The organism is Vibrio campbellii CAIM 519 = NBRC 15631 = ATCC 25920 (genome assembly GCF_002163755.1).
Classification (GTDB): Bacteria; Pseudomonadota; Gammaproteobacteria; order Enterobacterales; family Vibrionaceae; genus Vibrio; species Vibrio campbellii.
This window is the reverse complement of the sequence record NZ_CP015863.1, coordinates 2249185-2364527: the sequence shown is the minus strand read 5'-3', so window position 1 is coordinate 2364527 and position 115343 is coordinate 2249185. Positions and strand designations below refer to the sequence as shown.

Annotated in this window: 101 protein-coding genes, 2 tRNA genes, 4 pseudogenes and 1 riboswitch (2 of these 108 only partly in view); of the genes and pseudogenes, 52 read left to right on the top strand and 55 right to left on the bottom strand. The window is 44.4% G+C overall.

The features are described 5' to 3' along the window. A protein-coding gene (locus A8140_RS11330) for an amino acid permease (RefSeq protein ID WP_005532664.1) crosses the window boundary here: on the bottom strand, window positions 1-674 show its 5' portion. It extends 586 nt beyond the left edge of the window; only the first 674 of its 1260 coding nucleotides appear in the window; the start codon lies at window positions 672-674; the stop codon falls past the left edge of the window. A 314-nt stretch (window positions 675-988) separates the two neighbouring features. On the opposite strand from A8140_RS11330, the gene A8140_RS11325 reads away from it, so the two are divergent. Genes A8140_RS11325 through A8140_RS11315 form a run of 3 tightly spaced genes read left to right on the top strand, consistent with a single transcriptional unit; the run spans window position 989 to window position 3346 of the window. Then, the gene (locus A8140_RS11325; RefSeq protein WP_005432926.1) at window positions 989-1369 is read left to right on the top strand and encodes a RidA family protein; all 381 of its coding nucleotides are present in this window, start codon (window positions 989-991) and stop codon (window positions 1367-1369) included. A 14-nt stretch (window positions 1370-1383) separates the two neighbouring features. Then, window positions 1384-2661 carry an L-cysteine desulfidase family protein gene (locus tag A8140_RS11320; RefSeq protein WP_005532662.1) on the top strand — a complete coding sequence of 426 codons (1278 nt, stop codon included), beginning with the start codon at window positions 1384-1386 and terminating at the stop codon, window positions 2659-2661. 28 nt (window positions 2662-2689) lie between these two features. Next, window positions 2690-3346, top strand: coding sequence for a helix-turn-helix transcriptional regulator (locus tag A8140_RS11315; RefSeq protein WP_005532660.1), 657 nt, complete (start codon window positions 2690-2692; stop codon window positions 3344-3346). On the opposite strand, the gene A8140_RS11310 is transcribed toward A8140_RS11315, so the two are convergent. Further along, the gene (locus A8140_RS11310) at window positions 3343-3591 is read right to left on the bottom strand and encodes a YkgJ family cysteine cluster protein (protein WP_005432895.1); all 249 of its coding nucleotides are present in this window, start codon (window positions 3589-3591) and stop codon (window positions 3343-3345) included. The genes A8140_RS11315 and A8140_RS11310 overlap by 4 nt on opposite strands. Before the next feature lie 221 nt (window positions 3592-3812). On the opposite strand from A8140_RS11310, the gene A8140_RS11305 reads away from it, so the two are divergent. Further along, window positions 3813-4253: a YcgN family cysteine cluster protein gene (locus A8140_RS11305; RefSeq protein ID WP_005532658.1), complete on the top strand. Its 441-nt coding sequence runs from the start codon at window positions 3813-3815 to the stop codon at window positions 4251-4253. A 62-nt stretch (window positions 4254-4315) separates the two neighbouring features. Here the strand turns inward: A8140_RS11305 and A8140_RS11300 are convergent, their stop codons facing one another. The 3 genes from A8140_RS11300 to A8140_RS11290 form a co-directional block, all read right to left on the bottom strand. Continuing rightward, on the bottom strand, window positions 4316-4567 hold the full coding sequence (locus A8140_RS11300; protein WP_005532656.1) for a GlsB/YeaQ/YmgE family stress response membrane protein: 252 nt from the start codon (window positions 4565-4567) through the stop codon (window positions 4316-4318). An 80-nt stretch (window positions 4568-4647) separates the two neighbouring features. Next, a complete protein-coding gene (locus tag A8140_RS11295) occupies window positions 4648-6375 on the bottom strand; it encodes an aspartate:alanine exchanger family transporter (protein ID WP_005532654.1) in 1728 nt (575 codons plus the stop codon). Window positions 6376-6449: 74 nt separating this feature from the next. Then, complete coding sequence (locus A8140_RS11290; RefSeq protein ID WP_005532652.1) at window positions 6450-7844, bottom strand: glutamate decarboxylase; 1395 nt, start codon at window positions 7842-7844, stop codon at window positions 6450-6452. A 362-nt stretch (window positions 7845-8206) separates the two neighbouring features. Between A8140_RS11290 and A8140_RS11285 the strand changes: the two genes are divergently transcribed. Continuing rightward, the gene (locus A8140_RS11285; protein WP_005532650.1) at window positions 8207-9898 is read left to right on the top strand and encodes a mechanosensitive ion channel family protein; all 1692 of its coding nucleotides are present in this window, start codon (window positions 8207-8209) and stop codon (window positions 9896-9898) included. 92 nt (window positions 9899-9990) lie between these two features. Here A8140_RS11285 and A8140_RS11280 read toward each other — a convergent pair whose 3' ends face one another. From A8140_RS11280 to rlmA, 9 genes and pseudogenes are all read right to left on the bottom strand, one after another. Continuing rightward, on the bottom strand, window positions 9991-10275 hold the full coding sequence (locus A8140_RS11280) for a putative quinol monooxygenase (protein WP_005532649.1): 285 nt from the start codon (window positions 10273-10275) through the stop codon (window positions 9991-9993). A gap of 55 nt (window positions 10276-10330) precedes the next feature. Then, a complete protein-coding gene (locus A8140_RS11275; protein WP_005532647.1) occupies window positions 10331-10726 on the bottom strand; it encodes a VOC family protein in 396 nt (131 codons plus the stop codon). An 82-nt stretch (window positions 10727-10808) separates the two neighbouring features. Beyond that, on the bottom strand, window positions 10809-11105 hold the full coding sequence (locus A8140_RS11270; protein WP_005532646.1) for a ribbon-helix-helix domain-containing protein: 297 nt from the start codon (window positions 11103-11105) through the stop codon (window positions 10809-10811). Between the two features lie 134 nt (window positions 11106-11239). Further along, window positions 11240-12817 carry an alkaline phosphatase gene (locus tag A8140_RS11265; protein ID WP_005532643.1) on the bottom strand — a complete coding sequence of 526 codons (1578 nt, stop codon included), beginning with the start codon at window positions 12815-12817 and terminating at the stop codon, window positions 11240-11242. Window positions 12818-12991: 174 nt separating this feature from the next. Continuing rightward, window positions 12992-13483: pseudogene (locus tag A8140_RS25995) on the bottom strand (BCCT family transporter); the annotation flags it as partial. Window positions 13484-13543: 60 nt separating this feature from the next. Continuing rightward, window positions 13544-13759: pseudogene (locus A8140_RS25990) on the bottom strand (hypothetical protein); the annotation flags it as partial. A 136-nt stretch (window positions 13760-13895) separates the two neighbouring features. Then, the gene (locus tag A8140_RS11255) at window positions 13896-14255 is read right to left on the bottom strand and encodes a hypothetical protein (RefSeq protein WP_005532640.1); all 360 of its coding nucleotides are present in this window, start codon (window positions 14253-14255) and stop codon (window positions 13896-13898) included. 195 nt (window positions 14256-14450) lie between these two features. Further along, complete coding sequence (locus A8140_RS11250) at window positions 14451-15398, bottom strand: ChaN family lipoprotein (RefSeq protein ID WP_005532638.1); 948 nt, start codon at window positions 15396-15398, stop codon at window positions 14451-14453. Window positions 15399-15483: 85 nt separating this feature from the next. After that, complete coding sequence (rlmA, locus tag A8140_RS11245; protein WP_033000232.1) at window positions 15484-16326, bottom strand: 23S rRNA (guanine(745)-N(1))-methyltransferase; 843 nt, start codon at window positions 16324-16326, stop codon at window positions 15484-15486. Between the two features lie 206 nt (window positions 16327-16532). On the opposite strand from rlmA, the gene A8140_RS11240 reads away from it, so the two are divergent. Next, a complete protein-coding gene (locus A8140_RS11240; protein WP_005532634.1) occupies window positions 16533-17501 on the top strand; it encodes a nucleoside hydrolase in 969 nt (322 codons plus the stop codon). A gap of 10 nt (window positions 17502-17511) precedes the next feature. Here A8140_RS11240 and A8140_RS11235 read toward each other — a convergent pair whose 3' ends face one another. The 3 genes from A8140_RS11235 to gap form a co-directional block, all read right to left on the bottom strand. Further along, a complete protein-coding gene (locus tag A8140_RS11235) occupies window positions 17512-17883 on the bottom strand; it encodes a hypothetical protein (protein ID WP_005532632.1) in 372 nt (123 codons plus the stop codon). Window positions 17884-17971: 88 nt separating this feature from the next. Beyond that, a complete protein-coding gene (locus A8140_RS11230) occupies window positions 17972-18856 on the bottom strand; it encodes a D-hexose-6-phosphate mutarotase (RefSeq protein WP_005532630.1) in 885 nt (294 codons plus the stop codon). A 176-nt stretch (window positions 18857-19032) separates the two neighbouring features. Further along, a complete protein-coding gene (gene gap, locus A8140_RS11225; protein WP_005432905.1) occupies window positions 19033-20028 on the bottom strand; it encodes a type I glyceraldehyde-3-phosphate dehydrogenase in 996 nt (331 codons plus the stop codon). Between the two features lie 333 nt (window positions 20029-20361). Here gap and msrB point away from each other — a divergent pair, with 333 nt between their 5' ends. Continuing rightward, window positions 20362-20775 (top strand): peptide-methionine (R)-S-oxide reductase MsrB, encoded by a 414-nt coding sequence (gene msrB / locus A8140_RS11220; protein WP_005532626.1) that lies wholly within the window; start codon window positions 20362-20364, stop codon window positions 20773-20775. Window positions 20776-20879: 104 nt separating this feature from the next. Here the strand turns inward: msrB and A8140_RS11215 are convergent, their stop codons facing one another. After that, window positions 20880-21701, bottom strand: a complete 822-nt coding sequence (locus A8140_RS11215) for a DUF2989 domain-containing protein (protein WP_005532624.1) — start codon at window positions 21699-21701, stop codon at window positions 20880-20882. A 101-nt stretch (window positions 21702-21802) separates the two neighbouring features. Here A8140_RS11215 and A8140_RS11210 point away from each other — a divergent pair, with 101 nt between their 5' ends. Beyond that, the gene (locus A8140_RS11210; protein WP_005532622.1) at window positions 21803-22087 is read left to right on the top strand and encodes a YeaC family protein; all 285 of its coding nucleotides are present in this window, start codon (window positions 21803-21805) and stop codon (window positions 22085-22087) included. Window positions 22088-22245: 158 nt separating this feature from the next. Here the strand turns inward: A8140_RS11210 and ansA are convergent, their stop codons facing one another. Beyond that, entirely contained in the window at window positions 22246-23259 is a 1014-nt protein-coding gene (gene ansA, locus A8140_RS11205) for an asparaginase (RefSeq protein ID WP_005532619.1), read from the bottom strand. A 112-nt stretch (window positions 23260-23371) separates the two neighbouring features. Then, window positions 23372-25222, bottom strand: a complete 1851-nt coding sequence (gene sppA, locus A8140_RS11200; protein WP_005532617.1) for a signal peptide peptidase SppA — start codon at window positions 25220-25222, stop codon at window positions 23372-23374. Between the two features lie 226 nt (window positions 25223-25448). Between sppA and A8140_RS11195 the strand changes: the two genes are divergently transcribed. From A8140_RS11195 to A8140_RS11185, 3 genes are all read left to right on the top strand, one after another. Next, the gene (locus tag A8140_RS11195) at window positions 25449-27461 is read left to right on the top strand and encodes an NADPH-dependent 2,4-dienoyl-CoA reductase (RefSeq protein ID WP_033000225.1); all 2013 of its coding nucleotides are present in this window, start codon (window positions 25449-25451) and stop codon (window positions 27459-27461) included. Window positions 27462-27633: 172 nt separating this feature from the next. Next, a complete protein-coding gene (locus A8140_RS11190) occupies window positions 27634-28182 on the top strand; it encodes an NAD(P)H nitroreductase (protein WP_005532613.1) in 549 nt (182 codons plus the stop codon). A 103-nt stretch (window positions 28183-28285) separates the two neighbouring features. Next, window positions 28286-30250, top strand: coding sequence for a DNA topoisomerase III (locus A8140_RS11185; RefSeq protein WP_005532611.1), 1965 nt, complete (start codon window positions 28286-28288; stop codon window positions 30248-30250). Between the two features lie 96 nt (window positions 30251-30346). On the opposite strand, the gene A8140_RS11180 is transcribed toward A8140_RS11185, so the two are convergent. Next, window positions 30347-30553, bottom strand: a complete 207-nt coding sequence (locus tag A8140_RS11180; protein WP_005432950.1) for a hypothetical protein — start codon at window positions 30551-30553, stop codon at window positions 30347-30349. Window positions 30554-30702: 149 nt separating this feature from the next. Continuing rightward, window positions 30703-31392 carry an SDR family oxidoreductase gene (locus A8140_RS11175; RefSeq protein ID WP_005532609.1) on the bottom strand — a complete coding sequence of 230 codons (690 nt, stop codon included), beginning with the start codon at window positions 31390-31392 and terminating at the stop codon, window positions 30703-30705. 281 nt (window positions 31393-31673) lie between these two features. Between A8140_RS11175 and A8140_RS11170 the strand changes: the two genes are divergently transcribed. The 4 genes from A8140_RS11170 (at window position 31674) to A8140_RS11155 (ending at window position 35539) form a co-directional block, all read left to right on the top strand. After that, the gene (locus A8140_RS11170) at window positions 31674-32597 is read left to right on the top strand and encodes a histone deacetylase family protein (RefSeq protein ID WP_005532607.1); all 924 of its coding nucleotides are present in this window, start codon (window positions 31674-31676) and stop codon (window positions 32595-32597) included. Window positions 32598-32706: 109 nt separating this feature from the next. Then, window positions 32707-32865 carry a hypothetical protein gene (locus A8140_RS25400; RefSeq protein WP_173399554.1) on the top strand — a complete coding sequence of 53 codons (159 nt, stop codon included), beginning with the start codon at window positions 32707-32709 and terminating at the stop codon, window positions 32863-32865. Window positions 32866-33368: 503 nt separating this feature from the next. After that, window positions 33369-34544 carry a YjgN family protein gene (locus tag A8140_RS11160; protein WP_005532604.1) on the top strand — a complete coding sequence of 392 codons (1176 nt, stop codon included), beginning with the start codon at window positions 33369-33371 and terminating at the stop codon, window positions 34542-34544. Continuing rightward, entirely contained in the window at window positions 34544-35539 is a 996-nt protein-coding gene (locus A8140_RS11155) for a M48 family metallopeptidase (RefSeq protein ID WP_038863050.1), read from the top strand. Before A8140_RS11160 ends, A8140_RS11155 begins: the two co-directional genes overlap by 1 nt. Window positions 35540-35781: 242 nt before the next feature. Here the strand turns inward: A8140_RS11155 and A8140_RS11150 are convergent. From A8140_RS11150 to A8140_RS11140, 3 genes are all read right to left on the bottom strand, one after another. Beyond that, a tRNA-Ser gene (locus A8140_RS11150) sits at window positions 35782-35872 on the bottom strand. Between the two features lie 139 nt (window positions 35873-36011). Next, window positions 36012-37820: a DUF3413 domain-containing protein gene (locus A8140_RS11145; RefSeq protein ID WP_005536531.1), complete on the bottom strand. Its 1809-nt coding sequence runs from the start codon at window positions 37818-37820 to the stop codon at window positions 36012-36014. A gap of 22 nt (window positions 37821-37842) precedes the next feature. After that, the gene (locus A8140_RS11140) at window positions 37843-38070 is read right to left on the bottom strand and encodes a YejL family protein (protein WP_005432983.1); all 228 of its coding nucleotides are present in this window, start codon (window positions 38068-38070) and stop codon (window positions 37843-37845) included. A gap of 85 nt (window positions 38071-38155) precedes the next feature. Here A8140_RS11140 and yejK point away from each other — a divergent pair, with 85 nt between their 5' ends. The 3 genes from yejK (at window position 38156) to A8140_RS11125 (ending at window position 41888) form a co-directional block, all read left to right on the top strand. Beyond that, window positions 38156-39154, top strand: coding sequence for a nucleoid-associated protein YejK (gene yejK / locus A8140_RS11135; RefSeq protein ID WP_005432897.1), 999 nt, complete (start codon window positions 38156-38158; stop codon window positions 39152-39154). Between the two features lie 109 nt (window positions 39155-39263). After that, complete coding sequence (locus A8140_RS11130) at window positions 39264-40613, top strand: Hpt domain-containing protein (protein WP_033000676.1); 1350 nt, start codon at window positions 39264-39266, stop codon at window positions 40611-40613. A gap of 111 nt (window positions 40614-40724) precedes the next feature. Continuing rightward, window positions 40725-41888: an AAA family ATPase gene (locus tag A8140_RS11125; RefSeq protein ID WP_033000679.1), complete on the top strand. Its 1164-nt coding sequence runs from the start codon at window positions 40725-40727 to the stop codon at window positions 41886-41888. A 101-nt stretch (window positions 41889-41989) separates the two neighbouring features. On the opposite strand, the gene nhaC is transcribed toward A8140_RS11125, so the two are convergent. Continuing rightward, on the bottom strand, window positions 41990-43426 hold the full coding sequence (gene nhaC / locus A8140_RS11120; RefSeq protein ID WP_038863687.1) for a Na+/H+ antiporter NhaC: 1437 nt from the start codon (window positions 43424-43426) through the stop codon (window positions 41990-41992). 437 nt (window positions 43427-43863) lie between these two features. Between nhaC and asd the strand changes: the two are divergent. Continuing rightward, window positions 43864-44993 (top strand): annotated as a pseudogene (gene asd, locus A8140_RS11115) (aspartate-semialdehyde dehydrogenase). A gap of 332 nt (window positions 44994-45325) precedes the next feature. Here the strand turns inward: asd and A8140_RS11110 are convergent. Both A8140_RS11110 and A8140_RS11105 read right to left on the bottom strand, forming a co-directional pair. Next, window positions 45326-46174 (bottom strand): ion transporter, encoded by an 849-nt coding sequence (locus tag A8140_RS11110; protein ID WP_005536247.1) that lies wholly within the window; start codon window positions 46172-46174, stop codon window positions 45326-45328. 62 nt (window positions 46175-46236) lie between these two features. Further along, on the bottom strand, window positions 46237-46875 hold the full coding sequence (locus A8140_RS11105; RefSeq protein WP_005433169.1) for a YchE family NAAT transporter: 639 nt from the start codon (window positions 46873-46875) through the stop codon (window positions 46237-46239). Between the two features lie 650 nt (window positions 46876-47525). Between A8140_RS11105 and adhE the strand changes: the two genes are divergently transcribed. Continuing rightward, window positions 47526-50228: a bifunctional acetaldehyde-CoA/alcohol dehydrogenase gene (adhE, locus tag A8140_RS11100; RefSeq protein ID WP_005536245.1), complete on the top strand. Its 2703-nt coding sequence runs from the start codon at window positions 47526-47528 to the stop codon at window positions 50226-50228. Window positions 50229-50371: 143 nt separating this feature from the next. On the opposite strand, the gene A8140_RS11095 is transcribed toward adhE, so the two are convergent. The 3 genes from A8140_RS11095 to sodB form a co-directional block, all read right to left on the bottom strand. Continuing rightward, a complete protein-coding gene (locus tag A8140_RS11095; RefSeq protein ID WP_029388618.1) occupies window positions 50372-51115 on the bottom strand; it encodes an SDR family oxidoreductase in 744 nt (247 codons plus the stop codon). 134 nt (window positions 51116-51249) lie between these two features. Then, on the bottom strand, window positions 51250-51753 hold the full coding sequence (locus A8140_RS11090) for a VC2046/SO_2500 family protein (RefSeq protein ID WP_005536243.1): 504 nt from the start codon (window positions 51751-51753) through the stop codon (window positions 51250-51252). A 156-nt stretch (window positions 51754-51909) separates the two neighbouring features. Beyond that, window positions 51910-52494: a superoxide dismutase [Fe] gene (gene sodB, locus A8140_RS11085; protein WP_005536241.1), complete on the bottom strand. Its 585-nt coding sequence runs from the start codon at window positions 52492-52494 to the stop codon at window positions 51910-51912. 243 nt (window positions 52495-52737) lie between these two features. Here sodB and A8140_RS11080 point away from each other — a divergent pair, with 243 nt between their 5' ends. Beyond that, the gene (locus A8140_RS11080; protein WP_005536239.1) at window positions 52738-53073 is read left to right on the top strand and encodes a Grx4 family monothiol glutaredoxin; all 336 of its coding nucleotides are present in this window, start codon (window positions 52738-52740) and stop codon (window positions 53071-53073) included. Between the two features lie 45 nt (window positions 53074-53118). Here A8140_RS11080 and A8140_RS11075 read toward each other — a convergent pair whose 3' ends face one another. After that, entirely contained in the window at window positions 53119-55005 is a 1887-nt protein-coding gene (locus tag A8140_RS11075) for a methyl-accepting chemotaxis protein (protein ID WP_038863724.1), read from the bottom strand. Between the two features lie 512 nt (window positions 55006-55517). Between A8140_RS11075 and A8140_RS11070 the strand changes: the two genes are divergently transcribed. After that, window positions 55518-56147 (top strand): DsbA family protein, encoded by a 630-nt coding sequence (locus A8140_RS11070; protein WP_005430768.1) that lies wholly within the window; start codon window positions 55518-55520, stop codon window positions 56145-56147. 89 nt (window positions 56148-56236) lie between these two features. On the opposite strand, the gene A8140_RS11065 is transcribed toward A8140_RS11070, so the two are convergent. Then, complete coding sequence (locus A8140_RS11065; protein WP_005430775.1) at window positions 56237-57562, bottom strand: Na+/H+ antiporter family protein; 1326 nt, start codon at window positions 57560-57562, stop codon at window positions 56237-56239. A gap of 28 nt (window positions 57563-57590) precedes the next feature. Beyond that, window positions 57591-58235 (bottom strand): ribonuclease T, encoded by a 645-nt coding sequence (rnt, locus tag A8140_RS11060; RefSeq protein ID WP_005439693.1) that lies wholly within the window; start codon window positions 58233-58235, stop codon window positions 57591-57593. 306 nt (window positions 58236-58541) lie between these two features. Here rnt and motY point away from each other — a divergent pair, with 306 nt between their 5' ends. Continuing rightward, window positions 58542-59423: a flagellar protein MotY gene (motY, locus tag A8140_RS11055; protein WP_005536417.1), complete on the top strand. Its 882-nt coding sequence runs from the start codon at window positions 58542-58544 to the stop codon at window positions 59421-59423. A gap of 124 nt (window positions 59424-59547) precedes the next feature. On the opposite strand, the gene A8140_RS11050 is transcribed toward motY, so the two are convergent. The 10 genes from A8140_RS11050 to pflB all read right to left on the bottom strand — a co-directional run bounded on the left by A8140_RS11050 (window position 59548) and on the right by pflB (window position 70194). Beyond that, the gene (locus A8140_RS11050) at window positions 59548-59982 is read right to left on the bottom strand and encodes a DUF2753 domain-containing protein (protein ID WP_005536418.1); all 435 of its coding nucleotides are present in this window, start codon (window positions 59980-59982) and stop codon (window positions 59548-59550) included. Window positions 59983-60119: 137 nt separating this feature from the next. Next, window positions 60120-60536: a lactoylglutathione lyase gene (gene gloA, locus A8140_RS11045; protein ID WP_005536423.1), complete on the bottom strand. Its 417-nt coding sequence runs from the start codon at window positions 60534-60536 to the stop codon at window positions 60120-60122. Window positions 60537-60567: 31 nt separating this feature from the next. Further along, entirely contained in the window at window positions 60568-61209 is a 642-nt protein-coding gene (nth, locus tag A8140_RS11040; protein WP_005536424.1) for an endonuclease III, read from the bottom strand. 79 nt (window positions 61210-61288) lie between these two features. Next, window positions 61289-61981 carry an electron transport complex subunit E gene (locus tag A8140_RS11035; protein WP_005536425.1) on the bottom strand — a complete coding sequence of 231 codons (693 nt, stop codon included), beginning with the start codon at window positions 61979-61981 and terminating at the stop codon, window positions 61289-61291. Then, complete coding sequence (gene rsxG, locus A8140_RS11030; protein WP_005536427.1) at window positions 61974-62612, bottom strand: electron transport complex subunit RsxG; 639 nt, start codon at window positions 62610-62612, stop codon at window positions 61974-61976. The genes A8140_RS11035 and rsxG overlap by 8 nt, the downstream gene beginning before the upstream one ends. A gap of 7 nt (window positions 62613-62619) precedes the next feature. Further along, a complete protein-coding gene (gene rsxD / locus A8140_RS11025; RefSeq protein WP_005536429.1) occupies window positions 62620-63666 on the bottom strand; it encodes an electron transport complex subunit RsxD in 1047 nt (348 codons plus the stop codon). Then, complete coding sequence (gene rsxC / locus A8140_RS11020) at window positions 63666-66401, bottom strand: electron transport complex subunit RsxC (protein ID WP_038863726.1); 2736 nt, start codon at window positions 66399-66401, stop codon at window positions 63666-63668. The genes rsxD and rsxC overlap by 1 nt, the downstream gene beginning before the upstream one ends. Before the next feature lie 8 nt (window positions 66402-66409). Next, a complete protein-coding gene (gene rsxB / locus A8140_RS11015; protein ID WP_005536711.1) occupies window positions 66410-67003 on the bottom strand; it encodes an electron transport complex subunit RsxB in 594 nt (197 codons plus the stop codon). Between the two features lie 3 nt (window positions 67004-67006). Continuing rightward, window positions 67007-67585 carry an electron transport complex subunit RsxA gene (gene rsxA / locus A8140_RS11010; RefSeq protein ID WP_005425202.1) on the bottom strand — a complete coding sequence of 193 codons (579 nt, stop codon included), beginning with the start codon at window positions 67583-67585 and terminating at the stop codon, window positions 67007-67009. Window positions 67586-67896: 311 nt separating this feature from the next. Then, on the bottom strand, window positions 67897-70194 hold the full coding sequence (gene pflB, locus A8140_RS11005; RefSeq protein ID WP_005536708.1) for a formate C-acetyltransferase: 2298 nt from the start codon (window positions 70192-70194) through the stop codon (window positions 67897-67899). Between the two features lie 806 nt (window positions 70195-71000). Here pflB and A8140_RS11000 point away from each other — a divergent pair. From A8140_RS11000 to A8140_RS10985, 4 genes are all read left to right on the top strand, one after another. Next, window positions 71001-71813 carry a winged helix-turn-helix domain-containing protein gene (locus A8140_RS11000; protein WP_005537284.1) on the top strand — a complete coding sequence of 271 codons (813 nt, stop codon included), beginning with the start codon at window positions 71001-71003 and terminating at the stop codon, window positions 71811-71813. Then, window positions 71803-72297, top strand: coding sequence for a hypothetical protein (locus A8140_RS10995; RefSeq protein WP_005537286.1), 495 nt, complete (start codon window positions 71803-71805; stop codon window positions 72295-72297). Before A8140_RS11000 ends, A8140_RS10995 begins: the two co-directional genes overlap by 11 nt. A gap of 122 nt (window positions 72298-72419) precedes the next feature. Then, window positions 72420-73907: a sphingomyelin phosphodiesterase gene (gene sph / locus A8140_RS10990; protein ID WP_080639306.1), complete on the top strand. Its 1488-nt coding sequence runs from the start codon at window positions 72420-72422 to the stop codon at window positions 73905-73907. A 104-nt stretch (window positions 73908-74011) separates the two neighbouring features. Then, complete coding sequence (locus tag A8140_RS10985) at window positions 74012-74239, top strand: hypothetical protein (RefSeq protein WP_005537499.1); 228 nt, start codon at window positions 74012-74014, stop codon at window positions 74237-74239. Window positions 74240-74918: 679 nt separating this feature from the next. Here A8140_RS10985 and A8140_RS10975 read toward each other — a convergent pair. Together A8140_RS10975 and A8140_RS10970 are read right to left on the bottom strand one after the other, a co-directional pair. Next, window positions 74919-75356 carry a hypothetical protein gene (locus A8140_RS10975; RefSeq protein WP_005537178.1) on the bottom strand — a complete coding sequence of 146 codons (438 nt, stop codon included), beginning with the start codon at window positions 75354-75356 and terminating at the stop codon, window positions 74919-74921. Between the two features lie 13 nt (window positions 75357-75369). Continuing rightward, entirely contained in the window at window positions 75370-76863 is a 1494-nt protein-coding gene (locus A8140_RS10970) for a hypothetical protein (protein ID WP_005537180.1), read from the bottom strand. A gap of 955 nt (window positions 76864-77818) precedes the next feature. Here A8140_RS10970 and A8140_RS10960 point away from each other — a divergent pair. Further along, window positions 77819-79150 carry a hypothetical protein gene (locus A8140_RS10960; protein WP_005531395.1) on the top strand — a complete coding sequence of 444 codons (1332 nt, stop codon included), beginning with the start codon at window positions 77819-77821 and terminating at the stop codon, window positions 79148-79150. 19 nt (window positions 79151-79169) lie between these two features. Next, entirely contained in the window at window positions 79170-79610 is a 441-nt protein-coding gene (locus A8140_RS10955; RefSeq protein ID WP_005531397.1) for a hypothetical protein, read from the top strand. Window positions 79611-79785: 175 nt separating this feature from the next. On the opposite strand, the gene A8140_RS10950 is transcribed toward A8140_RS10955, so the two are convergent. Beyond that, a tRNA-Asn gene (locus A8140_RS10950) sits at window positions 79786-79861 on the bottom strand. Between the two features lie 559 nt (window positions 79862-80420). Between A8140_RS10950 and uvrB the strand changes: the two genes are divergently transcribed. The 3 genes from uvrB (at window position 80421) to luxU (ending at window position 84539) form a co-directional block, all read left to right on the top strand. Beyond that, window positions 80421-82451 (top strand): excinuclease ABC subunit UvrB, encoded by a 2031-nt coding sequence (uvrB, locus tag A8140_RS10940; protein WP_005531398.1) that lies wholly within the window; start codon window positions 80421-80423, stop codon window positions 82449-82451. A gap of 343 nt (window positions 82452-82794) precedes the next feature. Beyond that, complete coding sequence (gene luxO, locus A8140_RS10935) at window positions 82795-84198, top strand: quorum-sensing sigma-54 dependent transcriptional regulator LuxO (RefSeq protein WP_005531399.1); 1404 nt, start codon at window positions 82795-82797, stop codon at window positions 84196-84198. Next, a complete protein-coding gene (gene luxU / locus A8140_RS10930; protein WP_005531400.1) occupies window positions 84195-84539 on the top strand; it encodes a quorum-sensing phosphorelay protein LuxU in 345 nt (114 codons plus the stop codon). Before luxO ends, luxU begins: the two co-directional genes overlap by 4 nt. A 116-nt stretch (window positions 84540-84655) precedes the next feature. Here the strand turns inward: luxU and A8140_RS10925 are convergent, their stop codons facing one another. Then, window positions 84656-85549 carry a YvcK family protein gene (locus tag A8140_RS10925; protein ID WP_005531401.1) on the bottom strand — a complete coding sequence of 298 codons (894 nt, stop codon included), beginning with the start codon at window positions 85547-85549 and terminating at the stop codon, window positions 84656-84658. Window positions 85550-85724: 175 nt separating this feature from the next. Continuing rightward, window positions 85725-85858, top strand: a riboswitch (molybdenum cofactor riboswitch). Between A8140_RS10925 and moaA the strand changes: the two genes are divergently transcribed. From moaA to A8140_RS10870, 11 genes are all read left to right on the top strand, one after another. Further along, window positions 85847-86836, top strand: coding sequence for a GTP 3',8-cyclase MoaA (gene moaA / locus A8140_RS10920; protein ID WP_005531402.1), 990 nt, complete (start codon window positions 85847-85849; stop codon window positions 86834-86836). (Overlaps the previous riboswitch by 12 nt.) Before the next feature lie 100 nt (window positions 86837-86936). After that, entirely contained in the window at window positions 86937-87449 is a 513-nt protein-coding gene (gene moaB, locus A8140_RS10915) for a molybdenum cofactor biosynthesis protein B (RefSeq protein ID WP_005531403.1), read from the top strand. A gap of 26 nt (window positions 87450-87475) precedes the next feature. Further along, window positions 87476-87952 carry a cyclic pyranopterin monophosphate synthase MoaC gene (moaC, locus tag A8140_RS10910; protein ID WP_005531404.1) on the top strand — a complete coding sequence of 159 codons (477 nt, stop codon included), beginning with the start codon at window positions 87476-87478 and terminating at the stop codon, window positions 87950-87952. Next, a complete protein-coding gene (moaD, locus tag A8140_RS10905) occupies window positions 87952-88209 on the top strand; it encodes a molybdopterin synthase sulfur carrier subunit (RefSeq protein WP_005531405.1) in 258 nt (85 codons plus the stop codon). Before moaC ends, moaD begins: the two co-directional genes overlap by 1 nt. A gap of 1 nt (window position 88210) precedes the next feature. Next, window positions 88211-88666 (top strand): molybdopterin synthase catalytic subunit MoaE, encoded by a 456-nt coding sequence (moaE, locus tag A8140_RS10900; protein WP_005531406.1) that lies wholly within the window; start codon window positions 88211-88213, stop codon window positions 88664-88666. A gap of 561 nt (window positions 88667-89227) precedes the next feature. Next, window positions 89228-90862: an ABC transporter substrate-binding protein gene (locus A8140_RS10895; RefSeq protein WP_005531408.1), complete on the top strand. Its 1635-nt coding sequence runs from the start codon at window positions 89228-89230 to the stop codon at window positions 90860-90862. A gap of 106 nt (window positions 90863-90968) precedes the next feature. After that, the gene (gene oppB, locus A8140_RS10890; protein WP_005531411.1) at window positions 90969-91889 is read left to right on the top strand and encodes an oligopeptide ABC transporter permease OppB; all 921 of its coding nucleotides are present in this window, start codon (window positions 90969-90971) and stop codon (window positions 91887-91889) included. 15 nt (window positions 91890-91904) lie between these two features. Next, window positions 91905-92807 (top strand): oligopeptide ABC transporter permease OppC, encoded by a 903-nt coding sequence (gene oppC / locus A8140_RS10885; RefSeq protein ID WP_005531413.1) that lies wholly within the window; start codon window positions 91905-91907, stop codon window positions 92805-92807. A gap of 30 nt (window positions 92808-92837) precedes the next feature. Continuing rightward, window positions 92838-93809, top strand: coding sequence for an ABC transporter ATP-binding protein (gene oppD / locus A8140_RS10880; RefSeq protein ID WP_005531414.1), 972 nt, complete (start codon window positions 92838-92840; stop codon window positions 93807-93809). Then, entirely contained in the window at window positions 93806-94798 is a 993-nt protein-coding gene (gene oppF / locus A8140_RS10875; protein WP_033000122.1) for a murein tripeptide/oligopeptide ABC transporter ATP binding protein OppF, read from the top strand. The genes oppD and oppF overlap by 4 nt, the downstream gene beginning before the upstream one ends. 184 nt (window positions 94799-94982) lie before the next feature. Further along, window positions 94983-95927 (top strand): glutathione S-transferase family protein, encoded by a 945-nt coding sequence (locus A8140_RS10870; RefSeq protein ID WP_005531419.1) that lies wholly within the window; start codon window positions 94983-94985, stop codon window positions 95925-95927. Between the two features lie 119 nt (window positions 95928-96046). Here A8140_RS10870 and pta read toward each other — a convergent pair whose 3' ends face one another. Both pta and A8140_RS10860 read right to left on the bottom strand, forming a co-directional pair. Continuing rightward, window positions 96047-98212 (bottom strand): phosphate acetyltransferase, encoded by a 2166-nt coding sequence (pta, locus tag A8140_RS10865; RefSeq protein ID WP_005531421.1) that lies wholly within the window; start codon window positions 98210-98212, stop codon window positions 96047-96049. A 138-nt stretch (window positions 98213-98350) separates the two neighbouring features. After that, complete coding sequence (locus A8140_RS10860; protein ID WP_005433250.1) at window positions 98351-99547, bottom strand: acetate kinase; 1197 nt, start codon at window positions 99545-99547, stop codon at window positions 98351-98353. 346 nt (window positions 99548-99893) lie between these two features. Here A8140_RS10860 and yfbV point away from each other — a divergent pair, with 346 nt between their 5' ends. From yfbV to A8140_RS10830, 6 genes and pseudogenes are all read left to right on the top strand, one after another. After that, the gene (yfbV, locus tag A8140_RS10855) at window positions 99894-100346 is read left to right on the top strand and encodes a terminus macrodomain insulation protein YfbV (protein WP_005531423.1); all 453 of its coding nucleotides are present in this window, start codon (window positions 99894-99896) and stop codon (window positions 100344-100346) included. Window positions 100347-100656: 310 nt separating this feature from the next. After that, window positions 100657-101622 (top strand): ABC transporter substrate-binding protein, encoded by a 966-nt coding sequence (locus tag A8140_RS10850; protein WP_005531426.1) that lies wholly within the window; start codon window positions 100657-100659, stop codon window positions 101620-101622. Window positions 101623-101677: 55 nt separating this feature from the next. Further along, window positions 101678-102613 (top strand): ABC transporter permease, encoded by a 936-nt coding sequence (locus A8140_RS10845; protein ID WP_005531428.1) that lies wholly within the window; start codon window positions 101678-101680, stop codon window positions 102611-102613. Continuing rightward, window positions 102610-103404, top strand: a complete 795-nt coding sequence (locus A8140_RS10840) for an ABC transporter ATP-binding protein (RefSeq protein ID WP_005531430.1) — start codon at window positions 102610-102612, stop codon at window positions 103402-103404. The genes A8140_RS10845 and A8140_RS10840 overlap by 4 nt, the downstream gene beginning before the upstream one ends. 21 nt (window positions 103405-103425) lie before the next feature. Beyond that, window positions 103426-103956: pseudogene (locus tag A8140_RS10835) on the top strand (alpha-amylase family glycosyl hydrolase); the annotation flags it as partial. A 113-nt stretch (window positions 103957-104069) separates the two neighbouring features. Further along, entirely contained in the window at window positions 104070-105530 is a 1461-nt protein-coding gene (locus A8140_RS10830; protein WP_005531434.1) for a sensor domain-containing diguanylate cyclase, read from the top strand. A gap of 88 nt (window positions 105531-105618) precedes the next feature. On the opposite strand, the gene dusC is transcribed toward A8140_RS10830, so the two are convergent. Continuing rightward, the gene (gene dusC, locus A8140_RS10825) at window positions 105619-106578 is read right to left on the bottom strand and encodes a tRNA dihydrouridine(16) synthase DusC (RefSeq protein WP_005531436.1); all 960 of its coding nucleotides are present in this window, start codon (window positions 106576-106578) and stop codon (window positions 105619-105621) included. 421 nt (window positions 106579-106999) lie between these two features. Between dusC and A8140_RS10820 the strand changes: the two genes are divergently transcribed. Then, window positions 107000-107608 (top strand): SEC-C metal-binding domain-containing protein, encoded by a 609-nt coding sequence (locus A8140_RS10820; protein ID WP_005531438.1) that lies wholly within the window; start codon window positions 107000-107002, stop codon window positions 107606-107608. A gap of 76 nt (window positions 107609-107684) precedes the next feature. Here A8140_RS10820 and dsbB read toward each other — a convergent pair whose 3' ends face one another. Next, on the bottom strand, window positions 107685-108221 hold the full coding sequence (dsbB, locus tag A8140_RS10815; RefSeq protein ID WP_005531439.1) for a disulfide bond formation protein DsbB: 537 nt from the start codon (window positions 108219-108221) through the stop codon (window positions 107685-107687). 85 nt (window positions 108222-108306) lie between these two features. Beyond that, window positions 108307-109893, bottom strand: a complete 1587-nt coding sequence (gene nhaB / locus A8140_RS10810; protein WP_005531441.1) for a Na(+)/H(+) antiporter NhaB — start codon at window positions 109891-109893, stop codon at window positions 108307-108309. Window positions 109894-110533: 640 nt separating this feature from the next. Between nhaB and fadR the strand changes: the two genes are divergently transcribed. Further along, complete coding sequence (gene fadR, locus A8140_RS10805; protein WP_005531443.1) at window positions 110534-111373, top strand: fatty acid metabolism transcriptional regulator FadR; 840 nt, start codon at window positions 110534-110536, stop codon at window positions 111371-111373. An 83-nt stretch (window positions 111374-111456) separates the two neighbouring features. Here the strand turns inward: fadR and A8140_RS10800 are convergent, their stop codons facing one another. Further along, on the bottom strand, window positions 111457-112263 hold the full coding sequence (locus tag A8140_RS10800; protein ID WP_005531446.1) for a hypothetical protein: 807 nt from the start codon (window positions 112261-112263) through the stop codon (window positions 111457-111459). A gap of 212 nt (window positions 112264-112475) precedes the next feature. Next, window positions 112476-114536: a methionine--tRNA ligase gene (metG, locus tag A8140_RS10795; protein ID WP_005531448.1), complete on the bottom strand. Its 2061-nt coding sequence runs from the start codon at window positions 114534-114536 to the stop codon at window positions 112476-112478. Between the two features lie 157 nt (window positions 114537-114693). Here metG and apbC point away from each other — a divergent pair, with 157 nt between their 5' ends. Beyond that, window positions 114694-115343, top strand: the 5' portion of a protein-coding gene (gene apbC, locus A8140_RS10790; protein WP_005531450.1) for an iron-sulfur cluster carrier protein ApbC. It continues 427 nt past the right edge of the window; the window shows 650 of its 1077 coding nt (coding positions 1-650); the start codon lies at window positions 114694-114696; the stop codon falls past the right edge of the window.

Here is a 115343-nt window from a genome sequence, read left to right as displayed (position 1 = left end):
CGGTAAGAGATCACCATCGGACTCAAGCTTTGAATAAACAAGATAGAGGTAAGGGTAAACGGCAGCAGTTCAATCGCATCTTTTAGGCCAGCACCAGCCGTTGGTACCGTACCAACATTAGCTAAATCCCACTTTTCTACCATCATGAAACCCAACAGGGCAACGGTACAGAGCTTAATTAGCACTAAGCCCGTACTGACTTTAAATAAGATCTTTTCGCCACGAGATGCGATTGCTACCAAAGCGCAAACCAATGCTAGACCATACAACGGGTTTTCCGACAACAGCCCCTCAGTGATACCAAAGCTGTGTAGGAAAGAAGCTGAGTCATTATTGATTGCCGTCGAATATACGAATACCCAAATCACCAACATGATGAAGTAGAGCACGCCTAATAAGGCGCCCCATTTATTGCCAAGGTAGCCTGAGATGACGCCCGCATAGTCTTGACACTTCGGGGAGGTGGAAAGCGTGTTAATGAATAGGCGTTGGAACAAGTACATCGCTGGATAACCAATCACCGCGGAGGCAAGAAATACCCATATGCCAAGTACGCCCACCTTTACTGGAAGAAAAACAATACCAGCACCGATAGCCATGCCGATGCTCATGATTACCCAGCCCCAGTCAGTGCTATCAAACTTAGTCGCCGCTTTCCATTCTGTGGCTGTCATACCGGCTTTAACGTGAGGTGGCTCTTTAGTTATTGGAAGAGTTTGTGTAGGTACAGTAACGCTCATTGTCGTTTTCTCTTTGTTAGTATGAATTTTTCTCAAATCTATTTGAGAAAAAGATTAACAACAATTTTTTTGTGGGAATTTCAGATGAATTTGAGATCTCGGCAAGATTACTCAATAAAATCTGAATTAAGATCGATTTTTGTGATCTTTGGCGGTTGTTTTGCTCACGTATAGTTGAAAGAATGGCTTTGAAACGAAAGCGAAAGCTGAGTTTTACGTCTAAAACTAAAAACTATGTGAGGATTAACATGAAAGAATTGATCGCTTCAGAGCACGCTCCTGCCGCAATTGGCCCGTATTCACACGGAACCACTTACGGGGATTTGATTTTTACTTCTGGCCAGCTCCCAGTTGATAGCGCGACAGGTAAAGTAGTAGAGGGAGGGATTACTGCTCAAAGTCATCAATCTCTAACGAACTTAAAACATGTGCTTGAAGCAGGTAACGGCAGTTTAGATACGGTTCTAAAAACGACGTGTTACTTGGCAAACATCAGCGACTTTGCTGAATTCAACAAAGTGTATGCCGAGTTTTTCCAAAAAGATTGCCCAGCACGAAGCTGCTTTGCGGTGAAAGATCTTCCGCTAGGTGTTTTGATTGAAGTTGAAGCGATTGCTAGTAAAAAGTAATACGGAGAAGAAGCATGAATCAGCAATGGAACCAATATATCCAAATCATTAAGCAAGTTGTAAAACCTGCCCTCGGATGTACAGAACCCATTGCTGCTGCATATGCGGCAGCAGTTGCAAAGCGTGAGCTTGGATGCCAAACCCCGGACATGATTGAAGTACGTGTCTCAGATAACTTATTTAAAAACTCAATGGGGGTTTACGTTCCCGGCACTGGGAAAATTGGCCTTAAGATCGCGGCGTCAGTTGGCGCATTAGCGGGAGACCCAAACGCAGAACTGGAAGTACTCGCTAAAATTAATCAAGACGATGTGACTGCTGCCCAGCAACTTATTGATGAAGAGCGAGTCAGTGTTGCTCGCATTGATACACAAGAATTTATCTTTTGCAGCGTGACCATGAGCGCTGGAGAAGACACAGTCTCGGTGACCATCAGCGGTGGGCACACTAACATCATTCAGATCACTCGAAATGGAGTGGTGACGTTTGATGCCCCGCAGCAGCAACGTGTTGCGACAGGATCGGTATGTGAAGGGGTTGATATCTCCATTAAGCAGATTTACGACTTTGCCCTTCAAGCGCCATTTGATGACATCAAATTCATTCTGCAAGCAGCGGAACTCAACTCTTCCTTAGCGCAAGAGGGTATCGACCGAGGTTACGGTTTAGAAATTGGCCGGACATTAAAAGACAATATCGAACAAGGTTTACTTGGCAATGATCTGATGAGCAGAATCCAAATGATGACTTCTGCCGCATCAGATGCTCGAATGGGCGGCGCTACGTTACCAGCCATGAGTAACTTCGGCAGTGGTAATCAAGGTATCGCGGCAACTATGCCAGTGGTGATTGCAGCTGAAGCCTTCCAAAGTAGTGAAGAGCAATTAGCAAGAGCTCTGATTATGAGCCATCTAGGCGCTATATACATAAAGTCTTACTACCCACCACTGTCTGCTTTTTGTGGCAACACGGTAACCAGTGCTGCAGCATCCATGGCGTTGGTATACCTAGCAGGTGGCTCTTTTGAGCAATCCTGTGATGCGATTCAAAACGTCATCAGTGATAGTTCGGGCATGGTGTGCGATGGCGCAAAATCCTCATGTGCGATGAAAGTCTGCACTTCTTCAACTACGGCAGTGCGCTCATATTTGATGGCGATGGGTAACCACAGTGTGAAGAATCAAGGTATAGTAGGCGACGAAGTTGAACAAACTATAAGAAACGTAGGCTCTATGGTTAGACTTGGTATGCCGTATACTGATAAATCTATTATCGATATCATGTCTGCCTAGCCTCAAAGTTTTTGCTAAGGGAAGTAAATTGCAGCTTAAGAAACTCACCAAAAGTGATTTAGATATTTTGAATTCAATGAAGAACGTTGTCGATGGCATTGCCCGTATGTACGGTGAGCATACTGAAGTCGTTCTTCACAGTCTTGATGCAGAAGCACCGGAAATCATCAAAATTGCCAATGGCCATGTCACTGAACGTGGAGAAGGCGCGCCAATTACCAACTTAGCAAGGATGAAGCTACTTGAGGGCAAGGACGTTTCAGACTCGTATCTGACTAAAACGGCGAGCGGAAAGACCTTGCACTCGATCACTACTATCGTCCGCAACCCAAAAAACAAGCCGATTGGCCTGCTTTGTATTAACGTGGATATGGATGTGCCAATGCAAGACTTCTTGCGTTCCATCATGCCACCGCAGCAGAACCCGTGTTGTACTGGGTCGCAATCCCCAGAAACGTTTGCTCGTAATGTTGACGAGACCATCATTAGTACGATTGAAACGGTTCAATCAGAAGTGTGGTCGAACGAAGCAATTAGCCCATCTAAACGCAATCGAGAGCTAGTGACACGCTTACAAGGTTTGGGGATTTTCAAATACAAAGATGCGGTATTAATGGTGGCCAGCCACCTAGGTATCTCGCGTGATACGATCTACCTCTACCTGAGAGAATTGGGTAACGATTAAGTGAGCAGTTCTAGCTCAGTAATGTTGCTCAAAGCTTCCTGATTGGTTTTGCCACACACGATCGGACACGGTTTGAATTCGTGGCAAACTTTTGGTCGCTCAGCTTTTCCGAATAGCTTGCATAGGTTGTCGTCATTCAATTGAACGCAACGTTCGCCCGCTGGTTTGCCATTTGGCATGCCAGGAATAGGGGAAGAGATACTCGGTGCAATGCAGCATGCCCCACAACCCAATCGACAATCCATCTAAAAGCCCTCGTAAAAATTAAGGGGGCATTATGGACATTTCTCGCTAGATTGGAAGAGGTGCGCGTAAATTCCTACCCACAAGATCACTTGGCTAAATACGAACAAATCTTACTCAATGCTCCTATCACTCCAGTAAGGTCTTAAAACTTGAATTTTGCCGTTCAGAGGGGTATAAAACGCACCCAATTCAATCCCATTCAGTAATAAGTAGTAAGCGTATGAGCACTCCATTTTGGCAAAGTAAATCGTTAGAACACATGACAGAAGAAGAATGGGAATCTCTCTGTGATGGGTGTGGCAAGTGTTGTCTGCACAAGCTAATGGATGAAGATACGGACGAAATCTATTACACCAACGTGGCGTGTAGTTGGCTGAACAGCAAAACATGTTCGTGTAAAGACTACCCGAACCGTTTCACTTCAGGCGAAGAGTGCACCAAGCTGACGCGTGAAGATATTGATGACTTTACATGGCTGCCACACACTTGTGCATACCGCTTGTTGGCAGAAAACCAACCGCTGCCAGAGTGGCACCCATTAATCACTGGCTCTAAGTCTGCAATGCACGCAGCAGGAGAAAGTGTACGAAACAAAGTGGTGTATGAAATCGATGTGGTGGACTGGGAAGATCATATTTTGAATCACCCAAATCGCTCATAGCCGAATGTAAACAAGCCTTTCATTATGAAAGGCTTGTTTGTTTTTAAGGGACTGAAACTCGCTCAACCTTTAATAAAGCGGTTGTAGACAAACAATACAACGAAAGCACCTAACGTTGCGGTGATGATGCTGCCTATATTCACGCCGTCTGCAGCGCTAAGGCCAACAAAGCTTCCTAAGAAGCCACCAACGAAAGCGCCCACGATACCCAGTACCATAGTGGCAATCCAACCGCCGCCATCATTACCTGGCATCAACCATTTAGCTAATGCACCTGCAATCAAACCTAGAATAATCCAAGATAGAAAGCCCATGATTTCTCCTTAATCTTTAATCAATTAGCGTTCAGTTCGCTTAAATGATAGTTCATTGTGGGTAATGTGCAGATTCTTCATCAACTAATGACCATTGCAACGTAGCCCAAAATCAACACTAAGACAGAAGTCAGGGCGTAAGGGACAGGGTAGCCGATGGCTGGCATATCACTTTGACTTGCATCTTGAGCCCCTTTCATTGCAGGCGTGCTGTTTCGGCCTCCTGCACAGGCGCCTGCCAAAATTGCCGGGTTCATTTTACGGAAGTACAAACCATACAACCAAGCCAGCAACGGAGGTACCAAAGCGGCTGTCACACCAAGTAACGCTATTTTTATGACGATAATGCCTTGGAACGAGGCGAGGATTTTTGGACCTACTGTAGCTGCAAGCACAGCAACAAATAGGTTAAGACCAATATCTTGTAGGAAGCTTCTTGCGCCTTCGCTCATTGGTCCGCCAAAGGCAGGATTTCGTGTTCGTAGGAAGGAGAACACAATACCTGTCAACATGCAGCCTGCAGAGGTACCGAGTGCAAATGGAATCCCCGCTAACGTGACGCTAAAGTGACCGAAAATATAGCCAACAAGCAATGATAGGGCGAGATAAAAAGTCTCTGTCACTGTGCTCTCAACAATGGCAACACTGTTCAGTTGTGACGCGGTTTTTTCTACACACCATTTGGAACCAGCGATACGAATGACATCCCCAACTTCGACTTTGGTTTGAGGCAATAAAGGCTGCTGGTGGCCTTGTCGAAATATCGCTTTGAAATAAACACCAAAACCCACTTCAGCATGCAATTGTGCAATGGTTTTACCAGCATGCTCTGACTTACCGACGTGGATGTCTGCGACTTCAATATCGACATTTCTCGCACGCGGCTCATCAACCTCGTTCCCAATATCGGCCTCACCTTCCGCAATTAATACGCGGTATTCACCACGAATACCAATCACGTCATTGAGAGCTAGAGTTGGATTCTGTGAAGCGTCGATCACGTCATCGCCTCGTACGACTTTTAGGACCGCTGCGTCAGGGAAGGACTGGTATAGCTCTTGGACTGAACGCCCGACGAGTTCCTGATGTGTCACTTTATAGGCGCGAACATCAATTGGAAGGACGCCAACATCTGAAAACCCAAACGTACTTGGTAGTTTTTCATCGTCGTCACCCGTCGAGAATTCCGCCTCGGCGTCTTTACCTGCTTTCACAGGATCGATACCAAACAGGGAAGGAAGGTACTTGATAAATAGGATAATGAGTACGGTCGATAAGACGTAGCTAATCGCGTAGCCTGCTGCAATGTTCGCGCTAACATGGTCGAGACTCATGCCTTCTGGTGGTGTAAATGCCCCGGAGCTGATGGCTGATTGTGCGACCCCCATCACTGCCGTCACTGTGTAACTACCGGAAATGATTCCGGCGGCATATCCGGGCTCTAACCCCATCAGTTTGGCGCCGATGACCACAATTGCGAAATTGCTGAACACGACAATTAAGCCAATCACGACAAAGTCGATGCCACCGCGAGCTAACCCAGAGAAGAATTGAGGACCAACTTTCATCCCGATGGCATACATAAACATCATTAAGAAGATGTCTGAGACCAGCCCGGGCTCTTCAATTTTTAATCCATAGACAGAGAACGAAGTCAGCGCTAGAGCAACCCCCACCACCAATGTGCCTGCAGTGGTGCCTAAGCTCACCCCTTTAAAGGCTAATCGGCCAAGCGGGTAACCAATAGCGAGTGATAAAAACAGAAATACGAATGGGTTTTCGGACAAGTAACTAAAAAGAAAAGACATACTGTCACCTGTGATTTTAAACGTTAAAAAGCAAGGAGCGCACGAGGCTCCTTGCTCTATGTGGAAGGGGACAATTAGCCGTGATTGAAGTTACTAGACTCGTCTGCGTCGCTGCCGTTTACGACTGGATGCTTGTCGAAGAAGTCCACACAGTGCTGCAAATCCGTGATCAGTAGGTCAGCCAAATCACGGCTGAAACCGTGACGGACTAAAATTCGCATGATGACCAAGTCTTCACGTTCTGCCGGCATCGCATACGCTGCGATTTGCCAACCACGAGATCGGATACGATCAGAAAGATCGTAAAGATTAAACCCTGGATTTGCCCCTTCTTTTATTGACCAACTCAGTGCAGGAATACCACCGTGTCCATCATAAATAATGTTGAACATGCCCATTTTCTCGATCTCTTGAGCAAGGTAGCGAGCAGTGTCATAACAGGCTTCATGGATTTTGCGGTAACCCTCTCGGCCAAGGCGAAGGAAGTTATAGTACTGAGCTACGATTTGCCCACCAGGACGAGAGAAGTTGAGGGCGAAGGTTGGCATGTTGCCACCAAGGTAGTTGACGTTGAAGATCAGGTCTTCGTGCAAAGCGTCCGCATCACGCCATACAACCCATCCAACGCCAAGCGGTGAGAGCCCGAACTTATGCCCAGATGCGTTGATCGATTTCACGCGAGGTAATCGGAAATCCCAGACTAAATCAGGGTCACAGAATGGAGCGAGAAATGCACCGCTTGCACCATCCACGTGAATGGGAATATCTAAGCCTGTTTCTTCTTGGAGCCTATCCAGTGCATCATGCACCTCTTTTACAGGCTCGTATTGGCACGTAAAAGTCACACCAAGTGTTGGCACCACACCGATCGTGTTTTCATCACAGCGCTTGATCACTTCCTCTGGTGTCATGATTAAGCGATCGCCTTGCATTGGTATTTCGCGTAATTCAATATCCCAATAACGAGCAAACTTATGCCAACACACTTGTACCGGTCCACAGATGAGATTAGGGCGGTCAGTCGGTTTGCCTTGCTTCTTCATTTTTTCGCGCCACGCCCACTTGAGCGCCATTCCGCCTAGCATTGCTGCTTCACTCGATCCTGTTGTCGAGCAACCCATTGGGTTTTCTGCATGAGGAGCATGCCAAAGGTCAGCCAACATGTGCACACAACGAGACTCAATCTCTGCGGTCTGTGGATACTCATCTTTATCGATCATATTTTTGTCGATGCACTCGTCCATCAGCTTGTGAACTTCGTCTTCCGCCCAGGTCTGGCAGAACGTCGCTAGGTTTTGGCGGGAGTTCCCATCTAGCATAAGCTCATCGTGGACGACTTGATAAGCGTGAGAGGCTGCATGCTCATTTTCAGGAATGCGATACTTGGGCATCACAATAGAGAGATCTTTAGAACAGTATACGTCGTCGAGCATTGAGCCCTTTAAGGCCGATTTTTTATGGAGTGGCATCTTATAATCCTTTATCTTATCTAAAATTTGAGCTTATTATCATTTTTCATCGGTGTTTAAGAGACAGTTTGAACCGCCAATTAAACGTAGCAGAGATTTTCCCTGATGTTGTGTTTGTGCTCAGTTGTTTGGGGTGCCGCACAGATGAAGGTTTAGCTCATGGAAAGGCCAGAAGAGTTTATGTAGCTCACCTCTTATTCAAAGTTAAAGGTTTGTAGCCGCAGTGGGAACTTTGACACCCAATTAACTATATGCTGATCGGTTTGTCGATTCGTGCTTTAAACTTAAATCATCATATTATAAAAGATATATACTTCTGCTCTCGACTATCCTCAATTGGGAGCGGCTTTCACGAGGTGAAAATGACATTACTATCTCTCCGAAAAGTGCGTTTTACGCCGCTGTTGGTTTTATTTACGATGCTTGTTTTAAGCATGAGCGCCTCTATTGTTCATGCAACGGAAAGTGGTGACGCAACTGCAGAGTTACCAAAGGTCTCTGCCGCAGAAAAAGCAATTGATAATATAAACCAAGATATTATTAATTTGTCTGAAAGTTTGAAGGTAGCAAGTGGTGACGAGCGTGATGCGCTGCAATTACAACTTTTCCAAAAAAATGAGGAGCTGAGAAGCCGTCTTTCAAGCGCAATCAGTAGTAAATCGATTCCTCATGAACAGCTTATTAAATTAGTACAAACACAAGAGAAATACTCAGAAGACGCTGTTGCGTATCTTGATGACAAGATCAAAATGCTGAACGGTGAGCTTAATTCTGCAAAAGAGGAAGATAAGCTTTCACTTGTAAACGAGTACCGTGAACTTCAGCAATACCTTGATGCGAGTTACGAGTCGAGTTGGCAAAACCTGAATTGGTTGAAGAGATTGGGCGCTCAAGACGAAGATGCTGACATTGACTTTAAAGACAGCGTTGATAAGCGTATGAGATTACTATCTGCATCGATTCAGTACTTAAAACAGCAAAGTGAGGTCATCAACTCACAAGTTTCTTCAAGCCCTGAAACAGAAAAAGCGACGTTGCAACTGAGCCAATTGATCGTTAAACAACGCTTAAATATTGCTACAGATAGTTTGCGTTCGCTGATTTCAATTGGTGATGAAGTAGATCTTGAGACGTCGGAGTACAAACGTCAGATTTTCGAAGTAACCGGTAGCATCACCCATGATTTACTTAATAAAAAAGTTATTCTGTCTATTTTAAGTCATTGGTCAAATTCAGCTGTCGACTGGTTGGCAGACAATGCACCGCAACACATCTTTCAGTTGTTTGTGTTTGCTCTGATTCTTTTTATCGCCCGTGCTTTAGCGAAATTAACCCGCAAGGTAGTGAGTAAGACGGTTGTATCGAAGAACCTAAAAATGTCGCATTTGATGCAAGACTTCTTTATCTCCATGTCGGGCAAAGGAGTATGGGTCATTGGTATCATGGTTGGCTTATCACAAATTGGTCTTAACCTTGCTCCAATTCTTACAGGTTTCGGTATTGCCGGTGTGATCATCGGTTTTGCATTGCAAGATACGCTATCGAACTTTGCTGCGGGTATGATGCTGCTTATTTACCGTCCATTCGATGTCGGTGATTTTGTTTATGCGGGTGGTGTCGATGGTAAAGTTAGCCACATGAGCTTGGTAAACACCACAATCCGAACGTTCGACAACCAAATCATCATCGTGCCAAACAGCAAGATCTGGGGTGATGTGATCAAGAACGTGACGCACGAGCGTATTCGTCGTGTTGATATGGTATTTGGTATTGGTTATGCGGATGACCTTTTAAAAGCTGAAGAAGTGTTGAACGATATTCTTACTTCACACCCATCAGTACTGCGTTCACCAGAGCCAAACATTAGGGTGCACACGCTAAATACTTCATCAGTGGACTTTATTGTTCGTCCTTGGGTGAAGACTGACGATTACTGGGATGTGTACTGGGATGTGACTAAAGAAGTGAAACTGCGCTTCGATCGCGAAGGCATTTCGATTCCATTCCCACAACAAGATGTGCATCTGCATATGGTAGAAAAGAAAGAGGCGTAAGCTTTTTCTGTTACCTATCCAATAAATCTTACCAACAAATAAGGCGCTCAACATGAGCGCCTTTTTATTGGTTTATTGATAGGGCTTTGAGATTAGAACTCGTTGAAGAAAGTGATCGTTGGTTCACAGACAAGCAAGCCATCAATCTCAGCCAGAAGCGATTGAAAATGTGCCGTGTTGCAATGTGCGTCAAACGCAGCTTGGTCTGCAAACTGCTCTTGGAACAAGAATTGGCTTGGATCGTTTTTATCTTGAAACAATTGGTAGCGTAGGCAGCCGGTCTCGTTTCGAGTTGGTTCTAGCATGGCTTCTAGCGCTTGCTTAAGTTGTTTAATGGTGTCTGTTTTTGCGTGAAATGCAGCAGTTAAATGAATCATCGTTGTATTTACTTCTTTGTTGTTATGAAAGGTATCTTTATGACTGATACCGTTACTAAAGGTACCGACCTTGACGCTGCAAGAACTCAATCTTGTAGCCGTCCGGATCAGTAATGAAGAAAAATGTCGCTAAGTGCCTTTCCTGATGATCAAAAACTTTGATGTCGCTGGTTTCAATATCCAGCGAGTTGAGGCGTCGGTGAGTTGCGGCAATGTCTTCTACGCTGACAGCAAGATGTCCATAGCCATTGCCGTGTGTGTAAGGCTCGCTTTGATCGTGATTATGGGTCAGCTCTAGCTCGAAGTCCGTTTCAGGATTGACTAGATAAGTAAGAGAAAAGCCGTCGAATACGTATTGGTCTTTGATTTCTAGCTCAAGTGCGTCGCGGTAAAACTTAAGGGAACGCTCCAGATCGCTTACGCGGATCATGGTATGAATCATTTTTGTCATGAGTACTCCTTAATATTGCGCTAAGACTAATCAGTTTTAGCGCGCAATAGGTAGTACTTGGGTACGACAATAAAATCAGGGCTTAGCTGAGCTCGTTAAGGGCTTGAGAAAGGGTCGCTTGCGGCTGACGCGCGTAAGTAAGGCAAGCACAGCGTAGTAGTGATGCGAAGTTATTGACTTCACCATTGTATTCTAACGCTTCTTGGTAAACCGTACTGATAAACTTAGGCACTGTCATATCTTGAGCAGAAGCAATTTCTTCAAGAATTAGCCAAAAGCTCGATTCTAATTTGACGCTGGTGACATGGCCATCAATGCGGATAGAGCGGGTGATAAATTTATAATTTTCCTGAGGTTGTTTAGCAAATATTTCGCACATATGATGTTGTTTGTTTTATAAATGACCCGCAGATATTGGCGTTTGAGACGCAGAGCGTCAACTATTTTGAGTATAAAAAACGCCCTCAAATGAGGGCGTGAAAGTGCACCAGTATAGTCAGTGCGGAGCATGGATTATTTGATTTGCTCGATAAGGTATTCGCCAAGTTGCGAGTGATGCATGATTTTTGAAACCGGAAGAATGGTACCAGCAGGCCCCCATGCGAAGACGTTCACAGGCGTATGGGTGTGCGTTCCTGTGCCCCAAACGGTGTTTTGTTTGGTTGCCTGTTCACGCGCTAATAAGTTGCCTCTGTCGTTGTATGGGAAGAATGCATCAAAGTCGTTAATGGCAGGAACATGCTCTTCACTCAAGTATTTGTGGCTCGCTAAACGGTAAGGATTTGGTTTGCTGGCCAATACGCGTTTCGCTTGTTCTGGTGTGATCGAAAAGTCGCTGTTTGCGTTCACAATTTCAGCTAGCCTTTCTGGGGTTTGTTTCGCTTTATCAAGCTTTTGGAACTCGCTGATCATACCGTAGTAGCTTTGCTTTTGATTGTAGAGGCCATCCAGAATATCAAATTGACCGAAGTTGAAATTTGGTGCGAAATCGCGTTTGGCAAATGCTTCTCCGCTGCGTTTCTCTGGCTTCGGCACATCAGATGAGGAATAGCTAAAGCCAAAAGAGCCGGTTTCATGATCGGCGGTGACGATCACAAGGGTATCTTCGCGGCCTTTTGCCCACTCATAAACGGAATTTACCGCTTCATCGAATTTGATCAGTTCATGCAGCATGGTGCCTGCATCATTGCTGTGGCCTGCCCAGTCAATCTGTCCACCTTCAACCATTAGGAAGAAGCCGTCTTTGTCTTTTGAAAGCACATCTAGCGCTTTCTCGGTCATCTCTTTGAGAGAAGGTTGGGTGCGATTTGGGTCGTCTTTGCTTTGGCTGTAAGCGATGCCATCATTCATTCCAGAGTAGGCAAATAAGCCTAGAACTTTTTCGCCCTTCGCCTCTTCAAGCATATTTCGGTTGAACGCTAAGCTATACCCTTGTTGTTGAGCTTCAGTCAGCAGGTTACGCTCATCTTTACGCTTTGATTTTAGGTAAACATCACCTTGAGTGAGTTGCTCAAGTTGCTTGTATGTATCGCCTTTGTCGTTGGTTGACTTTGGAATCCAATGACGAAGGCCACCAGATAGCATCACATCGACACCAGTTTCTAGCATGTCTACAGCGATGCTGTTTTCGAGTGAACGATGTGGTTGGTGCGAGGCAAAAGCTGCAGGTGTCGCGTGCGTCATTCGGGTGTCTGATACTAAGCCTGTCGCTTTCCCTTTTGCTTTCGCTTTTTCCAAAATAGTTTCAACATGGTTGCCTTGGCTGTCGATACCAATCACTTCAGAAGCCGTTGGGATGCCTGTCGCTAACATTGTCGCAGAGCAGGCTGAATCGACAACAATCGCGTCTTCAGGGTTTGTCAAAGAGGAACCGATCACACCTTCTTGGGCCAGCTTATATATCGCGGTGGTTTCACCTTTGTAAATTGAGTGCGGCGCATGGTTCGCGTAGGTTTCTAGCAGGCCAACTTGTTGTGGGCCCATGCCATCGCCAATCATTAAAATAACGTTTTTGATTTCTGCCGATAGGGCATTGAAAGAGAGCGTCGAAGCCGCCACTGCGGTTACGATTGGGGTCACTAAGTGCTTCATTGTATATTCCTTATTTATAAAAGCGGTCGCATTAAAACAAGTATTTATTACGGAAATACTACAGTCATAAAAGATTCATATGAAAGCCATGGTTCTGTTCTATACCTAATACAAAAAAAGCTCACCGAAGTGAGCTTTGAACTAGGTTTAGGAGTTGAAAGTCATGAGCTAAAGTTACACCGCGTACGCAGTAATTTGGGCCACGATTTGATTAAACTCGGCTCCAGACTGCTGAGCAGTTTCGGATAACTCGAGTTTTCTTTCTTTTGCTTTTACCACGTTATCCAGTAGGTTTTGCAACTCCTCTTGCATCTCCTGAGGTAAGTGATGGTCTGCAAAATCGTTGTCGTCGCTGTGCTCAAGAGCAAAAGCGCGAATACGTTTACGAAGCTTGATCAACTCAGCCAGCGCGTCACGCTCATCTTCTGCTGCTTCTTGGGCTGCATCACGCGCACACTCAAACCTTGCCATCGCGATCCCTTCTGGTGACCAAGGATCGAACTCTGGCAGTTCTTCGATGTTGATGGTTGGCTCTACATAATCTTCTTGATGGCGAATGTCCAACGTTGTGGCACGAACGGCTGACACCATCAACATGATGGAAATGCCAAGCAATGGCAAACCACCAACGATCGCTGCGGTTTGTAAAGTGCTTAGGCCGCCCATGGATGCGGTGGTAAATTCTGGTTTTTCGTCTGGATCACCTAGCTTGATTTGTCCCATGTCGCTGAACACAACGTAAATCATGAAGATAAAGGCAGCAAGGCCAAGTGCAAGGTAGAGGAAACCGAGCTTGTCGGTCATAAAGGTCTTAGCAACCGCAATCCATTCTGCACCTTCTGTTGGAAACAAAATTAGAGGGAAAACAATCGAAAGGAGAAGCGCAATTGCGCCAAAAAAGTGGGTTTGTCTATAAGAGAAAATGCGTTTTTCACAGTTCATCATCCGTTAATGAATAGTGATCCATTATGGACTTGGATAAAAAACGCGTTCAAATGAGGTTCGTTGTCGTAACGAAAGAAACTCTTGTTTAATCAATTGATTATTGGTTGAATTTTAAACTCATGTCGCACGAAAGCTAGACTAGAGCCAAGATGATTCCACCCACAGTCAACGCCGCTGAAAGGTATTGGCCAGCAGAGTATGAGCCATCTTCCTCTTCTTCAATGGTGTCAGGATGATCCATCCCCAATGCTCCATGAGCAAAAGACTCTACTTGGTCACCGACGGTTTTATTTTCCGCTTCGACTTTTTTACTTTCGTGATCGATTTGCTTTAGCGCCGCAAGCAACGCTTTTCCTTCTGAGGAGAGCGTGACTTTGTTTTGCTCCACTTTTAATGGTGCTGCGTCGGCAACGTTTTCTGCCGTTTTGGCTTGGTCTACTTTGTTTTGCTGCGCCGCGTATGTATTGACTGAATTGCTTCCTACTGGATTCATCTGTTACCCCTTCGAACAACGACACTCGCTCATTGAGTGCAGGTAAAAAGCAGTTATCTTTATATCGACGGCGACAGACATTTCTTGAATCAATCAAATAAAAAATAGGTCTGTTTTTGCCGCTTCCTATGTATAAACAAAGTTGCTAGCAAAAAGCAGACCTATTTTTCTTCATCCTTTGTCAGACGATTCTGATCACTTACATTGTGAGTCGCTGTTACGTGTCGCTAAGTGTTTGTACGCAGCCATGCGATTTGCGTCTTGTACATAGCGCACGGGCGGTTCGAGCACCTCAAGCTGATAATCGGAGCCATCTGTAGTGATGTTTTCCGTTGGGGTAATCACCAGCACTTTTAAGCTTGAATTGCGATTCAAGATAGAAGCTGCTGTGCCTAAGCCACCTTCAGTATGGAATTTTCCGGCAACGTGAACCACTTGAGTACCTGGATGCTTTTCCAAGTATTTGACGATGGATTCCGCCATGGTTTCATCCCATGTTACCTGAGCTGCGTATTGTTTTTCGGTCTGCTCAGGCTTGCCATGGTGCATAGATGCCATGAACTTTTTTTTGTACGGGCTGTTCGCAGTGTTGACATCATCTGCAACAAAACTGCGCTCATCGCTATCGAGTTTATCTAGGTAATCGACACCTTGGCGGCCAATACAACGAACAATGTTTTTCGGTGCGTTTGAGGCGATGACTGGAATTTCAGCCTGCTTGGCAAACTCAACTAATGGGCGGTAATCACTTTCGTAATTTGGCCATGCATTACTTTGTTTCATGAAGTACTGCTCACCAATTTCACCGTTTAAGTAGGCATCTAAGAACGCTTGCTTGTCACGTGTCACTTGCTCCATTGAAAGGGCAAGAGGGCGATTCGCAGAAGATAACTGTTTTAACATGTCGGTCTGAAAACGGTGGATGCCAGCGTGCGTGTGCCATTCACCAATCAGAATTACATCGGCTTGTTGTATCTCGGGCGTTAATTGATTAACTGAGATAGCTTCACCAGAAGGGGCATGAAGTTGGTAGTCATAGAAACTGGTCACGTTGTCAGCAATGGTGTCGGGAGCGGTCGGTGCGTTTGACGCACAACCTGTCAGTAAGCCCGTAAAAATCAGGCCTAGGTTAGAAAAGCGCATTAAAAAAGCCTCCAAAAATGTCTGAATGATATTAATGGAGGCTGACAAATGAATCAATGGTAATGAGAACAATTAGCGTTACAGTTTATTCTTCATTCTCAGATTGAGCTGATTTCTTACGATAAACTCGTAACATAAAATCAGCCTCACATTGGAAAAGTGTAGATGAATTTAGCTCTTCACGAAGTTCATCGCTGGCTTTCCATGCAAATGGGGTCATTTGCAGTAAATCGAATGCCACGCCATCTTTTAAATCCATGACGTAGTTAAGCTTTTGTTGATGCTCAAGTTCGAATCCTTCGATGCTTTCTGGTTCTTCGTTGTGCAAACGAATTTCCTGATAGATACGCTCGCGGAATTGATATAGGTGACGACCTGCTGGTGTTACCGTAATGACCACACCGTTATCTCTAATTACACGTTGCAGCTCTTCCGCTTTACATGGTGCGTAGATGCGTAAAATCGCATCCAGAGATTGCTCTGCAAAAGGTAGGCGATGACTGGATGCCACGCTGAAATCGCAGTTAGGGTAGCGCTTAGAGGCGCAACGAATAGCGACTTTAGAGATGTCCAAGCCGTAAACATTTGCCGCTTCATTTTGAGCATGCAGAGACTGCTGAACTTGATCGGTGTAGTAGCCTTCACCACAACCAATGTCCAATAGCTGATGGCTTGTGCCTTCGGTGTACTTCGCACACAGGCGAGCAACTTCTTGGCGCATTGGATCGTAATGGTTGCCTTCTAGGAAACGACGACGTGCTTGCATCATTTCTTTGTTGTCACCTGGATCTTTTGAGCGTTTGTGATGTGCAGGCATCAAGTTGACGTAACCTTCTTTTGCTAAGTCGAATTGATGATTGTTTTCACACTTAAACGTCTTAGCTGTAAGCTCAAGAGGTTGGTGACATAGAGGACATTGATAGTTCATGACGATCTCTGGACTGGAAGTAGGGCGGAAAATTCTATCAAAAAGGGATGCGGCAAGCGAAACAAAAAAGCGCTTCGAGTCGTCGCGCTTTGGGTGCTGAATGAGCGGCATACTGGAGGAAAAATCATACCTTAGGTTTAGGTCACGTTTATCGCTGTTTTTTCTGGGTATGGTTGAGGCTTCCCTAGCGTTTGATAAAAGCCAATATGACAAAGAAAATTATCTTAGACACAGACCCTGGCATTGACGATGCGATGGCGATTCTTTTTGCAGAAGCACATCCAGACATAGAGCTAATGGGTATTACGACAGTTTATGGCAATGCGACCATAGACAATGCCACACAGAATGCTCTTTACCTAAAACAGAAGTTTGGTATGCAAGCGCAGGTTGCGAAAGGAGCGGATAAACCTTTAGTAAAAGCGCCGGTCGGAGCAACGGTTATTGTGCATGGTGAAGCCGGCTTTGGTGATGTGAAGGCGCCAAGTTTACTGAATGTGAGTGCCATTGATACGCCTGCCTATCGTTACATCATTGAAAGCGTTAGAGCGGAGCCGGGAGAAATTACCTTGGTGGCCGTAGGCCCTTTAACGAACCTTGCGCTTGCTTTGGAAGCGGACCCAGAAATCGTTAACTTGGTTAAAGAAGTGGTTGTGATGGGCGGCGCTTTCGGAGAAAACGACCATCGAGGCAATGTCACGCCATTTGCGGAAGCAAATATCCATGATGACCCTCATGCTGCCGATAAAGTATTCACTGCGTCTTGGCCTGTGGTGATTATTGGTTTGGATGTAACGGAAGAGAGTTTCTTTACCGGGCAATACCTAGACCAACTGCGAGAAGAGGCGGGTGAAGTAGGGCAATTTATTTGGGATGTCAGCCGCTCCTATTTGAAGTTTTACTCAGAGAAGGTTGGAATGAATGGTTGCTATGTCCACGATCCTTCCGCGATTGCCTATGTGATTGAACCTGAGCTATTCACCTTACGCAGTGGTGCCGTCAGGGTAGTTACCGATGGACCCGCAGAGGGGATGACGATTCAGAAAACGGAACAACGCAAATACATGCACGATGAGTGGCGTGCTTTCTCCGCGCAAAACGTTGGGGTTGGTGTGAAAAGCGATACACTGCTTTCACTGTATCGAGAGTCGATTATTCGTTATTCAAAGCGATAATGGAATGGGGTTATCGGTAATAGTCGATGACTTGCACGGATATCCACTCGCTGTCTTGCTGTAAGGGAAGAGTAAAAGCATTCGACGTTGGATATTGATTTTGATTGTCGTAGGTTAGGCCTTCAATCTTCTTGAATGGTTTGTTCTTGTCATAGAACATCTCAATGGTGACTGCCGTTTTTTGGTTTGCGGAAACTTGGAAACGGCAAATACCCGTCGGACAATACACATGAAATTGAGTTGGCGACAACTGCTTGTATTCGGCGACGTTCTTCGTGGGTTGTAACGAGACCTCAGTGTTGGCACAGCCAAACAATAAGCCCGTAAGAAGTGATATTGAATAAATGCGGTATTTCATGGTTATGCCATCATCTCGACTCATTTTGGTTGGTCTTAGTATGGCATGGGTAGCTCGTGTGTTGTGCTTGGGCGTTGTAAAAAAGGCCAGATGAGCCGGCCTTTAAACTGGATTACTGTGCTGAAATCACAGTGATAAGTTCGTGTGTCTCGCCTGGTTGTAACGTCTTGCCTTGCTCGATACTTGGCGCATGCACTGTCGACTCAACACACAGCATGGTTGCGTAGCCGTTGTCTGCCATGTCACCCATGCCTTGTGCGCCTTCTGCCCAAGGGTTCCAAAGCACTGCTGAGTTATGGCCTTGGTTTTCTACACTAAGAGTGCGATCCAAAACTGGATCTTTCACCAAAATTTGCGTTTCTGGCTGAGTGTAAACACGGTCGATAGTATCGGTTAGCTGAAGAACTTCGCCACCTTGGCAGACTTCGCCTGCTTTTAGACTGTCGATGTATTCAGGGCCCATACCCGTCGTTTGTGCTTGCTTAATATCACCAACGTTTAGGTAAGTGTGCAGTGCACCAGAGAATGTCCACTCTTTATCATCAATGTTCATGACTTTCAATGTCACTTTTAGCTCATCGCTGATTTCAACGACAAGACGAGCATCGAACATGTGTGGCCAAATGTTATGAATCTCTTCAGTTGGGAAAAGGGCGAGTTCAACGATCACACCATTGTCGTTTTCACGGTGCTCAACCAATTCCCATTCTGCCGTGCGTGCAAAACCATGTGCTGGTGCTGCGATACGGCCAAACCAAGGCCAACAAACCGGAATACCGCCGCGAAGTGCTGCTTTACCATCGAAGATAGCTTTTTCGCTCATCCAGATCAGATCTTGCTTTCCGGCAGGAGTGAACGATACGACATGACCACCATGTAGTGCGATAGCTGCAGTTGCTTTCTCATGAATAACGCGGACGATTTTAATCTGATCAACTTCGACGATAGTGACGTTATCAGATAGCACGGTTAGGGCTGGGAGAGTTTTTAAATCCATGTGTAGTTTCCTATCGCTGGGAGAGAGCTTTCGACAAGCTTCGCATATTGAATGCAACTTCGAGTCTTCATTCTCTCAAATTCCAGATACAAAAAAGGCGACTCTAGAGCCGCCTTTTATTCAAATCTTATGTTTCAAACACAAGCTTCGCTAATTGCTTTTCAGCTAAGTAATAATTACTTAGAGATGTGAGCGATTAGGTCTAGAACTTTGTTTGAGTAACCGATTTCGTTGTCGTACCAAGATACAACTTTAACGAAGTTATCAGTTAGAGCGATACCAGCTTTAGCATCGAATACTGAAGTTTGAACTTCACCGATGAAGTCTTGAGAAACAACTTGGTCTTCAGTGTAGCCTAGTACACCAGCTAGTTCGCCTTCAGAAGCTTCTTTCATTGCTGCACAGATAGCTTCGTAAGATGCGCCTTCTTTTAGATTAACTGTTAGGTCAACTACAGAAACGTTAGCTGTTGGTACGCGGAAAGCCATACCAGTTAGCTTGCCGTTTAGTTCTGGAAGAACAACGCCTACAGCTTTAGCAGCACCAGTTGATGATGGGATGATGTTTTGAGAAGCACCACGACCACCACGCCAGTCTTTAGCAGAAGGACCGTCTACAGTTTTTTGAGTTGCTGTAGTAGCGTGAACTGTAGTCATAAGACCAGATTCGATACCGAACTTGTCGTTAAGAACTTTAGCGATAGGCGCTAGACAGTTAGTAGTACAAGAAGCGTTAGAAACGATATCTTGACCAGCGTAAGTTGCGTGGTTAACGCCCATTACGAACATTGGAGTAGCGTCTTTTGATGGACCAGTTAGAACAACTTTCTTCGCACCAGCAGTGATGTGCTTACGTGCAGTCTCGTCAGTTAGGAAAAGACCAGTTGCTTCAGCTACCACGTCAACGTCGATAGCATCCCATTTTAGGTCTTCTGGGTTGCGCTCTGCAGTTACACGTACAGTTTTACCGTTAACGATTAGGTTACCGCCTTCAACTTCAACAGTACCGTTGAAACGGCCGTGAGTTGAGTCGTACTTAAGCATGTATGCCATGTAATCTACGTCGATAAGGTCGTTAATACCTACAACTTCGATGTCGTTGCGCTCTTGCGCTGCACGGAATACGAAACGACCGATACGGCCAAAACCGTTAATACCTACTTTGATAGTCATTATAGTTGCTCCACAACTTAATTTCTGATTAAAGATAACTGGTAGTAAAATTACAGAATCCAGTAAACATCTGCAACAGATAATCGGACTTAACTTGTTTAAAGTCAAAAAAAAGCGACGCTTTTTTTAACAATTCTTCGCAAATGCTCGTTTTTTAAACTTTTAACTGGTTATTCTACATCCCAGTTGGCGTAATATAACTTCCGAGATAAGAACTCGTATCAATTAATTACACATGGTGTCCTGGTGAGAAAGTATGTGCTACAACTGTTACGAGAAGCAAGTTTTTTGCTAAAAAAGTCATTGCCAAAAATAAGAAATAAGGAACAGAAATTGGTAGAACAAAGCGGAAGAAAAGTAACGAAGTCCGATGAACATTGGCGTGAGCAGCTCTCTGATGAAGAGTTTCGCGTTTGTCGTGAGCAAGGAACAGAGCCTCCGTTCTCCGGTAAACTGCTTCATAATAAGGAGGCGGGTGTCTACGCTTGCACATGCTGCAATGCCCCTCTATTTGTCTCCGATAACAAGTACGATTCTGGCTGTGGATGGCCAAGTTTTGATGCGCCAATTAACGACACTGCGGTGCTTTATCTTAAGGATCTGAGCCACGGAATGGTGCGAACTGAGATTCGATGTGCGGCTTGTGATAGTCATTTAGGTCACGTCTTTGAAGATGGGCCACAAACGACAGGCGAACGCTATTGTGTAAACTCGGTGTCGTTAATTTTCAACAAATCCGACCAATAACGCCATTTGAGGCTGAAAGAATGTTCCATCCTTTCAATTAATAAAATGCAAAGCGGTTATACGGTGCAAATAAAAACTCCCGATACGAACGGGAGTTTTTTATTTTATAAATCGACTGGAATCATTTTTGGTGAATAATTCCCTTTATTGATTGCCTTCGATATAGATTTAGCCAGATCATCTAACTGTTCATATTGCCCTTGATCGGAAAAGTTGAACATGCGCTTTAATTGTTGTTCATCGGCAAGGGGAACATCGAAGCGTTTAGCAACCATCGCCCATAAGTAAGCTTGCTCTTTGTTCCCCATACCTTGGTTAATGCTCGCTAATGATTTCAAGATCGCAGGGTTTAAGGTTTTCTCATTCGACATTGAGAGCGAGTTATGCAGCAATGTTAGTGTCTTTTGTGGATCGCGGTTCGTGTAGAAAGTTGCGAGTGCATATTGCATTTCGGCAGTATTTAACTCTGGTTTCCCTTCCATTTGTAAAAACTGGCGACGTGCTTGATTATCGCCGGTTTGAGACCACAAGAAATACAGCGTGGCTGGATCTTTCGACCCTTTCAGTTCCGCAACGATACGATCCAACTCATTAATACTGTGCACCAAAGCATCAAAGCGTTTACGTTTTAACGCACTTTGGTCGATAGGTGTGATTTGCGAAGCGAGTTCTAGGCATTTGCGATACTCAGCAACTAAGCCATATTCGATTACTTGATTGGCTTCTGATGGATCTTTGAGAAGTTCAAAGCGATGCCAAACCAAATTCGTTCGTGGAATGCGACATTGACCGTCGTCCATATTGAGGTTCTCACAACGAAGCTGCGGATTTTTCTCGCACAATTCTTCTGTGGTGACGTTGCCTTCGAAGCAACCTGTGAATGTCAGGCTGGCAAGCCCTGCTAGTAACCAGTATGTTCGTTTCATGGTTTTGCTTGTGATCCGTTACACCAATTCATTTTCGGGTTCTTGACTCTGCTTTCTATACCGTTATGTTCTGTAAATAGAATGTAATAAGAAGGTACATTATGGACGCAGAACAATTATTAAATGCGATAACTCCAGAAGTCTACGAACGATTGGTTTACGCAGTAGAGACAGGAAGATGGCCTGAGGGTACACCACTTTCTCAAGAGCAGCGAGACTCATGTATGCAAGCTGTGATGTTGTATCAATCAAAACACAACACAGATGCACAGCACATGACGGTTGCCGCTGGTGGTGAAATTAGCTTTAAATCTAAGCAAGAATTGAAGAAACAGTTCAGCCAAGAAGAGCAAGACATCGTTCGCGTGAACCCAAACCTGAACTAAACGGTGCACTCTGTTCACCGGATAACTTCGTTAAAGCAAAAAGCCCAATTCACGTGAATTGGGCTTTTTCGTCTCTTGTTGCTGGGCTATGGGTCTACTTGTTGTGTATTGGAATCACTTATTGTGCTATGGCGTCATTCTTTGCACTGTGAACCTGGTTATAGGCTCATTTCACCACGTAGGACTTCTTGCATCTTCTGTTTTATTTCTTCGTAAGACAAATCTTGGCTCAGAAGGTAGTGAAGTTTTGCCAATGCCGCTTCGGGTGTCATGTCGAAACCACTGATTACGCCAGAGTCAGCCAGAGCACAGCCCGTCGCGTAGCCACCCATATTTACCTTACCGGCTAGGCACTGAGTCAAGTTCACTACGATAACGCCACGCTCAGATGCTTCTTTAAGGTGACCAAGTAGTTCTGGGTTTTGCGGAGCGTTACCCACGCCAAACGTCAGTAGAATCATTGCGTTCACTGGCTGGCGAAGCGTGTTGCGAATCACTTCGTGTGAAATCCCAGGGTACATGGTGATCACACCGATTGGTTGCGGCGTGATGTTGTGTAATTTGAAATCACCTTCAGGTTTTGCGCCCACAGTAATATTGCTGCTGATCTGAATGTTGATACCTGCTTCCAGAAGTGGAGGTAGGTTTGGTGAAGTGAAGGCATTAAAACCATCGGCATGAGACTTGGTACTGCGGTTACCGCGCATCAACTGGTTGTTGAAGAACAACGTCACTTCATTGATAGGGTAGTTTGCCGCAATGTGCAGTGCGTTAAGAAGGTTTGCTTGACCGTCTGAGCGCAATTCTGCCAGTGGAATTTGTGAGCCTGTCACGATTACTGGCTTACCTAGGTTCTCCAACATGAAAGACAAAGCAGAAGCTGTGTATGCCATGGTGTCGGTACCATGCAGAATCACAAAGCCATCGTATTTGTCGTAGTTGTCACGGATGTCGTCTGCGATTTGCTGCCAGTCAGCTGGCGTCATATCTGATGAGTCGATCAGAGGCTCGTACTCATGGATAGTGTATTCCGGCATTTCTGGGCGGTGGAACTCGGGCATACTGGCTAATTGCTTTTCCATAAAGCCAGCCACAGGCACGTAGCCGTGATCCGATTTTTGCATACCGATGGTGCCACCGGTGTAAGCGATGTAGATATGTTTTCTAGTCATCGTTCTACTTTACTTCATGTAGGGGAACAGTGGCGGGGATTATAGCGAAATGAAACCTAATAAAAAGGGGCATCTCGCACAGAGATGCCCCTTTTTGACTGAGCTAGGAAAGCTATTGCACTTGGCAGTTCAAACAGAAGGCGTATTGGCCTTTTGGATCGTTGAAGCTCTGCATAATGCTTGCATCTTGCTCAAGCTGTTGAGCTACAGGCTGTAAGCTCTTTGGTAAGAAGCTTGTTGCATCGATACCCAAAGACACTTTCACTTGGTTCATGAACTCCTGGACGAACTGTTCTGTCGGTGATAATGGTTCTTCAACCCAGTAGAGCTCATAGTCTTCTACTTCAGCCAGTTTCGCTGCCAATTTCACCGCGTCATCAAAGTCACCCATTTGGTCTACAAGGCCGAATGACATTGCATCTTGACCTGTCCAAACTCGACCTTGAGCGACTTTATCTACTTCGTCTAGTGACATATCTCGGCTTGAGCCAACCAGAGAGATAAAGCGCTTGTAGCCATGTTCGATACCGAGCTGGAATGCTTGAGATGCACCATCTGAAAGACCCGTCGTGATGCCATCACCAGAGAAAGGTGATGTGCCAACGCCATCGGTACTGATACCTAGTTTGGTAAAGCCTTTTTCAAATGTCGTGATAACACTGAAGATGCCAATCGAGCCCGTTAGCGTGGTTGGCTGCGCAACAATCTTATCTGCACTCATTGAGATCCAGTAACCGCCTGAAGCCGCTAAGCTAGACATCGAAACCACAACCGGTTTACCTGCTTCTTTTAACGCTTCTACTTCGTTACGAATCACTTCAGAGGCAAAAGCGCTGCCTCCAGGGCTGTCGACACGCAGGACAACCGCTTTAACTTTGTCGTCGTTGCGAGCTTGACGAAGTAGGCTTGCCACCGTGTCACCGCCAACGGTACCGCGCGGTTGTTGGCCATCCATAATGGCGCCGCTTGCTACGACAACAGCAATGTCATTTTCAGACGTCGTTAGGTTAGGGTGCATGGTCGCTAGGTAATCGTAGTAGCCAATTGCGTTGTAACTATCTTTACCGTCACTGCCGAACTCTTTTGCGAACAGCTTGCGTACGTCTTGACGTGTTGCTAGCTCATCGACTAGGCCCATTTTAACGGCCAGTTGCGCAAGGTCACCATCGACTGATTTCATCTCAGCAAGCAATTCATCCATGGTTGGATTTAGTGCTTTGGCATCGATATTACGGTTGGTTGCTACGTCATCAACAAAGGCACTCCAAAGCTGAGTGATCCAGCGCGTCGCCGACTCTTTTGCCGCATCAGACATGTCATCACGAATAAATGGCTCAATTGCAGACTTGTAAGTACCTACTCGGAATACGTGAGTCGATACTTCTAACTTCTCTAACAAGGTTTTGTAGTACATCGAGTAAGAGCTGTAGCCCTTAATCAACACACCACCATCCGGAGCGAGGAAGATTTTATCTGCGTAGCTCGCTAGATAATATTGGCTTTGGTTGTAGAAATCGCCGACTGCATAAACAGGTTTGCCAGACGTTTTAAATTCATTCAGCGCTTTGGCGATATAACGAAGTTTGGTCAGGTTAGTCTCAGGCATATCGCGCAGCGCCAGGACTAGGCCAGATACCTTAGGATCGTCTTTCGCGTAGCGAATGGTATCGACGATGTCGAATAATACGTTCTCTTTCGGCATCTCGTTACCAAGCACAGAGCCAGCTATCGAGTCCATCGGGTTTACGTAACGGCGCTGCTCAACGATAGGCCCTGAAAGGTTCATTACCAGCGCGGATTCTTTTTCCACGGTTGGCTGACTTTCGTCAGTGTAGGTAAAGGCAAAGTAGAAAACGGCAATCATTACCAGGAAGATCAGGTTTGCCAGAGCAAGTCTGACAAAGGTGATGGCTTTCCATATCCCCTTAAATATCAGACCAATAAATTTGAAGAGTTTTTTCATCTTGTCTCCATTACGAGATAGTCATTCCCTAATCTTACAAAGTATGGGTTCTTATCTCTAAGATCTCAAAAGATAACAATTTTTTTAGCTTATCACGTCAATTCAACAATTGGCATATTTTAACGTGAGATTGACGCGTGTTGCAAAAATGTAAACGGTCGTTTGATCTTTTGGTTTTTGCGGCGTACTGTGGTCAGACCACAACAATAAAAATGGATGTTTAGTGATGTCTGCCATGTACCCAAACTTGTTAAAGCCACTGGACTTAGGTTTTACACAGCTACGAAACCGTGTCCTGATGGGATCAATGCACACAGGCCTAGAAGAGCATAAAGAAGGTCTACAGAAGCTTGCGGCGTTTTACGAAGAACGTGCAAAAGGTGGTGTAGGTCTTATCGTGACGGGCGGTTTCTCCCCTAATCTACGTGGTCGATTACATCCTTTGAGTGCAGAATTTAGTAAGCCAAAACATGCTAAAGCACACAAGGTAGTGACAGAAGCAGTACATAAACACGGCGGTAAAATTGCCCTACAAATCCTTCATGCTGGACGCTACGCGATGCACCCATTCGCGCAAAGTGCGTCGGGCATGAAAGCACCGATTGCTAAGTTCGCACCGAGCGAAATGAGCGACCGTCAAATTAAGAAAACCATCGACGCTTTTGCTAATAGCGCTGAGCTTGCGCAACTGGCTGGGTACGATGGTGTCGAACTGATGGGTTCAGAAGGCTACTTGATTAACCAATTCCTTTGTAAACGCACCAATATGCGTTACGACGAATGGGGCGGTAGCTATAAGAAACGCATGCGCTTCCCAGTTGAAATCGTCAAAGCCGTACGCAAGGCCGTGGGGGAAAAGTTCATTATCATCTTCCGCCTTTCGATGCTTGATTTGGTTGAGCAAGGCAGTACATTTGAAGATGTTATCGAGTTAGCAAAAGCGCTAGAAGAAGCAGGCGTGACCATCATTAACACGGGTATCGGTTGGCACGAAGCACGAATTCCGACTATTGCTACTCAGGTTCCTCGTGGTGCGTTCACGTGGGTGACAGAGAAAGTCAAACCTCATGTGTCAGTGCCAATTATCACCTGTAACCGTATCAACACTCCAGATGAAGCCGAGCGAATTCTTTCTTCAGGCCACGCAGATATGGTGTCGATGGCACGTCCGTTTCTGGCAGACCCATATTTTGTCGCTAAGGCAGAGCAAGAAAAGTCGCAGCTTATTAACACCTGTATTGGCTGTAACCAAGCGTGTCTGGACAATGTATTCAAAGGTAAGCGCGCAAGCTGTTTGGTTAACCCGCTTGCGTGTTACGAAACGGAAATCGTTGTTGAAGACGCTTTCAAGAAGAAGAATATCGCCGTTGTTGGCGCTGGCCCTGCTGGTTTAGCGTGTGCGACGACGCTGGCAGAGCGCGGCCACAAAGTGGATCTGTTTGAGAAGAACGATCGCATTGGTGGTCAGTTCCGCTTAGCGATGCAGATCCCGGGTAAAGAAGAGTTCCGTGAGACCATTCGTTACTTTGCTAACCGCATTGAAGAAACAGGGGTGAACCTTCACCTAGAGACAGAAGCCAATTACGACCTGCTTACCGAATACGATGAAGTCGTCATGGCATCTGGTGTTGAACCACGCAAAGTGAAAATTGATGGTATCGATAATCCTGAAAAAGTGATCGATTACCAAACGCTGATTCGAGATAAAACGCCTGTGGGCGAAAAAGTCGCAATCGTCGGTGCTGGTGGTATCGGTGTCGATGTCGCTACCATGATCACTGAGCCTGTCGGTCAGACGCTGGATGATTGGTTGCATGAATGGGGCATCGACAAAGAAATGTCTCAACCGGGTGGCCTATATCCTTATCCAGATGCTGTTAGCGATAAAGAAGTATGGGTACTTCAACGTCGTAAAGGGCGTGTTGGTAAAGGGCCGGGCAAAACCACAGGTTGGATTCATAAAAGTACGCTAGAGAAACGTGGTGTTCACCTTTACGGTGGGGTGTCGTACGACAAGATTGATAATGCTGGTTTGCACATCCATGTGAATGGTAAAGAGCAGTTGCTAGAAGCCGACAAAGTGGTGATTTGTGCAGGGCAAGAATCGGTTCGCCCGTTTGAAGACAAATGGCATGAGTTGGGAGAGAAGCTACACATTATTGGTGGCGCAGATCATGCAGGTGAGCTCGATGCGGTTCGTGCCATTCGTCAAGGCGTCAAACTTGCTGTGAAACTCTAAAACGTAACCTCAAAAATAGTTTTTTCATTCGTTCTTAACCTTTTATCGCTGCGCCAAGTGCGCAGCTTTTTTTTGGTCTAAATCCCTAGAAAACAGGTTGTTATTCGAAAGTTTGGATTATGCTAAAGTGAGCTGCGTAAAAATAATAATTCAATCAAATAAGGACTTGCTCATGGAAGCTCTCGATCTTTTGCTCAACCGTCGTTCTATTGCCAAGCTGTCTGAGCCTGCGCCAGAAGGTAAAGCGTTGGAGAATATTATTCGTGCAGGTCTGCGCGCGCCAGATCATGCAGGTTTGACACCCTGGCGCTTTGTCATTGCACAAGGTGACGGTTTAAAGAAATTATCAGACATTCTTGTGAAAGCGGCTGAAGCAGAAAGCAGCGAAGAGGCCGTGATCGAAAAAGTGAAAAACGCACCTTTCCGCGCGCCAATGGTGATTACAGTTATTGCCAAAGTAACGGAACATGAGAAAGTCCCTGCGTTGGAGCAATACCTTTCGGCTGGTTGTGCTGCTCAAGCGATGCAAATGGCCGCAGTCGCACAGGGTTTCCAAGGTTTTTGGCGTTCAGGCAAGTGGATGTTCCACCCAGAAGTACACCAAGCTTTTGGTCTTGAAGGCGAAGACCAAATTGTCGGCTTCTTATATCTTGGTACGCCTGGGTGTACGCCGATGAAGGTGCCAGAGCGCGATTTATCCAAATTTGTCGAGTTCCAATAAGACCGATTGGTGCCTCACTTACTGTTTATCTGTACAGTTTTTCTTGATTTGTTAGGGCTACATTAGATAATGTGGCCCTAATTATTATGATTTCCAAAACGTTATGTCTCGTCTGTTTATTGCTGAAAAACCAAGTTTAGGCCGTGCAATTGCGGCTGCACTGCCAAACCCTCAAAAGAAAGATCAAGGCTTTATCCGCTGTGGTAATGGCGATGTGGTGACTTGGTGTATTGGTCACTTGCTGGAGCAAGTAGAACCAGATGCTTACGACGAACGCTACAAAAAATGGAATATGGCAGACTTGCCGATTGTCCCACAGCAGTGGCAGCTGAGACCGCGAAAAAGCGCCAGCAAACAGCTCACGGTAATACGTAAACTCCTCAAAGATGCGACAGAAGTTATCCACGCAGGAGACCCCGACCGAGAGGGGCAATTGTTAGTGGATGAGGTGTTGGATTACTGCAAGCTCTCCAAAACCAAAAAAGAAGCCACACAACGCCTACTGATCTCTGACTTGAACTTACCTGCGGTCAAGCGTGCCTTGAGCTCGATGCGCAGTAATCGCGACTTCATACCTCTTTCTGTTTCAGCTCTGGCGCGTTCTCGTGCTGATTGGCTCTATGGAATGAACATGTCTCGCGCCTATACCCTGTTGGGCCAAAAAGCGGGCTATCAAGGTGTCTTATCAGTAGGGCGAGTTCAAACTCCGGTACTTGGCTTGGTGGTTCGCCGCGATGAAGAGATCGAAAACTTTGTACCGAAAGATTACTTCACTCTGCATGCTTTAATTCCTTATCAAGATCAAAATGGCGCATTTGATATTCGCGCTCGTTGGAAACCAAGTGAAGCTTGTAAGCCTTGGCAGGACGAAGAAGGACGGGTATTGAGCAGAAAGTTGGTTGAGAACGTAGCAAACCGCATAGCTAATCAACCTGCCAAAGTGACCGAGTCTGAACAAAAGCAAACCAAGCAATCAGCACCGCTTCCGTATTCGTTATCCGCACTGCAGATTGATGCGGCAAAACGCTATGGCATGAGTGCTCAGGAGGTATTGGATACTTGTCAGGCGCTGTATGAAAAGCATAAGCTCATTACGTATCCACGTTCGGACTGTCGTTACTTACCATTGGAGCATTACTCGCAAGCAGGCTCTGTTACATCGGCTATCGCTAACAATGCCAAAGAACTACAAAGCGCAGTGCAAGGTGCAGACTTATCGATTAAGTCCAAGGCGTGGAACGACAAGAAAGTCGATGCCCACCATGCGATCATTCCAACGCCGAAGCAGGCAAATGTGAATGCGTTATCTGGCAATGAGATGAAGGTTTATCAACTGATTGCTCGTCAATACTTGATGCAATTTTATCCAGCGGCGGTATATGCCGAGGCTAAATTGGTGTTTGATATTGCTGGTGGTAAATTTATCGCCAAAGGTCGCCAACTGGTTTCTCCAGGCTGGAAAGCGTTAATGGGAAAAACGGATAAAGAAGACGATGGCATTGATGCTGTCCCGCCGCTCGCAGAAGGCACGGTGTTGACCTGCCGAGAAGGTGAAATCAAAGATCGTAAGACTGAACCGCCAAAGCACTTTACAGAAGCAACACTGCTTCAGGCCATGACGGGTATTGCTCGTTATGTTGCAGACAAAGAACTGAAGAAGATCCTGCGCGACACTGATGGCTTAGGAACAGAAGCGACTCGAGCCGGTATTCTGGATACGCTTTTTAAGCGTCAGTTGCTGACTCGTCAGGGTAAATCAATTTTGAGCTCACCAGCGGGGCGAGGCTTGATTCATGCCCTACCAATGGATGCGACCTATCCTGATATGACGGCGCACTGGGAACACCAGTTGCAAGGAATGGCAGAACGAAATCAAGCGTATCAGCCTTTCATGCAAGCGTTAGAGCAGCGCATTGATGGATTAATGGGAGAGGTGAAATCGGGCCCGATTCCTGATTCGTTACGTCATTTGCCTAAAGTCGAGCGCCCGGCATTCAAACGTAAAAAACGCAGCTATTCGAAGGGCGGTGCGTCGAAATCAAGCTCAGGGAAGCGGAAGTCTTCATAACAGCTGAATGAAGTAAAAGCGGCAATCTAATGCGTATAAGCTCAAAGAATGCCGCCTTGTATTTCAATGTAATGACCTATCTGTATTCAAACAGCTCTAATCAAACAAGTCATCATTGTTTTGGATTGCACCACGCACGTCGTCTTGCGTTAAGACACGCTTCCCTAAATTCTGTTTTACTTGTCGTCCCAAGTCGACAAGAGCATCTCTGTTCTCTTGAGTCTGACGTTTCCCTGCACTTCTTAAGCAGTAATTGAGCTCATGATCTTCACTGAAATTGACCAGATCTTTATCTGCAGCCATATTTACTCTCCTTAATGGTGGATGTCATCACTAAGTCTGGTTTGAAAGTGGTGAAAATCAAGCTAAGTCATGGGAGTAAGGTTGGCAGGGTATGGTAATGAAACAACACGCTTCTCATTAATGCTTCATAAGTCATTGATTTGTAAAGTCTACCAAGGCAGTTGAGTTCCGTCGTAATTAATAAACTGACCGGAGTTTTTTTGGGTACTTTGCGCAATCACTTTTGCTAACCCTGCCGCAGAGGTTTGGGTTTCGATAAGGGCGTTAGGCCCTCCCATTGCAGTGCGTACCCAACCCGGGTGTAGCGCAAGTACGGAGAAACCTTCACTTGTTAAATCATTAGATAAGCTTTTCACAACAGAATTGAGCGCCGCTTTAGAAGAACGATAGATATAACCACCGCCGGAGGTGTTTTCTGTCATGCTGCCGACTTTAGATGAGATACAGGCAATCTTCTTCGTTCTAGCTGCTTGTAAAAGCGGATAAAAAGCCTCAACCAACTTTAGTGGTGCGATGGTGTTTATCTCGAAGACCTTTCGCCATTCCTCAACATCTGTATTACCAAAGCCATAGCCTTTAGGCCCATAGTAGCCTGCATTGTTGATCAGAAGATCGATGGCTGGGAGTTCTTTTGCTAGTTGGGCAACTTGCGGGTAATTCGTCACATCTAATTCGTGTAACGTCAGTGTGGCATAGGTCGACGCTAATGCTTGAAGCTCTTTGCTTTCTGCAAGGTTACGGCTAGTCGCATGTACTTGATCGCCTTGTTGCAAATACAGTTCAGTTAAACTTAAGCCTATCCCACGGTTTGCACCAGTAATAAAGACTGTTTGACTCATGTTCGTACCTATCTATTTGACTCAGTGAGGTTAATTTAAGACAGGACCATTGTGTTAGCTCAAAGCGATAAAATCAACCAACCACCACGCGCTGAACATCATCGACATAAACAGGGACATCGCACAGAAAGAGCCAAAGAAAGCTCCAAGAATTGTATATAGGGTTTTATTCATAGCAAAAGGAAATTAATTGATATTGAAAATCATTATCAATTAATTTCCTTTTTAATCAACGCTTGAAGTTGGTACTATTTCACAACGATTTATGAAAAGAATGTCTCATGCTGCCTCTGATTTATCATCCCATTTACTCACAACTTGATCTGCCGGAAGGCCATCGCTACCCAATCATGAAATATCACCACCTGCATCAAGCGGTATTGGAAAAGTTAGGGAGCGAAGATTGGGGAGGGAAAATTGAGTTCTTCCAACCAACCCCTCTAAGTACGGATGAAATTAAACGTGTTCACAGTGAAGAGTATGTAGACCTGTTAGTGACTGGTGCAATGCCCGCGGCAAAAATGCGTCGGATCGGTTTTCCGTGGAGTGAAGCTTTGATAACACGAACGCTGACATCAACAGCGGGTACAGTGTTAACGGCAGAGAAAGCACTAGAGCATGGTATCGCCATTCATCTCAGTGGTGGTTATCACCATGCGCATAAAGACTTTGGCAGCGGCTTTTGTCTTTTCAATGATCTTGCTATCGCGGCGAAGCACATGCTTGATCATGAGCATGTCGACAAAGTGATGATTATTGACAGCGATGTACACCATGGTGACGGCACTGCCACCTTGTGCAAGGATGAGGGAGATATCATCACGTTATCGTTTCATTGTGATAAGAACTTTCCTGCGAGAAAACCAGATTCCGATCTTGATGTTCCTTTTCGTCGTGATACTGACGATGAAACCTTCCTGATGACGTTTAAAGAAGTCGTCCAAATGGCGATCAACTTACACCGTCCCGATATGGTCATCTATGACGCAGGCGTGGATATTCATACTGACGATGAACTGGGCTATTTCAACGTGTCAACAGAAGGGATATTTGAGCGAGACCGCTTCTTAATGCAGTTGATGAAAGACCGAGGCATTCCTGTTGCCGCAGTTGTTGGTGGTGGTTACCGTAGTGAGCACGCGGATTTGGTGCCTATTCATATGCAGCTTATCGATGCAGCAGAACGGGTTTATAAACATCGATAAAAAATCTGCAATAGTGGAGAGGCGAGACTCAGAAGTCTCGCCTTTTTTATTAGGTGACGATCAGAACCTACACTTAAAGTGGGCAAAGTCAAAAGTGAGGTTGCAGCATATGAATTTTACGGAAAAGGTGCGACTACGGGAAAAAGCAATCGAAGATCTATATTTTGCTAAGGTTGATCGGAAGCTGATAGAAGCGTTGCATGAGAAACAAAATCAACAAGTGTTACCTGTACCGTCGGAGCGCGATGAAGACGATATTAGCCAGTAATGGCTGTGAATATTCGAATGGGATTTAGAGCTGGGAATCCTTTCCCAATTTTATTTTCCTAGCCTTTGACGTTGTCTAAAACAACAAATGGATGGATTTAGCTTATGCAGTAAGATGCTTCTGCGATATGCCGAGGTGAATAATAGGCCGTCTGATAACTCTTCGGTAGTTACAAACACTTTATAATTCACCTGACAGAAAATGTAATCAGCAACTAACCTGTTGATTGGTAAGGTGACACCTCAGGTTTTGAGTTTTTTAGTTATAATGAACTATTGTTGATTAAATTTACTGAATAGATGGTTTTTATCACTTTAACTGCTTTCGTTTGCGCGAAATTGGCTATTAAATTATTTTTCGAGTGAATTATAGGGTGTGGTTAATATGTGTTTTATAGATAAATAACGTTTGGTTTGCTTATGGCAGTCAAGTTTATCAATTTATGAATGAGATAGGATAATACCTTTAAATTCATAAAATTAAATAAACTATTCGGACTGTATATGAACCATCAACGCATTTCCAATACCATCTCATTTAAAGGACGAGGGGGAGAGTTTTTTGGCATCTGGATTGTCAATGTTCTACTTTCTATCGTTACACTTGGAATTTACTCTGCTTGGGCCAAAGTAAGAACAAAACGCTACTTCTACGGTAACACGTACATCGACGGTGATAACTTTGAGTATCATGCCGAGCCAATGCAAATCTTAAAGGGGCGTTTAGTCGCGCTGGCGATTATATTGGTGTGGGGTATCGCAAACTCATTTATTCCCCAACTTGCACTTGTGCTATTACTTCTGTTTTATGTTGCTCTTCCTTGGTTGTTATGGAGCAACGCAAGATTTGATTCTGCAATGACGAGTTACCGCAATGTTCACTTCTCTTTTAATTCGTCACTGAAAGATGCATACATCACCATACTTGGCCGAGGCTTCGGTGCAGCGCTGGCGGTCATGGTTTTCATTGTTATCTGTGTAGCGGTTGCGAGCGTTTCGCAAGCTGCGTCGGTTATTTTAGGACTTTGTTCAGTCGTCGTTATGGCCGCACTTTATGGTTGGGTTGTGGTTGGCGTTCAACGCTACTTTGTTAATGGCTACCGTTATGGTGATTGGCAGTTTAGTGGTGAACTTGAAACCAGTTTCTTTGTAAAAACCTACCTGAAAGCCGCAGCAATTGGTCTTAGCACGGCTGTCGCGATTGCGATTGTGGCGGTCATTGTAATGGTTGGGAGCTCAGGGCTCATGGAAGCTGCAGCGGGCGACTTGGCTTCACTGAATAAATCTAGCCCTGTCATTACGATGGTTGTCATGTACCTTGGTATGATTGGCCTAACCATCGGCTTGACGGCATACACAGCAACAAGAACTCGTAACTACTTGTTCTCTCAAATGAAGCTAGAAAAAGAAGGACAAGAAGAAAATAACTTTACGTTTAAGTCTACCTATACAGTTAATGGCTACATGTGGCTGATTATCTCAAACTTCTTATTACAAGTTGTGACCTTGAGTATTGCGAGACCATGGGTAATGGTTCGTACTTCTCGCTATGTTGCTGATAAGACGGTTGTCGTTGGAGACATGAGCCAACTTAAAGCAGCAGACCAAGATTCAAAAGTGAAATCAGCGATTTCTGATGAAGTGGCACAAGCCTTCGATCTTGGAGTTGGGATCGGTTAATGCAGTTTAAAGGGACCGCGTTTCCACCAAAAAGCTCTGAGCGACATCAAGCCATATTGAATGTCGCTCAAACCAACTCGCTGAGCTTGATTGTTGCTGACAATATCTTCAGCTGTGATCAGCAGCATGCAGAGGTTACTGCTCCAGTTGGTAACTTACCCGTCAGATTTAAGCTGCCCAATGGTTGGGTTTTTGTTACCGAACGGACTGATGAAGTGTCTCGATGGCTACAGGCAAATAAAAGATCGAGCTTCGTTGACAAAATAGAATCAAACTGGCTTGCTTGGGTAGTGTCTGTGATGGCATGTATTGCCGTTGTGCTCGGGGGGTATTATTACGCGCTTCCTTGGGTGAGCAACAAAGTCGCATACGCGATTCCTGACAGTGTCTCAGTTATACTTGGTGAAAAGGTACTCGAAAGTTTGGATTCCCGTTGGGAACCGAGCGAGCTGAGTAAGGCCGAACAAGAAGCCATTCGAAGTAGGGTAGAGCAGCACTTAACACAGTTAGAGGCTCTGCCTTACCAAGTAGAGATTGTTTTTCGATCTTCTGAGCTAGGAGCGAATGCGTTTGCCTTACCCGGTGGAAAGATTGTGTTGCTCGATGAATTAGTTTCGCTGTCTAAAAACCAGCAACAACTGGACAGTATTATTCTTCACGAGCTTGGTCATATTCATCATCGCCACATGCTAAAGAGGTTGGTGTATTCGAGTGTCCTTTCTGTTGGTGTCGCTCTTTTAACTGGTGAAAGCTCTGGCATCGTGGACAATCTTGCCGGCGCAAGTGTGTTTGTGTTGTCCAGTGGTTACTCCAGAGATGCCGAAATACAAGCCGATGCATTTGCAAGAGAGGCGATGCTCAAGATTTATGGCGACACAAAGCCGATGGCTGAGATGTTTGAACTGTTCCGTAACCAAAGTTATGAAGAGTTGCCTGAATGGTTGAGTACCCACCCAGACCTTGATAAAAGGATTAAAGCAGCAAAAGGAAACTAACCTTTCCATTCGAATACCTAACGATTAAAGCTCACTAAATATTAGTGGGCTTTTTTCTTGCGTATTGAAAAGTGCTTCGAGGATTAGACAGGCTTTTTCTGGATGTGGCTGAGTGCGGTGACGCTTGGTCTAAACTTGGCTGAGAGCCGGGGTTGCGTTCAACTAGGGATTTAGAAATCCCGTAATTCCCCAAGTGCCAAAACGACGAAAGCCCGTTGATTTCTCAACGAGCTTTCTGAATGTGGCGGAGAGATAGGGATTTGAACCCTAGATACGCTATTAACGTATGCCGGTTTTCAAGACCGGTGCTTTCAACCACTCAGCCATCTCTCCGTTGTTGAGGCGCATAATATAAGGCTTTGAAAATCTTGTAAACCCCAAAATGAATCGTTTGGATGATTACTGCTCGATTTTGTGTTGTTTGCAGAGAAAAGAATCAAAAAAGCTCTCCTAGTGGAGAGCTTTTGTTCAATTAATTACTTTTCGAGTAGAAGCGTTGAAGTTCTGTCAAACCTTGCATTAGTACAGGAAGCTTAGGTGATGTTTCACGTAAGCGCTTGTAATTGCTGTCGTACAGCTTGTAGTTACCGAATTTGTCGATAACCGTGGTTTGAGAACCGGTAATCAGCGCTATTTCACGACTATCGCCCGCTAGGATCCAGCGACGGCGGCTTTCATCAAATAAATTGCGGCCACTACTGTAATCGTATGGGTTTGAAGAAACGCCCAGCATGTCTTGCAGAAGGGTCACAGACAAGTCTAAGTGGCTAGTGCTGTGTGTAAACTCTGCAGGCAGCATACCTGGCCAATGAATAACCATAGGAACTTGCAGTTGGTAACGGCTGTAGTTGCTGTTTGCACCCCAGCTGTTGGTATTGGTTTCGTTGAACTCGCTGCCGTGGTTAGAGGTAATGACCACAATAGTGTTTGCCAGCAACTCTTTTGATTCCAAATCGGCGATGATCTCTGCAACCGTTTTATCTGCCGACTTCACCGACTGCTCGTAAGCTTTCTTGAATCGTTCGCTAGCAGGCATTTCTTCATTCGCCGCCATTGGCTCTGATTCAAAGTTATCGACGGTAGTGACTTCGATGTAACTAAACCAAGGCTGATTCGCTTGTTCGGTCAGCCATAAGTTCCAAGCCGCGATAGACTGTTTGTCGGTATGAGCTTGTGTGCCATCGAGATCATTAGCCAGATTCAAGCCACGGAAGATGACCTCTGAATACAGATCGTCTTCAAAACCATTACCGCTGAATAGACCAAAGCTGTAATCCTGATCTTTTAATACATCTAATAGCACTGGTGCACTGCCTTGCGCTTTGATGCTGCTCGCGTAGCTGCTTGGTAAGCCATAGAACAAACCAAACGCACCGTAAGTGTCGTTGCTTGAGCTGTAATGATTAGTGAAGTTTTGATTATCTTGCGCAAACTTGTACAAGTTCGGCATTTCGTCTTGGTTCAGTGCGTCTGCACGCAAGTTATTCACGCTGATCATCAGCACGTTTAACTTGTTACCACGACGGTTGAATTCTAGTTTCTCAAGCGGGTAGCTGACTAAGTCGATGTTACCTTGGTTTTCTGCCAAACGCTTAAGGTACTCTTCACGGTCAAGAAGACCATGTTTTTCCATAAAGCTCTTCGCTGTCATTGGGTATGACAGTGGGAAATTAGAGCGCTGGCTAGTAATTGGGTTGTAGAAGTAAGCATCAGCCCAAATGTAAACCAAGTGGCTGGTCATAAAGCTTAAGAAGAACACGGCAGCCAATGGACGACCAACGTGTTTGTGAGACAGTTTACGTTGTTTGCGCCAAACCCACTCAGATAGAGCAAGTTGAACGAGGAAAATAAGCGGCATTACCACGAAAAGGTGCTGAAGATCAGAACTGATCGCGCTTTTATCTTCGCTAAACAACAGCTCCCAAACCACAGGGTTCAGGTGCAAATTAATCGACTGATACGCTTGAGTATCAATCAGAAGGACGGTCTGGCCGACCGTTGCGAATATCACTGCCACCAAACGGAATAACTTCCGAGATGGCAGGACAAACGTCAGCGGAAACAGAACCAGTAAGTACAGGGCGAAAACAAGGAAGCCAAAATGACCAACCCAAGACACTGCCAGATAGAATTGCCCCATTAGGGTCTCTGGCCAAGGGGATTGAACGATATAGCGTGTACCAATCAACATCGAAGCGACGATGTTGAAGAATGCAAACCAGTGACCCCAACCAACTAGTCGGGATACGCGTTCGCCGTATGAGTTTCCGCTGTCTACCATGTACTTGTTCTATTATCCGTTATTAGTGTGCTTTTGGCACTTCAAGAGAAGAGATTAATGCCTGAGCAAATTTTTCAGCAATAACTTTGCGTTGTGAAGCAGCAACTTGTTGATTTAAGACATTCGTTGCGATATTTCCCGCAATCATTAGCGTCAACTCAGGAGAGGCAGCGTGTTTCTCAAGAACAGCGCCCACTTCAGCAAGAATTTTCTCTACTTGTTCGTCAGTATATTTAGATGTAATCGGCATAAAGACTCTAATAATGATAGTAAAAGCGGCTTATGATAACCTACAATGCCCAACAACTTAAACCTTGTAGCAAGATAAAATCACTATGAGCCTTCATCTTTCAAACGTTATTCTGCATCAATTGTGCAAAAACGATCAGGACGAACTGGTTGTTAAACTTCGCCCGGCGTCGTTAGAAAACGATACCTCTACTGAAAACCTTGTCGCGGAACTGCATCGCGTATTCCACTCTAAAGCAGGTAAAGGTTTCGGCTCTTTCCAATCTGACAGCGAATTTCAATTTTGGCTTCAAGAAATGCGCAAAGGAGAGAGAGATTTCTATGATTTCTCACAAATTAGTGCAAATCGCCTGAAAGAAGAGCTGATTAAGTACCCATTTGCTGACGAAGGTATCTTAGTGTTTGCTGAATACCAAAGCTTAGCTACGGACTATCTGTTTATCGGTATCTTACCAATGAATCAAAGCCTGAAAGTCACAGAAGGCTTAGATATTGATGCAACGGATTACCTAGACATTACTAAGATGGACATCGCTGCACGTATCGACCTTTCAAGTTACGATACTGACCGTGAGTCAAACCGTTACCTTTCTTACATTAAAGGTCGTGTTGGTCGTAAGGTGGCAGACTTCTTCCTAGATTTTCTGCAGGCGGATGTTGGTTTAGACACTAAACAGCAAAACCAAGTACTGATGCAGGCGGTGGAAGACTTCTGCGCAGACTCAAAATTAGAGAAGCAAGAAGCGAACGAGTACAAAAAGCAGGTTTACAACTACTGTAACGAGCAAATCAAATCAGGCGACGAAGTACAAATTTCTGAACTGTCTGGTGAGTTGCCACCAAGCCAAGATGGCACAAGCTTTATGGACTTTACCAAAGAGCAAGGCTACGAGTTGGAAGAATCTTTCCCTGGTGACCGCTCAACGGTACGTAAGTTAACGAAGTACGTTGGTGCCGGCGGTGGTTTGAACATCAGCTTTGATAGCCTGTTGCTTGGCGAGCGTATTTTCTACGATCCAGAGACAGACACGCTGACGATCAAAGGGACGCCACCAAACCTAAAAGATCAGTTAAGCCGTAACTAATTTAAGAAAGAGAGCGTGATGCTCTCTTTTTTTCTGTGAAGTGCGCACAGTTATGGTGTAATTCATGGTATATGCTTGTGATTAAAAACAAAGAGTTGAGGGATAAGCGTTGCTGCAATTCAAAGAGGGAATAAGACGATCTGCTTGGTTTTTATTTGCCGCGTGGTGCGTATTCGCGGTGGGTATTTGGTTACAAGCGCAGCAGACCATTCGCACAATCTCTACGGTTGATGAACTCAGCAGTAAAATTGATGAAGTTCGTAATATTTTTAACTTTGAGCTTCCTTATCGTGCTCAACATGTCGATGAAGTGTCCCTCAAACTTCAGCTTGTGTATGCTGTGCGCTTACAATTAGAAAGTGAGTACTCTCATCGGTTGGGGGCTCCAGACTTAACGCAACTCTTCTACTTAACCGACCGTTTTCTTGAAGGTGCGAGAGCCTTTATTGGCAGTGACAGTGAATTGGTTGCGCTGGCCGATCAGCTACATAACAGTCGTGAATCAGGCAGCAACTCGCTTGAGCTGCGTACAATGTATTACCGGTTGGGCGCCATGGTATTGGAAGCGATGTTTAGCGATGCTGCGACCAGTACAGATACCTACCAAGAGTTAGATTTGTTGTTCACGGCGTCCCAAGGTCTCGATGTAAAAGAGCAAGCTTCATTTCAACGCCGATTAGACCAAACTTCCAGCGTGCTTGCTGCTCATGCGCAAGGCGGTCATTTGTCGAATCAACTGCTTAATCCTGAACTGCCAAATCAATTGGCTTCTGTCATTGGCTCTCTAGAACGCAAGTTGACGTTTTATATTACTTTTTTAACGTTAGTCAGTGGTTCCTTACTCGCTGCTTATTCGTGGGCAGTGTTTGCTAAAAAAGTATCCACCTCGCAAGCAGCCTCAACCTCAGTTCAGGAGAAAGGGGAGCCTCCTCATCCATCTCCTGTTGAATCCGGCTCCGAAGAAAGGAAACCTGCGTTTGTTGGGCAAAATGAACAAGAAACTCATGCTAATTTCCTTTGCCCGAAAGAACAAAACGTGATGCAACCTTCCGTTGAGAGCGTCAACACTGAGGATGATGCTCCCTCAGTCAATGAGCCATATATTGATATCGAGAAAATGTTGGATTCTTTATCTGACGACGAAGATTCGGTACGCATGCTGCTAGAGGTTTTTATTCAAGACCATACAGAAGATGGTACAAAGCTTCGCGTATTGCTCACAGAAGGGAAAGACAAAGACCAGGCGCAGCGGATCGCTCATAGTTTGAAAGGGGTATCTGGCAGTATAGGCGCTATGCCTCTGCACTATATTTCTGGCGATATTGAAGCGTTGATAAAGCAGGGAGAGCGGGTCACGGATGACAAACTTGATTTGCTAGAACAGGTATTGCAGGAAACGACACTTTTTGCAGATAAAGTTCTCTATAGTGAAAACATTCGAGAAGTACTAACAGATTGATATTCCTCTGACTTAAAATACCAAAGACTAAGGTATCACGTTGCGCTCGCGACCCTGATGCCTTGGTTCGTTACTGTTCCTGTTCTACATATTTTGACCATAGGTAATTTCATGTCCATCCGCCGACTGTCCTCATTGATGGTGGCTTGTTTAGTTTTGAGCCTTTCAGGGTGTTCTCTGTTGGAGGTGAAGATCGACAGCCAAACTGTACCGCTAACCAAGCAAGAGCTGAATATGCGCATTATGACGCGTGAATATGCTCAGCAATTCTTTGCTCAAGTTGAGCAAGCCGCCGACGTGCTGCACGAAAACTACGAGCCAAGCGATAAAGTAAACCAATCTTATATCTTGCTTTGGAAAATCAATGCGGAAGAGGGGCTTCAAGCTGCGGCTTACCAAGCGTCACCAATGGCTGCGCTGATCGATACGTGGGTGTTCACTCACCAGATGAACCAGTTCTACAGTGAAGGAGCAGGCAAAGACTTATTCACGACAGGTGAAGCCAAACAAGTGTCTGTACACCTAGCTAAAGAAGTCGATAAGTTAGCTAAATCGCTATTGAAGAGAGACGTATACGAAAACACCAAAGTGTTTGTCGCTGGCTTTGTTGAGAAGTATCCATTTGCGGATCTAAGCATGATTCGTACGCCTGCATATCGTGCTTGGTTAGAAGCTAACCAAATTAGTGAAGAAGAGGCGGTAACGACTCTAGGTACGATGCCAGAGGCCATCGGTGACGTGTCTGACCGTTTGAGCTTAGTCTCTGAGCAAACACCAAAGATCATGACGTGGAAAGCTCAGTTGTTGGCGCTCAACAGCTCAGCAAGCATTGAACAAGTAAACGCAGCACTAAACAGTTTGAAGGTGACTTCTGAGTCTTTGAAAGACTTTATCGATAACAACCCTGAGTACATGCGCAACTTAGCGGAGCAGATGGCTGTGCAACTTCAACCTCTAGTGGAAGATATTGACCAAAAAACAGAAGAACGTTTGTCTCAGTTGAGTGAAGAGCGTCAGGCTTTAGAGCAAATGGTGGCAAGAGAGCGCCAAGAGATTGCTCAAATCATCACAAACGAGCGCGAGAAGTTTGCTCAGGACCTAGACCATGTTTCGCAAGAAGTGGTGAACCTAGCAATGGATAAGTTGATTGAGCTAGTAAAGAGCACCATCATCTACTTTATTCTGTTTATCCTAGTGATTTTCTTTGCTCCTCTCGTTCTTGGTTATGCATTGGGTAAACGCTCAGCGGTAAGAGCCAGCACTAAATCGGCGTAATCATCTAGAAGTCACAACACCAAATAGCAGATACAAAAAAGGACCGAATCATCGGTCCTTTTTTATTTATGGAAGGTTTCAATCTATGGAAAGCTGAAGCCTTAAGCTGTTTGTTGCTTGAGTTCAGCTTCTGTTTGTTCTTCTGTTGCTGGAGCTGTTGGTTCGCATTTATCAATAAACCAGCCCATGTAAGAAGTAAAGATGGTCACGATGATACACACGAAGCTCAGCCACATGAACGGCGCATACGACAATGTTGCCACACCCAAGATGCTCGCCATGTAGATACCATTATCACTCCAAGGCACCATACCAGATGTTAATGTGCCGCCGAACTCTGCGTTACGAGATAGATTCTTGCGTTTGTAGCCAAGGCGGTCGTAGTTCTTCGCACAGATCTTAGGAGTAAGAATCAGTGACACGTACATCGCAGAGCCGAATACGTTACCCATGAAGGCCGTACCAATTGTGCTGGTTGCCAGTGAACCTGCGCTTTGAACACGTCGTTCGAACAGTTTTGCAATCGTTTCTAGTACGCCAACCTTATCTAGTAGGCCGCCAAAACCTAGGCCAAACACGATCACCGCAACAGAACCTAGCATAGAAGACATGCCACCGCGGTTTAGGATCGAGTCAATGAAATCCACGCCTGAAGAAATCGCAAATGGTGCCCAAGCTGTGTTGAATGCTGTCAGGAAGTCTACATCCTGGATCATAACTGCCCAGATAATACCTAGCAGAGAACCAAAGCTAATCACAGGGAAAGAAGGCATACGCATCGCAAGTAAAGCCAATACGATGATCACAGGGACAAAGGAGTAAGGCGTAATGAAAAATTGTTGTTCCATTGCCTGAATAACCGAATCTACTTGGCTCATGTCAACTTTACCAGCGAAGTGGAAGCCAAATGCGGTAAACATAATGCCAGTGATGATGTAGCTGATCAGCGCGATAGGCAGCATACCTTTGATGTGCTCAACCACTTCTACATTCGACATAGAAGAAGCAAGGATCACTGAGTCTGAAAGTGGAGACATCTTGTCACCAAAGTAACAGCCCGATAGCACCGCGCCTGCTGTGATTGGTGCAGGAACACCAAGACCTTGACCAATACCCATCATCGCAATACCAGCTGTACCTGCTGCACCCCAAGATGTGCCAGTCGCTAGTGCTGTCAAAGAACAGATGATCATTGTTGCTAGCAAGAAGATAGAAGGGTGAATCGCTTTCAAACCGTAATAGATGATAGTCGGTACGATACCGCCTGAGATCCAAGTACCGACCAAGGCACCAACAGCAAGAAGAATAAGCACGGCACCAAGGCCATTAGAAATGCCATTTAAGGCTGCTTTTTCAAGGTCTTTGTATTGGTGACCTAATCTTAGGCCCAATAGCATAATAATGAACCAACCGATGTACAGCGCGAGCTGAATTGGAAGGTCTAATTTGGCAGTAAATGAAAATGCCAAAAGAAGAAACAAACCTAGCGAGATAAATACCTGTATCAGACTAGGAAGACGTGTTGTAACTTGCTTCATATGTGCCTCTGTCGTTCATGGAGCAATAGAGGAAGGCCGCTCCCTGTTTTAATCGGGCATAACATACATTAACAAAAATTATATTTCGAACATTTGGTGCTTTATCTTGACTTTCATCCGCAAAAACGTTTGCTTGTAAAATTAATAACTAAAAAACTTTAATGTTAATGGTTGGAAATGTTTTGTAATGTAAAAAATATGTGCTGCAAATGTTGTTTTCTCATTGAGTGGTAAGACCTTGTTGTGGGGAGTTAGCACTTTTCCAAGCAGGATCAGGCGAATAATCAAGAAGAAAAGACAAGAAAATAACTTGGATTATAAAAAATCGCGGCAAACGTTAAAAAAGTTGCGTTTATTTGCAAATTAGGGCTTGAGATTTTGTGTCGAAAATTGAACTATGGAGAAAGTTTCAAAAATATACATGGAGAGTTAATGCGATGAGAGTAGGTTTAGTTGGTTGGCGCGGCATGGTCGGTTCGGTACTGATGCAGCGTATGGTCGAAGAGAAAGATTTCGACTTAATTGAGCCAGTTTTCTACAGCACGTCTCAAATAGGTATCCCAGCCCCCCTTTTTGCTAACAATCAGGTAGGTAAAGAAGCTGGTCTACTTCAAGATGCGTTCGATATTGACAGCTTAAAACAGCTTGACGCAGTGATTACGTGTCAAGGTGGTGGTTATACAGAGAAAGTTTACCCAGCACTACGCCAGGCTGGCTGGAAAGGCTACTGGATTGATGCAGCATCTACACTGCGTATGGCAGAAGATTCTATCATCACACTAGACCCGGTAAACCTAGCGCAAATTCAACAAGGCATTCACGGTGGTACCAATACGTTTGTTGGTGGTAACTGTACGGTAAGTTTGATGCTAATGGGCCTTGGTGGTCTGTTCGAGAAAGGCTTAGTTGAGTGGACAAGTGCAATGACGTACCAAGCTGCGTCTGGCGCAGGTGCACAAAATATGCGTGAGCTGATCTCTCAGATGGGCGTAATCAACGACTCTGTAAGTTCTGAATTGGCAAACCCAGCAAGTTCTATTCTGGATATCGATAAAAAAGTTGCGGATACAATGCGCAGCTCTTCATTTCCAACGGATAAGTTTGGTGTGCCACTAGCGGGCTCTTTGATTCCTTGGATCGACGTTAAACGCGACAACGGTCAGAGCAAGGAAGAATGGAAAGCAGGTGTAGAAGCGAACAAGATCCTTGGCTTTCAAGATGCGCCAGTGCCAATCGATGGCACTTGTGTCCGTATCGGTGCGATGCGTTGTCACTCTCAAGCATTGACTATCAAGCTTAAGCAAAACGTGCCAATGGATGAGATTGAAGAAATCATCGCGACGCACAACGATTGGGTGAAAGTGATTCCAAATGATCGTGACATCACCGCTCAAGAGCTAACGCCGGCAAAAGTAACTGGCACGCTTTTATTCCTGTTGGTCGTCTACGTAAGATGGCAATGGGTGATGATTTCCTAAACGCGTTCACTGTAGGTGACCAGCTTCTATGGGGTGCAGCAGAGCCATTGCGCCGTACTCTACGAATCATCCTTGCTGAGAAAGCGTAAAAGAGAGAACGCTGTGCTTCTAGAAGCGAGAACGGACTTCGTCCTTCGGGAAAGCTTCGCTTAGTAAGAGCTGAAAGTTATGTAAAAGCCGATGTGAATTCATCGGCTTTTTTGATCGTGGAGTTGGAATACAAGGGCGTTCAGAATGCAGTGCTCCAATAACCGGAAGCGCTACGTTGGAAGGCAAGCGAAAGAAACTACGTTCTAAAACGCGTTGACAGAATCTATCCCCAGAAAGACAAAATATAGCCGATTCCCGATTCCCGATTCCCGATTCCCGATTCCCGATTCCCGATTCCCGATTCCCGATTCCCGATTCCCGATTCCCGAATTTATTCTTCCTCGTCCGCACTCACGACGCGATTATCAGGATCCGCTAACTCACTACCACAATGCTTACAGTGCATCGCATCAGAGTCATGACCAGAGCAATTGCAGTTCGGGCACTTAACCAATTGCTTATGCGCATTCATCTCATTACTCAGTTCTGCGGTGATAATGCCGGTTGGAACCGCAAGTATCGAGTAACCAAGCAACATAGTGAGGGATGCAATGGCTTTACCCAAGTGAGTTTGCGGCACCATGTCGCCATAGCCAACCGTAGTAATAGTTACGATCGCCCAGTAGATGCTTTTCGGAATACTCGTAAAACCGTTGTGGGGTCCCTCAATCACAAAGATCAACGCGCCAAAAATGGTGACCAGAATACCTACAGTACTAAAGAAGATAAGAATCTTACGACGCGCCATTAAAAGGGAGCGCAATAAGATGTTTGAATCCTGCAGGTAGCGAACCAATTTCAAAATACGGAAGATTCGCATCACACGAAGCAGTCGCACCACGCCCATAAATGAAGCGCCGGGGAAGAATATTGCTAAGTAGGTAGGCAGAATGGCCAGCAAGTCGACGACGCCATAAAAGCTGGTGGCGTAAGACTTAGGTTTTGGTGAACAGTAGAGTCTTAACAGGTATTCGACAGTGAATATGGCAGTAAAAGTGTACTCAATGTAACGCAGCTCACGTGACCATTCCGTCATGACCGATGGCAGTGACTCTAGGATGAGAACTAATAAGGAGGTAATGATCGCGATAATAAGCGCAATATCGAAGGCGCGTCCGGCACGTGTGTGGGTACCGAAGATGATGACGTATAAATGATGCTTAATAGACTTGCGAGGCATGATGTTGCACTGTCAGCGTTAAAATGAAACGAATTGCAACATCATACCAGAAGTTTGGAAGCTTAGGCTAAGCCGGGGAAGAGGTTTCTTAGGCCGTTTGCGATGAACTCGATACCCAATGCACCCAGGATAAGACCCATGATACGCGTGATTACGTTGATACCCGTCTGGCCAAGGAAACGTACGATCAAAGGTGCAGAACGGAACAGTAGCCACGAGCAGAAACAAAACAACATGATGGTAACGCTAATGCCAACTGTGTCGAGGGCGCTTGGGTAGCGTGCACCATATACGATGGTTGAGCTGATTGCGCCTGGACCTGCCATTAATGGCATCGCCAGTGGTACTACGCCAATCTGTTCACGGCTTACATACTCAGTCTTTTCTTGCTTGTTCTGCTTATCTTCACCCAGTTTACCGCTCATCATTGAGAACGCGATGCTCAGGAGTAGCAAACCGCCAGCAACACGGAAAGAATCCAGAGAAATGCTGAACATATCTAGCAACAACTGACCAGCAAAAAGAGAAATGATCAAAATCACTGCAACAGCAACGTTTGCTGTCGTGGCGGTTTTGTTTTTCTCTTCTGGAGTCATATGTCCGGTTAGGGACACGAACACTGGCATGATACCAACAGGGTTAACTGCTGCGACCAAACCTAAGAAAAACTGTAGGAAAATAGCTAACTCTAAAGTCTGCATGTTGCTTACTCGTAAACGTTCACAATAGTGAAAAATAGAGGGGTAATTTTAGGCGGTAATGTAAGGCAAAACTGCGGCTGGAAGAAATGAAAAAAACTAACGTATTTGGGCTAGTATTTGTGAGAAAAACTAATTATTGAAGAAAATGTATTCAATCTGGAAACGAATTGTTACGTAGAAAGTTGGTGAGAGAGTATACTGATTTGCACAAACGTTAACAATCGCACATTTTTCGCAAAAATAAAGGTGGTTTGTAGAGAGGTAAGACGTATTAGATATGCTATCAGTAGCATAAAAATTAGGGTCTGCATGTAATTTTGTTGGCTAAAAATGAAATTTTTTTACAGATTGTTGTTGTTTCTTTTGGTTTTTAGTTCTTTTGCTTCTTTTTTGTTCAATAAAAAATGAAGTTTAATTTATTTGTTTATCAGTGGGTTATGTCGTTTGGTTGTGGTAAAGCACTACTTTTGGGGTATTTCAGTTGTGAGAACTGATCCAAGTCAATTTTTTTCACACTCTGAAATATTATACTCAGCCCTGAAAGCAATTTACTAAGATGGTTGTTAGTTAAGTCGCTGATAAACAGTAAAAACGAAAGACAATAACCTTACTAAAAAGTTTTTAATATTTATTATTTTAGGAGATCCACCATGCCTGTAACTAACTTAGCTGAACTAGATGCTCTAGTAGCACGCGTTAAAGCAGCACAAGAAGAGTTCGCAACATTTTCTCAAGAGAAAGTAGACGCAATCTTCCGCGCAGCTTCACTTGCAGCTAACCATGCTCGTATTCCACTAGCACAACAAGCAGTTGCTGAATCTGGAATGGGTATTGTTGAAGATAAGGTAATCAAAAACCACTTCGCTTCAGAATTTATCTACAACAAATACAAAGACGAAAAAACATGTGGCATCTTGGAAGAAGATGACAACCTAGGCACGATGACTATCGCTGAGCCTGTAGGTATCATCTGTGGTATCGTTCCAACGACTAACCCAACTTCTACAGCAATCTTCAAATCTCTAATTTCTCTAAAAACTCGTAACGGCATCATCTTCTCGCCACACCCACGTGCGAAGAACTCAACTAACGATGCAGCGAAACTAGTTCTAGACGCAGCAGTTGCAGCTGGTGCTCCAAAAGACATCATCGGTTGGATCGACCAACCATCTGTAGAGCTTTCTAACGCTCTTATGAAGCACGACGGTATCGCTCTTATCCTTGCAACTGGTGGTCCAGGCATGGTTAAAGCAGCTTACTCTTCTGGTAAGCCAGCAATCGGTGTAGGTGCAGGTAACGTTCCTGTAGTTATCGATGAAACAGCTGACATCAAACGTGCTGTTGCTTCTATCCTAATGTCTAAAACTTTCGATAACGGCGTAGTATGTGCTTCTGAGCAAGCTGCAATCGTAGTTAGCGAAGTGTACGACGAAGTGAAAGAGCGTTTCGCTTCTCACAAAGCTCACGTTCTATCTAAAGCTGATGCTGATAAAGTACGTAAAGTACTTCTTATCGACGGCGCGCTAAACGCGAAAATCGTAGGTCAACCTGCTCCAGCAATCGCTGAAATGGCTGGCGTTAAAGTTCCTGCTGACACTAAAGTTCTTGTAGGTGAAGGTCTAGGTAAAGTTTCTTACAATGATGAGTTCGCTCACGAGAAACTATCTCCAACTCTAGGTCTATTCCGTGCTGACAACTTCGAAGACGCAGTTGCTCAGGCGGTAACAATGGTTGAAATCGGTGGTATCGGTCACACATCTGGTCTTTACACTAACCAAGACGTTAACGCAGACCGCATCCGTTACTTCGGTGACAAGATGAAGACTGCACGTATCCTTGTAAACATCCCGACTACTCACGGTGGTATCGGTGACCTTTACAACTTCAACGTAGCACCTTCTCTAACTCTAGGTTGTGGTTCTTGGGGTGGTAACTCTATCTCTGAGAACGTAGGTCCTAAGCACCTTATCAACAAGAAAACTGTAGCTAAGCGAGCTGAAAACATGTTGTGGCACAAACTACCTAAGTCTATCTACTTCCGTCGTGGTAGCCTTCCAATCGCAATGAGCGACCTAGAAGGTAAGAAACGCGCATTCCTAGTAACCGACCGTTTCCTATTCAACAACGGTTACGCTGATGAAGTAGTTAAACTGCTTAAAGAGCAAGGCATCGAAGTTCAAACATTCTTCGACGTAGAAGCGGATCCAACACTATCTGTTGTTGAGAAAGGTGCAGAAGCAATGAAGAGCTTCCAACCTGACGTAATCCTAGCTCTAGGTGGTGGTTCTCCAATGGACGCTGCTAAGATCATGTGGGTAATGTACGAGCACCCAGAAACTCACTTTGAAGAACTAGCAATGCGCTTTATGGACATCCGTAAACGTATCTACAAGTTCCCTAAAATGGGTAAGAAAGCTGAGCTTGTATGTATCACTACAACTTCAGGTACAGGTTCAGAAGTTACGCCATTCGCGGTTGTTACAGACGACAAGACTGGTGCTAAGTACCCACTAGCTGACTACGAAATCACGCCAAACATGGCTATCGTTGATGCTAACCTAGTAATGAACATGCCTAAGTCTCTAACAGCATTCGGTGGTTACGATGCAGTAACTCACGCTCTAGAAGCTTACGTATCAGTTCTTGCTAACGAGTACTCAGACGGTCAAGCTCTACAAGCACTTAAGATGCTTAAAGATTACCTACCTTCAAGCTACGCGAACGGTGCAAACGACCCAATCGCTCGTGAGAAAGTGCACAACGCGGCAACGATCGCTGGTATCGCGTTTGCAAACGCATTCCTAGGTGTTTGTCACTCAATGGCGCACAAGATTGGTGCTGAGTTCCACTTACCTCACGGTCTAGCGAACGCTCTACTAATCTCGAACGTTGTACGTTACAACGCGAACGACAACCCAACTAAACAAACTGCGTTCTCTCAATACGACCGTCCACAAGCACGTCGTCGTTACGCTGAAGTTGCTGACCACCTAGGCCTAAGCCAAGAAGGTGACCGTACTGCTCAGAAGATTGAACGTCTACTAGCATGGTTGGACGAGCTGAAAGGCGACCTAGACATCCCAATGTCTATCCAAGCTGCAGGTGTTTCTGAAGCTGACTTCGTAGCGAAACTAGACGAACTAGCTGTTGAAGCGTTCGATGACCAGTGTACAGGTGCTAACCCACGTTACCCTCTAATCACTGAGCTAAAAGAAGTACTAATGGCTTCTTACTACGGTAAAGCGTTCGTTGAAGGCGAAACTTTCGAAGGTACAACTGTTATCAAGAAGAAAGCAGACCAAGTAGCGAAAGAAGCAGCACCAAAAGCTAAGAAAGAAAAAGCTAACGCATAAGTAAGACGTTAGTTATGAAGTAGGTTTTCGCTAGCACGAAACTTACAATCGGGAAACTCAAAGCCCCAGTTGAAAGACTGGGGCTTTTTTTGTTTCTCTATTTAGCCGCTTTGCAGCAGAAGGTGATTATCAATCGTGGAGAGTTAGACTTCGGTCGTAACGACGCGTCCGCTAAAGTACTCATTTGCGACAATGTAGGCGGTATTTCTTACTAACTCATCTTGGATCTGAGCCCAATGTCGTTCATCTACATCTTCACTCGTATGATTTACTGAAGGGATGACACCACCAACCCGGATGTTGAAAGGGGTCAGCTCTTTTGCCCAGCTGTGAGTAAAACCAGAGACTAAAGCCGCCATGCTTTCCATACCAGTCAAATCCTCATGGTTGTCATGTGAGATCACGTTCACGATAACCCCCTTTTTCTCTCTTGAACGGAATCGTTCTGCGCTGACTTGCCCATAGGTATAGAGAAAGCGAGCTGCAGACGAGAGGTGATCGATGTACGTACTCATTGGTTCTGGTGCCATCAAGCTCGGCATTGGAGAGCTGGTCCAACAATTAACGATGACGTCGGGTGTTGCGCCTAGCTGTGACTCAATTTGATCGAACAATAGATTGATTGAGGTGGTGTTATCACTACACACGTTTATCGCATAAACCTTGTCGGAGAAGGCGCGGATTTGCTCGTAGCTCGCCTTTAAAGCATGAGGGTTCTGGTCACAAAGCACCAACGTCGCACCAAGGTGGGCAAAGTGGTTGGAACAAGTCCTGCCTAAGACTGAGCCTGCAGATGTAACGAGAATGATTGATTCTTTGATATCCATGGCACCTTCACTGTAATTTCTTGTGTTAAACAATACATCAGTGGTTTGTGCTAACAGCATGGATGAATTTCTTTGAGCTCAGTGTGAAAAGCTTCAAAGTAACGCTTTTGAGTCGGAATTATTGTCTAGGAATTTGTAAGCCGTCACATTTCTGACGTGCTTCAAATGTAAGTGCTTGGAGAAAAAGAAGATCGTTAAGCTTGTACTTGAATTTGATACTGACGTTGAGCCGTCACTAGTTGGTTGTACAAGCCCGCTTCAGGGATCAACTGCTTATTACGCTCTCCTAAGCTACGACGCTCATGCCCGGAAAGGTTGTGGTAAACCTCTTCTGGCAGATTGAAAGTGTCTTCAGGGAGGTAAGTTAGCGCGTCTGGTTTTAGGTAATGGCTCAACTTCGCAGATGGTAAGCCTGCATCATGGAACTGTTTTGCATGTTCTGCTGCAAGTTCATAGCTGCTGCTATCAGAGCGAAGCGCTTGAGGTTGAGACAGCCCGAATTGCTGGCGAAGAATGTCGTCACTGGTGATGACTTCTTGTACTTCTTCAACTGGAACCACATCTCGAACATCATTCGAAAACATAGACAGAATTAACGAGAAATCAGCACGGCGGCCTTCGTGCACGGCATGGTTGATACCATTACCGAACTGAAGTTCGTTGATGATTGCTGCTTTGTCTAAAGTATGGATTTGCATGGTGTTCCTCGCTTGATGCACTTTTAACGGCAACACAAGGAAGAACTTTAGGGAAAAGAAGGGATTAATTGAAGAAATAGGTTTGAGAAGCAATAAAAAAGCCCGCAGTAATGCGAGCTTTTAACTATGACTAAATTGAACTTAGGGGGAAGTAAATTACTTCGCTAGGTTCTCAGCTACGAAGTCCCAGTTTACAAGAGCCCAGAAGCCGTTCATGTAATCAGGACGTACGTTGCGGTAATCGATGTAGTAAGCGTGTTCCCACAGGTCAACAGTTAGAAGTGGAGTAGTACCTTCTTCTGTTAGTGGTGTTGCTGCGTTAGAAGTGTTAACGATTTCTAGAGAACCGTCAGCTTTCTTAACTAGCCAAGTCCATGAAGAACCGAAGTTATTGATTGCTGCGTCAGTGAACTTCGCTTTGAATTCTTCGAAAGAACCGAATGCTGCGTTGATTGCTTCAGCAACTGCGCCAGTTGGTTCGCCGCCCGCGTTTGGCGCTAGACAGTGCCAGTAGAACGTGTGGTTCCAGATCTGTGCTGCGTTGTTGAATACGCCACCAGTAGAAGTCTTGATGATTTCTTCTAGTGTTTTGCCTTCGAACTCAGTACCAGGGATAAGACCGTTTAGCTTAACAACGTAAGTGTTGTGGTGCTTACCGTGGTGGAAATCTAGAGTCTCTGCAGAGATGTGTGGTTCTAGTGCGTCTTTCGCGTAAGGAAGAGCTGGTAGTTCAAATGCCATTGCTCGATTCTCCATAGATATGAAAGGGTTACCTTTCGATTGCTTCCAGTGTTTTTATTTATATGTAGTCGATACGACTGACTTGAGAAGTATTTTAGCAAGTTTTTACTTTATTAAAACCCCGATATGAAAATATTTTAAGATACCAAGGCTAAAAACTTACTAATTATATGGTTTTTATTCTGTGGTTATTGAGTAGAATGTAGCAAATGATTAAAGTTCACATCCATGAATGAGGAAGCGATGGAAACTATCGATAAAATCAAACAGCAGATCTCTGAAAACACAATCCTGCTGTACATGAAAGGATCACCGAAACTGCCTAGCTGTGGTTTCTCTTCTCAAGCATCACAAGCACTAATGGCATGTGGCGAGAAGTTCGCTTACGTAGACATTCTACAAAACCCAGACATCCGCGCTGAGCTACCAAAATACGCTCAATGGCCAACATTCCCACAACTATGGGTTGAGGGCGAGTTGATCGGTGGTTGTGACATCATTTTGGAAATGTACCAGAAAGGTGAACTTCAGCCTCTTATCAAAGAAGCTGCAGCACGCGTTGAAGGTGATGCTGAGTAAGCTTAAAGTTACTGAACAAAAAAGGAGCCCTACGGCTCCTTTTTTTTAGTTAAGTTTGAATACGCTCACAGTACTCTTCAGATGCTCGGAGATCCCAATAAGCTCATTAGACTTTTCCTGATTAGATATTGAGAGCTCATAAGTGTCTCGTGCTTGGTCGTTGATGCAAACGATACTTTGATTAATTTCTCCTGCGACCAATGTCTGCTCTTCTGTTGCTGTGGCAATTTGAGTATTCATATCTTCAATGATAGTAATCGCGTCCAGAATCTTCGATAGAGATTCTTGGGCCTGGCTTGACTTATTTAGCGTATTTTCAGCTGCCAGTTTGTTGGTATTCATCATTTCAATTGAATTGTTTGCTTCCTGTTGAAGCGCAGCAATGACTTGCTGTATCTCATTTGTACTCTCTTGAGTTCTATTTGCTAAGTTTCTCACTTCGTCTGCCACTACGGCAAAACCACGACCTTGCTCTCCGGCTCGAGCAGCTTCAATTGCAGCATTGAGAGCAAGAAGGTTTGTTTGGTCAGCGATGTCACGGATTACTTCCAGGACGGCTCCGATATTGACAGTCTTTTCACCCAAAGAGTTAATTACAGTAGAGACATCCGCTATTGCGTTTGATAGAGAAATGATGCTGTCGTTCACCTCAACAAAAAGCTCATTTCCGTGGACTGCAGCTGCGGAAGCCTGGATTGCTGAATCTGAGGCTCGTTGTGCATTTTGAGCCACTTCATTAACAGCGACAGACATTTCGCTCATTGCTGTCGAAGTTTGTTCTAGTTGCTCCATTTGCGCAGAGGAACCTAAATTAACGTTTTTTGCCGCTTTACTAATACCACTGGCAAAGTTCAATAGCTCGTCTGAAGATACTCGAATAGTAGATATGGTCTCTTTTAAATCTCCGACCATATTGAACACAGCTCCGTTAACTCCATACGAATTTGATGGTTCGTGTTTCATGCATAAATCACCCTTTGCAACCTGGGTGACTAGATGTTCTATTTCTTTTGGTTCGCCACCAATAGGTTTGTAAACTAATTTCTCAACAACGAAGTAAATACATACCGTACTTAAGACTAAAAATATTGTAGAAGTAATTAACGTTTCAACTAGATTATCGTTTGAATCTTGGTTGATTGAGTCTTCAGTCATCCATGTCCAGACACTCCATCCTAGAGAGGGGATTGCCGATGCTGAACCAACATACTCCGTATTTTTATGTTGATACTCGAAGCTCTCTTCTTTTTCTGGATCTTGTAGCTTTAACTGAGGTATCTCTGTAAAAATATTTTTTCCAATAAGCGATCTGTCTTTGGCTGAGAGTATGAAGCCATCGTTTCTTGATACGAATACCTGATTTTCGGAGGTCAGTTGTGTTGTATATGCACTGATATCATTTATAAGAAGGTTAAGTGCAATAACACCAACTACTTGATTGTCCCTATATATTGGTTGAGCTAGCGCCATAACTGTATCACCAGTTGAAGAGGAAAATGGCCTAGTAATTATCTTTTCTTCGCCGTTCATAGCTCGGAGGTACCACTCACGTTGCTTAGATCGAGCGTTAAAGCCTGGGATTAGGCCGTTTGTTTTTGCGGAATAGGATGTGCCATCTTCAAGCGAAACGTAAACATTCACGACTCCAGCAGTACTCATAGCTTTTGTAATTAAATCAACAGTACTTGCTATATTGATTTTACTTTTAGCCTCGATATCAATTTGTTCGCTTGTTAGCAACAATATATCGAAATAACGAGAAATTTTTTGACTTAGAGCATCGGATATTAATTGTGATTTGTACTGTAATTGCTGTTTAGAATTGAGTGTTGAGGATGTTTGGAAGTCACTCCAGTTAAGTAGGCTTGTACTGAGTATTGTTATCGTACTAAGTGCAATCATAGATAATAATATTTTTAACTTTGCTGACATCGTCTTAATACCGTCATAGTAGGTTTAATATATTTTTTGGTTGTTTATATATTGTATCACTATAAAAACTCTCCCTGTTGACTTTTTATAAATTATTTTTTTATACAAAGTTAATAATTTAATTTATATTGAGTGTGACTTTAGTTCAGCTTAATTTTTTACTTGATTTCTATTTTTAATAAAGTTATTAACAATGCAAAATTTATCTTAATAATTTTTATTAAAAACTTTTTTGTTTATCATTATCAATGATGAATCACACAATGAGTTTTAGGTATTGTATTAGAGAATTTAATTACCCGGGCTCACTTGATCGCAACTCTATGTTACGTTGCGTCAAATTATGGTCGAAAGAGGTTGTGAGTATCAGGTGGTTCAGGAAAGGCCACTTTTAAAACAAAGCGGCTTTTCTGAGCTTTAGACGGTATAATCACTGTAAGGATTGCTATTCTAGCCTCATAGCATCGAAATATATTGATGCAACTGATTGACTTTGTAGGTTTAAAATTAAAGTGGATATAAAGCTATACTACGTACATGATCCAATGTGCAGCTGGTGTTGGGGCTACAAACCAACCATCGAAAAATTGAAGCAGCAACTGCCGGGTGTGATTCAGTTTGAGTATGTTGTGGGTGGGCTTGCGCCAGATACTAATCTTCCAATGCCTCCGGAAATGCAGCAAAAAATTGAGCAGATTTGGAAGCAAATTGAAAGCCAGCTTGGCACCAAGTTTAACTACGATTTCTGGACGTTGTGTACGCCAGTGCGCAGCACTTACCAGTCTTGCCGCGCTGTTATTGCCGCAGGCTTCCAAGACTCTTATGAGCAAATGCTAGAAGCGATTCAACACGCTTACTACTTACGTGCGATGCCGCCTCATGAAGAAGCAACGCACTTGCAACTAGCACGAGAGATTGGCTTAAACGTTCAGCAGTTTAAGAACGATATGGATGGCACTTTGCTGGAAGGTGTTTTCCAAGACCAACTGAGTCTTGCTAAGAGTTTAGGTGTTAACTCTTACCCGAGTCTGGTGCTGCAAATTAACGACGCTTACTTCCCAATTGAAGTAGATTATGTGTCGACAGAAAACACGTTGAAGCTCATTCGCGAACGTATTATCGACAATATGCCAGCGCAGTAAGTTGAATCCGATTTTCTAAAAAACATACAACAAAAAGCCGCTCATTGAGCGGCTTTTTCGTAATGAACTGTATCCATCTGATGATGCGATTACAGCACCATTGCAGCAATCCAACCAAAGATGATCAGAGGGATGTTGTAGTGGATAAATGTCGGTACTACGGTTTCCCAAATGTGTTCGTGCTGACCGTCTGCGTTTAGGCCTGATGTTGGACCTAACGTTGAGTCAGAAGCAGGAGAGCCGGCATCACCAAGAGCGGCTGCCGTACCAACAAGGGCGATAGTTGCCATTGGCGAGAAGCCGAATGCGAGTGATAGCGGAACATAGATAGTCGCAAGGATTGGAATCGTAGAGAATGATGAGCCGATGCCCATTGTTACCAACAAACCAACGATAAGCATCAATAGTGCTGCAAGAGGTTTGTTGTCACCGATGCTGGTTGATAGCGATTGTACTAGTGTTTCAACGCCGCCAGTTTGCTTCATTACTGCCGCAAAACCTGCCGCTGCAATCATGATGAAGCCAATCATTGCCATCATGTGAACACCTTTAGTGAACACATCGTGCGTCTCTTTCCACGCGATAACGCCGCCGAAAGTGAATACCATGAAGCCAGCTAATGCACCAATGATCATCGAGCCTGTGTAAAGCTGAACGCTTAACGCTGCGATAATACCCAAGCCTGCAACCATGATGTGCTTCTTATTTAGCTTCGCTTCTGATTCTTGAACAACGGTCAGTTCAGTTTCTTTGTATTCGCGAGGTTTGCGGTAGCTAAAGAAGATCGCAGTTAGAAGACCAAACAGCATACCAGCACCTGGCAATAGCATTGCAGTAGGAACTTGGCTTGCCACAACATCGGTTAGACCGTTGTCATGCAGATTCTTTAGGAGAATATTGTTAAGGAAGATACCACCAAAACCGATAGGCAGAACCATGTATGGTGTGATCAAACCAAAGGTAAGCACACAAGCAACTAAACGACGGTCCAGCTTCAGCTTAGCGAATACGCCCAAAAGAGGTGGGATCAAAATTGGAATGAAGGCGATATGTACTGGAATCACGTTTTGAGATGACATGGTAACAAGTACAAGAGCAACCAATACTGCATATTTTAGACCCGTAGTCGACGCAGAGCTCTCTTTACCATTTAGGCGCTTGATAACGCTTTTTGCAAGAAGGTCAGTGATGCCAGAGCGAGAAATTGCAACAGCGAAAGTACCGAGCATTGCGTAGCTCAGTGCGATAGTCGCACCGCCGCCTAGGCCACTTTCAAATGCGGCAACCGTATCCCCAAGGCTCATGCCAGCAACAAGGCCACCAACGATGGCACTAAACGTGAGGGCAACCACCACGTTTACGCGCATCAATGCTAACACGAGCATGACGCACACAGATATAACGACAGGATTCATACTTTTCCTAATATGTTGTGTTTACTTATTATTCTTCGTCGACAAGCGGCCAACCGCCTAGGGCCTTCCATTTGTTGACGATGCCACAGAATAACTCTGCAGTTTGTTGTGTATCGTAGAGGGCTGAGTGTGCCTCACGATTGTCGAATTCCATCCCTGCAGCTTTACATGCTTTAGCGAGAACAGTTTGACCATAAGCAAGCCCACTTAATGTTGCGGTATCAAAAGTGGCAAATGGATGGAAAGGGACTCTTTTGAGTTTGCAGCGCTCATTTGCTGCATTAACAAAACTTAAGTCAAAAGCAGCGTTATGTGCCACCATGATGGCACGGGAACAGTCTGCCGCTTTTTGCTCTTTGCGGATCAGTTTGTAGATTTCTTTAAGTGCTTCTTGTTCTGATACTGCACCGCGAAGAGGGCTGAATGGGTCACGAATGCCATTGAATTCAAGCGCTTCTTTTTCTAAATTCGCGCCTTCGAATGGTTCGATATGAAAATGAATGGTTGAGGCAGGATGCAGGTCGCCATTTTCATCCATGCTAAGGGTGACGGCACAGATTTCTAAAAGTGCATCAGTTTGAGCATTGAAACCTGCGGTCTCAACGTCTACTACCACTGGGAAATAACCACGAAAACGCTTTTTCAGGGTCAGAGCTTCATTTTCTATTGTCATGTTGGCTTATATTTGTGTGACGAAGGCTGCATTATTGCAGATTCTACCGATGAGAAAAACCGCAATTTGGGAGAAATGTAAAATTCTATTTCCCGTTAACCAGTAAGGGTTATAACTAAAAACAAGGTTAACGTGCACCTGTTATTCTCGCGATGTTATTTACCATTTTATGCACTTGCCAAAGTGAGCGTTAACTCCTTATATCCCCTTGCAAATTCTATGTTGGCGGGATTTTTGCATTAGTTTGCATGTTTTTAATTGATTCAAGTAAGCGGCAATAGACTGCCGTTTGAGAGAAGTACCTAGATGAATAAATGGCTAGTAACCAGTGGTGTCCTGATGTCTTTACTCAGCGCAAACAGCTTTGCGTCGATGGGAAAGCGCTACGTTGCCACACCGCAGCAATCACAGTGGGAAATGGTGATGAATACGCCGTTGGAGTGTCAGCTTGTACATCCAATCCCAGGATTTGGTGACGCGGTATTTTCATCTCATGCAAGTAAAAAAATCAATTTGGATTTTGAATTGAAGATGCTCCGCCCTATGGGTGAAACGCGCAATGTCAGTTTGATTTCTATACCACCACCTTGGCGTCCGGGCGAGAATGCTGATCGCATTACTAACCTTAAATTTTTCAAACAGTTTGATGGTTACGTTGGTGGACAAACCGCTTGGGGCATTCTCTCTGAGCTAGAAAAAGGCCGCTATCCAACGTTTAGCTACCAAGACTGGCAGAGCCGAGATCAGCGTATTGAGGTCGCATTGTCTTCGGTACTGTTCCAAAACAAATACAACGCCTTTAGCAGCTGCATTGCTAACTTACTGAAGTACAGCTTTGAAGATATTGCTTTCACGATTCTTCACTATGAGCGTCAAGGTGATCAGTTAACTAAAGCTTCGAAGAAACGTTTAGCGCAAATCGCTGATTACGTTCGCCATAACCAAGATATCGATTTGGTGTTAGTGGCGACATACACAGATTCGACAGATGGTAAAAGTACGAGTCAAAGCTTATCTGAACGACGAGCGGAATCATTGCGCAGTTACTTCGAATCTTTGGGTTTATCTGGAGAGCGTATTCAAGTGCAAGGCTACGGTAAGCGTCGTCCGATTGCAGATAATGGGTCACCAATAGGTAAAGACAAGAACCGTCGCGTGGTGATTTCACTAGGGCGCACCCAGGTTTGATCTTAAATATTCACCAATACAAAAACGCCAGAGTCTGACTCTGGCGTTTTTTATCCGTTTGACGTTGTTTGATTCTATTAGTTGCCGCTTAGAGTTGCTTGCTGCTTAAGGCATATAATGAATGTTAGTTTAAGCGGAACTTAGCAATGATTTCGCAATTGGTTGCTGTGTCGATTTTCTCGACCTGCTTTGCGATCACAGGGTTTGGATGGCGCTTCATGAAATCAATGAGGGCCTTAGTACAGCAGCCGATTGAATCAATAAAGCTTGCGCAATCTCTATTTGGACATTGAGGGATCAGCGTCAGCACTTTCTCAGAAGCGAGTTGAAGATATTTGAGCTCATATTCTGTGTCGCCTGCCCAGCGCCAAAATTGGGCAAGGTTGTGGCATGAAATCACCGAAATCAATAATCGCTCGTCGGCTTCTATTTCCACGCATTCGCTAATATCTTCACTCAGGCTAAGGGCTTGCTGGTAATGAAGAATGCTGCGAACAGGGTCATCTAGTTGAAGTGCCGTATCGGCTAGAAGTGTGTGTTTTTCCCATTCACTGATCATTATCGTTATCCCACATGTCGATGTTGGTGGTGAATCTAAACGATAATTATTATCAAGTAAAGTGATTTGTTAATAAAAGAAAGGCAGGTCTCAGACCTGCCTGCAAATAATTGCGAGTTTCAGTAGGAGAGGCTGAGTTAGCCCTCTAGGCCTGCCGATGCTTGTTTATTTTGAATCAGTTCAATCATGTAGCCATCTGGGTCTTTAACGAAAGCGATATGAGTCGTTCCGCCTTTAACTGGGCCCGCTTCGCGAGTCACGTTACCGCCAGCTGCTTTGATTGCGTCGCAAGTTGAGTAGATATCGTCTACGCCAATTGCGATGTGGCCAAATGCAGAGCCTAGGTCGTACTCGGTTTTACCCCAGTTGTAAGTCAGCTCAATCACGGCACCTTGAGACTCATCACCGTAACCAAGGAACGCCAGCGTGTATTCGTACTCTTTGTTTTCATTAGTACGAAGCAACTGCATGCCCATGACTTCAGTGTAGAACTTGATAGATTTGTCTAGATCACCCACGCGCAGCATGGTGTGAAGAATTCGACCGTTTGACATTATTTGCTCCTAGCGATTGTTTCAGACGGGGTTATTCGTCTGGGTACACTTTTTCTTTGAATTCACACAGATCTTCGATGATACAGCTGCCACAGCGAGGCTTTCTCGCCACACAGGTATAGCGACCATGAAGGATCAGCCAGTGGTGTACATCAAGCTTAAACTCTTTTGGCACCACTTTAAGAAGTTTTTCTTCTACATCGTCGACGGTTTTACCCATCGCAAACTTTGTACGGTTAGAAACACGATAGATGTGTGTGTCCACCGCGATAGTTGGCCAACCGAAGGCGGTATTCAGTACCACGTTAGCGGTTTTACGACCGACACCCGGCAAAGCTTCAAGTGCTGCACGATCTTCTGGCACTTCGCCGTTGTGCTTCTCTAGCAAGATCTTGCAAGTCTTGATGGTGTTTTCGGCTTTTGAATTAAACAGACCGATGGTTTTGATGTATTCCTTTAAACCATCGACACCCAAATCAAGAATGCCTTGTGGTGTGTTCGCTACAGGGTAAAGCTTGTCTGTTGCTTTGTTTACACTTACGTCTGTCGCCTGCGCAGAAAGCAGTACGGCGATAAGCAACTCAAACGGTGTGCTCCAGTTAAGCTCCGTCTGAGGATTGGGATTGTTTTCTCGTAGTCGTTCGAGAATTTCAATTCTTTTGACTTTGTTCATTGCTGACTTCCAAACCCGTCTTTGCGGTTTATGAAAAAGGCCCTACGAGTAGTAGAGCCTTGATTTTTGGATTTTTATATTATGCGTTAGTTACGCGGGCGCGCTCAATGGCTGGTTTTTCTTCTTTCGGCTGACTTGCCTGAATTGAGCTGTCGATAACGTTTTTCAACGCAATCAAAAGTCCTACGCCGATAAACGCACCTGGCGGCAATAATGCTAGTAAGAAGCTGCTATCGAAGTGGAAAACTTGAATACGCAGTGCCGCAGCCCAGTCACCCAATAGTAGGTCTGCGCCATCAAATAGAGTACCGTTACCGATAAGTTCACGCATAGCACCAAGTACAACCAATACCGTTGTCATACCCAGCCCCATCCAGAAACCATCCAATGCTGCTGGCAATGGATCATTCTTCGAAGCGTAAGCTTCCGCACGGCCGATGATAATACAGTTGGTTACGATCAGTGGGATGAAGATGCCCAGAGATAGATACAGTCCGTAGGCATAAGCGTTCATCAGGAGCTGAACACAAGTTACCAAGGCGGCGATGATCATAACGAAAACGGGAATACGGATTTCTTTTGGTACATAGTTACGAATCAGTGAAACCGTCACGTTCGAGCCGACAAGCACTAATAAGGTTGCAATACCCAAACCAAGGGCGTTGGTAATAGTGGAAGAAACCGCAAGCAGAGGACACAAACCCAGAAGTTGCACTAGGGCAGGGTTGTTGCTCCACATGCCGTTTTTCATTAGCAGTTTATTTTCACTCATGGTTGCCTCCTGCGCAGTCTAGGGGCTGATTTAGAATCTCATCACGAGACTTATTTACGTAGTTTACTGTGTTTCTCACCGCTTTCACTACCGCACGAGGGGTAATGGTTGCGCCAGTAAACTGATCGAAATCGCCACCATCTTTACGAACTCGCCAAGAATTCCAGTTACTTTCTGTCACTTGCTTACCAGTGAAGCTCAAGATCCAGTCCGTAACACGTAGATCAATTTTATCACCCAACCCCGGTGTTTCTTGATGGCTCAGGATACGAGTACCAAGGATCTTGCCTTGGTTATCGATGCCGGTGATGATTTTAATTTCACCGTTGTAGCCATCTGGTGCGATGGACTCAATCGCCATTGCCGTCGGTTGGCCATCTTTAGTGGCAATGTAAGTTGGCATCGAGCGAACTGTACCTAGGTCGGGCGCAGATACCATAGTACATGCCGCGACAAGGTTGTTGTCATGCATTTCTTCCGGAATCACTTGGTTAAGAACCGACAGCAATTGCTTTTGTTCCTGAAGCTTAATTTGATCTTTTGTTAGGTACTGAGTCAGTGCCACAAGACCAGTTGTCGCACAGGCGAAGATCGCCAATGTCAGACCATTTTTTCTAATAGCGGTTAACATGTTTACCTCAGTGACCGTAAGTTCTTGGTTTGGTGTAGTAGTCGATCAACGGTACACACATATTGGCAAGCAGAACGGCGAATGCAACGCCATCTGGGAAGCCACCCCAACTACGAATAATGAATACCAACGCCCCGATCAGAGCGCCGAAAATCAAGCGACCTTTCACAGTCGTTGACGCTGAAACAGGGTCGGTAGCGATAAAGAACGCGCCTAACATCGTTGCACCCGAAAGTAGGTGGAAGATTGGTGACGCGGTTTCTCCCGGCATGAGCAAGCTAAACACGGTACTAAACAGTGCCAAACTACCTAGGAAACCAACAGGAATGTACCATTGGATGATGCGTTTCTTGATCATCACTAGTCCACCAACCAAGTAAGCTAGGTTTACCCATTGCCAACCGATACCCGCAAGTCCGCCAAACATTGGCTGTGAAAGCACCTCACTTGGCGTTGCTCCGGTATGAATACCGGTTTTGAATGCATCTAATGGAGTTGCCATTGTCACGCCATCCACACCAGCGCGAACTTGTTGCAGCGACAAACCATCAAAGTCATAGCCAGTGAAGATCAGAGACAACGCGTCTGCAAAAGTCACATGCTCAGACATCAATGAAACAGGCGCGCTCCAACTTGTCATTTGGACAGGGAAGGAGATAAGCAATACAACGTAAGCGACCATTGCTGGGTTAAATAGGTTTTGACCGATACCACCGTATAAGTGCTTTGCAATAACGATGGCAAAAATCAAACCGATAACCATGATCCACCAAGGGGACCATGGTGGGATTGCTACGGCTAATAGCCATGCTGTCACGATGGCACTGTTATCACGTAGTGCTCGTATTGGAGAACGCTTACGCACAAGCATGACTAATGCTTCAAGTGACACTGCGACCACAATAGCGAACACAAGTTGAATGATGGTGCCCCAACCAAAGAAGTAGGTTTGAGCCACTAAGCCAGGAATAGCGCACAGCGCTACCCATTTCATCAAATCAGGCGTGCTGCGACGGCTGTGAGCGTGTGGTGAACTGGCAATAAAAAACGACATTACTCGTTCTCCTCAGTATTGTTCTTATTCGCTTCTTGCTGAGCTTTACGTGCTTGAGCGCGAGCAATGGCAGCGGCAACAGCAGCTTTCTTTGGATCCACTTCTGGCGCTTCAGAAGGAGCTTCCGCTTCAACAGATTCTGTTTGTGCCTCTTGCTGCGCTTTACGCGCTTTAGCACGAGCAATAGCTGCGGCAACCGCGGCTTTCTTCGGTTCTTCAGCTTGTTCGGCAGGTGTTTCCGCTTCTGTTGATTCAGTAGAGCCTTCTTGCTGGGCTTTACGCGCTTTAGCACGAGCAATGGCTGCGGCAACCGCAGCTTTCTTCGGATCCACTTCCGGTTCTTCAGAAGGAGCTTCCGCTTCAACAGATTCTGTTTGTGCTTCTTGCTGAGCTTTGCGTGCTTTGGCTCGAGCAATGGCTGCGGCAACCGCGGTTTTCTTTGGATCCACTTCTGGTTCTTCAGAAGTAGCTTCCGCTTCAACAGATTCTGTTTCTGCCTCTTGCTGCGCTTTACGCGCTTTAGCACGAGCAATGGCAGCGGCAACTGCTGCTTTCTTCGGATCTTCAGCTTGTTTAGCAGGCGCTTCCGTTTCTTCAGATTCTGTAGAACCTTCTTGCTGAGCTTTACGTGCTTTGGCACGAGCAATCGCTGCAGCCACAGCAGCTTTCTTTGGATCTTCAGCTTGTTCTGCTGGTGTTTCCGCTTCTGCAGATTCCGTAGAGTCTTCTTGCTGAGCTTTGCGCGCTTTTGCACGAGCAATCGCTGCAGCTACTGCGGCTTTCTTCGGATCTTCAGCTTGTTTAACAGGTGCTTCCGTTTCTACAGATTCGGTCGAATCTTCTTGTTGTGCTTTTTTCGCTTTAGCTCTGGCGATAGCTGCCGCGATGGCTGCTTTCTTATCACCAGCTTCAGTAGGTGTTGATGCGTCTTCTTGCTGAGCTTTCTTCGCCTTAGCACGAGCAATAGCGGCTGCAACCGCAGACTTCTTATCGTCAGCACTATCTGCAGATGTGTCATCTTGTTCTTTTGCCGCTTTGCGTTCGCGAGCAAGACGTTTGCGTTCTTCGCGTAGCTTCGCCATTTCTGAGTTATCAGGCTCGGCTGCACCAGATTGAGCCGCCGCAGCTTGTTTCGCTTTTGCTTTGGCAATCGCGGCTGCAACCGCAGGTTTCACAGCTGGTTCCGCTTTGGCTTCGGCATTGTCTTTTTGTGCTTTCACGCGAGCGATGGCTGCAGCAATCGCATCGTCACCGCCAGAGGCTTTCATGTCTTTACGACGATCATCTGCGGCTTTCTTAAAGCGATTTTCACGTTCTGCTTTTTCGCGTTCCATACGCGCTTTCTTCTCTTCAAAGCGCAGCTTAGCTCGTTCAGCTGCTGCCGCTTCTTGAGCCCGTGTACGGATTTCAGCTTTCGCTTGACGATAGTATTGAACCAGTGGAATTTCACTCGGGCACACAAATGCACACGCGCCACATTCAATACAATCTTTAAGGTTCAGTTCTTCAAGCTTTTCGTATTCTTGGCTTTTTGCATACCACTGAAGCTGCTGTGGCAATAGCGAGGCAGGGCACACTTCCGCACATTGGCTACAACGGATACATTCCATTTCGTATTGGTCAGAAGCGATCTCACGACGCTTCGGCGCCAAAATACAGTTTGCCGTTTTAGTGATAGGAACCTGAGCGTGGGGGAGGGTAAAGCCCATCATTGGACCACCCATGATCAGGCGCTGAAGTTTCTTATCTGCTTTGTAGCCAAACTCGTCTAAAAGTGCTTGTACTGGCGTACCAAGTAGCGTCCAAACGTTACGTGGTTGCTTGAAGGTCTTACCCGTCAGAGTCACGATGCGATTTACTACAGGTTCGCCATCGATCACTGCACGTTTAATTGAGTAGAGAGAACCAACGTTTTGAACCAGGATGCCAATATCTGCAGGGATAGCGCCGCTAGGAACTTCTTTGTTGGTCAAAATCTTGATGAGCTGCTTCTCACCACCAGAAGGGTATTTGGTTGGGATAACGCGGATCACGATGTCTTTGTTCATCGCCGCTTGTTCCAGCGCTTTGATTGCTGCTGGCTTGTTATCTTCAATACCAATGATGGTCAGTTTTGGCTTAAGGATATGCTCGACGATCTCGATACCTTGGATCAGTTCGTCCGCATGTTCCTGCATGAGTTTGTCATCAGCGGTGATGTAAGGTTCACATTCTGCCGCGTTGACGATAAGAATTTCGGTACGCGCAATACCCGATTGGATCTTCTTAGCGGTAGGGAAGCCTGCGCCACCCATACCAGAGATACCAGCAAGGCGGAACACGTCGATCAATGCATCAGCGGATTCTTGGGTGTAATCGGCTACTGGCGTTTTCTCACACCAAGTATCGTTACCATCTGGCGTAATCACTGCGCACAGTTCGCTCAAACCTGATGGGTGCGCAACAGTGCGTGGTTCAATAGCTGTTATTTGCCCAGAAGTTGGAGCATGAACAGGAACGGTGAAACCACTGTCTGACGCCGTTAGCTGTTGACCTTTCAACACTGTGTCACCAACAGCAATCAACAGATTACCTGCTTTACCGATGTGTTGTTTTAAAGGTAGGACGATTTCCGACGGAATGGCTGCATGAACCAATTCAGTTTTGTTGGATTGCTTTTTGTTTTCTGCCGGATGCACGCCGCCTGGGAAATCCCATAGCGAACCAGTACGAATTTGTTCAATCAAAGACAACATACGAAACCTTATTTAATTGAATCAGTCACGTTCACTGCATTGGCAGCATCCGTAATGTTAACCACTGGAATGGCATTAAGCTTCCATTTCCAGCTCTCTGTGGTGGTTTCCACAGGAATCATTTCAATACAGTCAGTTGGACAAGGCGCAACGCACAAGTCACAACCCGTACACTCGTCTTTGATTACGGTATGAAGGGCTTTAGTACCACCAACAATCGCATCCACAGGACATGCTTGGATACACTTGGTACAACCGATACACATGTCTTCATGGATGAAAGCAACGGTTTTGACTTTGCTGTCGAGATCGTGTGCCGACTCTTCGGCTTCAACGCCCATTAGATCCGCCAGTTTTTCAATGGTCGCTTGACCACCAGGAGGACACTTATTGATTTTGTCGCCATTCGCGATTGCTTCGGCGTATGGACGACAACCCGGGTAGCCGCACTGACCACACTGAGTTTGCGGTAGAATAGAGTCGATTTCATCGACAATTGGATCCGCTTCGACTTTGAAGCGAATCGATGCAAAACCGAGTATCGCTCCGAAAACCGCTGCGAGGGCAGCAAGAGCGATGATCGCAATTAAAATCGTACTCATCGTTTACTTCACCAAACCTGTAAAGCCCATAAAGGCGAGAGACATAAGGCCTGCGGTGATCATCGCAATCGATGCGCCTTTAAATGGCACAGGTACGTCAGCGGCGGCAATACGTTCACGCATTGACGCAAATAGGATCAGTACCAAGGAGAAGCCAACCGCTGCGCCAAAACCGTAAATGATCGATTCGATAAAGTTGTGGTTCTCGTTGATGTTAAGCAGAGCAACACCTAGAACCGCACAGTTCGTTGTGATCAGAGGTAGGAAGATACCCAGCAGACGATACAGCGTTGGGCTGGTTTTGTGCACGACCATTTCGGTGAACTGTACAACAACAGCGATCACCAAAATAAAGCTCATGGTTCGTAGATATTCGATGCCCAGTGGACGCAAAACATAGCTTTCCACCAAGTATGCACACACAGACGCGAGCGTTAGTACAAAAGTTGTAGCTAGGCCCATGCCAATTGCTGTTTCCAGTTTTTTAGACACGCCCATAAAAGGACACAAGCCTAAAAACTTCACCAGTACAAAGTTGTTCACCAGCACAGTGCCGACCAACAACAAAATATATTCGGTCATAATTATTACGTTCTTAAAATCCGATCCCAATATTATCGTGTTTTGTGACCCCAATAACAACCAGAGAACGGTGTGGTTTTATGCACTCGATGGAAAATTATACGTGTATGTGATGTGAGCGGATGAATTAATCAGAAATTGAAAAGTTTGATGAATGGTTGTTAACCAAGAGAAACGCAATTACCGCCACTGATTTAACGCACGCGTTGTTGATGGTTTTGGTATCACTCGTATGGTTCGCCAGAAACGACAAAAGCTCATACCCCTAATGAGTTAAAGGCATGAGCTTTGATTATTTTACAATCTCACGATTACAGTTTTTCTGTAAACGTTCGGCTGATCACGTCTTGTTGTTGCTCTCGAGTTAGCGAGTTAAAACGTACCGCGTAGCCGGACACTCGAATCGTCAACTGAGGGTATTTCTCTGGATGTTCAACCGCATCCAATAACATCTCTCGATTCAGAACGTTGACGTTAAGGTGTTGACCACCTTCAATTGCAATGCCCTCGTTGCTTGCTTCGTGATGGAAGTAACCATCCATTAGCGCGGCTAGGTTTTTCTTCTGACTTAATTCATCTTTACCCAGTGCGTTAGGCACAATTGAGAAGGTGTAAGAAATACCATCTTTCGCGTAAGCAAACGGCAGTTTAGATACCGATGCCAAAGACGCAACTGCACCTTTTTCATCACGACCGTGCATTGGGTTTGCACCCGGGCCAAAAGGCATACCTGCGCGACGGCCATCTGGTGTATTACCCGTTTTTTTGCCGTAAACCACGTTAGATGTGATTGTTAGGATCGATTGAGTTGGTACTGCTTCGCGGTAAGTGTGCATCTTCTGAATTTTCTTCATGAAGCGCTCAACCAGATCACAAGCGATGTCATCGACACGAGCATCGTTGTTACCAAATTTTGGATAATCACCTTCGATTTCAAAATCAACGGCGATGCCATCTTCATCACGAAAAGGCTTCACGGTCGCGTATTTAATTGCCGCCAAAGAGTCAGCGACAACAGACAGACCTGCAATACCACACGCCATAGTGCGGTGCACGTCGCGATCCATCAATGCCATCAGTGATGCTTCGTAGCTGTAACGGTCATGCGAGTAATGGATGATGTTCAACGCTGTCACGTATTGTGTTGCAAGCCATTCCAACATGTTGTCGAAGCGCGGCATCAAAGCGTCAAAGTCGAGAATTTCATCTTGAACTTTGTCCACTACCGGACCCACTTGCGCTTTCGATTTTTCGTCGATACCACCATTGATAGTGTAAAGCAGCGCTTTTGCAAGGTTGGCACGTGCACCAAAGAACTGCATATGCTGACCAACAATCTGTGGGCTCACACAACATGCAATCGCGTAGTCGTCATTGTCGAAATCAGGACGCATTAGATCGTCGTTTTCGTATTGAACAGAAGAGGTATCAATTGACACTTTTGCCGCGTATTGCTTGAACGCTTCAGGTAATTGCTCTGACCAAAGAATCGTCATGTTTGGTTCAGGAGCAGGACCCATAGTATGTAGCGTATGTAAGTATCGGAATGTCGTCTTAGATACTAGTGTACGGCCATCAACCCCCATACCAGCCATTGCTTCTGTTGCCCAGATAGGGTCGCCAGAGAACAATGAATCGTATTCTGGTGTACGAAGGAAGCGAACCATGCGCAGTTTCATGATGAAGTGGTCGATCATCTCTTGCGCTTGTGATTCATCAATCAAGCCATTTGCGATATCACGTTCTAGGTAAACATCTAGGAAAGTCGATGTACGACCTAATGACATTGCTGCGCCATTTTGTGATTTAACTGCGGCCAAGTAACCAAAGTAGGTAAATTGAATCGCTTCTTGCGCTGTTTTTGCAGGTAGCGACATATCAATGTTGTATTTCAAACCCATTTGACGAATGTCTTCAAGTGCTTGAACTTGGTCTGCAATTTCTTCGCGTAGACGAAGCGTTTTCTCAAGATCGCCACCGCACTCTAGGAAAGTTTGTGTCGAGTTGTATTGCTCTTTTTTGTCCGCTTTTAAGAAGTCGATACCGTAAAGGGCGATACGACGGTAGTCACCAATAATACGACCACGACCATAGGCATCAGGAAGGCCAGTGATGATGCCTGATTTACGACACGCTAGGATTTCTTTGGTGTAAAGATCGAAACACGCTTTGTTGTGAGTTTTACGGTATTCAGTGAAGATCTTTTCAAGCGTTGGATCCAATTCGCGGCCATAAACTTCGCACGAGTTTTTCACCATGCGAATACCACCATTGGCGATGATTGCACGTTTTAGAGGCTGATCGGTTTGTAAGCCAACGATCTTTTCCAGATCTTTGTTGATGTAACCCGCATCGTGAGAAGTAATCGTTGATGGCAGATCGGTATCGAAATCAACAGGAGCGTGTGTGCGGCTTTCTTGTTTAATGCCTTCAAGCACTTGGTTCCATAATGCTGAAGTTGATTCGCTAACTTCGGCTAAGAAGGACTCGTCTCCCTCATAAGGTGTGTAGTTTTTTTGGATGAAGTCACGAGTGTTGACAGAGTTTTGCCACTCACCAGCGGTGAATCCAGCCCATGCGTCTAGCATATCAGTCGTCGGAATAGTCATTAGTAAATCCCTAAATTATTGATAAATAGAATGGAGGCGACGAGTAGGACGGAACCATTCTTAACCCTGTTAATCGTATGGATTTACAGATTATGAGTAAAATGAATGCTTTTCATTTTTTAGATGACTATTATGCATTGACTTTAAATTCAACTGGTTATGCGCATTGCAACAACATCAAATGGTTTTGTTTGAACGTGTCTTGTACAGATATTGACAATTTTAACGGTTATCTCGAAGGAAACTAATATTCGAGATTATAGATTGATATTGCTAGTCGAAATATTACAGCTCCAAGTTAAAGCGTACATCCATGATATTTAAATTACCTGTAATATTATATAGTACGAAAAATGACCAAAAAAAATACAGTTTGTTATACAGCTTTATCCTTTTATGCAATCCATACTTAATATTGTTAAATAAAATGTCATTCTGACCTGTAAAATCATTAAAATGTAACCAAATGTGCATTTTAACATTGCGGTTAATTATCTTATTAATTGTTTTTAATATTCATTAATAATTATATTTATAGTCATGAAATTATCTCTCATTTTTTTGTGAATAATTTATAAATCCAAGCTGGAGGCGTCATTGATTTTTTTTTAGTACATGCGTATGTGCTTGTTGTGTATGATTATTTTATTTAATTCATTATCGATTTGCCAAACTAAAGTGATAATAATATCATTTGAAACTCATTTTATTAAATGTGAAAGTAAAACTGGAATGTTAGTTTATCAGAGACATTATTTTCCATGAAAAATATATTAGTATAAAAAATATGGTTTATAGGTTAATCCATGTATAAAATTAAGAATTGGTTAATAAATTCTGATCATCCGCTAGTGACCGACTTAATCAAAAATGAAGAGAAGCGAATTGGTTACCATGACCATCTTGTGATTCTGATGCTTTGTGAAAGTGCGGGTCAAATAAAAACAAAAGAAGAGCTATTAAAAGGTGCTTGGCCAGGGAAGCATGTATCTGAGGGTTCCTTAACTCAATCTATAAGCGCGATACGAACCTTAATTGAAGACGACGGGAAAGCTCAAAAGTACCTTAAGACCGTCGCAAAGGTTGGGTATAAATTAGAAGAAGATGCGGTTTCATGGGAAGGGGCAGAGAAAGATAGGGTTCGAAATCAGGCTATATCTTTGTCTCAAGAGTCTGAGCTAAAAGACAGCGAATTGGAAACTGAAATCGTCCACAGAGCTCGACCTAAACTCCATCGCAATCATTTATACCTTATGATTGGCTGCTTATTTGTGTCCATCGCGGTGCTTTTTCCACTTCTTTTTAAAGAAAAAAATGCAAGATTAGGTGGTTGGTTGCCTTTAACAAAACTATTTTCAGCACAACACATCACAGTCTATTGCGATGATCAAGAAGAAGCAAAATTGCTTGCGCAAGGCGTAGCACCTTTGATTGGTGAGAAAGTTGCACAAGGTAAGTTAGATCGACTTATCCTTGCTCATTCAGATGAAACGTTGTCTATCGTAATACTTAAACCATTTTCCCAACCTATAAATCTTGTCGTTATGTTTGACTCTCCTAAATCAATTGAAAGCATGGTTGATATCATTGCTGTAGAATTAAAAAATTATGTACATTAAAAATAAAAGTGTTTATTTTTTATTAATCGCCCTATGTTTAATGATTGCTTCGATTTATCTTAGTTTGAAAAAAGAAAATCAAATTCTGGTTAATGTTAAAACGCTTTATATTTCGGTAGGTGGTGGATTGATTGCAGAAGAGTATTTAGACGTTGTTATAAGAAATGAAAAATTTGAAGCAGTCACAGTCCTTAACGAATTAGACAAGAGCATTGACATTTTCACAAAAGGTAACTTTCACACAAACAAGACAGGGATTTTCAGCGTAAACATTAATCAAGAGTATATCAATGATTTTGATATGAATGATCCGGGTGGTGAACTCTTAGTCTATGATAAGTATCTTGATTCAAGAAGAAAGCTGTCTTTTTTTAAATCAGTTCAGGTACTAGAAAAACTGCCGAATAACTATAGGCTTATTATATCTAATAGTCCTGTAAAAAAGATGATAGCTGTAAAGTTGGGAAAACGAGAAGACTTTTAACATGTTAAACAGTCAATTAATCCATTAATGCTATTTTCAGAACTATTTAAGATAAATTTAACTATTGATAGTTGTGTTATTATGAAATTATAGCTCTGTAATTTCACGAGAGACAACGAATCATGATTCGATATACATTAGCTATATTTGTTTTACTAGCAAATTTTATAGTACACGCCAACGAGGCAAGTTCTCCACCTAAGATAATGACCTATAACGTTTACATGTTGGAGCATCGTCTTGGCATTTTCGTTGGTGGAACAAATCCCAATAAAAGGGCGGACTTGTTGGCCAACTCGTCTATTTTTGATGGAACTGACGTGCTCATTTTGAATGAGGTTTTCGATAATAAAGCGAGCACAATACTTACAGATGCCCTGGCTGAGAAGTTTAGATATCGTACACCTGTTGTCGGCAGAACTAAGGACGGCTGGGACCGAACTGAAGGCTGGCGCCCTGCAACGCTCGAAGATGGTGGTGTGATTATATTGAGTCGATATCCTATTGAATACAAGGCTCAAGTGATCTTTAAAGATGGCTGTGGCGCTGACTGGGCATCTCAAAAAGGTTTCATTCATGCTGTTATTAACAAAGACGGAGAGCGATACAATATTGTTGGTACGCATGTTCAGGCTGATGACAATAGCTGCAGTATCCCACCTAATGTTGTGCGACAAGAGCAGTTCGCTCAAATCGAAAATTACGTTTTGCGTACAAATCGTCCATCTGACGAAATGTTTTTCATTGCTGGTGATTTAAATGTAGCGAGAGATTCGCAAGAGTTTTTTACAATGCTTGAAGCTTTAAATGTATCAGAACCAACAAACTATGCGGGCGTGCCATATTCTTGGGATCCTGCTACCAACGCTTTAACGCACGCGAACTACCCTGACGTAAAAGGGCAACTACTTGACTATGTTCTTGTCGAACGTAGCCACAAACAGCCTAAAAATTGGCATAATCAGGTGTTGGACGTTGTATCTAAGAGAGTCGAACTACCCGGGACACAAGAACCTTATTACTTTTATGAATATTCTGACCATTTCCCGGTTTCCGCATTTGAATATGCGGATGAGAGTACACCAACTCACAGTATACGTCCAAGTAATAAGCCTTATAACTCTGTCAAATTCAAAAACAGTCTAACTGGTGAATACATATATGCCGATCAATATGCTTCTGATGGCTGGCTTTCTTACGGAATCGATGGTGAGATGGCGAGTGCTGAATTTAAGCTAGATAATTGGTTTCCATATAATAGTACTTGTATTCATGACAACGACTACGTGCAGATCTCAAGGAGAGATGATTACAAAGATTACTACTGGAATTACAGTGGTAGTACATATTATACCGAAGATAATGATTCTTCAGATTTTATGAAAATAAGCCGTCAGGGTGAATCTAAAGGGTGCATTAGGGATGGTGACGTTGTATATATGTACGATCATGCAAATATTTTGTGGGCATCAGAAGATAAGTATCTTGAACTTGATAATGGGTATATTACGGCAACTAACGGTCTTCCAGTTAGCAATAACGGACTATTTATCATTGAGATGGAAGATTTTAAATATATTGATTGGTACGGTAATTTGACTTACAAATAAAAATTTAGATGACATGAGCAGCATCTCCTTTTAATAATTTAATTAGTTTATGAAGCCGCACAAAGTGTGGCTTCATTTTATTCAAATTAACACTAGGTGTTTACATGAATTTCTTAGGATATTTTGAAAAAATTAAAGGCAAACTAGAAGAAATTGAAAACCTTAATGATTTAACCGTCTGGCGGAAAAGACGAAACATATGTCAATTTGGTTTGACGTTTAAAACAGCAAGAGGTTTTCTTATTAAGCACTCTTATCAGGGATTTAAAGGGGAAATTAGTGCTGAGAATAAAGAAAGAAATGTTACAAATTTTTTAGAATCTGACGGCTAATTCTTATTTTAATTTAGATATCGAAACGAAGATATAAGTGGCTATTGATTAAACCATTCCCAAGGTAACCTTTTCATACGAAACATTGGTTTTTCAGGTAGTGAACTCCATTGGTCAACATAGTGAGCATTGGATACGTCTACAGTGTATTATTTGAACAATCTGAATAATGTAGTCAACAAGTTCTTAATAAGCGTGAGTGGCAAAGCTCTAAATATCATAACGTAATGATAGAAAAATCTCTAAAAGATGAAGAATTTCTCTCTTTTTTATCTCTGCCAAACGATCTCTTTTTCATTCAATCCAAATCTCAGTTGACCGTAGTTCATTCTACCTTTATTGTATTTATTCAATTTATTTTTTCGAAACGAGCTTTTAATCTGATAGCTCAAACTTTAATTTATCAACTAAAAACTTATTTTACTTATCTTCATCATTTTCGAATAGATCTTAGGGCCGTTTGGTTCTGGTATATTAATATTGAACTATAAGGAAAAATAAATATTGTTTAATTTTATTTTAATAGTAACCCAGGGATGGGTAATTGCTAGATTAAGATGCTACCAACTTTATAAAGTTTGGATTTTCATCTAAGAAGGGGGAGGCTTCTGATTATATAATAAAGCCGCTTCGGTTAGACCTCTGCGGCTTCTTGGTTATAATTTATTTTAGTCGAGTTTTATTTGCTCTCAGGTTTTAGCATTTTAAGAAGTCCAACTGCTTTTTGCTCGACAGGCACTTCCATATTTGGGGCATATCTTTTGATTTTAATTTGCTCTGGACCGTTGATATTGTCGACTAGCAAAGCATCGCCGCTGACTGAAAAACCAAATAGCGTGAGCATTGCTTTTTGTACATGTTCGGTACCACCAACTAAGAGTAAACTATCATACTGCTTTAGCTCGTTTACTTGATAGTCATGTTCGGTCAACTTTGATGTATCGATGATTAATATGTCTTTATCAGGTAAATCTGAGGACTTTGTTCTCAATAGACTCTCTGTAGTCATATGAATTGATTGAACTAGAGCACTGTCTGTTGGTACATAGTCACTGAGTGTTAAAGCATTTACAGAACAAGCGGAAAGCATCGCCAGAGTAGCAAGTGTTTTTTTCATTTTTGTTTCCTTATTAACGTAACAAGCCAGGTTTAGCGATGCGCAAACCTTTTTCACAGATTGTGTCGACTTTAATGATCGAGCCGCGAGAAATCGCAGTTATTGGACGAGGGTTACCATAGTAACCGCCTTCATGTGTTTCGATTACCGAGCTAAAACCTGATTCGTAATCGTATATATTTAGGGCTGTACGTGCTAGGTCGTATGTGTTCATAAACCACATCTCTCTAGATTCACCATTGCGACAGTTGTCTGCTGTCATTGTTTCTTGCCAGTCAATTTGGTTTGATAAATCAATTGTCTTCCATGCTTCTTGTCCGATGACTGTATTTGCATTCGTGAATCGGTCTTCCATGTAACCAGTTTCTTCGATCGCTGCCGCTTCTTTGATGCCTCTCATGCCAATTGGGTCGATTTTATATATCCATGCTCCGCCAAAGTTGCCACTTAGATCGCTTCTATCAAGAGTCATGATCTGACCCTCCCTAGAGAACTCTTCCGTAAATTCTTGTGACACGCCAATATTGAATCCAGCAGTTGGACCGTCGCCTGAGACCTCGCCACCTGCTTCAATCGAAACACCGACAGTACTGCTAGTACCATGGCTGTATTGACCGTTGCTATCCGATTCTGGGAACATATATGGTACTTTGATGAAGTTTCCATTCTCTGCTCCACCAGGTATACAGCGGGGATCTGTAATCCCAGTTTTAGAACAGGTCTGGTAGTAGAAATGTGGTAGAACTTGTTCTATCGCTTCTTCAGTTGTTGCTTGCCCCGTTGCTCTTAGGAAACTGATAGCTTCGCTTCTCACATCGTTATAAAGTTCTTTATTACTTCTATCGATCATAAAAGCTTGAAAGCTACTATTATGCCAAGTACTTGATAGAATGTTGGACATCGATGACCCACTTCGCCACCAAAATGTTGGCATTATTTGCCCATCAGAGTTTGCAACGTTAGGATCTTGAGTAAAGTGCAGACCATAGTAATCCCAGTAATGGTCGTGATTTGGGCCTATATTTTGTGTGTAATCATATTGACCAAATTGTTGAACTAGATCTGCACCTGCTAAGTTATATAGCATGTAACGAGCACGTTTAGTTTTTCCAACTACTTCAGACAATAGAATTAATCCGGCTTCCTCAGTGACATCTACTTGTTCATCGAGCCAATATTCGCGATAACCAAAGGTGTCCCAGCTTGCTGCATCTTTTATGTCGTAAAAATAAAGCGAAGGGTAATTGGTTTGAACCACAACAGCTGTACATAAGTCTTGACTTACCGTTGAGTCAGGATAGTTGTTGTCTTGAAGCCATTTATTAGCTTGTACTGTCAAGGTATTGAAAGTCTGGCAGAGGCGCTCAGGATCAACGGTTTTATCGACACTACTAAATACTTTTTGGGAGCCTTCCCATTGTGGCAGTGTATTGCTAGCATAACTACTAGCTGAAGACAGAATAGCGCAGGGTAGAGCAAGCGCTAAAGAACTAAGCTTAAATTTCATTAAATACTCCATTTGTATAATTTGAAACTTTATAAAAGTCTGACGCCCAAAAATTGTATTTTTCGATTTATATGTATTTTTATCACAACTTTTAGGGTTGAAATAATGGCTTTTTCTTTAATTGAAATCATAAAAAAAATATGATTAAAAAGAGAACTAAATGTGAAATTAATTTAAGGCTTGTTTTATATAATGTTCTTTGTTATTTTATTGAAATTAAACCAATATCTTGTAATTTATTGAATTTTAATGATAAGTTTGGTGTTTTTATTTTTCTAAATAATATAGATAGGTTATATAAATTTTAATTGAATATTTTATTTTTATCAATATATTGTGAGTGTGTTTGTCGGAGGGGGGAATATGACTTTCCTTAAGTAAGTTACGAAAAGAGGAATTAAGTGCACTTTATATAATTTTCAACTTATTCTTTAATTTCGATAGTTCTATATAAATAATTCATTAAACCATTAAGTTGTTTAGTTAATCGATTACTGTGATTTTTAGCTAAAGGTATAGGAAACCTTTAGCTGAGAATGAGTGATAAAAAGTTAGAGCGGTTTGTTGCTCTGTAAGGTGTGGAATTGTGAACTTTGACGGATATTTTGAAAAAATCAAATAAAGAAAGTTGAATCACTTGAAGAGCTACTTATATGGCGAAAAAGAATGAATATCGGTCACTCCGGGCTTTCATTTAGAACTAAACGAGGACGGCTGACTTACCATAGCTACCGTAGATCTAAGGAGGAGAAATCTAAATATTTTTAGGTTTTTATATCAAATTCTCAGTTTTTTGATACTTGTTAAATACTCAGAAATACGTTCATAGCTACTCAGGAAAAATTAAAAATAGAATTGATGTTTTTATTGCCACTTATTTGTAAATAGATTCTTTTTACTCGTTAAATTAGTGAGGTATCGACATTGGTGCAAACACGATTAAAAGGAACAAATGATGAAAATAAAAAGTTTCAGCCTGAGCTTGATAACAGTCTCTATGTTATCGGGTTACGCTCATGCATCTCCTATCCCAGGAATTGATGATGCTTACTTTAAGGGAGCTGATGAATATGTTGCTTACGACGATCCGGCGACAGCATGTGACATATTCAACGCCAAAGTAGCGTACATTAACAATCATTTAGAACAACAGGAATTACCGGGAAAAATTTCGAATCTTTGTCAGCATGCAAGAATAGAAGATGGTCAAATTGAAGAGCAATTTATCATCACTTCTCAGAATGGCGCGTATCACTATGGTGAGGAAGACTATAAAATTCGTGAACAGATTGATGTCGCACGAACTATTGATCTGTTGATGTTTTCTCAGTCAAACAAGACGAACTATATCATGGCGGTTGATGGCAGCATGAATGTGACTCGCCAAACCCTTGCTGACGGTGGCTACTACTTTGAATGGGTAGATGAAAAAGTTGCTCCGCACTTTTGGTACGGAGAAGGCTACATGGGTCAGATGTTCCATGGAAACTCTCAATTTAACTTTATGTCTGGCGAAAATGCTTACAGATTCGCTCGTAAAAAAGCAGTTAATGAAGCGCCAAATGATGTTGAAGAGCAATCAAGGCTAACTTGGAAATATTTGGCTGAAGAGTGTGAAAACGATAAAGGTAACGACTACTGTCTTCCTCAAAACCGTTATGGAAATCTTTTTGTGAATCAGCAAAGCTTTCCAAGCTCGAGCAATGTGAATAAGGAGATTTCTCTCGCTGAGAGTACATCTTTTAGCTTTGATATTACTGGTACTTTTGAAGCGAGCAAATCAGACGGTCCGTCTGCTGGTCTGAGTGTTGGCTTTGGTTTTAGCCAAACTAAAGAGAGTAGCCAGACACACAGTATGTTGAATTACACCTCAGTTGATGAAGGTAATGATATTGGCCACTCGGTTGTCCAGACTATTAATACAAGAGCTGTGGGAGAAGCTGGTTATTATGCAGATAATCCATCTTCAGAATTTTGGCATGTAAAGAATGCTGCCGAAATCTGGGGGGAAGACCTTTACCGAGTTTACGATCTAAAGAGTTATGAGACGTGGCAGGAAAACTACACTTCTGATTGGAATACTTGCCAAGATCAAAAGCTTGTCTTTGGTAACGCCGTCACCGTTTCGCGTGCCTACCTTAATACTTATGGTGACAACTGGACAATTAATGAGAACGAGTCGAAGTTGTACCAAAGAGAATCTAACTACGGCATTACGATAGATACCGATTGTATTGTTGATGACAAGGGTCAAACCTTCCGCGTTATGAAAGAAACAATTCTTTAATTATTAGAGGGTAAAGAGAATGAATTTTGTTAAAAGTACTATTTTTGCAAGTACACTGTTATTGTCTTTGGCTTCTCATGCTGCAAGCCTATCTACGATTGGAACCCAAGATAATGGTGTTTTCAATGAGATGAAGCAAATCCAACTTAAGTCTGCTGGAGAGCGAAGCTCTTCGAAGTCTGCGGATATCTTTTTCATTAATAGTAATGATATTCAAGTTGAAGATTTGACCAAAGAGTTACTTAAAGATTTTAACTCTATCGTGATCGTTGGCGATTCTTTTAAAAATAAAGAGTTAATGATTAAGCTAGTTGGATTTGGTATCGAGAGGGAAGTGGTAGCGATTACTAATATCCACGACTCATCAAAGCGTCAGATCAACACCTACAGTAAAGGTGATGAAGCTGGTGATGATAAAGTTGCCGCAGTTCTAATGGATACGATTGCTCGTCGACTTTAATCGTAAATGAATTGACTCTATTTGGAGTTAACGCATTTTGACGAGTAACTGATAGCTTTAAAGCCTAACTAAGCCACGGATTTATCCGTGGCTTTTTTGATCAACATCTAGCGATGAACAAATCGAAAAATTAAAACGCAAAAAGCCGCATCGAGTGATGCGGCTTTTCTAAATTTGGCTCCTCCTGCTGGGCTCGAACCAGCGACCTGCGGATTAACAGTCCGTCGCTCTACCAACTGAGCTAAGGAGGAATTGCTTTGCGTGAAAGCGGGTCGAATCTTACCGAGCAGCCCTAATTCTGTCAACACCCAAAAAACACATTTTTAGCAAAAAAACATGCATTTTATTCTTTACTTTTTTGTAGTCCTTGCCAGTAAAGGGCTAGAGTTACTTATCCACTAAAATTGTGGATAACTGTGTTGATGAGATCTGAGTAAAGATCTTTTATATGCAACTGAATTGCTTTTGTTTGAGTTTTTAAGCAGAAATATGCAATGAATAATCAGATAAAACAGTATTTTATTTAAATTAACTCAGAATTGCGCAAAGTGGATAAGATTCAGCCTTCTGGGGATAAAGGATAATATTGGCTATTTTTGGGGAAAAGTTGTGGAAACTGAATTTAGATGATCTGGGAAGCTTCATCAAGCAGGGCGGAAGACTATAACAGAGTCACCAAACTAAGGCTAGACCAAAATAGAGAAAGCGCAAAAATTAATCGTAATGAGCTATAAATCTAAAATAGACGTAGATTTCATCTAATAAGGTGTATATATATACAGCCAAATTGCAGAAAATTTGAGGAAGGGTATGAGTAAAGTTTATGAACTGGTCTCTGAATATCAACCATCCGGTGATCAGCCAACCGCCATCAAACAGTTATTAGAGGGTTTAGACGCAGGCCTTGCCCATCAGACTCTGTTGGGTGTAACCGGCTCGGGTAAAACATTCACACTGGCAAACGTAATTGCAGAAGCGCAGCGTCCGGCGATTCTTCTCGCGCCAAACAAAACACTTGCCGCGCAACTGTACGGTGAGATGAAAGCCTTCTTCCCAAATAATGCCGTTGAATACTTCGTTTCTTACTACGATTACTATCAACCCGAAGCTTACGTGCCAACGACGGATACCTTTATCGAAAAAGACGCGTCGGTGAATGCTCACATAGAGCAGATGCGTTTATCGGCAACAAAAGCATTATTGGAACGCAAAGATGCAATCATTGTTGCGTCGGTTTCGGCCATTTATGGCTTGGGTGACCCAGAGTCGTACCTACAAATGATGCTTCACTTGCGCCGCGGTGATGTGATTGATCAGCGCGACATGCTGCGTCGTCTTGCAGAACTTCAATATTCACGTAACGATGTTGCGTTTGAGCGTGGCCAGTTCCGTGTGCGTGGTGAAGTGATTGACATCTTCCCGGCGGAATCAGACCAAGACGCCGTGCGCGTAGAGATGTTTGACGATGAAGTCGACTGTATCAGCGTATTTGACCCATTGACTGGTGTGGTCAAACAGCGAGACCTGCCGCGTTATACGATTTACCCAAAGACGCACTATGTCACGCCACGTGAGCGTATTCTTGATGCCATTGAAAGCATTAAAGACGAGCTTGAAGTGCGTAAGAAGCAGCTGTTAGACAACAACAAACTCCTAGAAGAGCAACGTATCAGCCAGCGCACTCAATTTGACATTGAGATGATGAACGAGCTGGGTTTCTGTTCCGGTATCGAAAACTACTCTCGTTACTTAAGTGGACGAGCGGAGGGGGAGCCGCCACCAACGCTATTTGACTACTTACCTCACGATGGCTTGCTGATCATCGACGAATCACACGTTACCGTACCGCAAATTGGCGCGATGTATAAAGGTGACCGCTCACGTAAAGAGACGCTGGTGGAGTTTGGTTTCCGTTTGCCTTCTGCATTGGATAACCGCCCAATGAAGTTCGAAGAGTTCGAGGCGATTTCTCCACAGACAATATTTGTTTCTGCAACGCCGGGTAACTACGAACTTGAGAAGTCAGCCGATGAGATTGCGGACCAGGTTGTGCGTCCAACGGGTCTGCTCGATCCGGAATTAGAAGTTCGCCCAGTTGCTACTCAGGTTGATGATCTGTTGTCTGAGATTCGAATTCGCGCAGCGCAAGACGAGCGTGTTCTTGTGACGACGCTAACCAAGCGTATGGCAGAAGACTTAACCGAATATCTGCACGAGCACGATGTGAAAGTTCGTTACCTTCACTCAGACATTGATACGGTTGAGCGTGTAGAAATCATTCGCGACCTTCGTTTGGGTGAATTTGATGTGTTGGTTGGGATCAACTTATTGCGAGAAGGCCTCGATATGCCAGAAGTGTCGCTGGTGGCAATCTTGGATGCAGATAAAGAAGGCTTCTTGCGTTCAGAGCGTTCATTGATTCAGACCATTGGTCGTGCGGCTCGTAACATCAAAGGTAAAGCGATTCTTTACGCAGATTCGATCACTAAGTCGATGAAGAAAGCGATGGACGAAACTGATCGTCGTCGAGAGAAGCAAAAAGCGTATAACGCAGAGATGGGTATTGAGCCCCAAGCCTTGAAGCGAAATATTAAAGACATCATGGAGTTGGGGGATATCACCAAATCTAAGCGTCAGCGTAATACTAAGCAAGTACCGCTATCGAAAGTGGCAGAGCCTTCTCAGACTTACGAGATCATGTCTCCACAACAGTTGGAGAAAGAGATCAGTCGTTTGGAAGCGGCGATGTACCAACACGCTCAAGATCTTGAATTTGAATTGGCGGCCCAGAAACGTGACGAGATTGAAAAGCTGCGCGCTCAATTTATCGCGAACAGTTAATTCTTCTCTAAGCGTAATTTCATTGCCAGATCTACTGCCCGAGTGACTGTGTTTACGACCATAGCTCGGGCATGTCCCGTTTCCAAATCTGCAGACAAAAAAAGAAGCCAATAGGCAGTCGGATCTATTGGCTCGTTCTGTGAACATGTCGTTCACTAACAACGTCAGTTGGCTAGGTGACCCGAGGGGTCAAAAGGCATACAGCATGGTTTGTGCCATAATTTAACCTGTTGATATTCGGTTTACTTTGTTTAGAATACCCAGAGTCTAACAAATGATTATTTGCAAAATGCAAAGCGTAATGCGATTATTATTTAAAACACAACGAAAAATCGGCTAGGCTATGCAACAAATAACAGAAGGTCAAAAGTCTCGTTATCTACTAATGGTAGAAGACACCGCATCCGTTGCGGCACTTTACCGTTCTTACCTCACGCCACTTGGCATCGATATCAATATTGTTGGAACAGGCAGAGACGCCATTGAAAGCCTGAACCATCGCATTCCTGATCTTATTCTGCTCGATCTTCGTCTACCTGATATGACGGGGATGGACGTATTGCACGCGGTGAAGAAAAGCCATCCAGACGTGCCAATCATCTTCATGAAAGCCCATGGCTCTATCGATACTGCGGTAGAGGCGATGCGTCACGGTTCTCAAGACTTCCTAATCAAACCATGTGAAGCAGACCGTTTACGTGTCACGGTGAATAATGCGATCCGCAAAGCAACCAAATTAAAGAATGAAGCTGACAACCCTGGTAACCAAAATTACCAAGGCTTCATCGGCAGTAGCCAAACGATGCAGCAGGTTTACCGTACCATTGACTCGGCAGCAAGCAGTAAAGCGAGTATTTTCATCACGGGTGAAAGTGGTACGGGTAAAGAAGTGTGTGCCGAAGCGATTCACGCAGCAAGCAAACGTGGTGATAAGCCGTTTATCGCCATCAACTGTGCGGCAATCCCGAAAGACCTTATTGAAAGTGAGCTGTTTGGTCACGTAAAAGGTGCGTTTACTGGTGCTGCGAATGACCGACAAGGTGCGGCAGAGCTTGCTGATGGCGGCACGTTGTTCCTTGATGAGCTCTGTGAAATGGACTTGGATCTTCAAACTAAGCTATTGCGCTTTATCCAAACGGGTACATTCCAAAAAGTCGGTTCTTCTAAAATGAAGAGCGTGGATGTACGCTTTGTGTGTGCAACTAACCGAGACCCTTGGAAAGAAGTGCAAGAAGGCCGTTTCCGTGAAGACTTGTATTACCGTTTGTACGTGATTCCTTTGCACCTTCCGCCGCTGCGTGAGCGTGGTGAAGATGTTATTGAAATTGCATACTCGCTGCTTGGTTATATGTCTCATGAGGAAGGCAAGAGTTTCGTCCGTTTCGCACAAGACGTGATTGAAAGATTCAACAGCTACGAATGGCCGGGTAACGTTCGCCAATTGCAAAACGTATTACGTAATATCGTGGTACTGAACAATGGCAAAGAGATCACGCTGGATATGTTACCGCCACCACTGAATCAGCCTGTTGTGCGCCAATCGGTAGCAAAATTTATTGAACCTGACATTATGACGGTGTCAGATATTATGCCGCTTTGGATGACAGAGAAAATGGCCATCGAGCAGGCAATTCAAGCGTGTGAAGGCAACATTCCACGCGCTGCTGGCTATTTGGATGTTAGCCCATCAACGATTTATCGCAAGTTGCAAGCTTGGAATAGCAAGGACGAAAAACAAAACGTATGAATACGGACGTATTAAATCAGCAAAAAATTGAAGAACTGTCTGCGGAAATTGGCAGCGATAATGTTCCTGTTTTGCTTGATATTTTTCTTGGGGAAATGGGCTCCTACATTGGCACTTTAACTGAACTTCAGGGCTCAGAGCAGCTGTTGTATTTAAAAGAGATCAGCCATGCATTGAAAAGCAGTGCTGCAAGCTTTGGCGCAGATCGATTGTGTGAACTAGCGATTGCCATCGACAAGAAAGCAAAAGCGAATCAATTGCAAGAGCAGGGGATGGAGACGAGCGAAATGCTCGATTTACTTCATATCACTCTTGTCGCCTACCGTTCTTGGACAAACTAACGTTTCGCGCAAGACATTAAGCGTAACGCAAAAACACAAAGCCCTTCCGGTGTGGAAAGGCTTTTTTGTTTAGGGAGTTTGCTCCGAATCAAAGCCGCTTTCTCAATGCTTTTCGTCTAGTCAGACAGTAATTGATTTTCAATCGCGAGCTTTAGTTTGTCTCGGTCGTGGCGCCAATCACGGTTCGTTGAAGCCAATGACTCCGTGACTACGTTCCAGTTATCCAGCACTTCTTGCTCGGTCTCTTCAGCCAGTACCACATCGATCTTACGGCCTTGGCACGCACGCTCACACCATTCAAGCTTTTGCTTCATCGTCATACGGCCAGCAGGGCCATACTCTGGGCTCAAGTTTGCCACAAAGATGACTTTCGCCTTTTGGTTAGCAGCAATCGCTTTACCAATTTCAGGCAGCAATAGCGGCGGCATGATGCTCGTTAAGAAGCTTCCCGGACCAAGAATGATGACATCTGCTTCTGAAAGCGTCGTAACTGCTTCTTTGGTTGCAGGGACTTCCGGTGACAGATCAAGACGACGCAGATCGGTTTCCATTTCATCCACATTGGTTTCACCTGTGACCCACTGCCCATCTACTGATAGAGCCGTTAGGTCGGAAGGGTGCTCAGACATAGGCAGAATGTTTACGTCGACCTTCAGCATATTGCGAATAAGGTTGATCGCATCTAGTGGTCGTACCGACAGGTTGTCCAATGCCGTCAGCATCAAATTACCTAGGTTGTGTCCATCTAACTCGCCAGTACCTTTAAATCGGTACTCAAACATCATCGAGCTGATTGATGGTTCGGTAATTAACTGGTTGATACAGTTACGAGTATCACCCCAAGCAATACCACCCTGACAATGACGAATACGGCCCGTAGAACCGCCATTATCTGTTGTCGCAACAATGCCAGTTGCATTGCCGCCAAAATCTTTTAATGCCGCTAACATACGACCCAAACCGTGACCACCGCCAACTGCGACCACTTTCTTATCGGTGTAGATATTCATTACGTTCTTCTAATAATCTTGTAAAAAACGCCTACAATTTAACTTAATGAGTGCCAAAGAGGTACTCACTAAGCGGTAAATTGTGTTTCCAGAGAGTTTTTTATCACTCAAGTCTGGATTCCATTACAAATATTAAGTATTTTACACGGCAAAGCTATCAGGGGGTTATCTCCTCTGGTTGCCATAACTCCGAGCTCACTATGCTAAGTCCAAGGATAGGCGTCTTGAGCCAGTGACATACTGTCACAAGGGCATAATTGGAAATGATTATGCCTCCCGTGTTTGGAAAGGTGTTCCGTGGCGCAACAATTCGAAGACAAATTTCATCGTAAGTTCTATTACTTGCGTCTGTCTGTGACCGACGTATGTAATTTCAAATGTACCTATTGCCTTCCTGACGGCTACAAGCCATCGGGCAATAAAAACTCGTCTTTCTTATCTCTACCTGAGATCAAACGTGTCGTAAAAGCGTTTGCAGATTGTGGTACCTCAAAGGTACGTATCACCGGTGGTGAGCCGAGTTTACGCAAAGACTTTACTGACATTATTCACTCAGTTGCAACCACGCCGGGTATCAAAAAAGTCGCCACAACGACGAATGGTTACCGCATGGCGAAGCAAGTTGCAGATTGGCGTGAAGCTGGCCTTACGCACATCAACGTGAGTGTGGATAGCCTGGACCCACGTATGTTCCATCAAATCACTGGTGAAAATAAGTTCACCGAGGTGATGAATGGTATCGAACGTGCGTTCGAAGTGGGTTATGAGCAAGTCAAAGTCAACGTGGTGCTGATGAAAGACCTCAACCACAACGAGCTGCCTGCTTTCCTTAACTGGATAAAAGATCGTCCTATCCAACTGCGTTTTATTGAGTTAATGCAGACGGGAGAAATGGATGATCTGTTTGCTAAGCACCATGTTTCTGGTGTCGCTATTCGCAATCAATTAATTGCCAATGGTTGGTTACTTAAAGTTCGTTCTCACAACGATGGCCCTGCTCAAGTTTTCGTTCATCCAGATTACAAGGGTGAAATTGGCTTGATCATGCCGTACGAAAAAGACTTCTGTGAGAGCTGTAACCGACTTCGTGTATCGGCTATGGGTAAACTGCATTTATGCCTGTTTGGTGATCATGGCGTGGAATTGCGAGACCTGTTAGAACGTGACGAGCAAGAAAATGAATTGATTGAACGTATTCAAGCGCAACTGCAAACGAAATCCGTTAGTCACTTCTTGCACGATGGCAATACAGGTATGACGCCACATCTTGCGTCTATCGGCGGCTAATTCCAATCAGATTTTACATCGGGAGCTGACGTGGCTTCTGATGATTTTTTCAGAATCGATACCTTACGTATCAAAGCAAACTTAGAGAATAGGTGAACAAATGGGTCACGCTGAAAGCAAATTTCAACCTGCAAACATTGCCGTTCTAACGGTATCTGACACTCGTACTGAAGAAAACGACACTTCTGGTGGCTACCTAGTTGAACAAGCGAAAGAAGCGGGTCACAACGTTGTTGATAAACAAATCGTTATCGATGACATGTACAAGATCCGCGCGATCGTTTCTCAGTGGATTGCTGACGAAAACGTACAAGCAATCATGATCACTGGCGGTACAGGTTTCACTTCACGTGACAGCACGCCAGAAGCACTTAAGCCTCTGTTTGATAAAGAAGTAGAAGGTTTTGGTGAGTTGTTCCGTTTGGTTTCTTACGAAGAGATCGGTACTTCAACGATCCAATCTCGCGCAATTGCAGGCTTTGCTAACCACACGGTTATTTTCGCAATGCCAGGTTCTACTGGTGCATGTCGTACAGGTTGGACGAAGATCATCAAGCAACAGCTAGATGCAAGTCACCGTCCTTGTAACTTTATGCCACACCTATCTGTATAACCTTTCCTAAAAGCGAAGGAAAAACAATGACCCAATTTACCCATATCAACGCGTCTGGCGAAGCTAACATGGTCGACGTGTCCGCAAAAGCGGAAACGGTACGTGAAGCGCGTGCTGAAGCATTCGTACACATGGCTCCAGAAACGTTGCAATTGATCGTGTCTGGCCAGCACCACAAAGGTGATGTGTTCGCCACAGCTCGCATCGCTGGCATCCAAGCCGCGAAGAAAGCTTGGGATCTTATCCCGCTTTGTCATCCTCTGCTGCTTTCTAAGGTTGAAGTTCAACTGGAAGCCATCGAAGCAGAAAACAAAGTACGTATCGAGTCTGTGTGTAAGCTTGCAGGCAAAACCGGTGTCGAGATGGAAGCACTAACGGCTGCTTCTGTGGCGGCTCTGACGATTTACGATATGTGTAAAGCAGTGCAAAAAGACATGGTTATTGGCCAAGTTCGTCTTCTTGAGAAGACAGGCGGAAAATCGGGTCACTTCAAGGCGGAATAATGATTAAAGTACTTTTCTTTGCTCAAACGCGTGAGCTTGTTGGTATCGATGGCTTAGAACTCGAAGAGCAGTTCAGCAATGTTGAAGCGATTCGTGCACATTTGGTCGAAACTGGTGCAGATCAAGAAGGTAAATGGGATTTAGCGCTAGAGCCAGGCAAGTTACTGGCTGCGGTAAACCAGTCTATCGTACCTTTGGATACTGAAGTGAAAGCGGGCGACGAAGTTGCCTTCTTCCCACCAGTAACAGGGGGCTAATATGGATCCTCGCGTTTCTGTACAAGCTGAAGACTTTTCGGTTGATCAAGAATACCAACGTCTATCAGAAGGTACCGCCTCTGGTGCGGTAGTGACCTTCATCGGTAAAGTTCGTGATATGAACCTTGGCGACAACGTGATTGGTCTTCACCTAGAGCATTATCCGGGTATGACGGAGAAAAGCCTGAGCGACATTTGTGATGAGGCGGAAACACGTTGGCCTCTGCTAGGTGTTCGCGTTATTCACCGTGTTGGGGATCTCGACACGGGTGACCAAATTGTGTTTGTTGGTGTTTCTAGTGCACACCGTGGTGCGGCGTTTGATGCTTGTGAGTTCATCATGGACTTCCTAAAGACCAAAGCGCCATTTTGGAAAAAAGAGCGCACAACCAGTGAGAACCGCTGGATTGAGTCACGCGATACCGATCATCAAGCTGCACAGCGCTGGGAAAAGTAGGGCAGTTTTTTATTCTGCTAACAACCCTTTCAAAGCCAGATGTTAATAACGTCTGGTTTTTTCTTTTTTTAGAGCTGAAACAGCCTATATTTCCTTCTGTGATTTGCCTTCAAAATCACCACCTTTCCTTTCTTTCTCCTCTCGGTGACCTTGTTCACAATAAAAAATATCTAACGGAATATATGCAATTATTTATTAGACTCAATGTGTCATAAATGTTAAATTTTTTACATATATCTAGCATAAGATGCTATGAATAAGTTTGAAATTAGATTTATCGAAAGTTTCACCTGTCAAATAAGCGAGTGAATCAGTATTTCTCTATTCAATACTTTCATTGCGGTATTTATTGCTAAATATGTGCACTATTTACAGAATTATTAGTTTTTTTGCTACCTCTTTATTGCAAATTACTTCAATGGTTGCTAATGTGTGCCGCAGTCTTTGCAAGGATTCAGAATTTTGTGCTCAAAAAGTGCACTAAAAACTTCTAAAATACTGACCGTTCCAGTCCCTTGCAGAGAAGTCATGGATGCTAATGAAAAACTTGGAGTTTTACGCATGTACAAGAATAAAATCACCAAAGCCCTTCTTCTAGGTGCTGGTCTGGCAGTGGCTGCCTCTTCTACTACTACCGCTTTCGCTGCTGACGTTCCGGCAGGCATTAAACTAGCTGAAAAACAAGAAATCGTTCGTGGTAACGGAACTGAAGTGGCTACGATTGATCCACATAAGTCGTCTGGAGTACCTGAATCTCATGTGATTCGCGACCTTCTTGAAGGCCTTGTTAACCAAGACGGTGATGGCAATACAATTCCTGGTGTAGCAGAGAGTTGGGAGACAACAGATAACCAGACATTTACTTTTCATTTACGCAAAGATGCAAAGTGGTCTAACGGCGATCCTGTAACAGCACAAGATTTTGTATACAGTTGGCAGCGCTTTGTCGATCCTGCTACAGCCTCTCCATATGCTTGGTACATGGAGTTTACCAAGATGGTCAATGCTAAAGAAATTATCGAAGGTAAAAAAGAAAAAAGTACTCTAGGTGTTAAGGCGGTAGATGCGCACACACTAGTTGTTGAACTTGAAACTGCTGTGCCTTATTTTGTGATGATGGTAGGTCACACTTCAATGAAGCCAGTTCACAAGGCGACGATCGAGAAATACGGTGATCAATGGACTAAGCCTGGTCATTTTGTTGGTAACGGTGCTTACGAACTTGATAAGTGGGTCGTAAACGAGCGTATGGTTCTGAAGCGCAACGTGCAGTACTGGGATAACGACAAGTCTGTGATTGATAAAGTAACGTTCCTACCGATAGAAAATCAAAATGCGGAAATGAATCGCTTCTTGTCTGGCGAGATTGACTTCACAGATGATTTGCCGATTGAACACTTTAAGCGCATGCAAAAACAGCACCCAGAAGATCTGTCCGTTGTTGGCAGTCTGTGTAGTTATTACTACATATTTAACACTAAGAAAAAGCCGTTTAACGACTCTCGTGTTCGCAAAGCAATTTCTTATGCGATTGATCGTGATATCGTAACGAATGCTATTATGGGACAAGGACAAAAGCCAGCGTATTTCTTAACACCTGAGATAACAGCAGGCTTTGATCCTGAATTGCCAGCATATGGTAGGATGACGCAAAAAGAGCGCAACGCAGAAGCCTCACGACTGCTAGCCGAAGCAGGATATGGTAAAGATAATCCCTTAGAGTTTACATTCCTGTATAACACAGATGAAAACCACAAAAAACTTGCCGTCGCACTTGGCTCCATGTGGAAAAAGACATTAGGCTTGAAAGTTACTTTAGAAAACCAAGAGTGGAAAACGTACTTATCTTCTACGAAGACTGGTGATTTTGAGGTAGCCCGTGCGGGATGGTGTGGTGATTACAATGAAGCCTCCACATTTTTGACACTGATGACAAGTGACAATACGAGCGCTGGTCAGCACTGGGGTAATAATGATTACGATACACTGATCGATAATGCCTTCCACTCAACTTCAGAAGAAGAGCGCACTAAGTTTTATTTAGACGCTGAAAAACTAATGGCAAAAGAAATGCCAATTGCTCCTATTTATCAATACGTGAAGACTCGTTTACTTAACCCTCACGTTGGTGGCTTCCCTTCCAATAATGCGCAAGAAATGATCTACACCAAAGATCTTTACATCAAAGCAGACTAATTAAAGTCATTTCTAGACTATAAGAACAAGGTTCCACACATCCTGTAAAAGGGCGTGTGGGGCCTATCATTAACTTTTAACCGTCACAGACTGAAAGAGTGAGTTTATGCTTAAATTCATCGCAAAAAGGATATTTGAAGCGATCCCAACCATGTTGGTTTTGATCACCGTATCTTTCTTTCTTATGCGTTTCGCTCCCGGGAATCCGTTTTCCAGTGAACGCGCTTTACCGCCAGAAGTTATGGCAAACATTGAAGCAAAATACGGCTTAGATAAGCCTGTGTTTGAGCAGTACACCACGTATTTGACTAACATATTACAAGGCGATTTTGGCCCTTCATTTAAATATCTGGATTATTCTGTAAACGAGCTTATCTCTGCTGCGCTTCCTGTATCCGCTAAAGTTGGTTTTATAGCCTTTATTTTTACGGTAATTATGGGGGTGACTGTAGGTACAATTGCTGCTCTCAAGCAAAACACCTGGATTGACTATGCAATCATGTCCACTGCAATGCTTGGTGTTGTGATGCCATCTTTCGTACTGGCACCTGCATTGATCTACGCTTTCTCGTTACATTTCAACCTTCTTCCTGCTGGTGGTTGGTTAGATGGTTCAGCCAAATACCTTGTTTTACCTGTACTTGCAATGTCCCTTCTCTATGTCGCCACGTTTGCTCGTATCACTCGTGGTTCAATGATCGAGACATTGAACAGTAACTTTATCCGTACTGCCCGTGCGAAAGGTCTAAGCTACCGTTACATCATCCTGAAACACGCATTAAAACCAGCTCTGCTTCCTGTAGTGTCTTACATGGGACCTGCGTTTGTCGGCATTATTACCGGCTCGGTAGTTGTAGAGACCATCTTCGGTCTGCCAGGTATCGGTAAGCTGTTCGTAAACGCAGCCTTTAACCGTGACTACTCGCTAGTAATGGGTGTAACCATTCTGATTGGTTTCCTATTCATCTTGTTCAACGCTATCGTTGATATTCTGCTAGCAATGATTGACCCGAAAATTCGCTACTAACAGGGAAGTATGGTTATGTTAACGAAAAAAGAGAATCTTGAAGCGGTCGAGAAATTTGCAGAGAACCTGGAAGTTGAAGGCCGTAGTTTGTGGCAAGACGCCCGTATCCGCTTTATGCGTAACAAAGCGGCAATGGTGAGTTTGTTCATTCTTACATTGATGACCCTTGCGGTAATCTTCCTGCCAATGTTGGCACCTTACACATTTGATGATACAGACTGGTATGCAATGCACGTCGGTCCAAGTGCTGAACACTGGTTCGGTACTGATAGCTTAGGTCGTGACCTTTACGTACGTACGCTGATTGGCGGTCGTATCTCTCTGATGGTTGGTGTTTTAGGTGCATTGGTTGCGGTTGTGATTGGTACGCTTTACGGTGCGGCTTCTGGCTTCATTGGCGGTAAAGTTGACCGTATCATGATGCGTATTCTTGAAATCCTATACGCGGTTCCGTTCATGTTCCTAGTTATCGTACTGGTAACATTCTTCGGCCGTAACATCGTTCTTATCTTCGTCGCTATCGGTGCTATTGCGTGGCTAGATATGGCTCGTATCGTACGTGGTCAAACGCTAAGTCTACGTAGTAAAGAATTTATTGAAGCGGCACACGTTTGTGGGGTGAGCAAGTGGAAGATCATCACTCGCCACATCGTTCCAAACGTACTGGGTATCGTAGCGGTTTACTCAACACTACTTATCCCAAGCATGATTCTGACCGAATCATTCCTTTCATTCCTTGGTCTTGGTGTACAGGAACCAATGACAAGTTGGGGCGCACTTCTACAAGAAGGTTCGCAAACAATGGAAGTGGCAATTTGGCAGCTGGCCTTCCCAGCAGCATTCATGGTTGTGACTCTATTCTGCTTCAACTACGTTGGTGACGGTCTGCGCGATGCGCTGGATCCAAAAGACAGATAATTAAAAATAGAAAGAATAAAGGAAGCAATGATGAGTTTATTAGATGTCGAAGATCTGCGTGTCGAATTTACCACACAAGATGGTATCGTAACCGCAGTAAACGATTTGAACTTCTCTCTGAATCAAGGTGAAACCCTAGGTATCGTAGGTGAGTCTGGTTCAGGTAAGTCACAAACTGTATTCGCAATCATGGGTCTACTGGCTAAGAACGGTATTATCTCTGGTAGTGCGAAATTCGAAGGTAATGAGATTCTTAACCTTCCAGAAAAAGAGCTGAACAAGGTTCGTGCGGAACAGATCGCTATGATCTTCCAAGACCCGATGACGTCTCTTAACCCATACATGAAAGTGAGCGATCAGCTGATGGAAGTACTGATGCTGCACAAAGGTATGGGTAAAGCAGAAGCGTTCGAAGAGTCGGTTCGCATGCTTGAAGCAGTAAAAATCCCAGAAGCTCGTAAGCGTATCACCATGTACCCACACGAGTTCTCGGGTGGTATGCGTCAGCGTGTAATGATCGCAATGGCGCTGCTGTGTCGTCCAAAACTGCTTATTGCGGATGAGCCAACGACGGCATTGGACGTTATGGTTCAAGCTCAGATCATGGATCTGCTGAACGAACTGAAATCTGAGTTCAACACTGCAATCATCATGATCACGCACGACCTTGGTGTCGTAGCGGGTTCATGTGACAAAGTGCTAGTGATGTACGCAGGTCGTACCATGGAGTACGGCACTGTGAACGAAATCTTCTACAACCCAAGCCACCCTTACGCGGAAGGTCTATTGAAGGCGATTCCTCGTCTGGATACAGAAGGCGAGATTCTACCAACGATTCCTGGTAACCCGCCTAACTTGCTTCGTCTACCACCTGGCTGTCCTTACCAAGATCGCTGCCACCGTGTGATGGATCGTTGTAAGCGTGAAGCACCAATTCTGACGCCGTTTGGTGATGGCCGTCAGCGTGCATGTTTTTCTGAATGGGAGGCTTGGAGCAAATGAGTACAGACAAAAAACTAATTCTGGATGTATCTGATCTGAAAGTTCACTTCAGCATTGCATCAAAATCTGCATGGCCTTGGGCAAAACCTTCAAGCCTAAAAGCGGTAGACGGCGTAAACGTTCGCCTTTACGAAGGTGAAACTCTTGGGGTAGTAGGTGAGTCTGGTTGTGGTAAATCGACGTTTGCTCGCGCGATCATCGGTTTGGTTGAAGCAACAGATGGCGAAGTAGTTTGGTTAGGTCAAGACCTAACGAAGATGAAAGACGTCCAACGCCGTGAAACGCGCAAAGAAATCCAAATGATTTTCCAAGATCCTTTGGCTTCTTTGAACCCGCGTATGACAGTGGGCGACATCATCGCTGAGCCGCTAGAGACGTTCTACCCAGAACTGACTAAGCAAGAAGTGAAAGACCGCGTTAAAGAAATGATGGCGAAGGTAGGTCTACTGCCAAACGTTATCAACCGTTACCCACACGAGTTCTCAGGTGGTCAGTGTCAACGTATTGGTATCGCTCGTGCGCTTATTCTAAAGCCGAAGATGATCATCTGTGACGAACCTGTATCAGCACTGGACGTATCGATTCAAGCTCAGGTAGTTAACCTATTGAAAGAGCTTCAGAAAGAGCTTGGTCTTTCATTGGTATTCATCGCGCACGATTTGTCAGTGGTGAAACACATCTCTGACCGCGTATTGGTTATGTACCTAGGTAACGCTGTTGAACTGGGTGAATCGGAAGCATTGTTTGCTGATCCAAAGCACCCATACACACGCGCGTTGATGTCAGCGGTTCCAATTCCGGACCCAGAAATTGAACGCAGCAAGAAGATTCAGATGCTAGAAGGTGATCTACCATCACCAATTAGTCCTCCTTCTGGTTGTGTGTTCCGTACTCGTTGTCCACAAGCAACAGAAGAGTGTGCGAAGACCAAGCCACACATCGAAGGTTCAGACGTTCACGCAGTATCTTGTCTACACGTAGCAGTGTAATTAAATTCGGCCTGTGACGGGCTTAAGCGCGGTTCCTTTTTATAGGGTCGCGCTTTTTTTATGCCTACGATTTCTCTTAGTTTTAGTTCATTCGAAATTCTTGAACAAGATGGACTAAATGGTCGGATTCTAAGCTGTACATGAAGCGCTAATATAGTAGAAACAGAATATGAGGAGAGCAGTCATGGGTAAGTTAGTTGAAGGCGTTTGGCACGACGTATGGTACGAAACTAAATCAAGCGGTGGTAAGTTTGTTCGTGAAGATGCAGGCTTTCGCAATTGGATAAAGAACAAACCTGATGCAACGTTCCAGCCAGAGTCGAGCCGTTACCATTTGTATGTTTCACTCGCTTGTCCGTGGGCGCATCGCACACTGATCTTCCGTAAACTCAAAGGCTTGGAAAAACACATTGACGTCACCGTTGTGTGTCCAGATATGCTAGGTGAAGGCTGGCAAATGGGACTCCCTGAGCCACTATTCGGTCACACCCGAATGCATCAGATCTACACTCAAGCCAAGTCCAATTACACTGGTCGCGTTACCGTTCCAGTACTGTGGGACAAAAAGACCAATACGATCGTGTCGAATGAATCGTCTGAAATCATCCGTATGTTCAACTCCGAGTTCAATGAATTAACGGGCAACCATGATGATTATTACCCAGAGCAACTTCAAAGCGTGATTGATGAGTGGAATGACTACATTTATCCGAACGTGAATAATGGCGTATACCGTTGTGGTTTTGCGACAACGCAAGAAGCTTATGAAGAAGCGTTTGATTCACTGTTTGCCGCACTGGATAAAATCGATGCTCACCTTGCAACGCATCGTTATCTAGCAGGCAATAAAATCACCGAAGCGGATTGGCGCCTATTTACTACTCTTGTTCGTTTTGACGCTGTGTATGTAGGTCATTTTAAGTGTAATAAACAACGCATTGCGGATTACCCAAATATTCAGGGTTATTTGAAAGAGCTTTATCAAGTGGAAGGTGTGGCAGAGACTACCGACTTCTACCACATTAAGCGTCACTACTACTTCAGTCATACGGGTATCAACCCGACGCAAGTCGTACCAAAAGGGCCTGAGTTAGATTTGGACTCACCTCATGACCGAGATTTAATCTAACTTCAAGCTCTCCGAGAAAAGTACCATTTTATGTGCTGCTCCGTATTAATTTGTTCGAACACAAAGTGAAAAAAACCTCGCCGTGGCGAGGTTTTCTTATTTTGGAAGAAGCGAAGTTATTAGTTAACTGCTTTTTCTTTTGCTTGGTCAGCTTGATCTGCCTGAATCGCAGTTAGAGCAACTGTGTACACGATATCGTCTACTAGTGCACCGCGAGATAGATCGTTTACAGGCTTGCGCATACCTTGCAGCATTGGACCGATAGATACTAGGTCTGCTGAACGTTGTACCGCTTTGTAAGTCGTGTTACCAGTGTTTAGGTCTGGGAATACGAATACTGTCGCTTTACCCGCTACTGGAGAGTTAGGCGCTTTAGAAGCTGCCACGTTTTCCATGATCGCTGCGTCGTACTGTAGAGGACCGTCGATCACTAGATCTGGACGTTTCTCTTGAGCAATCTTAGTTGCTTCACGTACTTTATCTACGTCTGCACCCTTACCAGATTCACCAGTAGAGTAAGAGATCATAGCAACGCGAGGGTCGATACCAAATGCCGCTGCAGAATCAGCAGATTGGATAGCGATTTCAGCAAGCTGTTCAGCTGTTGGATCTGGGTTAATCGCACAGTCACCGTAAACCAATACTTGGTCAGGTAGCAGCATGAAGAATACAGAAGATACGATAGACGCATCAGGTGCAGTCTTGATGATTTGGAACGGAGGAACGATAGTGTTTGCTGTGGTGTGAACCGCACCAGAAACTAGACCGTCTACTTCGTCGTTCTCAAGCATCATTGTGCCAAGGAATACTGAATCTTGTAGTTTCTCGCGAGCAACAACTTCAGTCATGCCTTTCGCACCACGTAGCTCAACTAGACGAGCCACGTAGTTTTCACGAACTTCATCAGAGTTGATGATAGTTACGCCAGCACCTAGTGTTACGCCTTGCTGCTCTGCAACGCGACGGATTTCGTCTGGGTTACCTAGAAGCACACACTCCGCGATGCCGCGCTCAGCACAGATAGCCGCAGCTTTGACTGTGCGTGGCTCGTCACCTTCAGGAAGAACGATACGCTTGCCAGCTTTACGAGCGAACTCAGTTAGCTGGTAACGGAATGCTGGTGGGCTTAAGCGACGAGACTTCTTAGTGCCTTCAGTCATAGACTCGATCCAGTTACCGTCGATGTGACCAGCAACGTGCTCGTTGATGAACTCGATACGCTCTTTATCGTCTGCAGGAACTTCGATAGAGAAGCTCTGTAGGTTTAGAGAAGTCTGCCAAGTGTTACCTTGTGCTTTGAAGATCGGTAGACCCGTTTCAAATGCTGGCTTACATAGACCTGCAATCTCTTCAGGAATGTCGTAACCACCAGTTAGAAGTACCGCACCGATATCAACACCGTTCATTGCTGCAAGTGCAGCTGCAACGATAACGTCTGGACGGTCTGCAGAAGTAACAAGTAGAGAACCTGGTTTGAAGTGCTCAATCATGTTTGGCAGAGAACGCGCACAGAAAGTGATGCTCTTAATACGACGAGTCGCGATATCACCCTCGTTGATGATGTCAGCGTTTAGGTGCTGAGCCATATCGATTGCACGAGTAGCGATTAGATCGATGCTCCATGGCACACAACCTAGTACACGAATTGGAGAAGTGTTGAAGATTTCCATCACTTTCATTTCGTTTTGCTTCGCGCTGTCTGCATCGTCAAAGATTTCAGATAGGTCAGGGCGAGTACGGCCAGCTTCGTCAACAGGCGCGTTCAGCTTGTTGATGATTACGCCAGAGATGTTCTTGTTCTTAGTACCACCGAAGTTAGAACATGCTACTTCGATGCGCTCTTTAAGTTGAGCTGGGTTATCTGTACCAGGAGTTGCAACAAGAACGATTTCCGCACCTAGAGTTGCAGCGATTTCCGCGTTCACTTGGTTAGCGAATGGGTGCTTACGAGTTGGTACTAGACCTTCGATAAGCGTTACGTCTGCATCTTTGTTGATTTGGTTGTAACGCTCAACAACAGTTTCTAGCAGCTCGTCCATGTTGTCGTTACCAATGAGGCTTTCAGCAACAGACATCGCTAGTGGTTGACCGATCTTCATATCGCTGTTGTAGCCAACGATAGTTGAAGTTAGATCTGGTTGATCACCGCCAGAACGTGGCTGTGAAATTGGTTTGTAGAAAGAAACCTTAACGCCTTTGCGCTCCATTGCGCGAAGAACACCCATGCTTACGCTAGTTAGACCAACACCAGCACTTGCAGGGATAAGCATAATAGTACGAGACATTCGTAGAGTACCTTTAGCTATTGGGGGATAAAAGCTCAACTCTTATTCCATGAATAATTCAGAGAATAGGAGTTAAGCCCCTAAGAAATTCTTTGGAAGAAAAACTGGCTAGCCGGATTGGCTAGCCAGTTTAATCTATTAAAGACCTGCTAGGCGTGCAGTGTCTTCAGCAATTACTAGCTCTTCGTTAGTAGAGATAACCATTGCTGGGATACGGCTGTTAGCTGTAGTGATAGTACCTTCGCCGCCGAAACGAGCTTTAAGGTTAGCTTCACCATCAACTTCGATACCGAAGATACCTAGACGGTTTAGAACCATTTCACGGATAGGGCCAGAGTTCTCGCCGATACCGCCAGTGAAAGTGATTGCGTCTAGACGACCTTCCATAGAAGCTGTGTAACCCGCTACGTACTTAGCTAGACGGTGACAGAACACGTCCATTGCACGAGTTGCTTCTTCTTTCTCACCGTAGTTGTCTTCAACGAAACGACAGTCAGAAGTCACTTCAGTTAGACCAGCAAGACCAGACTCTTTAGTTAGCATGTTGTTGATTTGTTCAACAGAGTAACCTAGAGCGTCGTGTAGGTGGAATACGATAGCTGGGTCGATATCACCACAACGTGTACCCATTACTAGACCTTCAAGAGGAGTTAGACCCATAGAAGTGTCTACAGATTTACCGTTCTTGATTGCACATACAGAAGCGCCGTTACCTAGGTGACAGTTGATGATGTTTACTTCTTCAACTGGCTTGTCTAGTAGGTTCGCAACTTCACGAGTGATGAATAGGTGTGAAGTACCGTGCATGCCGTAACGACGGATGCCGTGCTCTTTGTATAGGTTGTATGGAAGAGCGTATAGGTAAGACTCTTCTGGCATAGTTTGGTGGAACGCAGTGTCAAAAACAGCAACGTTTTGTAGGCCAGGGAAGTTTACTTTAGCCGCTTCGATACCGATTAGGTGAGCTGGGTTGTGAAGAGGTGCGAAAGTTGCAGCGTCTTGAATACCCTTAAGTACGTCGTCAGTGATCAGTGCTGATTGAGTGAACTGCTCACCACCGTGTACGATACGGTGACCGATAGCGCCTAGGTTAGCTTTAAGCTCTGGCTTAGAAGCAAGAATAGTTTCTACCATGAAAGATAGTGCTTCTACGTGAGCTGCGCCTGCGCCTAGTTGAGCTTCGTGCTTGCCATCAAGTTTCCACTTCATACGAGCTTCTGGAAGACCAAGACACTCAGCAAGACCGGTTAGGTGCTCTGCACCTGTTTCTGCATCTACAACAGCAAATTTAAGAGAAGAACTACCACAGTTTAAAACTAAAACTAGCTTAGACATGTATGACTACCTGTTTATTCGTCTGATCAAAATCAGTTAAAGGATGAAAAATTAATCACAAGAATAGACGATACCCGCAAGGCTGCGTACTAATCTTGGTCAAAAATCGTTCTAATTCCGTATAAATGAATAGCGATGAACCCATCCACCACTATGAAGCGATCCGTGCAGAATAAAATCTCGGAGTTGCTGAAATTGTAAATAACGGCAACAATGAGATTGAGGGTCTGCAAAGGATAGCGATAATAGGCAATGATAACAAAAAAATTTTGAAAGAATATTAACTTTCATCAATTTTTTGCACCTTTAGTTGAAATGTTCAACTATTTTTTAGTGAGAGAGCGGTATGAGCAAACAAGTCGGATTAATCCATAGCCTTAAAGACGGCCAAAGTTACATGGAGATCTGGCCGGTTCGTAAAGAGCTGAACGCCATTTTTCCCGAACAACGTATCATCAAAGCAACGCGTTTTGGCATTAAAGTGATGCCAGCGGTCGCTGCGATCAGTGTGCTCACTCAAATGGCTTTCAATAACTATGATGCACTGCCTCAAGCCATCGTAGTTGCATTGTTCGCAATCAGTATGCCTCTGCAAGGTATGTGGTGGTTGGGCAGTCGTTCCAACACCAAATTGCCCCCTGCATTAGCCTCTTGGTATCGTGAATTGCATCAAAAAATCACAGAAACAGGATTTGCGCTCGAGCCCGTCAAAGCGCACCCGCGATACAAAGAGCTTGCGGTCATCCTGAACCGTGCATTCCGTCAATTAGACAAAACGGCTCTCGAACGTTGGTTCTAGACCCTTAACAAAACCACAACTACTGAAATGGAGTGTGCAATTGCCACTCCATTTTTTATGCCTGCGCTTCTGACTTCACTCCTTTCTAATTTGCAATAACCGCCTTTCGTACCGATTGCGAGATCACAAATGTTACATTGTTGTTAAGTCATGCTTTTCTTTCCCGAGAGTTAGCGTTAATAATGAAAAACAGATGCACAAAAAGTGCACAGTTATAAACACAACATCCCATCTTCCGGATTATTTCTGTTGAGCATTCATTTTCGATGAGGCTTTCAGTTCAAGGACGAAGAGACATCAAGGAGTCATGATGAAAACGAAACGTATACTTGCCACTGCTATTCTTGCCGCAACCACAGCTTTCTCCTCTGCTAGTGTGCTTGCCAATACCGCGACCGTAGCGGTTTCTCAAATCGTAGAACACCCAGCACTCGACGCGACTCGTCAAGGCTTGATAGATGGCTTGAAAGCCAAGGGCTATGAGCAAGGTAAGAACCTAGAGTTTGACTACAAAACCGCACAAGGTAACCCAGCTATAGCGGTACAGATTGCACGTCAATATGTGGGCGAGAGCCCAGATGTGCTGGTGGGTATTGCCACACCGTCAGCGCAAGCTTTGGTGTCTGCAACACGTTCTATCCCAGTGGTGTTTACTGCGGTAACGGATCCGGTTGGCGCAAAGCTTGTGAAATCCATGCATAAGCCGGGTAAAAACGTCACCGGTCTTTCCGATTTGTCTCCTGTGGCACAGCACGTTGCATTGATTCAAGAAATTCTGCCTGCGGCTAAATCTATCGGTGTGGTTTACAACCCAGGTGAAGCAAACGCGGTGACTCTGGTGCAACTGCTAAAAGAGAGTGCAGAGGCCAACGGTCTTGAAGTGGTAGAAGCGACGGCTCTCAAAAGTGCCGATGTTCAGTCCGCGACGCAAGCTATTGCGGCTAAATCCGATGTGATTTATGCGCCGACAGACAACACGGTAGCCAGTGCTATTGAGGGCATGATCGTTGCGGCAAACCAAGCGAAGAAGCCGGTCTTTGGCGGTGCAACCTCTTACGTAGAAAAAGGCGCTATTGCGAGCTTGGGTTTTGATTACTACCAAGTGGGTGTTCAAACTGCCGACTACGTTGCTGCTATTTTGGAAGGGCAAGATCCTGGCAAGCTGGATGTGAAAGTCGCAACCGGTTCTGATCTTGTTGTGAATGAAGGAGCCGCAACCAAACTTGGCATTCAACTACCGAGTTCTGTTGTGAAACGTGCGACTAGCATGCAGTAATAGTGATGTTCAGGTCGGTTTGATGCCGACCTGATATGTGCAGAAAGGAGCAGTTATGTCTGCATTTGCTTTTTTTGGTGCGCTCGAGATAGGTCTTATATATGGCTTAGTTGCTTTGGGCGTCTACCTTACGTTTCGCGTTCTTGATTTCCCTGACTTAAGTGTTGACGGTAGTTTCCCTATGGGCGCCGCCGTTGCTGCAACCGCGATTGTTGCGGGCATCAATCCTTGGATTGCCACCGGAATGGCCGTGATTGCTGGTAGCATGACTGGATGGGCGACCGCCTTTCTCGCCGTTCGTTGTGGCATTCTTCATCTACTTGCTTCCATTCTTACCATGATTGCGGCGTTCTCTATCAACATTCGCATCATGGGTAAGCCGAACATGGCGCTGCTTGGGGAAGACACTATTCTCACCCCGTTTGAAGCCATGGGGGACGCTATGTACATCCGACCTTTGGTTGTTGGTGTGCTGGTCTTACTTTCCGCTCTGTTTGTTGTACGCCTCCTTAACAGCGACTTTGGCTTGGGGTTAAGAGCAACGGGAGTGAACGCCCGAATGGTGGCAGCGCAAGGGGCGAGTACTGGCTTTTACACTTACTTTGGCTTGGCGCTGTCTAACGGGTTTGTTGGTTTTGCTGGAGCCTTGTTTGCTCAGACCAACAGCTTTGCCGATGTCACCTCTGGCGTGGGCACCATCGTAGTTGGTCTTGCGGCGGTTATCCTTGGGCAAACCCTCATCCCAGGGCGGAAAATCTGGGTCGCGGTTTGTGCGGTGATTATTGGTTCGGTACTTTATCGCCTCGCAGTCGCGTTTGCCCTGAGTTCCGGCATGTTTGGTCTACAAGCTTCGGATCTAAACTTGGTTACAGCTGTGCTCGTTGCGGTGGCGTTGATTGCGCCGAAGTTGAAACAGAGTATGAAAGCGAAACAACGCTTGAACAATGCTAAGCAATCGACATCAAAAAATGGTTCAGGAGAGACACTATGATTGAACTCAATGATATTCAAGTGACCTTCAATCCCGGAACCATTCTGGAAAACAGAGCCTTGAAAGGTGTTTCGTTAGAAGTGCCTGAACATCAGTTTCTCACCGTTATTGGCTCCAATGGAGCAGGGAAGTCAACCCTGCTTGGAGCCGTGACAGGAGAGACGCCGATGATTGGCGGCCAAGTGATCATTGATGGACAAGACGTAACCCGTAAGACGGTTGCACAACGCGCCACTCAATGTGCTCGCGTATTCCAAGACCCACTAGCTGGTACTTGTGGGGATTTGTCGATTGAAGAAAACATGGCGCTTGCTTACATGCGGGGTCAGCGTCGCGGGTGGGGGATGGCGCTATCAGCGAAACGTCGCAAACTGTTTCAAGAGCGCATCAGCATTCTTGGTTTAGGGTTGGAAGATCGCTTGGGGGACAGCATTGGGCTACTTTCTGGCGGTCAGCGTCAAGCAGTCAGTCTGGTTATGGCAACACTATCAGACAGTAAACTACTCCTGCTTGATGAACACACCGCCGCGTTAGACCCTCGTATGGCGGCTTTTGTTATCGACCTGACCAAGCGCATTGTCACTGAGTTTAATCTTACGGTTATGATGGTGACACACTCGATGAAGGATGCTCTGGCCTGTGGTGACAGAACGGTCATGTTGCACCAAGGTGAGATTGTTCTTGATGTCGCAGGTGAGCAAAGAGCGAATATGCAAGTTCCAGACTTATTGGAAATGTTTTCTAAAGTGCGTGGAGAAGAGTTGGCCGATGATAGCTTGTTGCTGAACTAGCTTAGAGTGTTTGTCGACTGCGTCTACCAACTGTCTCAACCTAGTCAATTAGATAGTCATGATACCGCCCGTTTTCTGACGCTTTTGAATGGCGATAAGGAAAAAATGCGCCTTGCACTGGGTTTACTCATGACTTATGTCGGCACTCCATGCCTTTATTATGGTCGTGAAGTTGGGTTGGAAGGCGGACAAGATCCTGATAACCGTCGTTGCTTTCCTTGGGAGCAGGTTGAGGCTTCTGAGTGGTTGTCGATTTATCAACGATGGATAGGAATTCGCAAGCAATACAAGGCTCTACAGTCCGGAAGTTTGCAGTGGCTTTACTGTGATGAACAGGTCATGGTTTTCGTTCGACAATGGAAAGAAGAAGCAATAGTTGTGGCATTTAACCTCGATGAATACGAGCGAAATGTTAACCTTCCATTATGGCAAGTTGGCTTAAATGCAAAACAGTTGCATCAATTATTAGACAAAGGTGAAGTTGTAAGTGGTGAACGTCATTTTTCTGTCAATACCCCAGCAATGAACTGCCAAATATGGCAGATCGAGTGACTTCGAGCGCCTTCTTTATTAAAATTTATGAATACATAAATATAAAACTATAAACAGCCCTTCGATAATCTAAGCTTTCGAAGGGCTTATATTATTAGAAACAATGGTGCTCAATGGGTAATAAAAGGCGATTTAGCCTCAAGTTTGTCATCTTCTTCCCACTCTTTTTATTCTGTGTTGTCATGCTGGTGACAGCAAAGAACTACTACGATGCGATGAATCGTTACATCACGCTAGAGTACTCTCAAGTTGACCGTGCCATCGATCGCGCAATCAAAGTATTGACCGCGTTGGACTACAGCTTTGTTAACTACTCGAATCCCGCGCACCCGCTATTTAAAGAGCATAACCATATGGAAAAAAATGGCTTATGTTACGTGTGGCCGATAGATGTTCTGCTATTAGAGAGCAAACACTCAGGTGGGTTACCTGCAGTGGAGTTGGATTACATGATCGTGGGACAAAAATCGCTTTGCCAACCTGGCACTAAGCTGTTTAAGTTGGCAGAAAAAAAAGCTGGCTTTGCACCATCTCTCTCTTTCCTTCATGACATTGAATCCTATATCGTTGCGATTCATTACATTGATCAACGAGGCTACATCATCTCCTCGCCAGATACCTATGCTCAATATTTCTCTCAACAGCTGTGGGAGACGCTAAAGGCGAGACCATTCTGGCAAAAAACAGCTCAAGAGACGATGAAAGTGACCATGTCAGGCCCTGCGCCTATGTTAGACAGACATGATGGACAAGTCGTAAGTTTGACCGTGCCCATTTATGAAAAAGATGAGCACCAAGGCGTGTTATCGATTGATTTCGATGTTGATGGGTTATTAAAAGCAAATGAAAACTTGGCAGGTAAGCTACACATTATTTCTGCTGTAATGGATGTTCCTGACAATGCAATGCGTTTAAAGCCTATAGAGCATGAGCGCCTGAGTGCTAATCACCGTATTTTCTACCAATACGACCTTTGGAGTGAATGGAAGAATCTATTGGCGTTCGAGAAGTACAGCGTCGCGGTGGCTTTCTTTATTTATGTTTTGAGTGCCGTGGCATTATTCCTAGTCAACACTCAAACAGAGCGTCGTTATTTCAAAGAGTTGGCGGCGAAAGACCCAATGACTGGGTTATTGAATCGACGTGGCATACAGGCTGTATGGCGCAATAAGATGACTAAAAAACACGTCGCGCTGGCGGTATTCGATATTGATGACTTTAAATCAATCAATGACACCCATGGACATGATGTGGGGGATGATGCGATTCGTTTGGTGGCAAAATGCATCCGAGACAATATTCGTCATTCAGATGTCGCATCACGCTTCGGTGGTGAAGAATTTGTACTTGCTATCTACGACGAAGATTTTGAAAGTATGCTTCGAATTTTAGAACGAGTAAGAAAGGCGATCGCTAAGAGTTCACGCAAGGTGGTTGCTGGTGGCTTTACTGTTTCTGGTGGTGTGGAGTTTAAGTCTGCTGCTCAACTGGAAAGCTTTGATGAGCTGTTTAAGCTTGCCGATGAGAAGCTTTATGAAGCGAAAAGTACGGGTAAAAACAAAATTTGTCACTAGGACTAGCGAGCGATAGAAACACAAAAGGGCGAATTCATCGCCCTTTTTCTTATTCTTAATTCACTGTACTCTCAAATTATCTCAACCACTATGCGACGCGAGATTGCAGCTCGTCGCGGTAACGTTGAATGTGCTCAACGATCGGCGCTGCTTTATTGAATGTACGAATTTCGCGGAATAACTCATTTGCTTCAGGGTAGGCTTGGCGTAGGTAAGAGAACCATTGCTTAACGCGGTTCGGATAATACAAACCTTTATCGCCTTTCATTTCAAACTGAGAGTAATAGATCAACAGCTCGACAACTTCTGGCCAAGCCATTGGTGGCTGGTTGTGTTTCACCATGTTACCCAAGTTTGGAATATTGAATGCGCCACGACATACCATCAGAGAATCCACTCCTGTGGTCTCAATACAGCGTTGGCCATCTTCGTAGTTCCAAATCTCACCATTAGCGATGAGTGGGATAGAAAAACGCTCACGGATCTGGGTAATGTATTCCCATTTGATTTCTGAGGCTTTGTAACCACCTTGCTTTGTGCGAGCGTGAACCGTCAGCTCATTTGCTCCAGCAGATTGAATCGCATCTACAATCTCGAAGCAGTCTTCAGGGTTTTCCCAACCGAGACGAATTTTCGCAGTGACAGGAATATTGCTTGGTACGGCATCACGACATGCTTTTACGATGTTATGAATGAACTCTGGGTGCTGAAGAAGTGCCGCGCCACCTTTACTTTTGTTTACCAGTTTTGCTGGACAACCAAAGTTAAGATCAATACCTCGTGCGCCCAGTTCCGCTGCTTTGACTGCGTTTTCTGCCATCCAATTCGGCTCTTGGCCAAGCAATTGAACATGAACAGGCACGCCAGATGCGGTCTGTGAGCCTTGAAGCAGTTCAGGACACAAACGATGGAATACGTGATCAGGTAATAGCTGATCGATGACTCGAACAAACTCTGTCACACACAGATCATAGTCGTTTATCTCGGTCAGGATTTGGCGCATTAAATGGTCCAAAACGCCTTCCATCGGGCCTAATACAACTCGCATAGCTTGCCTAATACAGTTTGGTGGTAAAAAGGAGGGCGATTGTAGCGATGTAAGGGAAGTTTGTCATTAAAAGACTCATCCATTCGGACACACATCAACTAGCATCCTATATACCCAAGTGACTTCAAGATGCTGGATTCAGAGCGTTGTCATTGATTCGAGGTCAAGGAAAACAACGCCGTGGAATAGCGAGCTCTTTCCAAGTTGTTTGAAGCAGAGGTCGAGTCAATGACACGCTCCCGAAGGGCGAGTTGCCTTGGCTTGTATACTTTGTTGCCGATTCTTGATTTAGGCCCGCTAGACCTTTAAATCGGCGTCGTGTCTACAAACCAAGTCATTCTCGCTGAACCAAACATCTCGAGGTTACTTGGGTAAAAGCTCTAGGGTATAATGCCGCCAAATTCATGGGAAACCAGATGACATGCAATACACATTAATTGAGAAAGGTGAAGTTCAACTCGAAGAATCTTCGCTGTTTATGGAAGGGGCGGTCCTAGCTGCGAACCTGACCACGAAACCGTTAGCACCGGAAACATGGCTAGAGCCACTTCTAGGTGAGGGCTTTAAAGTGATTCAGCCAATGGTTGAAGAGCAGATTCACAAGCAGCACAACTACATTCTGCGTAACGAATACTCTATTCTTGCGTTGACAGAAGCCAGCCCAGAGCAGTTAGCGGATTTTGCTGAGGGCTTTATGTCTGTCTGGCCGATGATTGAAGAGCAGTGGCATGATGTCGCATTGAACGATGGCCTTGAGCGAATGCTGCAGGCACTTTTGACGACGATGATGTTGGCGATTGATGAAGAGCAAACTCAGCAACAGATGCGTGATGTGGGTATTGAAACGCCACCAGCGCTTGTGGACTTCATCGAGCAGTTTGACCTGATGATCAACGAAGTTGCACTTGGTGCAGACGAATTGATGGTCGGCAAAAAGTCGAAGAGTTTGAACCCTTTCAAAGGTGTTGGGCGTAATGACCCTTGCCCATGCGAAAGCGGTAAGAAGTTTAAGCAATGTTGCGGTAAGTAATCGAATTGCAAAGAAAAGCCGACCTCGTGGTTGGCTTTTTTGTATTCGTTTTCAGTAATTAGAAGTCGGAAAAACGTTACTGGATTGGATTCTTGTGCTTACCACGAACAAATTGCGCAATCACCATGAATGCTAGAGCGACTAAGTTACCCGCAAAAATGACGACAAGCCATTGAGGCATAGAAATACCAAGGAACTGCCACACAATCTTCGCGCAGTCACCGTATGCTTCAAACATCCATGGAGCCCACTGGTTTAATGGTGCCCAACTTGGGAACGTCACGAATAGGTCACATGTTGCAAATGGTGACGGATTGAATTGATAGTCCACATGCTGCATCGCGAGCATCAAACCTTTGTAAGCACTTGCGCCCCATGCTGCTAATGCAATCCAGCGAACGAGAGGGTTGTTTGGTGCGATAAGACCAATCATCGCGGCAAAACCAATTCCCATCATTGCCACACGTTCGTAAATGCACATAACACAAGGTGCTAGCATCATAACGTGTTGGAAGAATAGGGCACAGGCTTCAAAAAAGATAATCGCTAAAAGGAGAAGGAGCCAAGATAAGCGTCCTTTCGAAAACTGATTAAGTGATGCAAAAATACTCACGGTTACAATCCTGTCTGAAATATAAAAAAGCTCTGAATACTCAGAGCTTTTTAACTTGGATAAGTTTCCTAATCAACTCAAATTTTTAGTGCCCACCCGACACAACAGGAGCCAGATCACCACTGCTTGGCGAAATCCAGCCTGCATCGTAGAAGAATGCGGTTGCTGGTTCTAGGAAGAACATGATGCCCATCAAGCCAACAAGCGCCAGTACGATAGTGTATGGCAGTGCCATGACCACCATGCGACCGTAGGATAGACGAATCAATGGTGCCAGTGCTGATGTTAGCAGGAATAGGAACGCAGCTTGGCCGTTTGGCGTTGCAACTGAAGGTAGGTTAGTACCTGTGTTGATTGCTACTGCTAACAGATCGAACTGTTCACGAGTAATTTGGCCATCAATCAGTGCCGCTTTTACTTCGTTAATGTAGACCGTACCCACGAAAACGTTATCCGAGACCATTGAAAGCAGGCCGTTGGCGACATAGAACAACGCCAGCTGTGTGCCTTTGTCTTCAACTACAAGTACAGCGTCGATAACCGGTTTAAATAGCTCTTGGTCAATGATTACAGCAACGACTGCAAAGAACACGGCAAGAAGTGCTGTAAACGGCAGGGCTTCCTCAAATGCTTTACCCATTGAATGTTCTTCAATCACACCAGTGAATGAGGTTGCAAGGATAATAACTGAAAGACCAATCAGACCCACGGCCGCTAAGTGCAGAGCAAGTGCTGCAATTAACCAAACTGCGATTAGACCTTGAATCCAAAGCTTAGCTACGTCTTGGTTAGTGCGGGTTTTACGCTCTTCACGGTCGAAATCAACAAGGATTTGACGAACGTTATCAGGCAGCTGCGCACCGTAACCACAAATTTTTAGCTTCTCTACTACTGCACAAGTGATCAAGCCGCAGAAGAAAACAGGAAGAGTCACTGGCGCCATTCGGATCAGAAATTCACCAAAGAACCAACCCGCTTGGTCTGCAATGATCAAGTTTTGTGGTTCACCAACCATTGTTGTTACACCACCAAGCGCAGTACCCACACCAGCATGCATTAGTAATGAACGTAGGAATGCGCGGTAGTTCTCAAGGTCGTCACGCGTAAGCTCAGTGATGGTGTCATCTTGAGTATGGTCATGGTCACCGATAGGGTTACCAGAAGCGACTTTGTGGTAAATCGAGTAGAAACCCACTGCAACGCTGATGACAACGGCGATGACAGTTAGTGCATCGAGAAATGCTGACAAAAACGCCGCTGCGAAACAGAATGCGAGTGAAAGTAACGTTTTCGAACGAATGCCAAGCAGGATCTTCGTAAAAATGAACAGCAGAAGCTGTTTCATAAAGTAGATACCCGCAACCATGAATACCAATAATAGAAGAACTTCGATATTCGCAACCAGCTCATGCTTCACCTGGGCAGGGCTGGTCATCCCGATAGCAACCGCTTCAATTGCAAGCAAACCGCCTGGTTGAAGTGGGTAACACTTCAGCGCCATTGCTAGCGTGAAAATAAATTCTGCTACTAGCAACCAACCTGCAACAAATGGGTCAATTAAGAAGAAAACAATAGGGTTAATAATTAGGAAGGCTATAATGGCAACTTTGTACCAATCAGGCGCTTTACCAAGAAAGTTCTTGATAAATGCATTTCCGAGCGACATCGGCATGATAATTCTCTTTATAACAAAATTATGAATAGACACTACAATAGTGCTTAAGTATCTGTTTGTTAGGCTTATTGTTTAGCCCTTTAAAACAATAACTTAGAAAAACAACAATCCCTTGTTTCACTGTAGTCTTGCCAAGTTACTTCCCCTGAACTTAAGCACCGCTCACTTTCGACCGCAACTCTACACTTCGGCATTTTATAGTCAATAACAAAACGTGATGCTGCCGACTAAAACTGCTTTTTATTTGTAATAACGCGATCAAAACGGCGTTACTATACCATGAAAAGCTTAAAAAAAATTACCTTGGAATTTAAAACCAAGTCAATTACGAGAAAAGATCAATTAAGAAAGAATATTAATCGTAAAAATATAAATTTATTTTGCATATTTTGAGCAGAAAAATGTGACGAAGTAGGCTTTATCTTTACTGCGTTTGTGGTCAGTAGGATTTATCCAAAATATAAATTTTACGAGTTTGATTCAAAGTGATTAGCATTTTTAATTGAACATATATGTAGAGTATTAACTCTATATTGAGATTTCGTTTCATTTATTGATCGTTAATTTTCGCAAATCGTTAAGTAGTGGTATGATGAGTGGTATCGACCCTTAGAAATCAATATTGGATAAAAACAGAATGGTCATTAAGGCTAAGAGCCCTGCGGGTTTCGCAGAAAAATACATTATCGAGAGCATTTGGAACGGCCGTTTTCCACCTGGCTCAATCTTACCCGCTGAACGTGAGCTATCTGAACTTATTGGTGTTACTCGTACAACATTACGCGAAGTGCTTCAGCGTCTTGCGCGAGACGGTTGGTTGACTATCCAACACGGTAAACCAACCAAAGTTAACCAATTCATGGAGACCTCTGGTCTGCATATCTTGGACACGCTAATGACGCTAGACGTTGATAACGCAACAAACATCGTTGAAGATTTGCTTGCGGCACGTACTAACATCAGTCCAATCTTTATGCGCTATGCGTTTAAAGCAAACAAAGAGGCGTCTGAGCGCACAATCCAGAACGTGATTGAGTCTTGTGAAGCGCTTGTTAGTGCCCCTTCTTGGGATGACTTTATTGCTGCGTCTCCATACGCTGACAAGATCCTGCAAAGCGTAAAAGAAGACAACGAAAAAGATGAAGCTAAGCGTCAAGAAATCCTGATTGCTAAGACATTCAACTTCTACGACTACATGTTGTTCCAACGCTTGGCGTTCCATTCTGGTAACCAGATTTACGGATTGATCTTCAACGGTCTGAGAAAGCTTTATGATCGCGTAGGCAGCTACTACTTCTCAAACCCAGCATCACGTGATTTGGCTCTGAGTTTTTACCGTCAGCTTCTAGAAACGTGCGAAACTGGCCAGCGCGATCAACTACCAATCGTGATTCGTCATTACGGTATGGAAAGTGCACAAATCTGGAACGAGATGAAGCAAGAGCTGCCAACTAACTTCACAGAAGATGACAGTTAATTAACCCTTGAATTTCAACGATTTCAACACAAAACCGCAGGTATAAAGCTGCGGTTTTTTTTGATACTTATTTACCCTAGCGATTAAGCTAAGGACAATCTGGGTAAAGGTAAATAAAGGGTTTCGATAATATCCGATAGCATTTGATCGTAGGCATTAAATATCGTGAGTGATAGGTCAGAAGTGATATCGTAAAGCTCTTCTTCACTCAGCGAAGTGAGCTCGCCCTCAATGTACTCATTTAAAGATTGGATCGAACGAGTTGACATAGGAGAGGCAATACTTAAAGGGCTAATCACAGCCAACTGGTTCAATCTTCTTATCATTACCGAAGCGTAATTCTTCATCCGCTCTGGACCACCTTTATCCCCCATGTCTTGAATGCTGATACGCAGTTGTGTAAGCGTCTCTAAGCTATCAATGACAGTTTGCCAGTTCATGTGGTACTCGTCATTTAGCTCGTCCCTCTGAGCGATGGCGAGCCAAGCAAGGGTGACCTCATCCATTAGGTACAAACTGTGTCGAATCAGCTTGCCATGCTCCATCTGATTGCGTGCAACAGTGTTGTCCTGCCACTGCTCGAGCAATTTATCAATTTTGATTTGCAGCACGCGATACATGGGTTTGTTCTCAAAGCTAGAGGTTTCAACTAATTGGTGCAGTTTATAACCTAGTTCCTGATGGATGGGCTCTATCTCTTTCTCATGATTTTGTTGGTGTTGGATAGAGTAGTGGGTCACTGCACGATGACGGCGCAATAGATGGACGGTATCGCGTAATAAGGTGAGCAATTGATACTTACGAGCATGTTGCTTTTCTCGCTTTGCAGCCAAGTGATAGATCCCAGCCAGAATAGCAATCGAGATCAGAGTAGAAATCAAAACAAACATAACCAACTCCTTGTAAGTGCTTTTGACCTAGCAACTAAGTAAGAGCAGTTTTGATGCCAATAGTTAAGTTGTTTGAAAACATCAACTTATAAAAGTTAACATTAATAGTTGGTACAAGTTTGGTGCGGGCTCTCCCCAAAAGTGTGAATTCAATCAAAAAAATCCCCGCCGAGTTGGGCGAGGATTTCTAAGTTGCGTCATGGAGTAATGATTTACATTACACGCATACCTGGTTGAGCACCTTCGTGTGGCTCTAGGATCCATAGGTCACTGCCGCCAGGGCCTGCTGCTAGGATCATGCCTTCAGACATACCAAACTTCATCTTACGAGGTTTTAGGTTCGCTACCATTACGGTTAGTTTGCCTTCTAGCTCTTCAGGTTTGTACGCTGACTTAATGCCAGAGAACACCTGACGAGTTTCACCGCCGATGTCTAGTTGGAACTTAAGCAGTTTGTTTGCTTTTGGCACTTCTTCACAAGAGATGATGCGAGCAATACGCATATCAACCGCTGCGAAAGCATCGAACTCAATCTCTTCAGCGATTGGATCTTTATCTAGCTCAGTTTGACTCGCTTTGTTCTTCTCAGCTTCTGCTTTTTCTTTTGCTGCCATTTCGGCTGCTGCATCTTCTTTTGATGCTTCGATCATCGCTTCGATGTTCTTAGGATCGATACGGTTGAACAGCGCTTTGAACTTAGTGATCTCGTGACCAGTTAGTGGTGCAGCAATGCCTTCCCAAGTTAGTTCTTCGTTTAGGAATGCTTCAGTACGCGCTGCTAGTGCAGGCATCACTGGTTTCAGGTAAGTCATCAGAACGCGGAACAGGTTAATACCTACAGAACAAATTTCTTGTAGTTCTTGATCTTTACCTTCTTCTTTTGCAACAACCCAAGGTGCTTTTTCGTCAACGTATTGGTTTGCCTTGTCCGCTAGTGCTGTGATTTCACGGATCGCACGGCCAAACTCACGAGTCTCGTAAAGCTCTGCGATGCGGTCTGCTGCTGCAACGAATTCGTCGTATAGCTCAGGCTCTGCAAAGTTTTCAGCAAGCTTGCCTTCAAAACGTTTAGAGATGAAGCCAGCGTTACGAGAAGCTAGGTTAACAATCTTGTTTACTACATCAGCGTTAACACGTTGAGTGAAGTCTTCAAGGTTAAGGTCTAGATCGTCGATACGGCTGTTTAGTTTTGCAGCGTAGTAGTAACGCAGACATTCTGGGTCTAGGTGGTTTAGGTACGTGCTTGCTTTAACAAACGTACCTTTAGACTTAGACATCTTCGCGCCGTTTACCGTTACGTAGCCGTGTACGAATACGTTGTTTGGCTTACGGAAACCGCTGCCTTCTAGCATTGCTGGCCAGAATAGCGAGTGGAAGTAAACGATGTCTTTACCGATGAAGTGGTATAGCTCAGTCGAGCTGTCTTTCTTCCAGTACTCGTCGAAGTCTAGACCTTCAGTTTTGTCACATAGGTTCTTGAAAGAAGCCATGTAACCAACAGGCGCGTCTAGCCATACGTAGAAGAACTTGTTTTTCTCGCCCGGGATCTCGAAGCCGAAGTAAGGAGCATCACGTGAGATATCCCACTGTTGCAGGCCTGATTCGAACCACTCTTGCATTTTGTTAGCCGTTTCAGATTGTAGAGAGCCTGAACGAGTCCACTCTTTTAGCATGCTTTCGAACTGGGGTAGGTCGAAGAAGAAGTGCTCAGAGTCTTTCATGACTGGAGTGGCGCCAGAAACTGCTGATTTTGGATCGATCAGCTCAGTTGGGCTGTACGTCTCACCACAGTTATCACAGTTGTCACCGTATTGGTCTTCTGACTTACACTTAGGACAAGTACCTTTTACGAAACGATCCGGTAGGAACATTTCTTTCTCAGGATCGAACAACTGAGAGATAGTGCGGCTAGAGATAAAACCGTTTTTCTTCAGCTCAAGATAGATGTGAGAAGCTAGCTCACGGTTCTCTTCTGAGTGTGTGCTGTGGTAGTTATCAAAGCTAATATCAAAGCCAGCGAAGTCTTTTTGATGCTCTTCGCTTACTGCAGCGATCATCTCTTCTGGCGTAATACCCATCTGTTGTGCTTTTAGCATGATTGGCGTGCCGTGAGCATCGTCAGCACAGATGAAGTTTACAGTGTTGCCACGTAGGCGTTGGTAGCGAACCCAGATGTCAGCTTGAATGTGCTCAAGCATGTGACCTAGGTGAATCGAACCATTAGCGTACGGAAGGGCACAAGTTACCAGCAGTTTTCTTGGATCGTTTGCCATACTTAATAATCGCTTTTTAATAGGTATAAGAAATAGAGAGTAATACTACCCCATGAGCTCCCTGACGCCAAGGCATCAAACCATGGATTGCCTTAGTTTTTTTGGGGTTCTGAATCTCGCCGCTGGGTGCTACGATTAGATGCATAAAGGAGGCCTTATGCATCAGTTCACTTCAAAACAAGATTTTTGTCATTGGCTAAACCAGTTCCAACATCCACAGTTGGTGGAAAATTGGGCAGATATGAATGGGATGGTTGCTATCCCTGCGCAAGGCGGTATTCAAATTACCTTGCCATTCGCGAGCAACGAACTTCAAATCGCGCTGAACGACTGGATTAAAGAGCAACAAGCAGCAGGCGACGTCCCTGCGTTTGATTTCCAAATCGAGATAAAGGTTAAAGCGCTTGAGACGCAAGTTACCAATGCTGTTAAAAGCGTGAAAAACATCATTGCGGTCAGCTCGGCAAAGGGAGGCGTGGGTAAATCGACAACAGCGGTTAACCTTGCTTTAGCTATTGCACAGTCGGGTGCGAAAGTTGGCTTGTTAGATGCTGATATCTATGGCCCATCGGTTCCTATGATGTTGGGGCGAGAAGACGCGAAGCCTGAAGTCCGTGATGCGAAATGGATGGAGCCTATTTTTGCTCATGGCATCTATACTCATTCTATCGGTTACTTGGTGGATAAGTCGGAAGCGGCTATTTGGCGCGGTCCTATGGCCTCCAAAGCGCTATCACAACTGCTGACAGAAACGGATTGGCCTGAGCTTGATTATCTGGTTATTGATATGCCACCAGGCACGGGTGA

What these genes read in the sequence shown, in the direction of transcription:
- A8140_RS11325 (WP_005432926.1), top strand. Translation starts at nt 989, where the DNA reads ATGAAAGAATTGATCGCTTCAGAGCACGCTCCTGCCGCAATTGGCCCG.
- A8140_RS11320 (WP_005532662.1), top strand. Translation starts at nt 1,384, where the DNA reads ATGAATCAGCAATGGAACCAATATATCCAAATCATTAAGCAAGTTGTA.
- A8140_RS11310 (WP_005432895.1), bottom strand. Translation starts at nt 3,591, where the DNA reads ATGGATTGTCGATTGGGTTGTGGGGCATGCTGCATTGCACCGAGTATC.
- A8140_RS11305 (WP_005532658.1), top strand. Translation starts at nt 3,813, where the DNA reads ATGAGCACTCCATTTTGGCAAAGTAAATCGTTAGAACACATGACAGAA.
- A8140_RS11300 (WP_005532656.1), bottom strand. Translation starts at nt 4,567, where the DNA reads ATGGGCTTTCTATCTTGGATTATTCTAGGTTTGATTGCAGGTGCATTA.
- A8140_RS11295 (WP_005532654.1), bottom strand. Translation starts at nt 6,375, where the DNA reads ATGTCTTTTCTTTTTAGTTACTTGTCCGAAAACCCATTCGTATTTCTG.
- A8140_RS11290 (WP_005532652.1), bottom strand. Translation starts at nt 7,844, where the DNA reads ATGCCACTCCATAAAAAATCGGCCTTAAAGGGCTCAATGCTCGACGAC.
- A8140_RS11285 (WP_005532650.1), top strand. Translation starts at nt 8,207, where the DNA reads ATGACATTACTATCTCTCCGAAAAGTGCGTTTTACGCCGCTGTTGGTT.
- A8140_RS11280 (WP_005532649.1), bottom strand. Translation starts at nt 10,275, where the DNA reads ATGATTCATTTAACTGCTGCATTTCACGCAAAAACAGACACCATTAAA.
- A8140_RS11275 (WP_005532647.1), bottom strand. Translation starts at nt 10,726, where the DNA reads ATGACAAAAATGATTCATACCATGATCCGCGTAAGCGATCTGGAGCGT.
- A8140_RS11270 (WP_005532646.1), bottom strand. Translation starts at nt 11,105, where the DNA reads ATGTGCGAAATATTTGCTAAACAACCTCAGGAAAATTATAAATTTATC.
- A8140_RS11265 (WP_005532643.1), bottom strand. Translation starts at nt 12,817, where the DNA reads ATGAAGCACTTAGTGACCCCAATCGTAACCGCAGTGGCGGCTTCGACG.
- A8140_RS11255 (WP_005532640.1), bottom strand. Translation starts at nt 14,255, where the DNA reads ATGAATCCAGTAGGAAGCAATTCAGTCAATACATACGCGGCGCAGCAA.
- A8140_RS11250 (WP_005532638.1), bottom strand. Translation starts at nt 15,398, where the DNA reads ATGCGCTTTTCTAACCTAGGCCTGATTTTTACGGGCTTACTGACAGGT.
- rlmA (WP_033000232.1), bottom strand. Translation starts at nt 16,326, where the DNA reads ATGAACTATCAATGTCCTCTATGTCACCAACCTCTTGAGCTTACAGCT.
- A8140_RS11240 (WP_005532634.1), top strand. Translation starts at nt 16,533, where the DNA reads ATGACAAAGAAAATTATCTTAGACACAGACCCTGGCATTGACGATGCG.
- A8140_RS11235 (WP_005532632.1), bottom strand. Translation starts at nt 17,883, where the DNA reads ATGAGTCGAGATGATGGCATAACCATGAAATACCGCATTTATTCAATA.
- A8140_RS11230 (WP_005532630.1), bottom strand. Translation starts at nt 18,856, where the DNA reads ATGGATTTAAAAACTCTCCCAGCCCTAACCGTGCTATCTGATAACGTC.
- gap (WP_005432905.1), bottom strand. Translation starts at nt 20,028, where the DNA reads ATGACTATCAAAGTAGGTATTAACGGTTTTGGCCGTATCGGTCGTTTC.
- A8140_RS11215 (WP_005532624.1), bottom strand. Translation starts at nt 21,701, where the DNA reads ATGAAACGAACATACTGGTTACTAGCAGGGCTTGCCAGCCTGACATTC.
- A8140_RS11210 (WP_005532622.1), top strand. Translation starts at nt 21,803, where the DNA reads ATGGACGCAGAACAATTATTAAATGCGATAACTCCAGAAGTCTACGAA.
- ansA (WP_005532619.1), bottom strand. Translation starts at nt 23,259, where the DNA reads ATGACTAGAAAACATATCTACATCGCTTACACCGGTGGCACCATCGGT.
- sppA (WP_005532617.1), bottom strand. Translation starts at nt 25,222, where the DNA reads ATGAAAAAACTCTTCAAATTTATTGGTCTGATATTTAAGGGGATATGG.
- A8140_RS11195 (WP_033000225.1), top strand. Translation starts at nt 25,449, where the DNA reads ATGTCTGCCATGTACCCAAACTTGTTAAAGCCACTGGACTTAGGTTTT.
- A8140_RS11190 (WP_005532613.1), top strand. Translation starts at nt 27,634, where the DNA reads ATGGAAGCTCTCGATCTTTTGCTCAACCGTCGTTCTATTGCCAAGCTG.
- A8140_RS11185 (WP_005532611.1), top strand. Translation starts at nt 28,286, where the DNA reads ATGTCTCGTCTGTTTATTGCTGAAAAACCAAGTTTAGGCCGTGCAATT.
- A8140_RS11180 (WP_005432950.1), bottom strand. Translation starts at nt 30,553, where the DNA reads ATGGCTGCAGATAAAGATCTGGTCAATTTCAGTGAAGATCATGAGCTC.
- A8140_RS11175 (WP_005532609.1), bottom strand. Translation starts at nt 31,392, where the DNA reads ATGAGTCAAACAGTCTTTATTACTGGTGCAAACCGTGGGATAGGCTTA.
- A8140_RS11170 (WP_005532607.1), top strand. Translation starts at nt 31,674, where the DNA reads ATGCTGCCTCTGATTTATCATCCCATTTACTCACAACTTGATCTGCCG.
- A8140_RS25400 (WP_173399554.1), top strand. Translation starts at nt 32,707, where the DNA reads ATGAATTTTACGGAAAAGGTGCGACTACGGGAAAAAGCAATCGAAGAT.
- A8140_RS11160 (WP_005532604.1), top strand. Translation starts at nt 33,369, where the DNA reads ATGAACCATCAACGCATTTCCAATACCATCTCATTTAAAGGACGAGGG.
- A8140_RS11155 (WP_038863050.1), top strand. Translation starts at nt 34,544, where the DNA reads ATGCAGTTTAAAGGGACCGCGTTTCCACCAAAAAGCTCTGAGCGACAT.
- A8140_RS11145 (WP_005536531.1), bottom strand. Translation starts at nt 37,820, where the DNA reads ATGGTAGACAGCGGAAACTCATACGGCGAACGCGTATCCCGACTAGTT.
- A8140_RS11140 (WP_005432983.1), bottom strand. Translation starts at nt 38,070, where the DNA reads ATGCCGATTACATCTAAATATACTGACGAACAAGTAGAGAAAATTCTT.
- yejK (WP_005432897.1), top strand. Translation starts at nt 38,156, where the DNA reads ATGAGCCTTCATCTTTCAAACGTTATTCTGCATCAATTGTGCAAAAAC.
- A8140_RS11125 (WP_033000679.1), top strand. Translation starts at nt 40,725, where the DNA reads ATGTCCATCCGCCGACTGTCCTCATTGATGGTGGCTTGTTTAGTTTTG.
- nhaC (WP_038863687.1), bottom strand. Translation starts at nt 43,426, where the DNA reads ATGAAGCAAGTTACAACACGTCTTCCTAGTCTGATACAGGTATTTATC.
- A8140_RS11110 (WP_005536247.1), bottom strand. Translation starts at nt 46,174, where the DNA reads ATGCCTCGCAAGTCTATTAAGCATCATTTATACGTCATCATCTTCGGT.
- A8140_RS11105 (WP_005433169.1), bottom strand. Translation starts at nt 46,875, where the DNA reads ATGCAGACTTTAGAGTTAGCTATTTTCCTACAGTTTTTCTTAGGTTTG.
- adhE (WP_005536245.1), top strand. Translation starts at nt 47,526, where the DNA reads ATGCCTGTAACTAACTTAGCTGAACTAGATGCTCTAGTAGCACGCGTT.
- A8140_RS11095 (WP_029388618.1), bottom strand. Translation starts at nt 51,115, where the DNA reads ATGCTGTTAGCACAAACCACTGATGTATTGTTTAACACAAGAAATTAC.
- A8140_RS11090 (WP_005536243.1), bottom strand. Translation starts at nt 51,753, where the DNA reads ATGCAAATCCATACTTTAGACAAAGCAGCAATCATCAACGAACTTCAG.
- sodB (WP_005536241.1), bottom strand. Translation starts at nt 52,494, where the DNA reads ATGGCATTTGAACTACCAGCTCTTCCTTACGCGAAAGACGCACTAGAA.
- A8140_RS11080 (WP_005536239.1), top strand. Translation starts at nt 52,738, where the DNA reads ATGGAAACTATCGATAAAATCAAACAGCAGATCTCTGAAAACACAATC.
- A8140_RS11075 (WP_038863724.1), bottom strand. Translation starts at nt 55,005, where the DNA reads ATGTCAGCAAAGTTAAAAATATTATTATCTATGATTGCACTTAGTACG.
- A8140_RS11065 (WP_005430775.1), bottom strand. Translation starts at nt 57,562, where the DNA reads ATGAATCCTGTCGTTATATCTGTGTGCGTCATGCTCGTGTTAGCATTG.
- rnt (WP_005439693.1), bottom strand. Translation starts at nt 58,235, where the DNA reads ATGACAATAGAAAATGAAGCTCTGACCCTGAAAAAGCGTTTTCGTGGT.
- motY (WP_005536417.1), top strand. Translation starts at nt 58,542, where the DNA reads ATGAATAAATGGCTAGTAACCAGTGGTGTCCTGATGTCTTTACTCAGC.
- A8140_RS11050 (WP_005536418.1), bottom strand. Translation starts at nt 59,982, where the DNA reads ATGATCAGTGAATGGGAAAAACACACACTTCTAGCCGATACGGCACTT.
- gloA (WP_005536423.1), bottom strand. Translation starts at nt 60,536, where the DNA reads ATGTCAAACGGTCGAATTCTTCACACCATGCTGCGCGTGGGTGATCTA.
- nth (WP_005536424.1), bottom strand. Translation starts at nt 61,209, where the DNA reads ATGAACAAAGTCAAAAGAATTGAAATTCTCGAACGACTACGAGAAAAC.
- A8140_RS11035 (WP_005536425.1), bottom strand. Translation starts at nt 61,981, where the DNA reads ATGAGTGAAAATAAACTGCTAATGAAAAACGGCATGTGGAGCAACAAC.
- rsxG (WP_005536427.1), bottom strand. Translation starts at nt 62,612, where the DNA reads ATGTTAACCGCTATTAGAAAAAATGGTCTGACATTGGCGATCTTCGCC.
- rsxD (WP_005536429.1), bottom strand. Translation starts at nt 63,666, where the DNA reads ATGTCGTTTTTTATTGCCAGTTCACCACACGCTCACAGCCGTCGCAGC.
- rsxC (WP_038863726.1), bottom strand. Translation starts at nt 66,401, where the DNA reads ATGTTGTCTTTGATTGAACAAATTCGTACTGGTTCGCTATGGGATTTC.
- rsxB (WP_005536711.1), bottom strand. Translation starts at nt 67,003, where the DNA reads ATGAGTACGATTTTAATTGCGATCATCGCTCTTGCTGCCCTCGCAGCG.
- rsxA (WP_005425202.1), bottom strand. Translation starts at nt 67,585, where the DNA reads ATGACCGAATATATTTTGTTGTTGGTCGGCACTGTGCTGGTGAACAAC.
- pflB (WP_005536708.1), bottom strand. Translation starts at nt 70,194, where the DNA reads ATGACTATTCCGACGACTGATATGCTAGACGCATGGGCTGGATTCACC.
- A8140_RS11000 (WP_005537284.1), top strand. Translation starts at nt 71,001, where the DNA reads ATGTATAAAATTAAGAATTGGTTAATAAATTCTGATCATCCGCTAGTG.
- A8140_RS10995 (WP_005537286.1), top strand. Translation starts at nt 71,803, where the DNA reads ATGTACATTAAAAATAAAAGTGTTTATTTTTTATTAATCGCCCTATGT.
- sph (WP_080639306.1), top strand. Translation starts at nt 72,420, where the DNA reads ATGATTCGATATACATTAGCTATATTTGTTTTACTAGCAAATTTTATA.
- A8140_RS10985 (WP_005537499.1), top strand. Translation starts at nt 74,012, where the DNA reads ATGAATTTCTTAGGATATTTTGAAAAAATTAAAGGCAAACTAGAAGAA.
- A8140_RS10975 (WP_005537178.1), bottom strand. Translation starts at nt 75,356, where the DNA reads ATGAAAAAAACACTTGCTACTCTGGCGATGCTTTCCGCTTGTTCTGTA.
- A8140_RS10970 (WP_005537180.1), bottom strand. Translation starts at nt 76,863, where the DNA reads ATGAAATTTAAGCTTAGTTCTTTAGCGCTTGCTCTACCCTGCGCTATT.
- A8140_RS10960 (WP_005531395.1), top strand. Translation starts at nt 77,819, where the DNA reads ATGAAAATAAAAAGTTTCAGCCTGAGCTTGATAACAGTCTCTATGTTA.
- A8140_RS10955 (WP_005531397.1), top strand. Translation starts at nt 79,170, where the DNA reads ATGAATTTTGTTAAAAGTACTATTTTTGCAAGTACACTGTTATTGTCT.
- uvrB (WP_005531398.1), top strand. Translation starts at nt 80,421, where the DNA reads ATGAGTAAAGTTTATGAACTGGTCTCTGAATATCAACCATCCGGTGAT.
- luxO (WP_005531399.1), top strand. Translation starts at nt 82,795, where the DNA reads ATGCAACAAATAACAGAAGGTCAAAAGTCTCGTTATCTACTAATGGTA.
- luxU (WP_005531400.1), top strand. Translation starts at nt 84,195, where the DNA reads ATGAATACGGACGTATTAAATCAGCAAAAAATTGAAGAACTGTCTGCG.
- A8140_RS10925 (WP_005531401.1), bottom strand. Translation starts at nt 85,549, where the DNA reads ATGAATATCTACACCGATAAGAAAGTGGTCGCAGTTGGCGGTGGTCAC.
- moaB (WP_005531403.1), top strand. Translation starts at nt 86,937, where the DNA reads ATGGGTCACGCTGAAAGCAAATTTCAACCTGCAAACATTGCCGTTCTA.
- moaC (WP_005531404.1), top strand. Translation starts at nt 87,476, where the DNA reads ATGACCCAATTTACCCATATCAACGCGTCTGGCGAAGCTAACATGGTC.
- moaD (WP_005531405.1), top strand. Translation starts at nt 87,952, where the DNA reads ATGATTAAAGTACTTTTCTTTGCTCAAACGCGTGAGCTTGTTGGTATC.
- moaE (WP_005531406.1), top strand. Translation starts at nt 88,211, where the DNA reads ATGGATCCTCGCGTTTCTGTACAAGCTGAAGACTTTTCGGTTGATCAA.
- A8140_RS10895 (WP_005531408.1), top strand. Translation starts at nt 89,228, where the DNA reads ATGTACAAGAATAAAATCACCAAAGCCCTTCTTCTAGGTGCTGGTCTG.
- oppB (WP_005531411.1), top strand. Translation starts at nt 90,969, where the DNA reads ATGCTTAAATTCATCGCAAAAAGGATATTTGAAGCGATCCCAACCATG.
- oppC (WP_005531413.1), top strand. Translation starts at nt 91,905, where the DNA reads ATGTTAACGAAAAAAGAGAATCTTGAAGCGGTCGAGAAATTTGCAGAG.
- oppD (WP_005531414.1), top strand. Translation starts at nt 92,838, where the DNA reads ATGAGTTTATTAGATGTCGAAGATCTGCGTGTCGAATTTACCACACAA.
- oppF (WP_033000122.1), top strand. Translation starts at nt 93,806, where the DNA reads ATGAGTACAGACAAAAAACTAATTCTGGATGTATCTGATCTGAAAGTT.
- A8140_RS10870 (WP_005531419.1), top strand. Translation starts at nt 94,983, where the DNA reads ATGGGTAAGTTAGTTGAAGGCGTTTGGCACGACGTATGGTACGAAACT.
- pta (WP_005531421.1), bottom strand. Translation starts at nt 98,212, where the DNA reads ATGTCTCGTACTATTATGCTTATCCCTGCAAGTGCTGGTGTTGGTCTA.
- A8140_RS10860 (WP_005433250.1), bottom strand. Translation starts at nt 99,547, where the DNA reads ATGTCTAAGCTAGTTTTAGTTTTAAACTGTGGTAGTTCTTCTCTTAAA.
- yfbV (WP_005531423.1), top strand. Translation starts at nt 99,894, where the DNA reads ATGAGCAAACAAGTCGGATTAATCCATAGCCTTAAAGACGGCCAAAGT.
- A8140_RS10850 (WP_005531426.1), top strand. Translation starts at nt 100,657, where the DNA reads ATGAAAACGAAACGTATACTTGCCACTGCTATTCTTGCCGCAACCACA.
- A8140_RS10845 (WP_005531428.1), top strand. Translation starts at nt 101,678, where the DNA reads ATGTCTGCATTTGCTTTTTTTGGTGCGCTCGAGATAGGTCTTATATAT.
- A8140_RS10840 (WP_005531430.1), top strand. Translation starts at nt 102,610, where the DNA reads ATGATTGAACTCAATGATATTCAAGTGACCTTCAATCCCGGAACCATT.
- A8140_RS10830 (WP_005531434.1), top strand. Translation starts at nt 104,070, where the DNA reads ATGGGTAATAAAAGGCGATTTAGCCTCAAGTTTGTCATCTTCTTCCCA.
- dusC (WP_005531436.1), bottom strand. Translation starts at nt 106,578, where the DNA reads ATGCGAGTTGTATTAGGCCCGATGGAAGGCGTTTTGGACCATTTAATG.
- A8140_RS10820 (WP_005531438.1), top strand. Translation starts at nt 107,000, where the DNA reads ATGCAATACACATTAATTGAGAAAGGTGAAGTTCAACTCGAAGAATCT.
- nhaB (WP_005531441.1), bottom strand. Translation starts at nt 109,893, where the DNA reads ATGCCGATGTCGCTCGGAAATGCATTTATCAAGAACTTTCTTGGTAAA.
- fadR (WP_005531443.1), top strand. Translation starts at nt 110,534, where the DNA reads ATGGTCATTAAGGCTAAGAGCCCTGCGGGTTTCGCAGAAAAATACATT.
- A8140_RS10800 (WP_005531446.1), bottom strand. Translation starts at nt 112,263, where the DNA reads ATGTTTGTTTTGATTTCTACTCTGATCTCGATTGCTATTCTGGCTGGG.
- metG (WP_005531448.1), bottom strand. Translation starts at nt 114,536, where the DNA reads ATGGCAAACGATCCAAGAAAACTGCTGGTAACTTGTGCCCTTCCGTAC.